The sequence below is a fragment of the Enterococcus larvae genome, assembly GCF_017830045.1.
GTDB classification, from domain to species: Bacteria; Bacillota; Bacilli; order Lactobacillales; family Enterococcaceae; genus Enterococcus_L; species Enterococcus_L larvae.
Window position 1 is genome coordinate 1 of the sequence record NZ_JAEDXU010000005.1, and the last position, 115,343, is coordinate 115,343.

The following is a 115,343-nucleotide window of genomic DNA, read 5'->3' on the forward strand; positions in this document are numbered from 1 at the left end:
ACACCAGTGTGGTGGCGATAGCGAGAAGGATACACCTGTTCCCATGCCGAACACAGAAGTTAAGCTTCTTAGCGCCGATTGTAGTGAAGGGTTTCCCTTTGTGAGAGTAGGACGCCGCCGCGCGATTGTTGTAATTATGGAGGTTTAGCTCAGCTGGGAGAGCACCTGCCTTACAAGCAGGGGGTCAGCGGTTCGATCCCGTTAACCTCCATATGAGTCGTTAGCTCAGTTGGTAGAGCATCTGACTTTTAATCAGAGGGTCACAGGTTCGAGCCCTGTACGACTCATACCATGCGGGTGTGGCGGAATTGGCAGACGCACTAGATTTAGGATCTAGCGCCTTACGGCGTGGGGGTTCAAGTCCCTTCACCCGCATAGAAGCCGGCTTAGCTCAGTTGGTAGAGCATCTGATTTGTAATCAGAGGGTCGAGGGTTCAAGTCCTTTAGCCGGCATAGAAATGCGGAAATAGCTCAGTGGTAGAGCACCACCTTGCCAAGGTGGGGGTCGCGGGTTCGAACCCCGTTTTCCGCTTTCGGCAACCAGCCGGGGTGGCGGAACTGGCAGACGCACAGGACTTAAAATCCTGCGGTGAGTGATCACCGTACCGGTTCGATTCCGGTCCTCGGCATGAGAAACAATATTTGCGCCCATAGCTCAATTGGATAGAGTGTTTGACTACGGATCAAAAGGTTAGGGGTTCGACTCCTCTTGGGCGCGTTAAGTTTTATTCGGGAAGTAGCTCAGCTTGGTAGAGCACTTGGTTTGGGACCAAGGGGTCGCAGGTTCGAATCCTGTCTTCCCGATTTTGTTTTGAGATTTTGGGGCCTTAGCTCAGCTGGGAGAGCGCCTGCTTTGCACGCAGGAGGTCAGCGGTTCGATCCCGCTAGGCTCCATTTTAATATTTACGCGGCGTAGCTCAGCTGGCTAGAGCGTCCGGTTCATACCCGGGAGGTCGGGGGTTCGATCCCCTCTGCCGCGATTGTTTTACTTAGAGCCAGGACCTTTAGCTCAGTTGGTTAGAGCAGACGGCTCATAACCGTCCGGTCGTAGGTTCGAGTCCTACAAGGTCCATTGTGACATTGTAATACTATCAGCTTATTATGGAGGATTACCCAAGTCCGGCTGAAGGGAACGGTCTTGAAAACCGTCAGGTGTGTAAAAGCACGCAAGGGTTCGAATCCCTTATCCTCCTTTTTAAAATTATCGCGGGGTGGAGCAGTCAGGTAGCTCGTCGGGCTCATAACCCGAAGGTCGTAGGTTCAAATCCTGCCCCCGCAATTGAAATATGAATAAAGGTTCCGTGGTGTAGGGGTTAACATGCCTGCCTGTCACGCAGGAGATCGCGGGTTCGATTCCCGTCGGAACCGTTTTTGGCTCGGTAGCTCAGTTGGTAGAGCAATGGATTGAAGCTCCATGTGTCGGCAGTTCGATTCTGTCCCGCGCCATTCCATTTATGCGGGTGTAGTTTAGTGGTAAAACCACAGCCTTCCAAGCTGTTGTCGCGAGTTCGATTCTCGTCACCCGCTTTAATGGGCCTATAGCTCAGCTGGTTAGAGCGCACGCCTGATAAGCGTGAGGTCGATGGTTCGAGTCCATTTAGGCCCATTGGGGAAGTACTCAAGTGGCTGAAGAGGCGCCCCTGCTAAGGGTGTAGGTCGGGAAACCGGCGCGAGGGTTCAAATCCCTCCTTCTCCGTTTCATTGCTGGCCCGTTGGTCAAGTGGTTAAGACACCGCCCTTTCACGGCGGTAACACGGGTTCGAATCCCGTACGGGTCATAGTAGTATTTTATCAGCATGGAGGATTACCCAAGTCCGGCTGAAGGGAACGGTCTTGAAAACCGTCAGGTGTGTAAAAGCACGCAAGGGTTCGAATCCCTTATCCTCCTTTTTAAAATTATCGCGGGGTGGAGCAGTCAGGTAGCTCGTCGGGCTCATAACCCGAAGGTCGTAGGTTCAAATCCTGCCCCCGCAATTGAGGTTGTGAGAAAAGCGTTTAGCTCTGTGAAGTAATAAGGAGTTATCGGAAATCGTACCTCGGTTTTCAGAGAACTGCAGTTTACTTTTAAGTGAGTAGCTTTTGGAACGCCGTTTTTTTCTGAAAAAATAAAGGTTCCGTGGTGTAGGGGTTAACATGCCTGCCTGTCACGCAGGAGATCGCGGGTTCGATTCCCGTCGGGACCGTCCTTTTTACTGCGGGTGTAGTTTAGTGGTAAAACCACAGCCTTCCAAGCTGTTGTCGCGAGTTCGATTCTCGTCACCCGCTTTTTTTATGGGCCTATAGCTCAGCTGGTTAGAGCGCACGCCTGATAAGCGTGAGGTCGATGGTTCGAGTCCATTTAGGCCCATTTAAATATTTCTATGGCTGGCCCGTTGGTCAAGTGGTTAAGACACCGCCCTTTCACGGCGGTATCACGGGTTCGAATCCCGTACGGGTCATACTTGCGGTTGTTTACCGCTTTTTTATTTATTTTTATTGGAAGCGTTGACAAACACTTATATATCATGTAATCTATGGGTATAGGCGGAACATAATTGAATAGTTGTTGGATAGTGATTGTTTAAGTACAAGCTAAACCTAGTTATTTCTAAGGAGATGAATTATCGTCTTTTTTGAAGTGGTTAGGTTTTTTTTTGAATAAACGGGTAAAATAAGTATTTGTTTTATTCAGAATGGGGGAAAACATGTTAATTCATAAGATACTTAACAATAATGTGATTATTACTGTCGATGAGCATAACCGTGAATTGATAGTGATGGGAAAAGGTCTGGGGTTTAAAAAAAAGCCCGGTGATTTTATTTCCAAGGACAATGTCGATAAGGTGTATCAGCTGACGAATGAAAAAATTTCCCTACAATTTCAGGAGCTGCTGGAAGATTTGCCGATGGAGTATCTGGAAATATCCGATGAAATCATTGAGTATGCTAAGAAGGAAATCAATGAGAATTTGAATGAGACGATTTATATTTCATTGACGGACCACTTGCATACCGCGATCGAGCGTGTGAAGAAGAATGTTGAAGTCAAAAATGTTTTGCTGTGGGATATCAAGCGTTTTTTCCCAGATGAATTCAAGGTTGGTATGATGGCAATTGACAAGGTCAAAGAAAAGTATGATGTGGAATTATCGGAGGATGAAGCAGGATTTATTGCGTTGCATATTGTAAATGCGCAGCAAGATAGCGAGGGGTCTAGCAACACATATGAGATCACAAAGATCATGCAGGAAATTATGAACATTATTAAATATTATTTTAAGATCTCATTTGATGAGAGCTCTGTCTATTTCTATCGGTTTACCACACATTTGAAATTTTTTGCCTATCGATTGACCTCTAAGAGTCAGTATTTGGAAGAAACGGATAGCGAATTATTGGATGTTGTAAGAATCAAATATAAAAATGCGTATAGTTGTATAAGTAAAATCGGCACTTATTTGAATGATAATTATGATTATGAAATTTCGAACGATGAGAAACTATATTTGACGATTCATATTGCCCGATTGGTGCAGAAGAATAGTTGAATTGTTTATAGAAATCCTGTAGCGAAGGAGGGCAGTGAGTAAACAAATAATATACCCTGCGATGTCTGAAAAGACGTGGCCTTGGATAGTGACATTAAGTTGGCTAAACCTTCAAATAACTATTGAAAAATAGAAACTGGAGGAATTAAAAATGGGTAAATATCATGAGTTAGCAGAAAAAATAGTAAAAAATGTCGGAGGAAAGGAAAATATCAATAGCTTGACACACTGCATCACTCGTCTGCGTTTTAAGTTGAAGGATGAAGGCAAAGCAAACGATGATATCCTGAAAAACATGGATGGCGTTGTAACAGTGATGAAGAGCGGCGGGCAGTATCAGGTTGTTATTGGGAACCATGTTCCTCAAGTGTATGAAGAGGTGGTAAGTATCGCAGGAATATCTGCGGATGCTGAACAAGAATCTTCTGGGGGAAATATTTTCAACCGCCTAATTGATATTTTAAGTGGCTGTTTCCAACCATTCTTGGGCGCTTTAGCAGCTGCCGGTATGGTGAAAGGTCTAAATGCATTATTAGTTTTCTTGAATTTATACTCAAATACTTCTGGAACATATACAATGTTAAATGGGATTGGCGATGCAATCTTCTACTTTATGCCGGTGATCCTGGGATATACAGCGGCTAGAAAATTCAATTTGAACCCAATGGTCGGAATTGTTATTGGTGCCGCGTTATGTTACCCTTCTGTTCAGGGCGGTGCATTACAGGCTGCTTATGAAGCAACTGCAGGTGCAGATGGAGGCGCGCCGTTTAGCTTACTAGGCTTACCAGCGTACGATACATTCTTAGGTATTCCATGGGTTGGTGCCAGCTATACAAGTAGTGTTGTACCGATTATCTTCATTGTTGCATTTGCTGCACAGATTCAAAAACTATTCAAAAAGATCATTCCTGAAGTTGTGCAAACATTCTTGGTACCATTCTTTGTATTATTGATTGCATTACCAATCGGTTTCTTAGTAATTGGTCCAATCATCAGCATGGCAACAGACTTGTTGAGTGCAGGATTCCAATCTCTGATGAGCTTCTCACCAGCATTATACGGAATCATTCTTGGTTTCTTCTGGCAAGTATTGGTTATCTTCGGTTTACACTGGAGTGTTGTGCCATTGGCAATCATGCAAATCACGCAAGAAGGCTTCAGCCAAGTGTTGACAGGTTCATTCGCTGCCAGCTTTGCACAAACAGCAGTAGTAATGGCAATGTTCTTCAAACTGAAAGATAAAAAACTGAAAGCATTATGTCCGCCAGCAATCATCTCAGGTATTTTTGGGGTAACTGAACCGGCAATTTATGGTATTACATTACCTAAGAAAACGCCATTCGTATTCTCAATGATCGGTGCGGCAGTTGGTGGTCTTTACTTGATGATCAACGAAGTAACAAGCTACACAATGGGTGGTTTGGGAATCTTCGGTGTCCTGAACTTTATCAATGGTGACGATGCAAGCGGCATGATTCATTCATTTGTAGCAATCGCTATTTCAATGGCAATTGGTTTCGCTTTGACATTCTTCTTCTGGAAAGATGATGCTGTAGAAGAAACAGCTGCAAAAGAAACAGCGCAAAAAGCAATGAAGGAAGCTGTATTAAGCCCGGTTAAAGGTTCTGTGTTACCATTATCTAAAGCAACAGATCAAGCATTTGCTCAAGGTGCATTAGGAAAAGGTGTATTGATTGAACCAACTGAAGGAATTGTAAGAGCACCATTTGATGGTACTGTAATGACCTTGTTCCCAACGAAGCATGCCATTGGTCTGATTTCTGACCAAGGGATGGAGCTGTTGATTCATATTGGAATGGACACAGTACAACTGGATGGAAAGCATTTTGAAGCAAAGGTAGCACAAGGCGACAAAGTGAAAAAAGGTGATGTTTTAGTTACCTTTGATATTGAAGCGATTAAAGCCGCTGGATTTAGTGTTGAAACACCGGTAATTGTTACGAATACAGGAGACTATCTTGATATCGTAGAGACGCAAAATGGTGAAGTTACATCGAATGATACACTGATCACAGCATTAGCTTAGATCATATAAAGGAATAAAAAACGAAAATGATATGTATCGGCAGTTGAGAGTAAGGGATGAGGATAGCTTAGAGTTGCTTGCTCTCGGCTGCTGAATAAAATCATTTTTATGGTAGGAGAGGATTTTGTAGATGGCATTTAGAAAAGACTTTTTATGGGGCGGCGCAACAGCGGCCAATCAATGTGAAGGCGGATATAACGAAGGCGGACGCGGACTTGCCAATGTAGACGTTGTTCCTATTGGAAAAGACAGATTCCCAATTATCTCAGGTAAGATGAAGATGTTTGATTTTGATGATGAGCATTTTTATCCGGCAAAAGAAGCAATTGACATGTATCATCGCTTTAAAGAAGATATTGCTCTATTTGGAGAAATGGGCTTTAAGACGTATCGTCTATCTATTGCTTGGACAAGAATTTTTCCAAATGGTGACGAGACTGAGCCGAATGAAGAAGGTCTGAAATTCTACGAGGATTTATTCAAGGAATGCCGCAAATATGGCATCGAGCCGTTAGTAACTATCACTCACTTCGACTGTCCAATGCATTTGATTGAGAAATATGGTGCATGGCGCAGCAGAGAATTAGTTGGTTTTTATGAAAATCTATGTCGTGTGATCTTCAACCGTTATAAAGGATTAGTAAAATACTGGCTGACATTCAATGAAATCAACATGATTTTACATGCACCATTTATGGGTGCCGGTCTTTATTTTGAAGAGGGCGACAACGAAGAACAAGTGAAATTCCAAGCAGCACATCATGAGTTGGTAGCAAGTGCAATCGCAACGAAAATTGCTCATGAGGTAGACCCGGAAAACCAAGTGGGTTGTATGCTGGCAGCTGGAAACTATTATCCTTATACATGTAAGCCGGAAGATGTTTGGGCTGGGAAACAAGATGATCGCGAAAACTACTTCTTTATCGATGTACAATCTAGAGGGGAATACCCTGCTTATGCATTGAAGGAAATGGAACGTAAAGGAATCGAAATCAAGATGGAGGAAGGCGATAAGGAATTACTGAAGGCTCATACAGTAGACTTTATCTCATTCTCTTACTACTCTTCTCGTGTTGCAACAACAGATCCGGAATTATTGGAACAAACAGCGGGCAACATCTTCGCATCAGTGAAGAACCCTTACTTGGAAGCAAGTGAATGGGGCTGGCAAATCGATCCTTTAGGACTGAGAATCACGATGAATGACTTATATGACCGTTACCAAAAACCATTATTTATCGTTGAAAATGGTTTAGGCGCTGTAGATGAGCCGGATGAAGCGGGTTATGTAGAGGACGATTATCGAATCGAATACCTTGCTGCCCATCTTCAAGCAATGAAGGATGCAGTTGAACAAGATGGTGTTGATCTATTAGGTTATACGACTTGGGGCTGTATTGATTTAGTCAGTGCCGGTACTGGTGAAATGAAGAAACGCTATGGCTTCATTTATGTTGACCGTGACAATGAAGGCAATGGCACGCTGAAGCGTACGAAGAAAAAATCATTTGACTGGTATAAAAAGGTTATTGCTTCTAACGGAGAAGACTTAACCAACTAAGTAAAATAGAATAAAAGGCTGAGATGATTTCTACTATTGATTTCAGCCTTTTACTTTTGATGGAATGAAACCGATTTATATTTTACTTTATTAACAAAAAACATTTCCTATTGATTGGTATGGTTTTAGAAAACGAATCACAGAGGAGTTTGGAAGGAGACGAAAAGATGGCATTTCCAAAAGATTTTTTATGGGGCGGAGCGACCGCTGCCAATCAATATGAAGGCGGCTATCTATCAGGCGGCAAAGGATTAAGCACATTAGATGCGATTACAGGAGGAAGCCATACAGAGCCTCGTATGATCACCTATAAGACCAAGGATGGCGTAATCGAATCCTGCACTAGAGATCAGGCATTACCAGAAGGAGCCACGGGCTACATCGATTCGGAAAAATATTATCCAAGTCATGTTGCAACGGATTTTTATCATCATTATAAAGAGGACATTGCATTGTTTGCTGAGATGGGCTACAAATGCTTCAGATTATCGATTGCCTGGTCAAGAATCTGTCCAAAGGGAACCGAAGAGATCAATGAAGAAGGCCTTCAATTTTATGATGACGTGTTTGATGAATTATTGAAGCATGGGATTGAGCCGATTGTGACAATCAATCATTTTGATATTCCGATGTATCTGGCTGATGAGTTGGATGGCTGGTCAAACAGAAAAGTAATTGACTACTTCCTATTTTTCTGTGAGACATTGTTTAAGCGCTATAAAGATAAAGTGAAATATTGGATGACCTTCAATGAAATCAATTTCCTGAGAAGCTGGACGCAAATCGGTATCCATAACAACGATCGTCAGTCGAAGTACCAAGCAGCACATCATTTGTTCGTTGCTAGTGGGAAAGCTGTAAAGTTAGGACACGAAATCAATCCGGATTTCCAAATCGGTATGATGGTTGCTTACATTCCAAGCTATCCAATGTCTTGTCGACCAGAAGATGTGATGGAGGCTCTGCAATTCAATCGTGAGCAGGAATTCTACATTGATGTACAGGTAAAAGGTTATTATCCGGCACATAAAATAAAAGAGTTTGAGCGAGACAGCATAGTTATTAAGAAAGAACCGGGAGACGATGAGATCATCAAAGAAGGAACAGTCGACTACATCGGGTTTAGTTACTATATGTCCACAGTTTCCAGTGCCGATCCAAAAGACGTGAAGTACGTCGGCGGTAACCAAATGCCTGCTGTGAAGAATCCGTATCTGGAAGAATCAGACTGGGGCTGGGCAGTTGATCCGTTGGGCTTGAGAATCTCATTAAGCAGCCTGTATGATCGTTATAATGTACCGCTGTTTGTCGTGGAAAACGGCTTTGGTGCTGTTGATAAGCTGGAAGAGGATGGAACGATCAAGGATGAATACCGAATTGATTATTTCCAAAAGCATATCAAAGCAATGAAGGATGCAATCGAGTTGGATGGTGTTGATTTGATTGGTTACACTCCTTGGGGCTGTATTGATTTGGTCAGTGCTGGAACTGGCGAGATGAAGAAACGTTACGGCTTCATTTATGTGGATATGGATGATGAAGGCAATGGAACATTAGAACGTTCAAGAAAAGAATCATTTTACTGGTATCAAAAGGCAATCGCGTCAAATGGGGAAGATTTGTCAAAATAATACGTGGAAAATGGGTATTGGATAGAAGAAATGCTGGAACGAGGATTGGGGAATAAGGGCCTCGTTACCGCAAAAAAGAATAGGAGCGAGAAAATGAAAAAGATAGCAAAAGCAATAGGAATACTGGGATTATCATTATTATTTGCAGGGTGTGGAAACGACGCTGCGAAGACTGATACAGCAACGAAAGCAGAAACGCCGGAAGAGTTGACGATTTATGTGGTTCGTCATGGGAAAACAATGTTGAATACAACGGATCGTGTACAGGGCTGGTCAGATGCTGTGTTAACACCAGCTGGTGAAGAAGTAGTTACTGCCGCTGGAGTTGGTCTGAAGGATGTAGATTTCCAAAGCGCCTACAGCAGCGACAGCGGACGTGCGATGCAGACGGCAAAGATGATCCTAGCAGAAAATGCAACGGCTTCTGAATTACAGTTAGCTACAGATGAACGTTTCAGAGAGTTCAACTTTGGTACGTATGAAGGCGATTTGAACCATACTATGTGGCAGGATATTGCAGATGATCAAGGCGTGACACTGGAAGAATTCATGAAGAACATGACACCTGAATCGTTTGCCAACAGTGTAGCAAAATTGGATGAAGGCCGTGATGAAGAAGGTGTGAACTGGCCAGCCGAAAACTATGAAACGATTACCAATCGTTTGACTGAGGGACTTGATGCGCTGGTTGAAGCTGAAATGAAAAATGAAGGATCAGGAAATGTACTCCTTGTTTCCCACGGTCTAAGTATTTCTGCTCTATTGGATACACTGTTTGATGATTTCACAATTCCAGAGGGCGGGTTAAAAAATGCCAGTGTTTGTACGATTCAATATAAAGACGGCGAGTACACATTGGATAAAGTTAATGACCTGAGTTATGTAGAAAAAGGACAGGAATAATCCGAAAAACGTGATAAAAATGGATATTCCAGATAGTTGGCTGATGGATGTGAAGCAAGAATGTAGAGAAGTATCTACAAGGGGTTTTTCATTCATCTAATGACTAGCTTCAGAGTTGTATGATTTTTAGACGATTATTAAAAGACAGGACAATGTTCATTTCGATGATGGTCCTGTCTTTTTTTGTTTCAATAAGAATAGACAGACAAGTAGTTATTTATTTAATAAATACAAAAAATTCTGAATTTTCTAAAAAAACATTGACTTCTACTTTTAATAAAGCAATAATAAATACTATCACAGTAAGAATGAATGATGAATGGGAGGGGACATAATGATCATAAAGCCAACACTACCACAGGAAATGAATATATTTTTTGATCAGGAGAATCAACCGAATCAACGAGTGCAAATGGGTGTGATCACATTACAGCCGGGAGAGAAGCGTCCGCTTGAAGGTTTTTCCAGACATGATCAGGATGAGTACTCCTATGTTATTTCGGGAGCAGCACATACGATTTTAGAGGATGGTCAGGATCTAGTTGGGAAACCGGGAGATGCACAGCTGATCGAGGCCGGAGAAGGGCATATCAATTATAACGACGGGGAAGAGCCCGCTGTTGTTGTCTGGATGCTGGTGGAACGCGAGTAAAAATGAAGGTATGGGGGATAAGAAAATGAAAAAACAATTAATGATAATCGGGCTTGCTGCAGCTGGTTTGCTGCTGACAGCCTGTTCGGGTAATGATAAAAAAGACGAAACCAAAGAGGCTGCACCATTACAGCTAATGTCCGCTTCAGAGCTTACGTCACTGAATACATCTGTAATGCTGGATTTTCCGGATGCAATCGTTCAGACAGCGGCATTTGAAGGACTGTACGCATTGAATGAAGAAGATGAAGTCATTCCAGCAGTTGCTGAAGAAATGCCGGAAATCTCTGAGGACGGAAAAACATATACGATCAAACTGAGAGAAGATGCTGTCTGGAGTAATGATGATCCAGTAACGGCTCATGACTTTGAATTTGCCTGGAAAAAAATGATCGACCCTGCGAATGGATTAGTCTATAGTTTCTTAGTAGTTGAAACGATTGAGAACGGTGCAGAGATATCTAACGGGGAAATGGAACCGGATGAGTTGGGTGTCAAAGCACTGGATGACTATACACTGGAAATCAAACTGACTGACGCTAAACCGTATTTTACTTCGCTATTGGCTTTTCCAACATTCTTTCCACAGAATGAAAAGGCTGTTGAGGAGTTCGGCGATGCCTATGGAACAACCAGTGAAGATGTGGTGTACAATGGACCATTTGTTGTGGAGAATTGGAAGCAGACAGATATGAACTGGGATCTTGTGAAAAATGAAAAATATTGGGATAAGGACAGTGTAAAATCTGATGAAATCCACTATGAAGTGGTAAAAGAAGCATCGACAGCGCTGAACTTGTTTGAAGATGGGCAGTTAGACGTTGCGACAATCACCGGAGAGATTGCGAAACAGAATCAAAACAATGAGGATTTCCATTCATATCCGACGGCAACAATGAACTATATTCGTTTGAATCAGAAGCGTGATGGAAAAGATACACCTCTTAAAAATGAGAATCTGAGAAAAGCATTAGCTTTAGGAATTGACAAGGAAACATTGGTCAATAACATTATCGCAGATGGTTCTAAACCATTATACGGCGCTGTTACAGAAGGCTTTGTCTCTAATCCTGAAACAGGTCAAGATTTCAGAGAAGAAGCCGGCGATTTGATGACCTACGACAAAGAAGCGGCATTAGAATACTGGAAGAAGGCACAAGCTGAGCTGGGAGATAAGGTTACCTTAGAACTGATGGTAACAGACGATGGTTCGTATAAGAAAATGGGCGAGGGAATCCAAGGTGCACTGCAGGAGTTGTTTGAAGGTCTGACAATCAATGTCAAAGCTTTACCAACAGAGACAGCATTGAATTTTGGGAGAGAAAGTGATTATGATATGTTCCTGATTTATTGGACGCCTGATTACAAGGACCCTATTTCTACGTTGAAGATGTTGTACAGCGGCAATGATCGTAACTATTCAAATCCAACCTATGATCAACTGCTGGATGATGCATCTACCAAATATGCATTGGACGCAGAGAAGCGTTGGGAAACATTGATTGCGGCAGAAAAAGAAGTGATTGAGACAACCGCTGGAATGATCATCATTAGTCAAAACCAGCAGTCTGTTCTACAAAATCCACAGGTCAAAGGCTTGAACTATCATACTTTCGCGGCACCATTGACCTTGAAAAATGTATATAAAGAAGAGTAGACAGCAAATAAGATAACAAAAGAGAGAATCAGAGGGAGAACCTGTTAGGTTGCCCTCTGATTTTTTTAGTATGATTTTCATCAACACATTTTGTTGAAATGCAGGGAAAGTACGGTATTCACAAGTCATCTATAGAAAGACATATTATTGTTGAAAATCAAAGGAAACAGGTAGAATAAAAGAAAAGAGTAAGAGGAGTCGAACAAAATGGTGAAAACAAATAAAACGGTGACGCTTGAAAGTGTCAAGCTCAGCGATATAGAAATAGAAATTCGAGCATTCATTTTACGAAAAGAGCCGCAGTTGACAGAGTCATCCTCAATTGACTATCCGAAATTGTTAAGCTATCGTTTGGAATATGTCCGCACTCTGCTAAAGGATGAGACGCTGAAGAGTGCGCAATTGAATCAGTTGATCGAGAAGCAGTTGAAGGATAACGAAGTCATTGCGGATAATCTGAATGAAACAATCGATGAGAAGCTGACGCTGGGGCAAAAAACAGCAGATGGCATTGCCAAGTTTGGCGGCAGCTGGCCGTTTATTTTTATTTTTCTGACAGTCTTACTGTTATGGATCATTTTGAATAGTATCGCCATTTTCTTTCAGCCTTTTGATAAATACCCATTCATATTACTGAATTTAGCTTTATCCTGTTTGGCTGCGATTCAAGCACCAATCATCATGATGAGTCAAAATCGACAAGAGACTCGCGATCGTGAACAGGCGAAAAATGATTACAAGGTAAATTTGAAGGCAGAAATTGAAATAAGTTTGCTGCATGAAAAAATGGATTATCTGTTGAATGATCAGTGGCAGCATCTAGTTGAGATTCAGAATATTCAACTGGAATTGCTGGGTGAGGTTCAAGAGCAGATCGAAGCAATAAAAGAAATAAAAAGCTAAGTTGTATTAAAGGGATCTTTTTCAAGAAATATCTGGTATACGGTCGGCAGTGAGGCGAGCTTCTTTTCAATGATTCAGCAGCTGAAACAGCCATATTACTTGATAGAAATCTTGTTTTACCCTTATAATAACATTATGAGCAGTTCGTTTGACTTGCTTGGAAGGGGAGATTTTTATGTTTGATTATACAGATACGGTTCTATCGGTCATGCAGAGAGTTGAGGTATACAACGAAATTTTCGCAACAATTTCCAAGGAGATTCAGCAAGAAGGGTATAAGCTGACTGCGGACAGAAAGAAAAGGGATACCTATATCTTCTGTCGGAACAATATCAACCGCTTATTTGTCGAAGATTCGAATTTCAGGAAAGTGTTGAATCCGTATGACGAAAAGGCAGCAACTCTACTGTTGTGCAAAGGCTTGGATGAGTACAAGCAAGGTGTTTATTTATGGTTGGATGCAATGGATGAAAATTGTGAGATAGTCGATGTAGACAAGTATTCCCTTGGTCAAAGCGGGATCAGATCATCATTTGAGCTGATCAATCAGGCGTGTAAAGAAGCATGCGGCGGCATAGAGAGTGCTCACAGTGTACACAAGATGTAACGTCATTATTTTAATTATCCAAAACGATTGATTGTTTTTAGAGGAGGCAGCTGCGGCTGAAGACCTCTTCTTTTTTTGCAGAAATCTGACCTTACAGAATACTTAAGGATTTATTTGACGATAAAATGAGCTTTTTCTAAGATAATTTGCTATACTGATATCGTTACAAGTTCCCGAAAGGATTTGCATGAGGAGCTATGTTTGTAAGAGACAACAGCTTTGAGCAAAGATGCCTTGTAACCGAATAGTAACTAGGGGGAATAATATATTATGGCAGAGAAACATTTATTTACATCAGAATCCGTTTCAGAAGGACATCCCGACAAAGTCGCGGATCAGATCAGTGATGCGATTTTGGACGCAATTTTGGAACAGGACCCAAAAGCCAGAGTGGCCTGCGAAACATCTGTAACAACAGGTCTTGTGTTAGTCTTTGGTGAGATATCAACAACAGCGTATGTGGATATTCAGAAGATTGTCCGTCAGACAGTCAAGGATATCGGCTATACGCGAGCAAAGTATGGTTTTGATGGTGAAACCGTTGCTGTACTTGCAGCAATTGATGAACAATCGCCGGATATTGCTCAAGGTGTGGATGAAGCACTGGAAGTCCGAGGAGATGCCGATGAGAAAGACGAAATTGGTGCCGGTGATCAGGGCTTGATGTTTGGTTTTGCTGTAGATGAAACACCGGAATTGATGCCTTTACCGATTTCATTAAGTCATCAACTGGTTCGTCGTCTGGCAGAGCTGAGGAAAGCGGGAACGCTGACGTACCTTCGTCCGGATGCGAAGTCTCAGGTAACTGTGGAATATGATGAAGCAGGACAACCGAAGCGAATAGATACAATTGTTATCAGTACCCAGCATGATGAACACGTGACGCTGGAACAGATTCAAAAAGATATAAAAGAACATGTAATAAACGAAGTGATACCTGAAAAATGGTTGGATGAAGAAACAAAATATTTTATCAATCCGACCGGACGTTTTGTTATCGGTGGTCCTCAAGGGGATGCTGGTCTGACAGGACGTAAAATCATTGTCGATACTTATGGCGGCTATGCGCGTCATGGCGGCGGTGCATTTTCAGGAAAAGATGCAACAAAGGTCGATCGCTCAGCAAGCTATGCAGCACGTTATATCGCAAAGAATATCGTTGCCGCAGGCTTAGCGAAAAAAGTTGAAGTTCAGTTGGCTTATGCAATTGGTGTTGCACAGCCAGTTTCAATTTCTATCAATACATTTGGAACAAGCGACATTGCTGAAAGCAAATTGATTGAAGCTGTTCGTGCAAACTTTGATTTGCGCCCGGCTGGCATCATTGAAATGCTGGATCTTCGTCGTCCAATCTACAAACAAACAGCAGCATATGGACATTTTGGTCGTACAGATATTGAACTTCCTTGGGAGCAGACAGATAAAGTCGATGCATTGAAGGCAAGTTTAGGGGAATAAAGAGGCGACCCTGTCATTTATTTGACAGGGAGCTTCTTTTTCTTTGCCCTAAAATAACTGCAGCAGCTGGAAAATTGATTTTTTAAGAGGGGAAGATTTATGGAAAAGCAAACGAATATTAAACTGGTTACCTTAGGTGTTTTTACAGCGACCTTTATGACGGCGATCGAAGGAACCATCGTTTCAACAGCAATGCCGACAATCGTCGGTTCACTACAGGGAATGGAGATCATGAACTGGGTGTTCTCCATTTACCTGCTGACTAATGCGATGCTTACGCCTATTTACGGCAAGCTGGCAGATAAAATCGGTCGTAAGCCGGTTTTTCTGATTGGGATCACTATTTTTATTCTAGGCTCATCGCTTTGCGGCTTTGCTCCGAATATGGAGACATTGATCATCGCCAGAGCAGTTCAGGGAGTTGGTGCCGGAGCAGTGATGCCTGTTGCATTGACGATCATTGCGGATATTTATCCGATGGAAAAGCGAGCAAAAATATTGGGGCTGAATAGTGCAGCTTGGGGAGTTGCCAGCGTTTTTGGCCCGTTAGCGGGTGGTTTTATTGTAGATACAGTAGGTTGGCATTGGATATTTTTTATCAATGTACCGATTGGCTTGGCGTTGCTGCTGCTCATCTCCATCTATCTGGTGGAACCGAAGCGTGAAAAAGCAGGTCAGCCGATGGATATTCTTGGAAGCATGCTGTTGATGGTGTCACTTTTATTGCTGTTATTAGGTTTTCAACTGATTGGTGATGGTGGTTTTTCAATAAAAATTTTGCTCTTCTTTTTCGGTTCTGCGGCTGCCTTGGCAGCATTTGTTTTCGTGGAGAAACGAGCAAAAGATCCTGTTATATCATTACACCTATTCAAAAATTCAACGTTTGTATTTGTTAATCTGATTGCTGCGCTGATTAGTGGTTTTCTAATGGGAGTAGAGGTTTATATTCCAATGTGGCTGCAAGGGGTTTTAGGAACTGCTGCAGGCTTGGGTGGTTTGGCATTGGCGCCGATGTCGGTTTTATGGATGGTTGGTTCCTTTGCCGCCAGCAGCCTACTTGAAAAATCAGATGTGAAGAGAGTGTTGATGATTGGTTTGAGCGTTATCTTATTTGGCGGTGCTTGTTTGATTCTAGTTTCTGTCAATGCACCGGTCTTTCTGTTTTTTGTAATTTCAGCTGTTTTAGGGATTGGTTTTGGGATAACGATCACGACGACGACAGTGACAGCTCAAAATAGTGTACCCCATAGTGATGTTGGTGTAGCTACATCATTCAATACCCTATCCCGCACGATCGGACAGACCGTAATGATCTCTGTTTTTGGTGTATTGTTGAATACGGTGATGCATTCAAATTTATCTCAAAGCGGATTAAAGGTAGAAGCTGATGTAATGAATCAGCTGGTCAATCCCCATACTGCGAATGAGATTTCCAGTGAGCTTTTGAAGCCGCTAAGAGGGATTTTATACTCCGGTCTTCATCAGGTATTTTTCGTTGGAATTGGTTTAGTTGTTGTATCACTATTGATGATCTTATTTTTGTCACGACCAAAAACAGCGAATAGTGTTAAAATGAGATAACACAATAAAAAGTGAGGGGTCGTCATGGCATTTTTACAGGCAAATATTTATTCAAATGTATTGGGAATGGAAGTAATGATGAATGTGGTTCTGCCGCAGCGAACAGAGAAGTTGATTGGAACAAGCACTGCTGGGAGCACAGAGGATGTACCAGTACTTTATCTTCTGCATGGAATGGGAGGCAACCATAGCGTTTGGGAAAGAAGAACGAATATTGAGCGCTATGTGTCTAATCGGGGACTGGCAGTGATCATGCCGTCAACCGATTTGGGCTGGTATGCTGATACGCAGTATGACATGAAATACTGGACCTTTTTATCTGAGGAGCTGCCTGAAATCTGTCAGGAACTGTTTCCTCAGCTTAGTCGAAAAAGAGAGAAAACCTTTGCTGCCGGGTTGTCAATGGGGGGCTATGGAGCATTTAAGCTCGGGCTGCGTCAGCCGGAACGCTTTGCAGCGATAGCTTCGCTTTCTGGCCCGCTAAATATTGCTGCACGGGTGGAAGATCTGCTTCTTATTCGTAATGAAGCCTATTGGACGGGAGTCTTTGGACCGTTGGATGAGTTCAAGGAATCAGAACATGACTTGCTCTTTCTTTTGAAAGAGGCTCTTAAGGAGCAGAAAAATCTGCCGGATATTTTTCTTGCTTGCGGAGAACAGGACCCGCTGCTCCATGCCAGCGAAGATGTTTCCAGAGCATTGAGTGAAGCAAAAATACCACATTTCTTTGAAACTGCTGCGGGAGGTCATGATTGGCATTTTTGGGATGAATGGATTCAAAAAGTAATCGATTGGTTACCGTTAGATGAAGCGGAGACTTTTGAACGAAGTGGAAATTGATTCCTCCTAAATGAAAAAATTAAATAATGAATATTTTTCAAGTCAAGCATTTATAAAATATGCTTTGGCTTGTTTTTTTTGTTTTTCACATTTATAAAAAAAAGTGCATTACTTTTGAAAAAGAAATCCAAGCTCCTTACAATGAATAGTGTAAGGTATTTTCTAATTCATTGTGATTGGAGGGAGAGGCATTGAGTAAATTTAAAAAGTTGATTCTGTGTTTGATTATCTTGGTTGGGTTGACACTTATAGCACCACTGATCTTCTTCAATAATCAAGCAACTGTTCTTTCACTGCCGTTGGCATATCCAAATTACTCTTTATTCATCCATCCGGCACTTAATCTATACTTGTTTTGGGCAAGTGTTGTTGTGTTTGTGCTGCTGGTCGGAGCGTTCTTTGCTGTTCTTTTTTTACCGAAAAAGGAAAAGGCACTGATCATAAAGGAAGAGAACGGTGCATTGAAAATCGAAGGAAAGAGTATCGAAAGCTATGTCTCAGCTAATTTGGATCGAACGCAATTCATTCAACAGCCGAAAATCAAGGTTCAGATGACTAAAAATAAAATAGCCGTTAATATTTTCGGTAAATTTAAAGCGTACGGCGGGATTGTCCCTAGTACGGAGTTGATGATCGCTGATGTTAAAGCAGATATACAAAATCTTTTAGGCATAAAGGATCGGCCGATTGATGTGGTAGTTGATTTTGTCGATTACGTAGAAAAGAAAAAGCGTAAATCCAGAGTTGAGTAAAGAGGTGAATAAAGATGAAAGAGATTTTTGAGAAGTATAGATGGTCGATCATCGGCGGACTGAGCGGATTTATTTTGGCGATTTTGTTTCTTACGGTAGGTTTTTTTAAAACACTTTTGATCCTTATTCTAACAGCGGCAGGGGTCTACGTAGGTTTCTACCTGAAACGCTCAGGGTTGGCTGAACATTTTTTCGATGATAAGTCATAATAATTTCAACATTGTAATGGTTATAATATAATAACAATATATCAAATAAATCAGGAGGTAATGGAAATGGATACAACTAAATCAGTAACAACACCAGTACAAGAGGTAAAAGGCGAATTGACGTATGATGATAAAGTGATTCAAAAAATCATTGGGATTGCTTTAGAAAATATTGATGGTCTGTTAACAGTTGATGGCGGGTTCTTCTCAAATATTGCAGAAAAATTAGTCAATACAAATAACGTTACTTCAGGGATTGATGTGGAAGTAGGAAAGAAACAAGTTGCTGTTGACTTAGATATCGTTGCGGAATACGGCAAAGATATTTCTAAATTGTTTACAGATATTCAAAAGTTGATCGTAGAAGAAGTGAAAAAAATGACTGGTCTTGAAGTGATCGAAGTAAACGTAAATGTTGTAGACATCAAGACGAAGGAGCAATACGAAAAAGATTCTGTGACTGTTCAAGATAGAGTGGGAAGCGCGGCTGAAAGCACAGGCGAATTTGCTTCTAATCAAACAGATAAAGCAAAAAAGGCAATCAATAAGGGAACAGATAAGGCCAAAGAACAAATGGAGCCGCGAGTTCAATAACAAAAACTTCGGCAAGTATATCACTATAGATAAAACAGAAGAAAGAAGGAATTGAAAATGGGATTTATATGGTCACTTTTAGTCGGTGCATTGATTGGTGTGATAGCAGGAGCTATCACAAATAAAGGCGGTTCAATGGGCTGGATTGCAAATATTGCAGCGGGGCTGATTGGTTCTGCAATTGGGCAAGCGCTACTTGGCAGTTGGGGTCCCAGCTTGGCAGGGATGGCATTGATTCCATCAATCGTAGGTGCGGTCATACTAGTAGCTGTTGTTTCTTTCTTCTTTGGAAGAAAATAGCCAGAGCTAATTGAAGTTAATAGAATATGGGTGTATACGGAGCTGGTGAAGTGGGTCCGAAATATATCTAAAGCCCCATCAGAGTGGATAATCCTCTGATGGGGCTTTGTCTATTCATTCAGTTGATGCGGATCGAAAAAACAGGTGTATTAGTCGTCAGCTTCTAAAGAATCGAGAAACAGACGGATCATTCGCTTGAAGGTGTCTTTTTGCTTCTTCTGCTGTCGATAGGCAAAGCTCTCCTCCACATAGGTGAGCTGATTGTCTGTAATATACTGCTTCATCAATACCACCTGTTGGCTCAGATAGCTGTCGCCGTTGAGAATCTTGCTGTACAGCTGTTTTTCTTCTGTGATATCGATCAACAAGCCGAATAAAAGATGCTGAAGCGCACTGACTGCGATGCAGCTTGCTTCTATTGAAAAACCGGCGGTTCTTAGGATACCGAGTAAATCGTTGTAGCGCGTCAGCCGGAGAGGAGAGGAAGGGATCGTATTCATCTCTATTTCAAGGGCACAGGGAAACTGCTGATACAAATCGTAATAATTTTCCATGTATGCAAACAATACTTGTTTCCAGTCATCGGTATGCTCCGGCGTTTGAAAATGGCGTTCGATTTCTTCCGCCATGCTTTGTAGAAGTGCCTGCTTATTTTGAAAGTACCAGTACAGAGCGGGGGCTTGAACATCAATTTTTTTTGCGATTTTTCGCATGGATAATTTTTCAATATCCGGTGTCTCCTCCAGAAGTTGAAAGGCAGCTTCTATGATTTTTTCTCGAGATAGCTTGTTCTCCATTTTTTTTCATCCTTTAGTCTGAATTTTGGTTAAATGACTTGTATTTGTTCTATGAAATATGGTAAATTATGGGTCAGTCTGTTTTACAGTGTTAAATAAGTGGTCATCAAACGGTCCGTCAGTGTCTCGCGGAGCGTCTGTTCATATTTATAATAACACATTCCCCGTTTAATAAAAGTGTTGCCTGATCAGGGGAGTACAGGCTAGTTATAGTGGAAAGTAGGGGGTAAAATGAATATTGTTATGGACCATGTAAAGAAATACAAGAAGGAAACTGCGATTGCTCTATTTACAGTAGTTATCATGGTCATGTCTGCTTTATGGCAGCCTAAGCTGCTTCAGCAGGTACTTGAAGCAATCATCAAAGAAGATAATGATCAAATGAATTCGTTGGGGATCTATCTGATCGTCATAGCCGGTCTCGGATTGATTGCGGGAGTCTTCAATACGATATTCTCTGCTAAAGTTGCGCAGGGAGTCAGTGCAGACATTCGAGAAGCAGCTTTTCGAAAAATACAGACATTTTCATTTGCAAATATTGAAGAATTTTCAGCAGGAAACTTAGTTGTTCGGTTAACGAACGACATTACTCAGATTCAAAATGCAATCATGATTGCACTGCAGTCATTGTTTCGAATACCGATTCTCTTTATAGGAAGCTTTGCGTTAGCGATGACGACATTGCCTCAGCTTTGGTGGATCATCGTTCTATTAGTGGTTGCCGTAATCATCATTACGATCTTATCCTTTTCTCAAATGGGCAAGCACTTTACAATCATTCAGAATTTGATCGATAAGGTCAACAGTCTGGCAAAAGAGAATTTATTGGGCATTCGTGTAGTGAAGTCCTTTGTTCAGGAGAAAAATGAATTGGCGAGATTCAGTAAAGTCAGCGATGATTTGACGACGCATAATGTGATTGTTGGGACATTGTTTTCTGTAATGATCCCATCCTTTATGCTGGTTGCTAACTTGGCTGTTGCCGGTGCAATTTTCTTTGTCAGCGATCTGGCAAAGGATGATCCGACCTTGATTGGCGGTATCGCTTCCTTCATGAACTATTTGATGCAGATCATGATGGCCATCATCATTGGCGGAATGATGATGATGATGACGTCACGTGCTGCTGTTTCGATCAAACGGATCAAAGAAGTAATGGATGCAGTTCCGGCAATCACTTATCCGGATGTTCCGGAAGAGAATCTAAACGGCAGCGTGGCATTCGAGCATGTCAGCTTCCGTTATCCCGGCGATGAAACAGATACATTGAAAGATGTTTCGTTTACTATCAAACCTGGGGAACAGATTGGTATCGTCGGAGCAACAGGTGCCGGAAAATCAACCTTGGCTCAGCTGATCCCGCGATTATTCGATCCGACAGAAGGAACAGTTAAGGTTGGCGGAGTGGATCTGCATGATGTTAATGAGCATAGTTTGCGTAAAACCGTTTCTTTTGTTCTGCAAAAAGCGATTCTATTTTCAGGGACGATTTCTGAAAATCTGCGTCATGGGAAACAGAATGCAGATGAAACAGACATGACCAGAGCAACTCAGGTTGCTCAAGCGAGAGAGTTTATCGAGAAGCTGGCGTTACAGTACGAAGCACCGGTGGAAGAGCGTAGTACGAATTTCTCAGGTGGTCAGAAGCAGCGTTTATCTATTTCACGTGGTGTAATTGGCGAACCGAAGATATTGATCCTTGATGACAGTACAAGTGCCTTAGATGCACGTTCTGAGAGTCTTGTTAAGGAAGCATTGGAAAATGATTTAGGAAATACAACGACGATTATTATTGCTCAGAAGATTTCTTCAGTGGTCAATGCGGACCGAATCTTTGTTCTTGATAAAGGACGGTTAGTCGGCGAAGGAACCCATAAGGAATTAGCTGCTAATAATGAGGTCTATAAGGAGATTTATGAAACTCAAAAAGGAAAGGATGAGGTAGAATGACAGATTTGATCAAAGCAAGTAAATTCTTTTACCACTATCTGAAGAAGTACAAGCTATCCTTTCTGATTATATTCATCACGATCGTGGCAGCTACCTATCTGCAGGTCAAGGCGCCTCAGTTTATTGGAGAAGCGATTGAAGAGCTGACGAAGTATGTGTTTGCCTTAAGTCAGGGTGTAGATGATAAGAGTGCCTTTGTCAATGTACTGCAAAAGCTGTTGATTTTTTATGTCTTGACCAGTGCGGCGAACTTCATTTACAGCATTCTTTTCACACAAGTAGTTGGAAAATCGACGAACCGCATGCGGATCGGTCTGTTCAATAAGCTGGAGAAGTTAACGATTCGCTTCTTTGACTCCCATAAAGACGGCGAGATATTAAGCCGCTTTACCAGTGATTTGGATAATATTCAAAACAGCCTGAATCAGGCACTGCTGCAGGTTTTGACCAATGCGGCGCTGATCGTCGGTGTGTTGATCATGATGTTCCGTCAAAATGTTGAACTGGCGTGGGCAACGATTGCTTCCACTCCAGTAGCAGTACTGATTGCCGTTGTGATCATTCAAAAAGCCAGAAAATATGTGGATATCCAACAGGATGAAGTAGGAAAGCTGAATGGCTACATGGATGAAAAAATCAGTGGTCAGCGAGTGATCATTACCTACGGACTTCAGGAAGAAACAATCGATGGTTTTGTTAAGCAGAACAAGAAGGTGCGGGAAGCAACCTTTAAAGGTCAGGTATACTCCGGCTTACTGTTTCCGTTGATGCAGGGGATGTCTTTAGTCAATACAGCAATCGTGATTTTCTTTGGCGGTTGGTTGGCATTGAATGGTGATGTGGAACGTGCTGCAGGTCTTGGGCTGATTGTGATGTTTGTTCAGTATTCACAACAGTATTACCAGCCGCTGATGCAGATTTCTTCTGGCTACAGCATGATCCAGTTGGCAGTAACAGGGGCACGTCGATTGAACGAGATGTTTGATGAACCGGATGAAATCAATCCGAAAAACGGCAAGCAGATCACAGGCGTACATGAATCTGTTTCTCTGAATCATGTGGACTTTGGTTATGATCCGGAGGTGCCGATCCTGAAAGATGTCTCAATCAATGTGAATAAAGGTGAGATGGTCGCACTTGTCGGACCGACAGGCTCTGGGAAAACAACAATCATGAATCTGTTGAATCGTTTCTATGATGTTACTGATGGTTCGGTTACCTTTGATGGGACAGATATTCGTGAAATCGAGCTGAGCAGTCTGCGTTCCCATGTTGGAATCGTGCTGCAGGATTCAGTGCTGTTCTCCGGAACAATCAAAGAAAATATTTCCTTCGGGAAGCCGGATGCCAGTGAAGAGGAAATCATTGCAGCAGCCAAACAGGCGAATATCCATGATTTCATTACTGCACTTGAGAAGGGCTACGATACAGAAATCACTGAGGAAAACAATGTGTTCAGTACCGGTCAGAAACAGTTGATCAGTATCGCTCGTACAATTTTGACTAATCCCTCTCTGTTGATTCTGGATGAGGCGACCAGTAATGTGGATACTGTTACAGAAGCGAAAATCCAAACAGCAATGGATGAAGCTATTCGTGGCAGAACCAGCTTTGTGATTGCCCATCGTTTAAAAACGATCTTGAATGCAGATCGAATCGTTGTTCTGCGAAATGGTGAAGTGATCGAAGAAGGAAATCACCACGAACTGTTGAAACAGCATGGATTCTATTCAGAGCTTTATCATAATCAGTTTGTATTAGAATAGAAAAAATCCCTTGCCTGATTTTCAGGCAAGGGATTTTTTTATGCATCTTGTGTTTGTGCTTGCGCTTCAGCTTGTTCTTCTTCTGCGATTCGTTTGTCTTCCTGCATAACAGAAATTTTAACGAATGGCATGTAGATAAGAACTGAAAGTGCTACGTTGACAGCAGCTAGAACACCGCCGGAAATACTACTTGTTGCTAAAGCACCGCCGATGATCGGTGGTGTCACCCATGGCGGCATAACGGTTGCTACTGGAACAAGTCCCAGACTTGTTGCGAAGTAAGCGACAGTTACTAGAACCATTGGTGTCAAGATAAATGGAATAAACATGATTGGGTTCAACACGATTGGTAAACCGAACAAAACAGGTTCATTGATGTTGAAGATACCAGGTCCGATAGACAGGTTGGCAATGATCATGTTTGTTTTGCTTTTACGTCCTACTAAGTAGATTGCAATCAGCAAACCAATTGTAGCACCCGTTCCTCCCAAGTTGACAAAGCTGTCAAAGAAAGGTTTGTTAACGATAAATGGTGCGTCCTGACCAGCAGAAATAGCTTTAACGTTTGCTTCGATAGCAGGTGCATTGATTGTCTGCATCAGCGGATCAATCATGTTGGCACCGTGTAAACCGAAGAACCATAAGAATGGTGCAATGAAAGCCAACAGCAATGCTGATGGATAAGAATTAGCCAAGCCCATGAATGGCTCTTGAACTAATGTGTAGAATGATCCAACAATGTCTGTTACGCCGAAGCCGGCAAAAATTGCAGCAACCAAGGCAAACAGTGAGATGGTGATCATAGCAGGCAGTAAAGAAGCGAAGGCTTTCGCTACTGCAGGTGGTACACCCTCCGGCATTTTGATGATCAATTTTGGATTATCAGCTAAGCGAATATAGATCTCAGTTGAAATAATCCCAACGATGATTGCGATAAACAATCCTGTAGAACTCATTCCTGTAGCGCCGCCTAAGGCAAAGAATGAACCTAATGAAATAACTCCGGCAGCTGCGCCGTCTTTACGGTAGTGGTTTGCTAAATTATAAGCGAGTAAAAATGCAATCAGTACAGAAAGAATAGCAAATGTTCCGTTCCACGCAGCACCACCGAAGCCTTTCCAGGATTCTCCGCCAAAAATCGAATTCATCAATTCCTGAAAACCGGGAATCGGCAGGTTATTGATCATAACTGCTAATGCACCCAGAATCATTAATGGCATACTGACCATAAATGAGTCACGAATCGCGACTAAATGGCGTTGTGCACCAATTTTTGATGCAACAGGAATGAAGCGTTTTTCCATAAACTCCACAAACTTATTCATAGTTGTCCCTCCTAATTATTATTGGATTAAACAAATCCAATAATAATTATAGTCCAATAAAATTCATAAGGAAAGTAATATGAGCTTAAACTAATTTACACATTAAAATTAGTTGGAGAAAATATTTGATAAAAAAAGAATGTAGAACAATAATCTGTTCCTACACTCTTTTACGTCCTAAACATGAATAAATGGCGGGAGAGAAGCAGCTCCTACGACAATAAACCGAACCTCCGCTAAAATTTATAGAACAATTTTAGTTCATTCCGTCTTATTGATTGCAGGTAAACACTTCTGTCACAGCCTCTTTTGCGTTTTTTTATGGTTCTCGCTATTTTTTCTCGATACAGTAGAGGATCGGCGGCTGATTTGCTTGATTGACGAACTGATAGCTAAGAACATTGTACTGCTTTTGTGGTAGTGCTTCACAGTAGCTTTTGACCATCGTTAATTCCTGTTCGCCACCCTCGTGTCCATAGTATACGACAAGAATGATGCGTCCTTTGATAGCTAAACGAGTTAAAATTGCTTCTATAGCTGATTTAGTGGTATCAGGCTTCGTAATGATTTCTTTATCGCTTTTCGGAAGATAGCCTAGGTTGAAAACAGCTGCTTTGACAGAGATTTCCGCTGGAATCACTGAGTCAATGGTCTCATGTCCTTGATGGAAAAGCAGTGATTGTTCAGATAGATTTTTTTCCTGTAATCGTTGTGCGGTATTTTGAAGTGCGCTTTCTTGAACATCAAAGGCGTAGACTTTCCCGCTTTTTCCAACAAGCTCTGCCAAAAATGCTGTATCATTGCCGTTGCCCATCGTGGCATCGATCACATGATCTCCCGGTTGAATGATTTCCCGCAAGAGGGTGTGACTGAAATGAAGTGCAGTCTGCAGCATTATACAAGCACCTTCTTATCTATTCGAACATTGTTTTTCCCTTGATAGCTGTCCCGTTTTTTTAGCTCGTTATCAATCGCATTCAAGACTTCCCATTTTTTCAGGCTCCACATTGGACCAATCAATGAATCGTAAGGAGCATCTCCTGTTAGGCGATGAATAATGATTTCAGGAGGGATCATTTCCAGCTGATCACAGATAACAGACACATACTCGTCACGTGTCATCAACTGTAAGCGTCCTTCGTTGTAGTCCCGCATCATTTTTGTATTTGTCATCAGATGAAGTAGATGGAGCTTAATTCCTTGAATATCGGAATCAAGGATTGTTCTGCGGACATTTTCCCGCATCATTTCCATGCTTTCACCAGGCAGTCCATTGATCAGATGGGTACAAACACGAATATTATGTTTTCTAAGCTTAGCTACACCATCAAGATATGTCTGATAGTCATGGGCACGATTGATTGTTGAGCTGGTTTCTTCGTAGGTTGTCTGCAAGCCCAGCTCCACCCAGAGGTAGTAACGCTCGTTCAATTCAGCAAGGTAATCTACAACCTCATCAGGGAGGCAGTCGGGACGGGTGCCGATCGCTAAACCGACAACACCTTTCTCATTGACCACTTGCTCAAAACGGTGACGAATCACTTCAACAGGCGCATGAGTATTGGTAAAATTCTGGAAGTAGACAATGTATTGTTCTACGTTTGGCCACTTACCATGCATCATTTGGATTTCTTTTTGAAACTGTACCGGTAACGGATCGTGAGGTGCAACGATCATATCTCCAGAGCCTGAGACGCTGCAAAATGTACATCCGCCTTTGGCAACTGTACCATCTCTATTGGGGCAATCGAAGCCGCCGTCTACAGGAACTTTAAATATTTTCCCGCCGAACTGTTCTCTAAGTGCATAATTCCAAGTATGGTAACGTTTATTTGAATCGTCTGTATAAGGAAATGGGTTCATTGAGATTCTTCTTTCTTTGAATGCTTGTATTTTGACTGTTTGCTATGTCGGAATTTTAAGTAAATTGGATAAGTGATCAGCAGCCACGATAGACCAAAACAGAAGCCGCCAAGGATATCACTTGGGAAATGAACACCTAAATAAATTCTGCTGATTCCGATAAATAGAATGCCGACACCAAGGAGCAGCTGTAATAGACGAGTAAGCGGCTTTTTCTTGATAAATAGCGGCAACAGTATAATGATTGTACCATAAAGCAGAACACTGCCTGTTGAATGGCCGCTTGGAAAGCTATAGCTGTGTTCAACGACTAGATGCTCTAGCGTTGGTCGTTCTCTCATGAAAAAGAGCTTGATCAGCGAATTGAGGACACCAGCTGTAAAGCCAACGTTTATCACAAGCCAGAGTGCCTCTGTGTAATATTTTTTCAAAGCCATCAAGCCGGCAGCAATTGCAGTAAGAGCTGCGACGGTCATTGGATTGGCAAGCTTCGTGTACCAAATGGTGAATTGATTGAGAGTAGGATAAGGGGTACGAATGAATGCTGTAATCGTCTGATCAAAGCCATTCAATTGATCCGGTGCAAGCTTTACTATAGTCCCCAGGATAATAAATACGAGAAGAAAGCAGATACCTGCTGTTCGGTAGTAGGTTTTGTGTTTCATTATTAAGCGTCCTTTCAAATTAAATCACTGTCTTTTTGCGTATCTTAACTAGTATACCTCAAGGAGGAGGTTAGAAAAACCAGAGCGTTTGCCGTTTAATGAAATGTTAATGAAGAAGCTGAAGTAACATAAATCTGGTGTAGAAAAATAAAAAAATGAGTGTAAATATTATAAAACAAAAAGGCTGAGATGTGCTTATCTCAACCTTTTATCATTTTTCTAATTTTATCTAATGTTATTCTTCGTCATCATAGTCTTCATTATCATAATAATAATCACCATAAACGTTGATATCACCAGTTTTTGTTTTTAGTTCAAATTCTGTTTTGCCATTACCGATAGAATAAGAATCTGTTTCTTCTCCAAAAATCGTTATATCACCTAAGTCGCTTTCTGCATCAATTGACAGGTTCTTAAGTTCTCCGTAGACAGAGAGCTCGATATCGCCATGCTCCATTGTTGCATTTAACTTGTCTGGGAATTCCTCGCCGGATAGATAAATCGATCCGTTACTACCTGAAATATCTGCCTCTCCGCGTAGATTATTGATGGAAATCTCGCCGTTTTTTGAACTGATTTTTGACGTAACACTCTTCACTTCTGACAGATAGATGTCTCCTGAAGAAGTAGATAAATCAATTGTATTAGCAACAAAATCATTAAGAGTGATGCTGCCGTACTCAGTTTTCAGACTTAATTCTTCTACTTTTGAATCTCCCCAGAAGTTGATATCGCTGCTGCTTCCAGTAACGCTCATTTTATCTGTGGAAATAGAGCTGACAGAAATATCTGAGTTCTTGATATTCATGGTAAATTCTTCATTAGAAAAATCGGAAAGATTGATATACCCGGAAGCTTCATCGTTGACTGTTATGACATCAATGTCGTTTGGCACCATCAGAACAATTTGTGAATTCTCAAAATGGAAACCAAATCGAAATTCTCCAAGGCTGCCATTGCCCTGTTTACCGTTAACTGAAACAGTCAATGTATCGCTGGATTCTTCAACATCCAGTGAGCCTTTTAGTGGTTCAGTGACACTGCTTCGTGCGTCCATTGAAATGTCATTTCCAGTTGTTCCCTGAATGACATAGTCAGCATTTCCTGAAAGATTCAGGTTCATTTTTTTGATTTTTTCTTTATTCTTGATCGTATAGTTTTCTTCGATGTTTTCTACCATAGAAGACTGCGCTCTTTGATAGAAGACCGCACTGCCGACCCCGCCGACAGCCATAGTCAGTACACCGATAATCAAAAAGAATATCGTCACTTTTTTCATTTTAAGCTCTCCCTCCAAACACAACGCCATGCCAGCCGATATAGCGTTTCACAGATGAAAAGAATAATCTGGTCAACGGCAATAGGATCATGGTACCGATGATACCTGCTCCGCATAGGAAGATGCTAAAGAATAATTGGAACATACCAGCATCGTTAAAGCCGACAATCAATGAGTAAGTACCTAAGATTGGTGACAGGACGAAGATGATTGTCGCCAGCCAAAGTGAAAATACAACAGCGGCAAATGCAAAAAACATCCAGAACATAAATAGGAAATCGAATGCCAGCAATCCGCATATTTTCAATGCCCGCATACCGGGACTTTGTGGTCTCCTCTTATAGTAATAGTCATCATCAAACTCATAAGGATGTTCATTTTCATATTGATCGTAGTCATCATGTGCCTGTGAAGAAGAAATCTCCTGCCAGCCATCTCTAGTTAGACGTTTGTCTGGAACATCGATATCAAATTCTTGAAGGATCTCTTCAGCGATCGCACGTGGTTTCCCCAAGCTTTTGGCAATCTGTTCTTCTGTCTCTCCTGTTGCTGCACGCTCATCGAATATTTCTTCGTATTTATCCAGTATGGCAGCCTGTTGTTGATAGGAAAGGGGTTTTAGGTATATTTTAAGTTCAATCAAAAAGTGCTCTTTATTCATTTTTATTCCCTCATTTCTATTCGTACTGTTGTCTTTCTCTCATGTACACTATAAATTTTTATTGAGGGAATAACAAGGGGTTTTGGGTAAAATCAGTCTAAGGTAAAGAGGCGAATCGGTCTAAAGTCTTAGAGGGAATTTTAGAAGGAATTTGCTGTTCAAATTATTAGATTTAGATAAGACAAATAGGAGGAATTTTATATTTAAATGTTAATAATATATAAAATTAATAATAAGTGTTATCTTATGATATATCTTTAATTTTATATTGAAAAGAGGTATACTTATTATTGAGCAATTTTATGCTTTTATTAACATACGGAGGACTTAATAATGGAAAAGCGATCACGTAAAGAAAGAAGAAAAGCAGAGCAATATCAGAAGGCTTCAGAGCATTTGAAAAAGGGAACCACTGTATTCAGTTCAGCTTTAGCTGTCTCATCTATCGCAGGTTCAACTGTGTTGAGCTCACTCATTGTTGAGGCTACCGAGGGTGGCGCAGTCAGCGCTGAAATCACCCCAACTGTCGATACATATTCAGAGCAATTGCAGGAGGGGACAGCCAATACACAGGAGAACAGCAACGAAGGCTTGACTTCAACAGAAGAGTCAAGTACATCCGATGAAACTGGACAAACCGACGAAACCACAGATTCTTCAGAAACCGAATGGGGTACTGGGGAAACAGGACAGGAAACCACAGAGACTACACCTGCTGAAGATGTTGCAGATGACACTACTTCTACTGAAGACATTCCGACGACAGTAGAGTCTATTGCAGGAATCAACGTACTTGATGCATCGGCAAGAAGTGCAGTCAGTACTTCTTCATTTATTGCCAGTATTGCAGGACAGGCGCAAACCGTAGCAGCAGCTAATGACCTGTATGCATCTGTAATGATTGCACAGGCAATTCTTGAAAGCGGATCTGGGGCAAGCTCATTATCACGGGCGCCATATTACAATTTATTCGGTATCAAAGGCTCTTATAATGGTCAAAGCGTGTATATGAACACATGGGAAGTAATCAACGGCGAAAATGTCATCGTCAATGCTGCTTTCCGAAAGTATCCTTCTTATACAGAATCATTCTATGATAATGCTTATGTATTAAGAAATACCTCTTTCCAATCCGGCGTATATTTCTATTCCGGTACATGGAAGAGCAACACGAATTCATATGCAGATGCAACAGCATGGTTGACAGGCCGTTACGCAACAGACCCTAATTATGGTACAAAACTGAATTCATTGATTGTGGCTAATAATCTGACACAGTATGATACACCATCGACTGGCGGGAATAATGGCGGCAGCACTGGCGGAAATGAAGGCGGGAATACAGGCGGCTCAACAGGCAGCAGCACAAATGATACGATCCATACGGTCGTTTCAGGTGATAGCTTATGGGCACTTGCAAGTAGATATGGTACAACAATTGCGAATATCAGAAGCTGGAACAATCTTTCCGGCGATACGATTTACATTGGTCAACGGCTGATTGTGAAAAAAGGCAGTGGGTCATCCGGCGGCAGTACAGGAGGAAGCACAGGAGGCTCGTCTTCAGGCGGCAGCACTGGTGGTTCAACAGGTACAACAGATACGTACTACACAGTGAAGTCCGGCGATAGCCTGTGGGCAATTGCCAATGCAAATGGTGTGAGTATTGCGAATCTTCGCAGCTGGAACAATATTAGTGGAGATATCATTCATCCGGGACAACGCTTGATCGTGAAGAAGGGTAGTGGATCATCCGGCGGCAGTACAGGGGGAAGCACAGGAGGCTCATCTTCAGGCGGCAGCACTGGTGGTTCAACAGGTACAACAGACACGTATTACACAGTGAAATCCGGTGATAGCCTATGGGCAATTTCCAGTGCAAATGGCGTGAGTATCGCCAATCTTCGCAGCTGGAACAATATCAGTGGAGATATCATTCATCCGGGGCAACGCTTGATCGTGAAGAAGGGCAGCAGCTCTGGTTCTACGGGAAGCGCTGGCGGCAGCTCGTCCTCAGGAGGCAGCAGTTCATCAGGCGGCTCAACAAGTACAACGGATTCGTACTACACAGTGAAATCCGGTGACAGCCTATGGGCAATTTCCAGTGCGAATGGTGTGAGTATCGCCAATCTTCGCAGCTGGAACAATATCAGTGGAGATATCATTCATCCGGGACAACGCTTGATTGTGAAGAAGGGCAGCGGCTCTTCCAGCAGCACCGGCGGCGGTTCATCCACAAACAATACAAGTGGAAAAACACATACTGTAAAAAGCGGAGATACGTTGTGGGGACTGGCAATTCAGTACTCGACATCAATTCAACAGCTGAAACAGTTAAACAGCCTATCTGGTGATGTTATATTCATCGGACAGCAGTTGAAAGTTGCGTAAATTATTTTACTAAAAAAGAGCCGACACGATAAGGAGTACCCCTTGTCGTGTTGGCTTATATTTATCTATATTGATTCTATAAAGAAATAGAAGCAGCTTTTATTTCTTTGGCTAGATACTTTGTGCGTTGAATATCTGATAGCGTTTATTATAGAAGAAAATAGAAATAATCTGAAATAGTACTGATTTTTAGTTCAAGGTATCTTTGATTGTGAGGCTCTGTTCTAAGCAGTAATCATAGAATTTTTGTACGGCAGGTGTTTTTTTCTTGTTCTTTTTGGTAGCTACATAGATATATCTGGAAGGGATTTTATCAGAGATCATCAGCTTTTTCACCGGATAGGCAGAAATCGAAGGGATATCCGGCATGATCGCAACACCGTAATCACAGCCGACAAAGCCCAACATACTGTGGTCTTCTTCAACTTCACAGGTAACGACAGGCTGGATACTCTTATCATGAAGGATTTCATCTATGTATGGTCGTAGTCCACTCTCTTTGTTGTAATAGACAAAAGCATATTCGGCAAGCTCTTCAAGGGTAACAGTATTCTCAAAGCTGAGAGGATGAGTATTCGGCACGACAACAATGATTTTCTGTTCTGTCAGAATATCGAATTGAATGTCAGGATCGTCATCGATTTTTGAACAGATCGCTATGTCGATGTCATCAGATTTCAGCTGTTGAAGAATGTCGCTGGAATTTCCTTGAGAAAAGCTGAATCGAATATGTTCATTTCCACTAAGGGCTAAAAATTTCTTTGCTAATAGAGGTGTCAAAGAAGAGCCCATTGTATAGATAAAGCCTAATTGAATCTGTCCATTTTCGGGACTGGCTATTTCCTGCAGCATTTGCTTACCAGAATAAAGCTGATAGAGACCAGATGATACATAATCATAGAATATTTTTCCATATCTTGTTAAATAGATGTTTCGTCCTTTTTTTTCAAACAGCTCTACACCCAGCTCTTTTTCTAAAACAGAAATCGCATGACTCAAATTGGGCTGTGAGGTATTCAACTGTTCAGCGGTAAGTCTCATATGTTCATTTTCGGCTAATTTGACAAAATATTCCAAGTGTCGAAAATTCATATTTATCGTCTCCTTTGAAATGATAAATGAATTTTATCATATACGAATAAAAAAAGCATTGGTATTTCTTTTTCCAATGAGGTATTCTAGTGTAAAGTTACAGCGTCTGAAAGTAGGTATTAAAGTGAAAAACATCACAATCTCAAAAAAAACAGGCAGAAAAAATCGGTATTTCCCGTTGATCTGTAGTTTATACTTCAATTATATTTTTCAGGGGATGGCAGCGATCATCCTATCTCAGAATATGGATGCACTAAAAATGCAGTGGCAGGCATCGACAACACAGGTGACGCTGGTTATGAGTGCTATTGGTTTGGGACGGATCGTCAGTCTTTATTTTTCAGGCTATTTTTCTGATAAATATGGCAGGAAGAAAACAGTGATTATCGCAATCGTTTCCTACTTCATCTTCTTTTCCGGTATTCTTCTGAGCCCTAATTATCAAATCGCTGCTATTTTGGCGATGTTTGGCGGTTTCAGTAATGCATTTCTGGATACCAGCACGTATCCGACACTGGTAGAGGCCTATCCAAGTGAGAAGGACAATAGCTCACTCAGTGTGTTAAACAAGGCGTTTATTTCGCTGGGACAGTTCATTCTGCCGTTCCTGACAAGAATAATCATTACTGAAAATTTATATTATGGCTGGCCGTTCATCTTATGTATTGTCTGCCTATTTGCCAATTTACTGGTTTTGAGAAAGCAGCCTTTTCCACCTTTGACAACTGTCAAAAATGAGACTGTAGAGACAGAAATCAAGGGTCCGGAAGGAGTAAAATTTAAGATTGATGGTATTGCGCTGCTTGTTTTTTCTTTTGTCTCTGTATCAATGTTCAACATCTTTATTCTATGGATTCCTAAATTTGGGGAGCAGATGAACATTGTTAGTCAGCAGGATAGCCTGATTTTTGTCAGTGTCTTTAGTATAGGGTCATTTGTGTCCGTCTTTTTGACTTCGATGATTGTTAAAAAGGGTGCCAGTGTGACTGGTTTGATGGTTGTTTGCACAGGGATCACTGCGGTTTCTTTGATTTATATGATATTACAGCCGACCTTCATAGGCTTAGTGATTGCTTCCTTATGCGTGGGAATATTTGCTGCAGGAGGGATTTGGCAGTTAGGTCTGGCGCTGATTTTGGAGTTCTTTCCTCAGAGAAAGGGGCGCATTACCAGTCTTTATTCACTGGCAACTTCTGTTTCAGTGATGATCACCCCTTACATAACTGGAATAATGGCGGAATCAGATATTCGAACTGTCTTTTGGTATAATGCCAGCTTAACGTTAATTGGCTTGATGGCAACAATCGTCATCGCATTCCGCTATAAAACGATAGTGAAGGACAGCAGTGTGTTGCAACTGGATAAATAGAGAAAATCCCAAGTGGATTATTTCTTCAAATCGGATTTATGGAATCAAAAAGTGTGGGAACAGATTATTGTCCCACACTTTTATTTTTGTTTCATTGATAGAAATTATTTATCAATATTGATTAAATAAAGTATTAGTTTTTATTGAATGGATGTATTAAACTGTATTTGACTAGATTGTGAAATAATTAATTTGAAGAAAGAAGGATAATCATGAATAACTACCAAGCGATTTTTGAACCATTGACAATCAGACGAATGACGCTGAAAAACCGAGTGATTATGCCTCCGATGGGTACAAACTTTGCGAATATGGATGGAACCTTCAATAAGGAGCATCTCTCTTATTATGAACAAAGAGCCAAGGGTGGTACCGGCTTGATTACTTTAGAAAATGTCTGTTTCGATTATCCGATGGGGACAAATGGAACCTCTCAACTTAGAATCGACAACGATCAATATATTCCAGGTTTGTGGAAATTCAATGAAGTGATGCATGCCTATGGTGCGTCAACTTCTGTTCAGATCAACCATGCAGGAGCTTCAGCCTATGGCTTGCGTTTGAATGGACAGCAGGCGGTTTCAGCGTCAGATGTTCCAAGTAAAACTGGTAATCCGACACCCCGACCTCTGACAGAAGGAGAGATTTACGGAATCGTTGATCGATATGGAGAAGCGGCTTCTCGTGCACAGCGAGCTGGCTTTGACTGTGTAGAAATCCATGCGGGACATTCGTATCTGTTGAGCCAATTCTTATCTCCTTTATACAATAAGAGAACCGATCAGTTTGGTGGTTCTGCAGAAAACCGTGCACGCTTCACGACACTTGTAATAGAAGCTGTTCGTAAAGCAGTAGGCCCATTCTTCCCGATATCTTTACGATTCAGTGCAGATGAATTGTTGGCAGGTGGGAATACACTGGATGATTCAATCGACATTCTTAAATATTTTGCAGAGGAAGTCGATATTCTGAATGTGTCATCTGCTTTGAATGACAATCTGCAATATCAAATCGATAAAATGAACCTAGAGGACGGCTGGCGTTCATACATGGCGAAGGCGGTAAAAGAACGCTATCCAGAGAAAGTAATCGTGACTTCCGGAAATATTCGCGGCCCTAAGCGAGCAGTAGAAATCTTGGAAAACGGCGAAGCAGATCTGTTGGCTATGGGAAGAGGCTTGATTGCTGAGCCTAATTGGGTCAACAAGGTGGAAAACAATCAAGAGCATTTATTGAGAAAATGTATTTCATGTAATATCGGCTGTGCGGATCATCGAATCAACAAATCACGTCCGATTCGTTGTACAGTGAACCCAGATCTTTATTATGAAGATGAATACAAGGAGCATCAAGTCAAGCAGCCGTTGAAAATGGTTGTTATCGGCGGCGGAACGGCAGGACTGGAAGCTGCTGCTACTGCTGCAGAGGTTGGCGTTTCAGTTGATTTGTATGAGCAAAAAGGTTATCTAGGAGGCTTGGGCCAGGAGATTTCCCGCTTACCTGATAAAAATAGAATCAACGATTTTATTACCTATTTAAAAAATCGCTGTGAGGAATTGGATAACTTAACGATTCATTTGAATCATACCTTTACGATGGCTGATTTGGCAGGCAAGGATGTAGACATCATTGTCAATGCCAGTGGAGCAAAACCCTTATTACCGCCAATCAATGGCTTGCATGAAGTTCTTGCAGAAGAAAACAGAAAAGTCTTTTCCATCTTTGATGTACTTGGTGATATGGCGAAATTCAATGAATTTGAAGGCAAAGAAGTTGTGGTTATCGGCGGCGGCGCAGTCGGTCTTGATATGGTGGAATACTACGCTGAACGTGGTGCAAAAGCCGTTAGTATCGTAGAGATGCAGCCTGAGCTTGCGAAGGATTTGGATTTGATCACTAAACTGAGCATGATGGAAATTGTCCGAGACTATGACGTGAATGTATACACTTCTACTAAATTGATGCAGGTAAATGCTGACCATTTCAAAGTCGAATTGCCGACTGGTGAAGAGAAAGAGTTGTTCTTCGATTTGGGATTTGTCTGTCTGGGAATGAAAGCCGAAGCACCATTGATGGATGAGTTAAGACAGTATGCACGATTGAATGATGCAGAGTTGGTAAATATCGGAGACAGTAAAATTGCTCGACGAATCATCGAAGGAACAAAAGAAGCAAGAGATATCCTCAAAACAATCGAAAAGGTTGAATACGACCTTACACAAAAAGCAGTATTCTCAACGATAAAAGAAGCATAAACAAGGAATCAAGGATTGAAAAAAGCGACAGGCTGCTTGCCTGAAGAGATAAGTTGCGTTGATTGGAAAGCCAATGTATGTGCATGGAGAGATAATCTTCATGTACATACACTATTAATTTCTTAAAACAACTTTTTCTATCCCGCTTTTCTACATCCTATCAAAATAAACATAAAAGTGAGGAACTGAGCATGACAGAAAGATTAAGCGGACACACATTATTGATTGGGTTGATTGCAACACCAATCAGACATAGTTTGTCACCAACAATGCACAATGAGGCATTTGCCAAATTGGGAATGGATTATGCTTATCTGGCTTTTGAAGTCGGAAATGAAGAACTGGAAGATGCAGTGAAAGGAATTCGTGCGCTGGGGATTCGAGGTTCGAATGTCTCTATGCCCAACAAACAAGCAATCATTCCTTATCTGGACGAGCTGTCACCGGCGGCTGAATTAGCAGGAGCAGTCAACACCGTTGTCAACAAAGATGGAAAAGGGCATTTGGTCGGTCATATCACTGACGGCACAGGTGCGATGCGTTCCTTACGTGAAGAAGGTGTTGAGGTCAAAGGTAAAATCATTACAATGACTGGTGCCGGTGGAGCAGGAACAGCAATTGCGATTCAAGCGGCATTAGATGGTGTGAAGGAATTGAGAATTTTCAACATTGAAGATGCAGCGTTTGAGACAGCAAAAGAAACAGTTAAGAAAATCAATGAAAAAACAGACTGTAAAGCAACCGTGACTTCTCTGAAGGACCAGAAAGCCTTCAAGAAATCAATTGCTGAAAGCAGTATCTACATCGATGCAACGAGTGTTGGTATGAAACCGTTGGAAAGTGAAAGCTTGATCAATGATCCAGCAATGATCCATGATGACTTAGTCGTCTTTGATGTGGTTTACATGCCAAAAGAAACAAAGCTTTTGAAATTCGCGAAAGAAAATGGTGCAAAGAAAACCATCAATGGGCTTGGAATGATGCTGTATCAAGGAGCAGAAGCCTTCAATCTCTTTACGGGTGAAGAGATGCCGGTAGACTATATCAGAGAATTACTATTTAAGGATTAAGGGGAATGAAAATGAAAAACAAATATATGCCGACGGCAATTGGGTTGTATATCAATTATATTGTTCATGGAATGGGCGTTATTATTATCTCTCAAAATCAGAGTGCACTAATGACGCAATGGGATACTGATTTAATGGGGATTGCGAAAGTAATTTCAATGCTTGGGATCGGACGCTTGATCGCAATCATGATTTCCGGCCGTTTGTCTGATAAGTTTGGTAGAAAGCCGTTTGTTTATCTGGGTATGCTGACTTATATTGCTTATTTCTTTGGGATTTTGTTCAGTCCGAGTGTTGAGCTTGCGATGTTCTTTGCAGTGATTGCCGGAATATCCAACTCTTTCTTGGATTCGGGAACTTATCCGGCGTTGATGGAGTCGTTTCCCAAAACAGCAGGTACAGCAAATGTGTTGATCAAAGCCTTTGTGCAAATAGGTCAGTTTGCATTGCCGTTGATCATCAAATTCTTGATGTCTTCAGGACTTTGGTTTGGCTGGTCATTTATTATTGCTTCTGTGATACTGGTATTGAACAGTATTTATCTATGGAAACGTTCATTTCCTGATCAGGATGAAAAGGAAGCAACAGAAAGCAGTACAGAACCAGCTCCAACAGTTAAGTTTAAAACAAAACCAAAAATGGCAGTTGAAGGTGTTGCTTTTGTGATTTATGGATTTATCTCACAGGCAACATTCTACCTGATCAGTCAGTTTATTGGTACTTACGGCGAACAAGCCGCAGGGATGGCTGCAGCGGATGCCGGAGTTTTAGTTTCCTATTATTCAATGGGTTCCTTACTCTGCGTTGCATTCACTGCAATCGTGGCAGCAAAGATCCGTCCAGTTTACTTGGTATTATTGTATACATTGGTTTCCTTTGCAACGATTCTGGTGATGTGGATGTTCCCAACACCTATGGTCTGTACAATTGGCGCTGCTCTGGTTGGATTTTTCGCAGCCGGTGGTGTGATGCAGTTAGGCTTAACTGTTATGGGGGAAATGTTTCCGACAGGGAAAGGGACAATTACAGGAATCTTTTATACCTTTGGTAGTATCGCTTCCTTTGTGATTCCCGTAGCTGCTGCACAAATTGCGAAAAGCAGTGTCCGCAACATCATGTTATTTGATACAATCATTGCAGGGATCGGTTTTGTTCTTGCTGTAGTAATCTTTATTCGCTATCGTCAAACAGTTGATACAAGTGAAACAAACTAAAAAATTGAGAGAACCATATAGCTATACCATCAATCAGTTGGTTTAGTATAATAAAAGTAATGATAATGATGAGCACAAGAGGTCGGGACAAAATGCTACGCCCTTATCCGCTTTTCTGCATCTGGGTTCTCGCTACACGTTGTTCCGATCTCATCAATCTCTAAGTAGTAGAACTACTAAGAATTGAAGGACTATGCTTCGATCCTCGAAGCATGGAGGAGCTTTGTCCCACCGTTTATTCGGTTCTAAGTATAGAGGGGGCATGGGAATTTACTTATGTTCCAGCCTCTTTAAAAGAATAGATAAGGAGCGTAAATAAATGAAAACTGTAAAAGTTGCGGATGTAGTTATTGGCGAAGGCTTGCCTAAAATCATTGTTCCTTTGGTAGGAAGAAAAGAAGCTGAGATACTAGCGGAAGCTAAAACATTGGCTGAGCTGGATTGCGATATTATCGAATGGCGAATTGATTTTTTTGAAGAAGTAACAAATGAGAAAAAAGTAGCAGAGCTGTCAAAACAACTAAAAGATGTTCTGAATAAACCCTTGTTGGTGACTTTCCGTACGAAAAAAGAAGGCGGCGAGCTGGAGTTGCCGGATGCGCAGTATTTCTCGATTTATGAAGAAGTGATTGCCTCTGGAAAGGCAGATTTGATTGATGTAGAGCTGTTTATGCCATCAGAAGAGTCTGCTCAGCTGATTGCCAAGGCTCATGAACAGGGTGTTAAAATAGTTATGTGCAACCATGATTTTCATGCGACGCCTGAGCAAGCTGAAATCGTCAATCGATTGAAAATGATGCAGGAAAAAAATGCAGATATTTGTAAAATTGCAGTGATGCCGCAAAGTCCTGCCGATGTGTTGACGTTGCTTGCTGCAACTGAAGAGATGAAGCGTGAGCATGCGGATCGTCCATTGATCACCATGTCAATGGGGGCATTGGGCATGGTTAGCCGAGTGTCTGGTCAGACCTTTGGTTCAGATGCAACTTTCGGTGCCGCTGCACAAGCTTCTGCACCGGGACAGGTTCCAGTTGGAGAATTGAGAACGATCTTGAAGGTGCTAAAGCATTGAGTTTTTGAAAATCCAATCTCAGTATATTTGACTGACAGGAAATAACTGCTTTGATTTATTGATGTTTTCGTGAGAAATTTGTCAAAACGATTGAATTCTCATGAGAAATTTGATAGTATGAGTCTCGTATACGAATACAACGATGATGAGGAGTAGTAGAAAGAACTCTGTGATAGAGAGCGTATGGTTGGTGGAAATACGCACAGAAGCTTTTGAACTCGCCTTGAAGTTGCTCTTTGCTGAACATTAAGTAGGTGAAGACGGCGGCGGCTGTTAAAACGCTGGAGATTCGTCTGTGCAAGTAGCGAATGAACTTAGGTGGTACCACGTTGATTAGAACGTCCTATGGGATTTTTTCCCATGGGACTTTTTTTTATTCTAGTCGATTGTGTCAGATCAACAGCTTGAAGCTGAAGGATCGCAGCGGTTTTTAGTTTTAGAGGTTGGAGCATCATCTTTACGGCAGCAGATAAATGACAACAGGAGGAAGAACATGAATTACGATCACAAGCAGATTGAGAAAAAATGGCAGAAGTATTGGGCGAAAAACAACCTGTTCAACACACATGATGAACCTGGAAAGAAGAAGTTTTACGCATTGGATATGTTTCCTTATCCTTCAGGTCAAGGGCTTCATGTTGGCCATCCGGAAGGATATACAGCGACAGATATCCTATCACGTATGAAGCGAAGTCAAGGCTATAATGTCCTGCACCCAATGGGATGGGATGCCTTTGGTTTACCAGCTGAGCAGTATGCACTGGATACAGGAAATGATCCAGCTGATTTCACGAAGAAAAACATTGAAACCTTCAAGCGTCAAATCAATTCATTAGGCTTCAGCTATGATTGGAATCGTGAAATCAATACAACAGATCCGGAATATTATAAATGGACACAATGGATTTTTACGAAGCTGTATGAAAAAGGCTTGGCTTATGAAGCAGAAGTAGCGGTAAACTGGGTACCTGAACTAGGAACAGTTATTTCCAACGAAGAAGTTATTGATGGAAAAAGTGAACGTGGCGGATACGATGTGATCCGCAAGCCAATGCGTCAATGGATGCTGAAAATCACTGCCTATGCAGATCGCCTATTGGATGATCTGGAGCTGGTGGATTGGCCGGACAACATCAAGGAAATGCAGAAAAACTGGATCGGTCGTTCTGAAGGAGCAAACGTGACCTTCAAAATCGAAGGAACAGATAAAGAGTTCACGGTGTTCACAACACGTCCTGATACGTTGTTTGGTGCGACTTATGCAGTAATGGCACCAGAGTTGGCATTGGTACAGGAAATCATGACAGAAGAGCAGCGTTCAAGTGTTGAAGCTTATATCGATGAGGCCTCTAAAAAATCAGAGCTGAACCGAACTGATCTTGCAAAAGAAAAAACAGGTGTATTTACAGGAGCGTATGCAATCAATCCGGTAAATGGCGCGCGTATCCCGATTTGGATCGCTGACTATGTGTTGGCATCTTACGGAACCGGGGCAATCATGGCTGTTCCAGCCCATGATGAGCGGGATTATGAATTTGCGAAAACATTTGGTCTTGAAATTACGCCAGTAGTAGAGGGCGGCAATGTGGAAGAGGCTGTTTATACTGGTGACGGTGTTCATATCAATTCTGAATTCCTGAACGGCTTGAACAAGGAAGATGCAATCAAGAAGATGAATGAATGGCTGGAAGAGCAGGGCGTAGGTAAAAAGGAAACTAGCTATCGTCTACGTGACTGGTTGTTTTCACGTCAACGTTATTGGGGTGAACCAATTCCTGTGATCCATTGGGAAGATGGTACAACAACGACTGTCCCAGAATCAGAGCTGCCATTGACTTTGCCGAAAACAGATGATATCAAGCCAAGCGGTACTGGTGAATCGCCACTGGCAAATATTGAAGAATGGATCAATGTTGTCGATCCTGAAACTGGGAAGAAAGGGCGTCGTGAAACCAACACCATGCCTCAATGGGCAGGGAGTTCATGGTATCACCTGCGTTATGTCGATCCTCATAATAAAACAGCGATTGCCGATCCTGAGAAGCTGGAACGCTGGCTTCCGGTAGATATCTACATCGGTGGAGCAGAACATGCGGTACTGCATTTGCTGTATGCACGTTTCTGGCATAAGTTCCTATATGATATCGGTGTGGTACCAACAAAAGAACCATATCAAAAGCTGTTCAACCAAGGAATGATTCTAGGACAAAGCTTCCGAGATTCTCGCGGGGCGTTGGTTCCGACAAACATGGTTGAAAAACGTGATGGTGTATGGGTGAATATCGAAACAGGAGAACAACTGGAAGAAGCTCCGGCGAAAATGAGTAAATCATTGAAGAATGTCGTGAATCCCGATGATGTGATCGAGAAATACGGAGCGGATACACTTCGCATGTACGAAATGTTCATGGGACCATTGGAAGCAGCGATTGCTTGGAGTGAGAATGGATTGGAAGGAAGCCGTAAATTCTTGGATCGTGTATGGCGTCTGATCGTAGACGAGGATGGAAAAATGCGTGATCGTATCACAACGATGAATGATGACAAACTGACAAAAGTTTACCATCAAACAGTGAAGAAGGTTACGGAGGATTACGAACAGCTTCATTTCAATACAGCTATCTCGCAATTGATGGTCTTCGTGAATGAAGCCAACAAGGCAGAGGTACTTCCTTATGAATACGTCGAAGGCTTTGTTCAACTACTTGCACCAATCGCACCACACATTAGTGAAGAGCTATGGTCGATTCTTGGTAATGACGAAAGTCTGACATATGTACCGTGGCCGACTTATGATGAAAGCAAATTGGTGGAAGATGAGATTGAAGTTGTTTTCCAAGTAAATGGTAAAGTGAGAGACAAAGCAACTGTTGCTAGAGGCTTGAGCAAGGAAGAGCTTGAAGCACAAGCAAAAGCGTCAGAACATATGAAACCATTCCTTGAAGGAAAGACGATTCGCAAAGTAATCGTGATTCCAGATAAGCTGGTCAATATTGTTGCGAATTAACTAGAAAATGAAGAAGCAGTGTAGGGGATTCAACCTATCTGCTTCTTTTTTTTGGTCTGGACGCTACAAAAAAAATACCCTATAATAAGCAAAATAATAAAAGTAGAGAAGGAGACAAAGAATGCAGGGAATCAGCCATATGACCTTCATCGTTCATGATCTGGACAAAGCCGCTCATTTTTTTAAAACAATATTTTCAGCAGTAGAAGTCTATTCAAGTGGGCAGGATACTTTTTCAGTAGCTCGAGAAAAATTCTTTTTGATTGGTGAGTTGTGGATTGCAATCATGGAGGGGGAAAGCTTACCGACGAAAACCTACAATCATATTGCCTTCAAAATCGATTCGACTGAAGTGGACGATTATTTGGAAAGGATCAGCTCTTTAGGTTTGGAAATCAAGGACGGCCGTGTGCGAGTTACTGGGGAAGGGCAGTCCATTTATTTCTATGACCATGACAAGCATTTGTTTGAACTGCACACAGGTACTTTGGAGGAACGCTTGAATCGATATAGACAAAGGTAGATTGCGAAGAAGATCGCTTCATGATACAATAACAAAAAAGAACAAGGTGGTGAGTAAGCGTGATGGTCGTTATGTCAAAAATAACATATAGAGTTTTTGATTTTTTAGGTTTCATTTATTTTTGCTATAACATTATTTCCGATTTTTTCCTTCAAGGCATCAGTGTGTCCAAAAATGAAGAAAAAATCAAATAAAGAGACCATTCAGACTTATTCATATGAATTCTATAGATGAATTAAATAACACGTAAGTCATGGGTATTATTTCCTGTGGCTTTTTTTATTAGAGTATTTACTCGATTCCTGTAGCAAGGCTGAATGGCAGGAAGAGGAAAAAAATGTTGATTCAATTACAAGGAATAGAAAAAAATTATAGTACGTATCCATTATTTGAAAATGTAAGCTTGAAGGTTGAAAAAGGGGAACGGATCGGTATCGTTGGAACGAACGGTTCCGGGAAGTCCACAATTCTAAAAATGATCGTTGGGTTAGAAGCTCCGGATAAAGGAACAATCAGTATTCAAAAAAATACGGCAGTGGGCTATCTGGCACAGGTTCCTGAGCCGGAACAGAAAATCGTGCGTGAATATCTACTTGCGTCCTTTGAAGCAGTCAATCATCTGCAAAAACAGCTGAAGGTGCTGGAACAGCAAATGTGTGATCCGGACGGGGATTTGGATAAAACACTGGCTCGTTATGGAAAAGTGCAGGAGGAGTTTGAAGCAGCAGGCGGTTATGAGATCGAAAGTCGACTGGAAATGATCACCAATGGGTTGGCTGTCGCTCATTTATTAGAGCAATCCTTTGCTGATCTTAGCGGTGGGGAGCAGACGATCATCAACTTGGCACGTATTCTTTTACAGCAAAAGGATCTTCTCTTGTTGGACGAACCAACAAACCATCTTGATGTTCAGCGGATTCGTTGGTTGGAAGGTTATCTGGTTCATGAAAAAACAGCCTGCATCATCGTTTCCCATGACCGTCAGTTTTTGAATAATGTGGTGGAAAAGATCGTTGAAATAGAGGATGGTCAGGCATGGGCCTATCCTGGGAACTATTCAGCATATAAAGAGCAAAAAGAGGCACGTCTGGAAAAGCTTCGAAAAGACTTTGCTGAGCAGCAGAAGGAAATTCAGAAGATGAAGCTGGCGATTCGCAGATTTCGACAGTGGGGACACGAAGGAGATAATGAAAAGTTCTTCAAGAAGGCCAAACAGCTGGAGCGCCGACTGGAAAAAATCCAAAAGATTGCGAAGCCGAAGGATGACAGCAATAAGCTGGGAAACAAGAATTTTCAACAGGCAGATCGTTCTGGAAAAGAGGTTCTTTTAGGAAAAGGAATCCAAAAGAGCTATGCCTCTCGTACCTTATTCAAAGAAAGTGGTTTTTCGATTTACTGGAAAGAGCGTCTGGCAATCATTGGCGAAAATGGTGCAGGAAAGACGACCTTGATGCGACTGATCATGGAAAATGAAAAGCTGGATGAAGGAGAAATGAAGCTGGGAAGTAAGGTAGTCATTGGCTATCTGCCTCAGATGATTGAATTTGAGCAGCCGCAGCGAACGATTTTACAGGAATTTATGTATGAATGTTCTTTAGGCGAACAGGAAAGTCGCCGTATATTGGCGGGCTATTCCTTTTATAAGGATGATGTGATGACTCAACTGCGTTTCTTAAGCGGTGGGGAAAAGGTACGGTTGGAATTGGCTAAGCTGATGCAGAAAGAAGTGAATTTTCTCTTGCTGGATGAACCGACGAATCATCTAGATATTGAAACGAGAGAGGAAATAGAAGAAATTCTGGAAGAGTTTGAGGGAACATTATTAACGGTTTCCCACGACCGCTTCTTTCTTGAGAAAATGTTTCAGCACTTTTTGGTGATCGATCAACAGCGAGTCACTAAGGTAACTGGAAGCTACTCAGGCGTATCAACAGTAGAGAACTAATCGTATGCTGCAAATAGAATCAAAGCCAAAACAGCTGGGTCAACTCATTTAAAATGAGCTGGTCCAGCTGTTTCTGTTTATTTTTTGATGGCAGTTACATCTTCTCCAAACCATTTCTCAGAAATCCTTGCCAGCTCACCGTTTTCACGGAGTGCGAGGAAGGCTGCGTTGATTTTTTCTGCCAGCTGAGGGTCTGTTTTGCGAATACCGACGGCAAATGTTTCACTTTCAAACCCGCCGGCTATAATAGAATAATCAGCCAAATTATCTTCATGTGAAAGGTAGTAATTTGCATACACACGGTCAATCAGAAGCCCATCGATTCGTCCGCTTTTTAAATCCATAAAGGCCTCATTGAAGCCGTCATACAGTATAGGGGTCTGATCTTTTACGTAGTTTTTTAAGATTTCCGGCTGGTCTTCAAAGCTGTGATAACCGGAAGAACCGTTTTGTGCACCAAGAATTTTTCCCTTCATGTCTGAAAATTGATCGATCCCGTTTTTCTTAAGGGAAACAACGACCTGTTCATTTTTCATGTAATCATCACTGAATAGTACTTTTTCTTCTCGTTCTGCTGTTTTGGAATAACCATTCCAGATGAGATCGATTGTCTGATTTTGCAGCTCATTTTCCTTCATGGACCAATCGATTGGTTGAAAATCGACTTCGATCCCATAGAGGTCAAATACAGCTTTGGCAAGGTCAACATCAAATCCGATGATCTCACCGGCTTTGTTTTGAAACCCCATCGGAACAAAGGAATCATCCAGTCCGACAATCACCCGTTTTTCCTCTTCGATTCGGTTCCACTGGTCGGTATCTGATTTTTTACGGCCGCAGCCGGCACTTAGAAAAAGGAGCAGGATGGTTGGCAACAGCCAGTATAAGTTCTTTTTCATCAAAGGACTCCTTTCTATTGGACGGGGGCGACAGTCAATAATTGATCAGCAATATTTTCTGCAAACTGCATATCATGGGTAACAACGATTTGTGTGATGCCTTGTTCCTTCAAGCCGAGAATCACTTCTTCTACCTGTTGGCGCAGCTCAGGGTCTAATGCACTGGTGGGTTCATCGTAGCCCAATACCTTAGGCTTCATAGCTAAAGCTCTTGCTAATGCTACCCGTTGTTTTTGACCACCGGATAACTGATAAGGATAGAGCGATTCTTTTCCGGCTAAGCCGAATTTATCAAGTAAATCGAGTGCTTCATCCACACTCTCTTGTTTTGCCTGCTTCAAAGATAGAACAGGAGCAAGTGTAATATTGTCAAGAACAGAGAGGTGTGGGAATAATTGGAAATCCTGAAAAACGATCCCGACAACCTGATCAGCATTATCCATAGCCACTGGATCAAATGACGTGCCATCAATCAATAATTCTCCGGAATCAATGGTTTCTAAGCCGGCAAGGCATCGCAGTAACGTTGTTTTCCCGCCGCCGGAGGGTCCGACAATTGTCAGGATTTCTCCATCTGGTATATCAAGGCTCAAACGATCGATGATCGTTCGTCCGTCAAAGCTCTTGGTTAAGTTTTTTATCGTCAACATACGCATTTCCTCCTGATTATCTATAGTATTGGTAATATTTTTCGATTTTTTTTGAAAGCAAAGTCAATACTGCGGTGAACAGCAGATAGATGACCCCAACCAGAGCAAGCGGTAAAATCGTCACATCTCTACTCATAGCAATCTTCCCTGCTCTCAGTAAATCGCCAAGACCAAGAACATAGATGAGGGACGTATCCTTGACTAAGTTGATGACCTCATTGCCAATCGAAGGTAAAACGATTTTGATCACCTGAGGCAAAATGATTTTTTGAATCGTCTGCAGCTTTGTCAAACGCAAAACCTTAGCTGCTTCGTATTGCCCTTGTGGAATCGATTGAATACCGCCGCGAAAAATTTCTGCGAAATAAGCGGCATAATTAAGAATAAATGCAAATAGTGCAGCGTCATAACGCTCAAATACAATGCCTATCAAAGGCAGTCCATAGAAGACAAAAATCAGCTGCAATAATAATGGCGTTCCCCGCATCAGCCATATATATACATTGATCAGGTACGTCAGTGGTTTGAAGCGTGTCTGTAAACCAAAGGCAACTAAAACGCCTAGTGGAATCGAACCAAGTAAAGTAAAGATAAACACTTTGATTGTCATCCCGGCTCCGCTTAGTAAAGCGGGCAAAATTTCCCATACATAATCCATCTTACATCCTCCAATATCTTTTGATATCTATTCGTTGAAATGAGTGGTAGGAATCCTTCCTCTCATAAAAACCAAAATCATCGTATTTCTAAAATGGGCATCTGTCTTTGTGCTCCAGCAGCATCAATGCTTCCGAAAAATAAAAAAACCCCCTCGGCATAACTGCCAAGAGGACGATAGACCGTGGTTCCACCTCAATTTACTGCTGTCTTGCGAGAGCAGTCTCGTGAGCATTCAAATAGGCGAATGCTTCCTCAGGTAACGGTGAGTGCCGCAGCTTCCTACTGTTTTATGTTCAGAAGCTGACGGGTACAGATGTGTTCTCCATTGGTTTTCAGATGCTTCTCTCAGCGAATGAAGCATTCTCTTTTCAGAAAAGTGACAATGGCTACTTGTTCTGTCCATTTGTTTTTACTTATATGCTGGAATCAGTTTGACATGGTTAGCTTTCGGACATGTCTTGAATAAAATAAAAAAGTCCTTTGGCATATATAATGCCAAAGGACGAAGTATCGTGGTTCCACCTTTGTTTACTGCTATCTCACGATAACAGCCTCGTAAAGTCTTAGACTTTCTGCTGTAACGGGCGCACCCGGATATACCTACTAGTCATTCAGTACACCAACTCCCAGATGTGGTTCACTTTGATTTGTATCTTCTTTCAGCGACCGAAGACTCTCTACTGACAAATCATCAAGCTACTCTTCTGTTCTTTGTTTTTTATTACTTTATCATCGGACTCGGATTCTGTCAACTGGAAAATATGGTAAAATATCAGGCATATAAGTTAAGCATTCAATTCTTTTCAGGTAAAATAGTAGGAAGAGCAAGAACAAAAATGCTTTTGTGACGTTCTTAACTTTTTACTTTTTCAAGGTGACTCTGTCATTTTGTTAGCAACGGATAAGTAGATAAAACAATGAGGAGCTTTTGAAAAAGGTTGTTCCGAAAGTGAACTGGTCTGAAAAGTGAGTGGGCTATACGAAAATGGATTATCTGCAGTGTTTCTATATTCTGATTCGTTCGGAAGGGGCAGCTTTTGGATCACCGGTTATTTGAATTTTGGATACATACAAGAGAATGGGATGAGTGAATCATTCTAAGGAGGAGAGGGAATGAAGAAATTTAGTTTATTGATGGTCGTATCGGCATTGCTGCTTAGTGCCTGCAGTACTGGAGGACAAAGCAGCGGAGATTCTTCCGGCGGAAATACTGAAGTGAAGCAGGAAATCAATGTTGCATCTGGTGGAGAGTTATCTACACTGGATAGTGCGCATTACACGGATGTTTACAGTTCAGATATGATTGGTCAGGTTTCAGAAGGCTTGTATCGATTGAACAAGGATCAGGACCCTGAGCTGGCGATGGCTGCTGAGGAACCGACAGTCAGCGATGATGGGCTGGTTTATACCTTTAAGCTAAGAAAGGCAACCTGGTCGAATGGCGATCCTGTAACAGCAGACGATTTTGTCTATGCTTTTCGTAATGTTGTTGATCCAGCATATGGATCAACCAGCAGCAATCAAATGGACATCTTCAAAAATGGTCGAAAAATACGTGAAGGCGAGCTTTCATTGGATGATTTTGGTGTGAAGGCCATTGATGATCAAACCTTAGAGCTGACATTGGAGTATCCGGCACCGTATCTGTCTCAAGCCTTGGTAGGAACTCCCTTCATGCCGAAAAATGCGATGTTTGCTGAGGAAAAAGGCGAAGCTTATGGGACTTCGACCGACGATTTCGTGGGAAATGGCCCGTTTTTGATTTCTGGCTGGGATGGAACGACAGAAAGCTGGAAGTTGACAAAGAATCCTGATTATTGGGATCAAAAAAATGTAAAATTGGATACAATCAATGTCCAGGTTGTTAAGGAGCTTGCGACAGGGACAAACCTTTTTGATAATGGCGATTTGGATTACACGATCTTGGCTGACACCTATGCTTTGCAGTATAAGGATTCGCCACAGGCTTATTTCATTCCTAAAGCAATGGTGGGCTATTTGAGCCCAAACCAAAAACGAGAAGTAACAGGCAATGTTCATGTACGTAAGGCAATTCTTCAGGCTATTGATAAAGAGGCTTTTGCCACAGATATTTTGGGTGATGGATCAACAGCATTGAATGGATTTGTTCCTAAGGATTTTGCCAAAGATCCAGATGGAGGAGAAGACTTCCGAGATGAAAATGGCGATTTACTGCCCTATGATCTAGAAGCGGCGAAGAAAGAGTGGGCATTAGCGAAGCAGGAGCTTGGAAAAGATGAGATCAATCTGGAACTGATGTCTGCGGATTCTGCACTTGCTAAAAAGACGATCGAGTATGTACAAGGGCAGCTGCAGGAAAACCTATCCGGGTTAACAATCACACTGAAATCTATTCCATTACAAAACAGATTGGATTTACAATCAGAGGGAAGCTTTGATTTGGTTTTCGGTACATGGACGCCAGACTATGCTGATCCAATCAACTTTTTGGAGTTCTACGATTCGAAGAGCGGCTTGAATACAGCCGGTTATGATAATGCAGAATATGATAAAGGCTTGAACGAAGCAAGAATCACGTTGGCGAATGAGCCGGATAAACGTTGGGAAAAGCTGCTGGAGCTTGAAAAAACATTGGTCCAAGAGGATGCTGCGGTATTGCCGTTGTATCAAGGGGCGATCGGTTACTTGAAGACTGACCGTCTAAAAGATCTGCAAGTCTTCTCATTTGGTCGGACCGTTTCTTATCGGACAGCCTATGTAGAAGAATAGTCAGTTTGAGGACAGGGATCAAAAATAAAAACTGTTCAATCAAAAAAGAGGCTGAGACAGAAGTGTTTAGCTACAAGCAATAAGCCGGAATTCACGAAAATTGTTTCACAAATTTTTGTTGAATTCCGGCTTATTGTCGTAGGAGCTACTTCTGACTCGCCGTTTATTCGGATTTAGGGTATGGAAAAGAGTGGCAACAGATTATTGTCCCACTCTCTTTTTTTGATGTGTTAAATTTCGATTTAAGGGGAGTGGCGTTCGATATCAGTAATGCTCAGATATTTCTGTCGGTAGTAAAATAGTTTCTCTCGTCCCATCATCAAAGGCTAAAACACGTTGTGGAAACTCAGAAGAGTAAGCATAGGCTAAGTCAACAGCCATCTCCACATCGCTGAACTCCTGAGAAAATTTAAGTGTGACTTGTCCATTATTATTGATTACGTCGAATGCAAGCATGTTTGTTAAAGGTATAACACCTTTCAAATTCAGATCAATGATCAGCCAAATACTGTCGATCAGTTCTCCGGGTAAACTGGAGACGACCCCCAGTGAAGCATAGCGGCTGCGGCTTCTGTCAAATGACTCAAACATAAGAACCCCTCCCTTATTAGCTTACTGTTAGTATACCCCAAAATAAGGTTGGAACAAGTGTTTCGCTCCGAAGTCTAAAAGACAAAGTGGTTGGGATCATTAAATCCCAACCACTTCGGTAATATTATTCTTTATCTTCTCCGATAACTTCTGGTTGAGAAGCTTCTGCCGGAGTTTCTTCAATGTTTTCTTGTGCTTCTACGATGCTGACGATTTGCTCTTCACCGTCAGTAACGATTGTAAACTTATCGTTTTTCGGAATATCTGCAACAGTTAGTGCATCACCGATTGCTAAGCTGCTGATATCAACCTCAACACTTTCAGGAAGATTTTCCGGTGTAGCGGAAACGAGAACGGAATACAGGTTTTGTGCTAGAACGCCACCTGATTTCACACCTACAGATTCCCCGGTCAAAACAACTTCTGCTTCAACTTCGGTTGCTTCCGACATATTTACAGCCAGAAACTCTACGTGCTTGATTTTACTTGTGAATGTATCAAGCTGTGTTTTATATACTAATGTATTGATTTTTTTCCCGCCAACAGCCAATGAAATAACTGTGTTGGCGCCATTATCACGCAGAATTTTTGTTAACTCTTTTTCATCTACAGTGATAGGCGTGCTCTCGATCTGATACCCATAAACGACAGCAGGGATTTTTCCGGAGTGACGTAGCTCATTTCTCAGTGAACGGGGACGGACGGCTCTTTCTTGAACTTCTAATGAAACTGACATAACCTAAATTCCTCCTTCAATAGTGAGTGAATTTATTTGGTTAAACAAAATGCAACATACAGGAAATTTCAAAAAATGCAAAAAGAGGGCGATTACAACATAATCGTCCTCTGGAAATTCCACTATGATACCTTTCTCTTCCAGGTCATTACGCTGTTTTTGAGAAACCTATGATATTCACTTTACTATTTAACCATAACGCGGTTTTGACATGAAGTCAAGGAAAGCGACTATTATTGATTCTGAAGAGCAGCTGGAATAAGAAAGTATTTGATGAAGCAGATAGACTGTATCAGCTTTGTGAGGCGATTCATCGCTGATGAGAGATTCATTTACTCTATCATTGAAGTATCGAAGAAAAACCTGTGGTAAAACATTTGTTATTTTATTATAATCTTATGCTGAATTGTTATTTAATTTTTGTTGAACTAATGAGAAGGTATTATTGATCAGTGGAAAACAGAAAAATTTATAAATATCTAAATGACGTATATTTTTCGGTAAACATAAAAACAAGAGAAATATTAAAAATAAAAACAAAAAACATTTCTCGAAAGAACTTACTTTGAGAAATGTTTTATTTTTTATCGTAAATCTATTCTAAATCAATCTATCTCGGAAGTCTATAGAATATTTTATCAATTTTTTTCAAAAAAAATGATTTTTTTGAGAAAAACCAAAAAATGAAGAATTTATAGGAAACCTTGGTATAACAACGTTTTGTTCTGGTATATACTTTTTGAGAATCATTTTTGACCGTCAATTAAGCCGTCAGAAAACAAGAATGGCTTGCTTTGATACGAGGAAAAAAGAGGCAGAATTCATCAAAAATGACATTAAAAATGATTTTATTTTTCCTTGTAAACCGTCAATTAAGCCGTCGATTTGAAATAAATACTTTTTTTTTCGCGGAAAATAAGCAATTTCTCAAAGTAAGTTCATTTATGAAAGAATAATCACATTGAATGGGAATTTACAATAGAAGAAATGTGAAAACTTAAAGAAGGAGAATCCGATTATGTGTGTAGGTGTTATTAATTTATCAGTAGAGTTTGAAGATTCCTATTCAGAAGCACTCAGGCAAAATGACAACCCTGTAGTCTTATTGACTTCAGATAATTTTGAAAAAGGAGTATCTGAATGTGATGGAGTAATCATCTGTGAAGATTCTGCACAGGATACTGCACGTACATGCTCCATTTTGTTGAAGCTCAAAGAAACATCCGATGTTTCTGTATGGGTGCTTTCCTCTAATCTTCAGAAAGTTATAAAAACCGTTTATCTAAAATTAGGGGCACTAGATGTATTGCTGGATGATTATGAAGCAGAAGATTTGGCGTTGATTGTCTCTAATAGTCTGAATAAAATCAAAACGAATCAGTCTTGTGAAGTGGAAGAGCCTGCGGTCAATGATGATGACAGTTCAAGTACGAAGGGTCTTCGAATGATTCCTAGAAACCATAGTGTAAAAATTGATGGCAGAAAAGAAATCCCTCTGACTCGTTTGGAGTACAAAACGATGGAGTTACTTTATAGGTTTCAGAATAACACAGTTACATATGAAGAATTATTTGAATCGATATGGGGTGAGGGTTTCAATAATCATAACTATCGAGTGGCAAATTTAATTTTTCATCTCCGTGGAAAGCTTGAAGACGATGCTGTCAATCCTATGTTGATTCGTACAGTTCGTTCCAAAGGATATATGTTGGATTTGAAGGACTAAAGAACACATCCTTGGACACACCCAACAACATAAAGAACAATGTGCCGATGAAAGGCAAATCAGCCGTAAAAGAAGGCATGTCATATAAGCAGTTATCACCTAGAAAGGGGGAATAGGATGGGCTGTAACCAACTAATCTAGTAAGGAGGCAAAGTGAATGAAATGAAGAAAACAAAGAAAATAAGGCTGTTTTGGGTCAATGTGCTGATGGTTGCGGTTCTTTGTGGGGCTGTTTTTACACAATTATATGGTAATCTATCGACCTTGTTTGCGAAAACACCGCTTTCCATTTCAATGGTTGACGAAGTGAAAGTGACAGAGCATCAGAAATTCATTGTGGAATTATCTGACGAAAGAGATGTCAAGGAGCTTGGGAATACCTTGGAGAGTGACCCGCGGGAAATTGTGACCTTTGACAGTTCATCAGCATCGGAAGATTCAGGTGCTGACGAAGCAGTTGAAGCAAAAAGAGAATGGAGATTAACCGTTCCAGAGGGTCTGACTTTTGATGAAACAGAAGAGAACGCCATGCTCTTAGAAGAGGATGGAGATGCCGAGCTTCCTATTTTTAATTGGAATGAAAATGAACGGATACTGACGATTTCTGCAGCGAGTGAACAAACAACACTTCGTTTGATCTTGACAGCTGAAAAGAGCGGTGACCATCAAATTAGTTTCAGCAGCGGAGATGAGAAAGAAAATGCTGCGGAATTAACAGTCACTGTTGTGAAGAGTGATTCTTCTGATTTGGAGACAGAAAACTCAGCAGTCGTTCAAAAACAGACCAGAAGCCTGCGTGCTGTAGGTACTGCTGAAGTAACAGATTGGCAAACATTTGCTGAAGCACTGGCAGATTCAAGTATCACAACGATTTCTTTGAGCAATGATATTAAGCTTACAGGAACGATCAACAATTATGCAAGTTTGTTTGATAAAGACTCTGTTGATCTAGATGCTGGATATGGGTATTTATTTGTCAGCAAGGCTGCAATTTCCAGAGGATTGGTCATAGAAGGAAATGGATATACCTTTGATTTTGGAAATTTAGCGATAGGCTTTGTGAATGCAGCAACGAACACATCCAGTTATTGGAACATCACGCTGCAGAACATTACAGTCAAGTCTAACAACCCTTACGCACCGTTTTACTATCCTGTGTTACCTCGGGCAGTGAGCGGGATGGGGATGACTTCGTACTTAAGTAATTCAAAGCTGACTTACGGCGATAATTATACTCATATTAAGTCTGTTAATGATATGATCACATTTTTCTTAGCTTATGCAAATCGTAGTGTTACAGAAATCAATTTCGCTAACGACATTGTATTCCCAGCTGGAACAACAAGCTTAAATTATCAATTACCAAACATCAATAATGCAGCCACAAACATTTTCAGTGCGACAAGTATGAGCAACGCATCCGGCGGTACAACCTTTTTATATACAAATATCAGCGGAGCAGCAAGAGCGGTGACAGTTGAAGGAAATGGGTATTCTATTGATTTCGGTACCGTTACTTTGTGTGTCTACGATGTAACACTGAATGATGGCAGCGGCTATAATTTACGTTGGTATCAAACCTATCAGAATGTCAATTTTTTCCATGGAAATTATTGGGGACCTATTGAGATTCAGGATTTATCAGATACTTATGAACGGCAATGCTGGCAGCGTTTTGTTGATGTTACCGATTATGGTGCGCAATTTGTTCAAGCGGAAGCATCTACCCTTTATTTTGGTGGAAATATCCACTTGGAGCAGCAAGAGTATTATCGCTCTGTTGGTAAAGACGGCAATCCTTTGAGGTCTGATGGTACGAACTATAACGGAAGTACGGATTCTTCATACTGGCGTGTAAATAACAGCAATAACCAGACGATTGGTGTTTCTAACGCAACCTTTGAAGATAATGCGACAATTTTCCTTTCTTCAATTGGCGGTGTTGTTGTTGATTTATACTCTGGCGGGAATATGGTCATTGGAAAAAATGTCCAGATGGATGCGGTCAGAAATGGTCCCAGCAACTCTGGAGACGGTACCGGAGCTGTACTAAGTTTACGAGGTGGAAGTATCACTGTTGGTGACGATTCGGTAGTTAATTTGACATCCAATCATTCCAGTCAGCCGGCAGTTATCAGTTTGAATTCCTCATCTGCTGCAATTGATATCGGCAACGGAGCAGAGGTAAATCTTTCGCAGACTGCCAATAGCTCTAATGGGAACGGCAATACACAAAATGCTATCTATATGAGCGGCGGTTCTATCAACGTGAATGGGGCACTGAATATCAAGGGAACGAATATGGCATCCTCAAATAGCCACATGATTTATTCGACAAGTAATGTGTCATTTGTTATTGGGAAAGAGGGAACTCTTGACATCCAGAGTGACAGTACTTCGATCGATCAGCGGCTTATCTATATGGGAGGGTCGAGCTCAACCTTTAAGTTTTCAGATGCTGAAAGAGTGAACTTGCAGCGTGTGTCTGCGCTGACAAGCGGCACTAGTACGAATAACGGATTGATTTATTCCGGAGGAAATCTGGAAGTATCCGTACAAAATGTTTTTCAATGGACTTTGAACAATATGAATGGCGGGACAACCGCTGACACTGGTTATGACTTTGATTACGTGCCAATGTCAAGTATGGTCCTTCGTTATGGCGGTGGTTATAATCCAACAATCACTTCTGCCAATTCCATGACGAGTGCAACGCTAAACAGTTTTAATCAAAACTTTACTACTCGAGGACAGCAGCGTGTGTTGTTCACACGGATTCCAGACCCAAGCGTCTCTATCAATAGCATATCGAATGATAATCCAGACGATCCTGGTTCTTACACTATCTATGGCTATGCAGTTCCGGGCGCCTACATCCGACTTTGGGAAGAAGCACTGAATGGTACGACTTCTGCAAAGGAAAAGGGTGTCAATGATACGGTTGCATCTCCTGTTGAAGATACTGGGATGGCACAGGAAACGCGTGATAACTTTACTGTTCAAGCAGATAGCAACGGTGATTGGTCCTACACGGTCAGTTCCGGCAACTATTTTACTGCAGGAAATATTATCCATGCGTATGGTTTTTCAAATCTGAAGTCGGAGGAACCGACACAGTTAGTTTTGGATAAGACACCACCAACAGCAACGCCTGTGACTTACTACATTAGTCAGGGTGAGAGCTTGCCAGATCCAAGTGCTTTCGTGAAGGATGTTGCAGATACGAGTCCGGTAAATACTGGTTTCGACTATGCATTTACGGATCCGGCTGAAGCTGAAAGCCAACGAAATACAGTAGGGACACATACCATCAAAATCAATGTGTCTGATCAGGCAACAGATGCTGATGGGAATGCTGCACCTAATACAGCGGTCATCGAAGCGACTCTGATTGTTCTTGAATCAGCCTCAGGTATTACAGCAAATGATTTAGAAGTCCCATATGTTGATATTCGCAGTCTGACAGACGAACAATTGGCAGCATATATTCTGGCAAATAGCGATCCTTCAGCATTTACTACTGTCAGCGGAGTTCTGAAAGATTTGACGGACTATATTGAGGTAACGGATTTTGGCGGATTGAATAATTACAGCAGCCTACAGCCTAATACACCATATGTCGTGACATTGACAGTTCCGGCAAATGCAACAACAGGCTTGTCTACTGAGATTTCTACAACAATCAATGTAGTAGTCATCAATATGGATGCTGTTTTGACGGTTGAATTTGAAGATGAAAGCGGCACTGTGTTGTCCGGTTATACAATCACGATTGGTGAAGGACAAGATATTGACACAGCATTGAATGTTGGTGATGTTATTGATCTGACCAGCAGTGCGTTTCAGGCTGTACAGGACCAATTAGCAGCATTGGAAACAGCCGGGTATGAAATCAGTATACGGCCGACCGATGAGACGAGTTTAACGATCACAGAAACAGAGCAGACGGTTACGTATACAGTGACAGGACAGCTGTTTTTGAAATCAGCACCACTAAAAGTTGATTTTGGCAATATTACTTATAATGCCAAGGTACAACGAGTCGACAATCCGACAACTGACGGTGATTTGGTCGTAACAGACACTCGAGCAAATAAATCAGATGGTTGGACATTGTATGCGGCGCTGACAACGAACATGACGAACGCATCAACTGGTTCCGTGATGAATGAAGCTCTTTGGTATGTAAATGGTAATGGTGATGAAATCCCGTTGACTTTAGACTACGGAAACCAAACCATTTATACGAATTCATCTGGCGGTACCTTTGATGTGACAAGTACTTGGGGCAGCACATCGGAAGATCCGGGATTGAAACTGATCGCCGATCCTACAAAAACGACTGTTTCAAGTGTAGGTACTTATGCTGGTGTCGTTACTTGGACAATCATGGCAGGACAACCATAGGAGGGTAGAGAAGAATATGAAAAAAAGATATGTTATCCTTCTAAGTTTCTTGCTATTGCTATCTTCGGCAGCAGGATTTGCCGATACGACTTCAGCAGCTTCTGGTACAGGTGGACAAGTTAATTCTAAAGGACAGATTACTTTCTATGAGGGGTCAAGTGAACCGATTACTACCCCTTCGTCCTCGGAACCAACAACTCCCAGTACGACTGTTCCTTCAGAACAAAAGCCTGCTGGCGGAAAGCTGGCAAATCTAGGAGAACAGCTAGGCAACTATAGTCTCATTGGTATTTGTCTTGTACTGGGCTTCATGCTGCTCTTCCTTTATCGTCGGAAAAAGAATAAGGAGGAGAAGTAGAGATGAAAATGAATGTACTTTTCAAGTTGTCCCTATTTCCACTTTTCTTATCCGGTATCTTTATTGGGCAAGAGAAAGTATGTGCCAGCGATCTTGGCAGCAATGGCGCAGTTACTGTAGAAGGAAAAGAAACGAGTACACCAGTAGATCCGGAAAATCCGGCTGTGGAAGTAGATCCTGGAGAAGGTCCTTCAACTAAAGGGGATCTAAGGATTGATTTTGTTTCCAGCTTAAATTTTTCTTCTGCTGAAATCACGAAAACCAATCGGACATTCGATTCACTTGCACAATTGTTTCATAGTGATACGTCAGCCCGTGGTTATTATATTCAAGTCAGTGATTTTCGTTCAGACTCGTATGGTTGGAATCTGACCTTGTCGCAAGATACACAATTCCACAGCTCGATCATTCAAAACCTTGAGGATCAAAGCTTAAAAGGGGCAGTGTTGTCTTTTGGAAATGGTTGGGCGAATACTGCTGGAAATAGTAATACCCCGACTGTTAGTCGCGATACATTGGCCATTAACGAAATGAATACAGCGTATACGGTGGCTGCTGCTGGTAGTAATCAAGGAAAAGGTGTTTGGACGATTGCATTTGGTGCGTCCGGCGAAAATACATTCGCTCAGGAAAATACGTTAACTGCTTTGACAGATAAAAATGGACAGGCAGTCATTGATCCAACATTTAACAAAGAGAGCTACAGTAATTCAGCGGTTTCACTAACTGTTCCGGAAACGAGTACTATTTATCCGGTTCAATATACAACGACTTTAACATGGAGCTTGGAAGCTGCACCAACAGAATAAAGCAGCAAATAAAATTAGGCAATTTGGATTATGTCCATTTGTATATATCACAGACAATTTAGGAGGAACAAAAATGAAATTAAGAAAATTATGTGCAGTTGCTTTAGTAGCAGCTATCGGAGCAACAACAGTAGGAACAGTAGCAGTAAGTGCGGATGAAACATCTCTGGGCTCTCAAGGAACTGTAACTGTAACTGGTGGTACAATCGACCCAACAGATCCAGATAGCGTCGTTGACCCGGAAAATCCAGATGGACCTGGTATTGATCCAGAAACACCAGGAATTACACCAAACCCAGATATTAACAACAAAGGGATCATTGCTGTATCAGATTTAGATTTCGGAAACATCGCTGTTGGAACAACTTCAGCATACGCTTCATCTATTGCTTTAGTTGATGATGCAGGTACTGCAACTGGTGAAACTCGCGGAAACATCGTTTCTTTTGGTGATGTTACTGGTAACTACACTGGTTATACAATTACAGGTAAATTATCAAGCCAATTCACTAATGGTACAACAACTCTTGACGGAGCAAGCATCACATATACAAATCCATTATTGGAAACCTCTGGTACAGGTACAATTGCAGCAGCAGTACCTACCTCAGAAGTTTTGAGTACAGACGGTGGAGAAAAAGTATTTGTTAGTGCAGCGGCTGGCGAAGGTAGTGGTCTATGGACACTTGAATTCGGTCAAAGTGCATCTTATTCAGGTGCTGGTGCTGGAACTGACGGAGACTCTGTTCAATTACAAATCCCTACAAGCGTTGCTTCTGCAATGACATTGGGAACATATACGGCTACAGTTACTTGGACAATGGGTGCAACTGCATAATCTAGTGACATTAGTTTCATGTTTCAAGGGTAAGCTGGTAAATACTTTGCCAGCTTACTTTATTATTTCAATTCGTCAGGAAGCAAGTATATTGGGCATATACATAGAACACTCTCTATCGTTTTTACTATAAATAGAATAATGAGGTCAATCATATGAGCAAACAGTTTAGAAAAAAACAGTCACAAACATTTTTCACAGTGTTCATCAGTTTATTCCTGCTATGTTTATTTGTAGGCGTAACAAACATAACTGCTTGGGGATCTGGAGAAGATACAGCAACTGATCCTACTACAGCAGCAGGATTTACCTATACTCTTGAATTTCCGGAAAATCAAATGGATAAAAATCTTGGCTATTACCAACTATTGATGAATCCAGGGCAAGAGCAGACAATAGCTGTTGTCTTGAGTAATCCGGGAGCTGAGAATATCACTGTTGATCTAGCTTTGAATGGTGCAAAAACAAATAAAAACGGTGTGATCGAATATGCAAACAATGAGATTGAAAATGATGCTTCGTTAGCTTTTGCTTTCGAAGATCTGGTAACTGGCCCTGAATCCGTTGATTTAGCGGCTGGAGAAACAAAGCAGGTTGATTTAGCTATCAAGATGCCGGAAACTGGCTTTGAAGGTGTGATTGCCGGTGGTCTGCAATTGATGAAGGCAGGACAGACAGAAGACGCTAATCCAGAGGGTGGTTCCACTGTAATCAATCAATACGCATACGTGATTTCCATTTTGCTGCAGGAAAGCGAAGCTGTGCTGACGCCAGATCTGCAGTTTAACAGTGCCTATGCTGGACAGCTGAATTATCGTAACTCAGTGTATGTAAATTTTTCTAATGTTATTGCTGCGTATCTAAATGATTTGACTGTTGAAGCACAAGTGATGAAAAAAGGCAGCAATACAGTTTTGTATGAAACAAAGAAAACTTCCATGCGGATGGCACCAACTTCTTTTATTGAATTTCCGATAGCAATGAATGGGGAACGAATGGAGTCTGGGGACTATACTGTACATGTTTTGGCGACGGCCGGAGAGCAACGCTGGGAGTGGACGGAGGATTTTGAGATTACAGAGGAAGAGGCTCAGAAATATAATGAGCGAGATGTCGGATTAACTCAGGAAACTGGAATCGATTGGAAGCTGGTAGGTTTGATTGTTGGCGGCTTTGTATTAGTAGTAGCCATTATCTTCCTACTGATCGTTGTTTTTCATAAGAAGAAAAACCGTCGTGCAGCTGCAGAAAAAGCTGGAAAGAAAAAGAGAAGTCCAAAGAAAGCAGATAATGGACAAATCAAGAAGAAAAGACTTTAAAGAAGAGTAGGAGCAGTGCAAATGACAATACTTGCTTGGATTATTATGGGAGCTATAGCTGGAGCGATTATTTTTCTGCTTCTAACCATCTATTTTTTAGGTCAAATCTTTTTTCAAAGCAGCAGGCTTAAGCGGCTTCCTGAACGACCACCTAAAAATAAGAAAAAGCGCAGAAGATGGGAAGCAACAAAAATTAGATTAAAAAAACGCCGAAAGAGATCGATGATCGCAGCTGTAGTTATGGTATTGCTGGTCTCCGTTTGCGGCGGCGGGGCAGCGTATGCAAGCTACTATCAGTCGATCAACTTATCGTCAGATGATTCAGTTCTGATTGTTCGTTCCTATTACTTGTTGAGAGATTTTCAGGAAGAATTGAATAAGGCGGCACAACAGGAAGAAGACGAGCTTGCTTCGCAACAGAATATTCGTTATTTGGCGACAACATTAGCAGCATATTCTACAAAACAGGCAAGCAATTTAAATAAGCAGGAAGGGCAGTCCGCATTAAATCGTTATTACGCGGCTTTATCCGAGCTAGGCGTTAATGCGACACGAGAGAGCAATAACTTTTATGGGAACAGCAGCTTAGTAGAAGAATTTCAAGTGGATATTGAAAAGACGATTACCTATGAAACTGCCGCATTTGAGTATTATAAGGTCAATCAGTCCGAGCTTGAGGAAGAAGGAGCAAGTGATGATGAATGAGGCGAGAAGAAAAGGAAATGAGTGCTGTACGTCGTTCAAAGAAGCCTTCGAAGAGAACTCTGAAATCAGGTAAGAAAATAGCACCTTCAAGAAAAAAAACAGGGATAAAGAAAGGCAACCCCTCTGGTACAAACTCTTTCAAAAACAGAAGTGCCGAAAAAAATATGTCTGGTGAACAAAAAAAGAATAACGGTAAAAACAGACAGAGAGCGGCTCGTCAAGAAAAATCGATGAAGGATATCCAAAGCCGTAAGAAGAAATCGTCAAAGTTACAGGGAAAGAGAAAAGTAGCGACAGGCAAAAAGAAACAACGTGTTTTTCGCAATGTAAAAGCAAGAATTTTTGAGCTGGGGGTAATTGTTTTATCTACAGCTCTTATTTTTCTTATTGTCAGTTCGATTTTCTTAAAAACAGCAAAAGTATCAGGTTTCAGTATGCTGCCTACTATACGTGCTGAAAATACTGTATTGGTCAAAAAAACAAAAACATTCCATCGGTTTGATCTTGTCTTGTTTAAGCGAGGGGAGATTGAAGAGGTACGCCGAGTTATTGGATTACCTGGGGAACAGATCACATATTCAGAAGATTTCCTATATGTTGATGGAGAGCCGATCGATGAAAAATTTATCATCGATGAAATCAATGAAGCGCAAAAGAATGGTGGTCAGTACACAGAAGATTTCCAACTACAGGATATAAGTAGTGAGACGGTCATACCGAAAAATCATTATCTGGTTTTAGGCGATAATCGGGATTATGGGTATGATAGTCGGGATTATGGACTGATCGATAGTCGACAGATAATTGGTATTGTAACTATGCGATTATTGCCTCTGAATGATTTAACAGCGTTCTAAATCAAGAAAAGCGCTAAGAGCAATACAGTGCTTTTTAGCTACAATATAAGGTTCAATCATTGATTATCAATCGAGTGATCAAAAACAAAAAGCCTCTCCTGCTGGAGGGCCTTTTTGTTTTGAAAAGAGTTTTGTGAGAAATTCTTTTCTAAGTCGTTAACAATAAGGATGTTGATTTGAACTCTCTTTGTACCGTTTTCTTACAAAAAATATGAAGTACGCCTATTCTGAGATAATTCGTATAACCACACCCTTTCAAAAAAATTATCACTAAAATGTATGTTCTTCCCCAAGAATTTTTTCTATGTGCATTGCAAAAAGTTGTGATGTGGATTGCAGATGATTTTAGTGATACTTAAATTATGTTAGGAAAAAGTGAGGATTTTTTTAATTTAATTTGTTTTTTATTGGAAATGAATGAGGATAAATTATGACTGTTATTTAAAAAATTAACAATCTTCATTCTAATAGCGTCAAGTCGATTTTATTCTGACATTAGGATTTTATCTAATTTTAGATAAGAAATCAGATTTATATTGAAATTTCTTTTTGAAATGTGAAAAATCCTAATTTTTGACCACTTTTTCTCTAAGGATTATACTCAAATCAATAAAACATATAGTAGGAATTTCTCTTCAATTCGATTTGAGCTGAAAAGAGAAAATAAGTAGTTTTTTTCAGTGCTTTGTGAAAAAGCTGATTCTAAATTAACTAATAATTTTGCTATAGTTTAAAGCGAAGAAAGATTTGATTTGAAAAAAATCTCAAAAAATAAAAATTAATAGGAGTGATTGGAATGAGTAAAGCTAGATTAGTCAAAACGTTTGAGGAATTGGTAACCATTGATTCGGTTTCAGGTAATGAGGAAAAAATTCATGCGCTGCTAAAGGAAAAATTTCTCTCTTTTGGAATGGACATCAAAGAAGATCAGAGTATGGAGACCACAGGGTTAGGAGCGAATAACTTGATTGCGACGCTCAAGGGAGACAGTGAGAAAGAACCGTTGATGTTTTCATCACATACAGATACTGTGACTCCGGGGAATGGTATTCAAGTGATAGAGAAGGATGGAATTCTCTATTCTAAAGGTGAAACAATTTTAGGTGCTGATGATAAGGCTGGAATTGCGATCATGATTGAAGCAATTCAAAGGATTAAGGAAGACTCGATTGATACAGGCAATTTAGAATTCGTTTTATCTCCAGGTGAAGAAATTGGTTTGATTGGTTCCTCTGCATTGGATATGAGCACGATAGAAGCGTCAATGGGTTATGTTCTCGATAGCGGCGGTTCAGTAGGGAGAGTGACTATTGCAAGCCCAACGCTGTTCATGTATGACGTTTCGATAACCGGGAAGGCGGCACATGCCGGACTTGAGCCGGAGAAAGGAGTATCAGCTGTTGCGATTTTATCTGATGCGTTAAAGAAAATAAAAATGGGCAGGATCGATGAACGGACAACAGCAAATATAGGTGTTATCCAAGGAGGAGAGGCGACGAATATCGTAATGGACTCACTTTTAGTGAAGGGGGAAGTTCGGGCAATTGATCCGGCGAAGGCGGATACCTTGATTGCAGAAATGGTTGCAGCATTTGAAGAAGCAGCTTCGCTTCATGGAGGAGAGGTAACGATTGATATCAGAAAAATGGCTACAGGCTTTGATGTCAGTGATGATGAGCAGGTGATGACATTACTTTTATCAGCAGGGGAACAGCTAGGGTATGAGATCATCCGAGAAACAAGCGGAGGAGGAAGTGATGCCAATGTCTTTAATGAAAAAGGCAAACGAGTAGTCAATCTATCCGTAGGTTATGAAAAAATTCACACCACAGAAGAATATATTCCCGTTGAAGAGATGGAAAAGGCAGTTCTGCTGGTTATTGAGCTGGCTAAGAATTCTCCGAGGAGAACAGAGGTGCAGTAATGAAGAAGCAAGGGATGCAAATTTTAAAAATAACTGCCGCAGTTTTACTGCTGGCGATCAGTATCAATATGTTTTTAGGGCCGCATCATATTGCGGCAGGCGGCGTAAGCGGAATTGGGATTTTACTAGAGTACATGCTGGGAATCGACAGAGCCTGGGTTGTTATGGGATTCAATGTTGTTCTATTGGTTCTAGCGGCGATTTTCTTAGGGAAAAAGATCTTTTTGAATACGTTGTTCGGCAGTATCCTTTTCCCTATCTGCTTACATCTGGTTCCAGAAGTCACATTGACAACGGATCGTTTATTATCGGTGGTCTTTGGAAGTGTCATTTTTGCAGTCGGCGTAGCACTTTTATATAAAATACAAGCTTCAAGCGGCGGAACAACGATCCCACCGCTGATTTTTGAAAAATACTTTGGACTGAATACTTCTATGGGGCTCTTTTTAACCGATGTTGTGATCGTCTTTATGAGTCTGTATGTTTTTGGCTTTGAAGAGTTTCTGTTTGCCATACTATCTATCGGAATCACCTCAGCAGTTATGACGTATATTGAGACTGGGCTGAAACGAAGAAAGGCCATCATGATCATCAGTCAGACACATACAACTGAGATGAGAACACAGTTGCAAGATGAGATGAATCGCGGCATGACGCTCTTTGATATTCGTGGTGGAAAAGATGAGCAGGGACGGGAAATGATTTTGATCGTTGTTGCTGATCAGGAGTATCCTCGAGTGAAAAAAGTTATTGATCAGATCGATCCTGAAAGCTTCGTGATCACCTATAATGTTGCAGAAGTTCATGGCTTAGGCTTTACGTATCATCCAATACAATGATGGGAATGGGGGAATAAAAAATGGAACCAATATTAGCTTTTACAATTGTTATGTTGATTTGGACTGTCGGAGAGTTGGTATCATCAAAAACAAAAGCACTGATTTCAATGATGCTTGTTGCATCCATGATTTTTCTTATCGGCTTCGCTGCAGACTGGCTGCCGCATGATCTTATTCAAAGCTCAGGATTATTGGGCATCGGAAATGCAGTAGTGGGAATCATTATCGTACATTTAGGAACGATGATGAGCTTTGAAGACCTGAAGGCGCAATGGCGGACGTTCGTCATCGGCTCGATTACTGTTGTTGTATTGACACTGGTGTTGATTTTTATCGGAGGGATCATCTTCGATCGAAACATTGCTGTTGCAGGAACTGCAGCAATTACCGGAGGCACGTTGTCAATATTGATGGTACAAGATAAGGTTGCTGAAATCATGGGAGCAGGCGGAGATTTGGGCTTGTTGACAGGTTACTTACTAGCGGTTTTCCCTTTATTGATACTCAACCTGAAGAATCTTGTCGGATTTTTAGTAACAGCGAATATCTTGAAGAAAGAAGCTACTCGGGTACGGGGAGAATATAGAAAAGGCAATTTGACCTTCTATGAAAATGAAGTAAAGGAAAATGTTGAAGAGGCAAAAGAAAGCATTCTTCCAGCGTTTTTACAGACAGCTTATGGAACCTTGTTCCTTTTAGGAGCAACAGTCTATGTCTCTCGTCTCTTAAGTGATTTGAGTAATGGCTATGTCAATACATTTGTAATTGCTTTGCTTCTAGGGATCATCTTGAGACATTTCAAGATTTTAAAACCAAATGCCTTGTCATCTACAGACTCTTTTGGACTACTGATGATTTCAATCATGGTCATCGCCTTTGGACCTTTAGCAGATATTGTGCCAGCTGATTTATTGAAGCTGATAGGACCGATTGCGTTCTATCTCGTTGCAGGAGTGCTGGTCATCTTTATCGCTTCTTACTTTCTTGGAAAAGCAGTGGGCTATTCTGGACCATTGTCCATCGCAGTTGGGATGACAACACTATTTGGCTTCCCAGGAACAATGGTGTTGACAAAGGAGGCCGCCGCCGCTGTAGGAGAATCAGAAGAGGAGATTGCTGTAATTGAACAGAACCTCCTGCCAATCATGGTCACAGCCGGATTTTCAACGATAACAATAACCTCTGTACTTACCGGTGGATTGATTGTTGGGTTGATGATTGGTTAAAACAGGCAATAAGAAAACGGGGATAGTGAGGGGCAGAAGCCCTGTCTCTCATTATTCTTTATGTAAAAACAGCAGTAATGAACGATTTGAACTGTCGGTTGATGGAAAGGATGAAACGAATGAAGCATCTACTACCCCAATATCAAATGGAAATTCAGAATGCTCAATTTTTCTTTGAATGTGTCATGAAGGAATGTGAGACAAAGTTTAGTGTGCTACTCTCAGAGCTATCCTTAAGAAATGAACGGACAGCGATACAACGAATCAGCTCCAGAGTGAAAAGCAATCATTCAATATATGAAAAATGCCGCAAAAAAAATATTCCTGTAGTTGCTGACACTATTTTAAAAGAGATTTTCGATGGTGCCGGAGTTAGGATCATTTGTTCCTATATCGATGATGTTTATCGAGTAAGAGAGATGTTTTTAGGACAGGATGATGTAGTGCTCCTCAAAGAAAAAAATTATATCGAAGCGCCGAAAGAAAACGGGTATAGAAGTCTTCATTTAGTCGTACAAATCCCAGTATTTTTATCCAATATGAAAGAAAATGTCAATGTAGAAGTCCAAATACGTACAGCAGCAATGGATTTTTGGGCAAATCTTGAACATGAGTTGAAATATAAAAATGAATATAAGGATCGTAAACTGATAAATGAATTGAAGCAATGCTCTGAGAAAGCCCATTTGCTTGATAAGGAGATGCTGCTTTTAAGAGAGAAAATCATGCAGTTCAATCATTCATCTTTATCTGGTTGAGGGGTGGAGACATGCGAGTACATAAGAAATTTTTAGTGATGCTGATCATAGGTCTGACAGCAATATATTTTGTGTTTTTTTTCAAGATACCTAACAGGTATATCTTGAAGCCGGGACCATTAGGTGATGCAGTTCAAATGGTATCCGTGAAACATGAATCAGAAGAAATCAATGGTAAAATCTATGTCACGACTGTCAGTAGAAGACCGGCGACCTTAGCGAGCTATCTAGCTGCATTGGCTTCCTACTATTCCGACGTGAAGACAGATTACACGAATCAAGGAATCATGGGGAAAGATAATCGAGATATCCAACAGGCCTTCATGGCCAACTCCCGGCAAGCAGCAATCGTAGAAGCTTATCGAGCCGCTAAAATAGAAAATGAGTTAACGATCAAAGGTGTGAGGATCATGGCTGTTAATCGTGACGTGTCGAATTTGGATGAACTTCGAGTCAACGATATTTTGACAGCAGTGAATGAAGAGCCGGTGACACAAGAGATGCTGTCGACATTGACAGATACACTTAAAGCAAATACAACAAGCCTAACCGTTATCAGAAATGGAGAAACTCAGGACTTATCTATAGATAAAATCTCATTTGATGGCTATTTATTAAATGGCGTGCTGGCAATTGAAGAAAAAACACCGACAGTAACGATTGACTCGAAAGGCTTTGGAGGCCCATCTGGTGGAGCTATGCTGACATTGAGTATCTATCAGCAAATAACCGGGCAGGATTTGCTGAATGGACGAACAATCGCAGGAACAGGAACAATCGAGTCCGCTGGTGGAGTAGGACAGGTTGGTGGTATTTCACAAAAGGTTGCCGCTGCACATTCTGCCGGTGCAGAACTATTTTTCGTACCTGATCTGGCAGAGCTGGATCTGACGACTACGTCAAACTATGCTGAAGCTGTTAGGACTAGAGACTTTTTACAGTCAGATATGGAGATCATTCCCGTAAATAATATACAGGACATCATTCGTTACTTAGAAACGACAATATAGAAAGTGATTTATCAAGAAGTGAAAGACAAGGCCGCTTATGATTGGAGGAGTTCGTGTGAAAAACAAATTGCAGCGTTATAAAGTACTGCTTATTCTACTGATTTTTAGTGTGATTTTACTAGCAGTATCCGTCAGTAGATTCAGCTATATTTTTGGTGCACTTGAGCTTTTGGCGATTGTTCTTTGCGGATACTTAGTATTTTTCGATCAAAGAGAAGCTTCTTCAAAATTTGCATGGATGCTGGCGCTGCTCTTTTTACCTCTGTTCGGAATCCTATTGTATTTTCTGATAGGAAAAGAGCCTCATCAACGTAAGTTGCCGAAGCACCAAGTGGAAAGTGAAAAAAAACTGCAGGGTTTTGTTTCCAACTTGCTGTTGGAGCATCCTGAGGCGATTCATAAGAAACACGATTTGTCACGGGAAATCTATCATCTCTCATCGAAGCATCCAACCACTGCCAATCATGTGAAGGTATTGAATAAAGGGAAAGAAGCTTTTGAGCTATTGCTTGAGGACATAGAGAACGCCAAGGATCATGTACATGTTTTCTTCTTTATCATCAAGGGAGATGAGGCGGGGACCGAATTGACACACGCCTTAATGAAAAAGGCGAGTCAAGGAGTCAAGGTTCGTTTTATGTATGATAGTCTGGGTTCCATTGCTTTTCCTAATCAACTGCTGAATGACATGCGGGACAAAGGGGTGGAAGTAAGGACATACGATCTCTTGAATTCGCCTTTGTTAAGTAATAAAGCAAATTGGCGCAATCACAGGAAGATGGTGATCGTCGATGGTCAAGTTGCTCATGTTGGCGGAATGAATATAGGAAACGAATACAGAGGGCAAGGAAAAAAATTCAAGTATTGGCGGGATACTAATATACGGCTTATGGGACCAGCAGTGATCGAGGTGCAGGAATGCTTTATCTATGACTGGCTGTTCCTTGACAAAAATCATGATACGCTGACCCAGTTCATCGGGAATAAGGAACGCTACTTCCCATTGACGACCATCAAGGAATCGCTGGATTCAGAGGTTGTTCAGGTTTTGTATGGAGGTCCCTACGATGAGGAACGAACCATCAAGGATTCCTTTGTTGATCTAATTGGTAAAGCAACCCAGTCAATCAAGATTGCTATGCCGTACTTTATCCCAGATGAGGAAACCTTAGGTGCATTAAGACGAGCATCTCGTTGTGGGATCAAGGTGCAGTTGATCATTCCCGGAAAAGGAGATAGAGGTATTTCCTATTATGGGACGAATTCCTTTATTGATGAGTTGCTTTCTGCCGGAATCGAGGTCTATGCTTATGATCGATCCTCTTTTATTCACTGTAAATGTATGATCGTTGATGAGCACATAGCAACAGTTGGATCGACCAATTTTGATATCCGCAGCTTTTACCTGAATCATGAGCTGTCACTATTTATCTATGGTCCTTCTCCAGCTGTCGAAACTTTAGCACAACAGTTCGCTGCTGATTTAGAAAATGCTCATAGGATTGATGAAGTAATGCAGAATGAGCGGACCCTTTTAGAGAAGTTCAAGGAAAAAATCAGTGCTCTGTTTGTCCCAATTCTGTAAAGTGGTTAATAAATTAATGGATGTTATGACCGTCAAACGTAGTCGATGTATTAAACGGAAGGGAGACTTATTATGAACAAAATTATAGTAATTGGCAATGGCGATGTCGGCTCAAGCTACAGCTTTGCTTTAATGGCACAGGGGTTAGGCAGCGATGTAGGGATTATTGATCTGGATTCGGATAAAGTTGCCGGGGATGTTCAGGATCTGACTCATGGTTTAGCCTATGTTGGTCCGAAAAATATCTACTCTGCGGAGTATTCTGATTGCTTTCAAGCCGATTTAGTAGTGATTACAGCTGGTGCGGCTCAAAAAGAAAATGAGACAAGACTCGATTTGGTTAAGCGGAATGCCCGTATCATCAAGTCTATCGTTACATCAGTCATGGACAATGGCTTTGATGGTATATTCTTGATTGCCAGTAATCCTGTGGATGTCCTTACCCATTATGTAAAAGAGCTGACGGGGTTTCCTTCAAGGAAGGTGATTGGTTCAGGTACATCATTAGATAGCGCAAGGCTTAGAAGTGCAGTAGGCGAGAAGTTTCAGATAGACCCAAGAGATGTAAATATTTATATTCTGGGCGAGCATGGTGATACGCAGTTTCCTGTGTGGTCTCACGGAAATATCGGAGGGTTGAAGATCACAGAATGGCTGACTCAGCATCCCGAGTTTTCACAGGAGGATCTTCTTACCTTGTCGGAAAATGTAAAAAATGCAGCGTATGAAATCATCAACTACAAAGGCTCCACCCACTATGGCATTGCCATTGCTTTAGCACGAATCACTCAAGCGATTTTGCAGGATGAAAATGCGGTGCTGCCGGTTTCTGTTCACTTAGAAGGGCAATACGAGAACAGCGATGTTTGTATTGGATCTAATGCGGTCTTGAATCGAGAGGGTGTTCGAGAAATTATTGAGATACCTCTTGATGAAGACGAGATGACAAAGATGCAGCACTCTATTCAGACTCTTAAGCAAATGCAGCAAACAGTGCTGGAGGATGATTCCTAGGATATGCTCCACCGGATGAAAGAAGCTGCTATCACGAAGAACAAGCTGAAAAACCATCTTCATTGAATAAAATACCTCTGCGGGACTCATTACAGAATGACTACCGCAGAGGTATTTTTTATGGCAGCGGTCGGCTAATAAGTGCATGTCCGGCAAAGGTAGAAAATGATGCTGCACTATTTTTTGTTCTTTTTCATAAGGTATAATAGAGGTATATGTTTTAGTTGGATGTGTGAAATAAAGGAGGATAAAAATGGGGTATCGTTGTTTGTGTTGCGGTCATCTGACCTTACCGGTACCGGATAGGGAAGCAGTTGGTTATATTTGTCCGGTTTGTTTTTGGGAGAATGATGTTTTTTTGAGAAAGCATACGCATAGAAGTGTCTGCAATCATGGCATGACTTTACAAGAAGGGGAAAAGAATTTTATTAAATTCGGCGCCTGTCAGGAGCGGCTGGTCCAGTATGTACGTGAGCCGAAGGAGGAAGAAATTCCTCCGTATTATTGTTGAAAAAATGAACACAAAGTGAGTACGAGTGATAGGGGGAAGTTTGAATGAAAAAAGGGGCTGGGAAATTAGTCATGATATATGTTCTATCTGTTTGTTTGATAGCGGCAGTCATTTATTTACCGAATATACTCTATCCTAAAGCGCAGACTCTCGACTTTAGGGGTTATGTCAATGAAATAGTGGTCGATTCAGATGGGAGTTCAGTTATTATAAAAGCGAACATCATCAATTCTGATGCAAAGGCGGAAATCAAAGCCTCTACCAGCATTTCATGCAGCTATCTGGATGGTCGAGCATTTCCAATGACGAGTCTAAAAAAAGGCGACATGATCGATCTTGATTATAAAGGACAGTGGGGGTTAGATGGAAATGGTGTGATGCAGGCGGAAGCGAAATGGCTGACGGTATGTCCAATGGGTGAAGGAGAGGAATAGATATGTTGATCATAAGTGCGGCAGCTATCGAAGCACTGAAAATGGAGTATGGAGAAACAGATATGGTCAGTTGCTACGCTAAAGCACAAGGGATGAATGTACCGACCCAGGAAGCTGTTTTACTGTTGAACAATCAAAAGGTAATTATTTTGTTCATCAGTAAGTTAACGAATAAACTGATTCAGAAGATGATGTTCAATCGAGTGGAACTGTCAAACAGTACGCTGAAATCGGGTTTATTCCTTGATGAGCGATGGACGTTCACAGGACGAGGACAAAAATGGTCCTTTAGGATACCAGCTAAAATACTTCCCTTAGGAAATGGCCAGAGAGTATTTTTGGATAGTTTGGTGGATAAAGACTTTGCTTCCTGAAAGTAATGAGCAAGAGGTTGTTAAGGATAGAATGATGGGGAAAATAGTTAAGAGTACAGCTATATTATTGCTGGAATTGATTACTCAGGTAACAGCAGCACCAGTATTGTTGATTGTAATTTCGAAAAGCAATTACTTACAAAATTCATTACTTCTTTTAACTAGGGTATTCATAGTTTCGGCTATAGTGAGCATCATAATAAAATTGAAGGTCGTCAATTTTGTGTCGATAAAAATACTTGGACATCCTCAAGATGTCAGTAGATTGAAAAAATATTACTATGTTGTACCGACCCCCAAAAGTTAGACCTGAAAATCTAACTTTTTTGGGGCGGTACAGTCATTGCTCTAGTTCTTTTTTATACGATAAATTGTCGAACGAGTAACCCCTGCCATTTCTTTAATAGTCGCAATTGGAAAGCCGCTCATGAGCATATCCTTAATTTGAAAATAGGTGGCACGATTTTTAGGATTTTCAGTATCTGCAGAATGGGTTGAAGGAATACCTATTTCCTTAGAAATTATAGGTAAAGAAATTTCTTTCAAATCAACAGAAATCTTCAAGAAATAGAGAGTGTCCAGAAAATGACCATTTTCTGGACACTTTTTAATATGAACACATAGATTATTTCGGACTAGATACGAATTCATAGGGCTTAAAAAAAACTTATACTGATTAACAAGATATCTGGTACAAAATTGTAGAAGGGGAAATTATTACTGCAGTAACTAACAATCCTAAATATTCGTTTGAAAACGAGAAAGTTTACTACCTAAAAAAGGGCAGAATACACTGAATAAAGTAATTGTATGATGGATGACAGTTTGTATCACCCAATTAGGTTATTGAAGAGAAGGAGAGTACAAAATGGTAAAGAAAAATGAATTGGTTAACTACCTAATCAGCCGTATCGGTGACAGAATTGATGAAGACGGTATGTATGGTGCTCAGTGTATGGATTTAACTGTACATGTAATGAAAAAATACTATGGCTGGCACCCATATGGTAATGCTATCGCTTTGACAACTCAAGCAATTCCAAATGGATTTAAACGTCTTAGAGTATATAACGCAACTGAGATAAAAAAGGGTGATGTATTAGTTTGGGCGGTAGGCGCTGACTATTCAACATATGGACACACAGCAATTGCAATAGAAGATGGGAAGAGCTCTGGAACCTTTGTATCAGTTGATCAAAATGCAATCAATCCAAGTCTGGATTATGGTAGTCCTGCTGCCAAAATCACTCATAATATGATAGGCGTTTGGGGAGTTATTCGACCAGTTTATGAAACAGAAGAAACTTTAGCAGGGAATTTGGATACATTCGATATCAAAGCAAGAGAGATCAAGATTGGGGGGTGGCATGCGACAAGTAACAGCGCTTCAGGGCCACACAGTTATATTTTCTTATTAAATGCTGCAACCGGTGCGGAGCTGCATAGAGAAAAAATCACTCGATTGGTTAGGAACGATATCGCACAAGCATATCCAACTATTCCCAATTCTAAAAATAGTGGGTTTTATTTAAGTATTCCAGTAACTGATAAGCTGTTGGGGAAACAAATCAGAATCATGTCGCGATATGCTAAAGAAGAGGGTGGAAATGGTCAGGTCAGTGATTTCGACTATAAACCTGTGAAAGCAACACTTGGTCGAATGAACGGCGGAAGTCTGAATGGCATCCAAGTAGAGGGAAACTCCGTACAACTAGGTGGCTGGCATATATCTAACTACGGGGATAATGACACCTTCCGATACCTGTTCCTACTCGATGCAACCACAGGGCAAGAAGTGAAAAGACAAACCTTCGTTTCTGTCTCTCGTCCCGATGTGGCGCAGGCATACCCAGGTCAACCATTTGCCGGTAAAAGTGGCTTCGATGTTCGTGTCGATACAACAGGACTAAAAGGTCGAAAAGTAAAAGTCCTTGCACGATACGCAACAGATGCAAAAGGGAATAAAATCATCGACGATCTGTATTTTGATAAGGTTATCACGCTTTAGTTTCAGCTAATACGAGTAAAATTCAAGAATTAAGAATGTAAAATGTTAGTTATTTTAGCAATATTTAGAAAAGGTGGAAAGTATTATGGCAAATGAAAATTTAAAAATTTCTCAAGAAGGAAGAAATCTAATTAAGAAATGGGAAGGCTTGCGCCTAACAGCCTACCAAGATTCAGTGGGGGTGTGGACGATTGGTTATGGGCATACTAGTGGGGTTTATGCTGGTATGCAGATTACAGAAAGTCAGGCAAATGTCTTTTTGGATGAAGACATAAAATCTCATGCATCAGGTATCTTTAAATATGTATCTGTGCAACTAGCGCAGGGACAATTCGATGCTCTGGTAAGCTTCCATTTTAACTTAGGCGCTGAGATACTTAGAGGATCACAATTATTAATTTATCTAAATAATAGAGAGTGGCAAAATGCTGCATCCGAAATGAAAAAATACGTTTACGCTGGCGGTCAAATCCTTCAAGGATTGGTTAATCGCAGAAATGATGAAGCAGCTTTGTTTTTAAAACAAGTTCCTTCAACAGAAACTGTAGCGGGCAATTTAGATACATTCGATATCAAAGCACGAGAGATTAAGATTGGCGGCTGGCATGCGACAAGTAACAGCGCTTCAGGACCACACAGTTATATTTTCTTATTAAATGCTGCAACCGGTGCGGAGCTGCATAGAGAAAAAATCACTCGATTGGTTAGAAACGATATCGCACAAGCATATCCAACTATTCCCAATTCCAAAAACAGCGGCTTCTATTTAAGTATTCCAGTAACTGACAAGCTATTAGGTAAACAAATCAGAATCATGTCACGGTATGCCAAAGAAGCTGGCGGGAACGGACAGGTCAGCGATTTCGACTATAAACCTGTGAAAGCAACACTTGGTCGTATGAATAGCGGTAGTTTGAATGGTATCAAGGTAGAAGGTAACTCTGTACAACTAGGTGGCTGGCATATATCTAACTATGGGGACAATGATACCTTTCGATATTTATTCCTACTCGATGCAAGCACAGGGCAGGAAGTGAAAAGACAAACCTTTGTTTCTGTTTCTCGTCCCGATGTGGCACAGGCATATCCAGGTCAACCATTTGCCGGCAAGAGTGGCTTCGATGTTCGTATCGATACAACAGGACTAAAAGGTCGAAAGGTAAAAGTCCTTGCACGATATGCGACAGATTCGAAAGGAAATAAAATCATCGATGATCTGTACTTTGATAAGGTTATTACACTTTAATAAATTTTGAAAGTCAGCAATTTAAAAGAATAACTATTCTATGAAATCCTGTAGATATGTAAATCTTGAATACTGTTATTTTAGCACTCCTGAGGTCTTAGCTTCAGGAGTGTTTTTATTTGATTCTTATTACTAATAAACTATAGTTGATCATGTTATATAATATAAAAAGTTAAACGACCACTTGAAATGAATAAGAAGAAGCAAAACCCAATAATACTTCCCATTAGTCCAAACAATTCAATAATTCACGTGATCTATCAAAATAGCATAACCCTATATTCTCAGTGACTCCTGCAGAAAAATAGCTTTTTAATGTTCATTATTTATCTGTTGTGCCAAATCAATCGAAAGAAACTATGCCATTTAAATCAAAAGATGACAGAAGGTAATTAAGACGTCAGTTGTAAGTGTAAAATATCGTTTATCAAAAACGAGTGTTTTTGAGACGAATTTAGAAAGAAGGAAGGGTAGTAATTGGAGCACAATTTATCTTGTGCTCTTTTTTATTGAAGTAAACTAGCAAAACTTAAAGATATAAAATAATTACACTATTTCAAATGATATTTGATATACTTGGTTTGTAAGCGTTTCTATTTGTTTAACAAATAAGTAGATTAATTTTCCAAATTTCAATTGAGGGGGAAATGAAAATGAAAAAAGTTCTTAAAATGTTAGGTATTGGTATTCTATTCTCTGTTTTTTCGCTAGTTGTTCCATCCATTTCTTTAGCAGATGAAGGATATGATTGGGTTGAGTATGATATGAACACAGGTACTGAAAAAACAGTTCTTTTTGAAGATATTGAAAAAGATAATCTTCCAAGGTACTTATCTCCAGTACCACCAAGTGTACTTTCGCGTAGTAAGATTCCAGGAGTTATTGGAGAAGACGAGCGAAAAAAAGTAGAATTTCCAACCCAATATCCATATTCTTCTATTGGGTTGTATCGAGCTGGGGGTCAAGGATCCGGGACAATGATTGGTCCAAGTACCGTACTAACTTGTGCTCATGTAGTTTGGAATCAAGGGTTTAAACCTTATGGTTCTTTTTCACCTGGTGCGTCAATTGATAATCCATATCCATTTGCAAACCCACCGGCATATGTAGAAAAAGTGTATCTACCGAAAGCTTACATTGAAAATCCAAGTGTAGATACTGACTTAGCCATTGTACAATTATCTATGCCAAAGGGATATGAAACAGGCTGGCTGGGGTTGTCGTATCATGTTGGAAGTATTATTCCAAATAATGATTCGTTTACCGTAACAGGCTATCCTGGGATGTTTAACGGGGATATGTACACTGATACAAAAGCAGAATGGTCTCAAGAAATTGATTATCCGTTTGTTGTTTTTACAAATTTTGACACAACACCTGGAAATAGTGGTTCGGCTTTATATAATTCAGAAAAGATTATTTATGGTGTAATGACAGCCTACACTGAAACTCCAAGCGGTGAGCCAATTGCTAGTATAGGAACTAGAATAACTTTTGAAAGATATGCGATGATTCAACATTTACTTACTAAACCAGTAGAAATCAAAAAAATTGCTATTGAACCTGAATCGATTGAATTGATACCAAGAGGAGCTGAATCAAAGCAACTGAATGTTAAGTTTTACCCTGAAAACGCTGAAACTCAAGAAATTGTTTGGGAAAGTGAGGATTCCTCAGTTGTTAATGTGGATAAATATGGAATCATAAAAAGTGGAATAGAATCGTCAGATAAAAAAACTACTATAACAGCTACAACCAAAGATGGTCGACATGTAGCAACTTGCGAAGTATCAGTCAAAGACGATCATCCACAGAAATTCCCAGGAACTCCCATAGAAGTTGGAAACAGTTACTCTGGGTCTTATGATTTTTATGGTGACTATGATTGTTTCCAATTCCAAGCAGAAGCAAATAAAATATATGGAATAGAGATTGAAAACAATTCAGCATATAAAGGTTATACGATTTTTAATGAAGACGGGAAATATACTTGGACTGTTGATCAGAACCCAACTAGTCGGACAGCAGCAAATGGCAAAAGATATTTGAGATTTGAAAAGCCTGAAGATGCTATTCGTGGTTTTGGATTCGTAGATTGGGGATATGATTTGATTGGAAAAAAATATAGTTTCACCTTGTCGGAACTTACAAATGCAAAACCAACAATTGAAAACAAAGACGAATTAAATGGTATGGTTTTGAAAGTCGGTGACAAAGTACAAATAAAGGCACGAGCAAATAACGGAGCCTTCCCAGATTCTATTTTTTATAACTATGCGAAAGATTATGTAAGCATTAGTGAAACAGGGGAACTAACGGCACTCAAACCTTATTCAGGTACTTATACTGATGTGTTAGATGCTCTTTTTTGTTCGGGAGAATACATGTCTTATTCAGATAGAATCTATTTTAGTATAGTTGAGTAAATATTTATAAGAAAAATGTAAATGATGACATATATAAAGAAGATAACTTTTGTTGTCTTCTTTTGTTTGAGTGTACTAAGTGTTCTGAAGAGAAAAAATGCTGCTAAGTATAATTGTTAGAATTAAGTGGATAAGGGAGACTTATTGATAAAATATCATGTATCAAAAACGAGGGTTTATAAGAAAAGCAGAGTGAAGAGTAGAGATAATAAAGGAAAACTCTCTCTTGAATGCTTAACAAGAGAGAGTTTATTCTTTAATAATAATAGTATCCAGAATAGTAAGCGTATGTTTTGCCATTCTGATGATAATAATTTTGCAAATACATTCTGTATGGTGCACCCCAAGATGTTGTACCAGATTTAAAACCAATAGGGCAACCAATACCATTTATTGTAACCCATTCTGAATAATGAGCACTTGCTGCTTCAGCAGTTTCAGCACCAAATGGGTTATTTTCCAAAGGGACAATGCCAGAAATGAAAGAGACTGTTAGAACAGCTAGTAAACTAATAATAATTTTTTTTGCTTTCATAAACTTAATACCTTCTTTCTATATAGTTGTTTAACAATCTTATAGTAACGTATAAATTACTATTTGTAAAGAAATGTGATTGTCGCTGATTGGAGTTGTGTTATCAAAACTTACTTTTCAGTTTCGATATCACATTTAAAGAAAATTAGAAATAGAGATCTGGCTCATTTGGACAAACGTATCTCAAATAGTATTAGCAGAGAAAACTTGATTAAGTCAAATCCAGTTTATGTATCAGAAGTTCAAAGTCTATTTGATTTTTCTTTGAATAGCTTGAGTACAATAAGAGGAATACTTTTTAATATATCTTTCACATACCATGAACATAATTATGTTTATGAACTTGAAAGAATCGCAGAAGCCATTGAAAAAAATTAAGTTCTCAAAAAGGATCGTTCGGAACCTTAGGGAAAATTCTTCGGTAACAGCTGTTGTTCTACTAGGATAGTTATTCTAAAAACGAGAATAATTTAATTAGGATCAAAAGGTTAAACTCTGGATCGGACATTAAATTTGATCGTTTCGTTAATAAAAAGTGAGGTATCGGAATGAGGGCTACAGATTTATTAACGACATAGTTGTGATGGTATAAAATGTTATTACTAATTCATATTTTCTAAATGTGACAATAGAAAAAAGGAAAAATCGATTTAACAAAGAAGAAAGTGAGAAGAACCAATATTTTTGATAAAATCTATTATATAAGTTTGAAATTAAGGAGAGTTGATGATGAACGATTTGATCAACCATATTATCGATACAATTGACAAGAAAGGTGTTCAACGTAACTGTAAAAAGATATTAAAAAAATGTAGTTTTAAGTCTAGTAAAGATTTAGGTAATATTACGGAATTAGCGGTTTGGCTTTATGTTTATGAATTTTACGACCAAGCGATTTCAGTATGTGATCTTGTTAAAGATGTCCCCTTTACCGGCGACTATACATTGTGGGGAAATATTGATAGTGCCTTATGTATTAAAGCAAGAATATTGCGATTGCGTGGAAGAAATAAAGATAGCGCAGAGATTATTCGTTTAATAAATGAACATAGAAGTCCAGAATTATACAAAAATTTAGTTGATTGGTTTGAAAAGGATATTGATAGCGCCATAAAAAACAATTTGGAAAATAATTGGAAGGCTGATGTACGACAAGGGAGACTACTAAAACTTGAAGCAGCAATACAATACAGAGAAGCTGGTGGATTTCCTATCTCAGATAAAAAATTTGAAGATATCATTAGAGAAATGGTAGACATATTGGCTGTGGAACGATAAGTTCTAGTTAGGACGAGGAGTTTTGCTTCTTTATGATTCTAGCTAGATATAATGAATTGATACCTTACACATTGGCTCTCAAATGTTTGAAGGGTTGAATGTTGCGTAAACAAATTAAACTTATAATCAGCGGGAAGAATAGGATGGGACTCTCAAAAAGGATCAGAAAGAAGACTGAAAAATGAAAGAATCAAATAAGTTAGTATAATTTATTTTGGAATGTTCTAATTATCATATAGAAGGAGAGTGTATATCATGAAAAAATGGTTTGGGCTTGTTTTGTTATTGCTAGTGTTTATTTATGGAGAAACGGGTGAAGCAGCTATAACCAATAGCGGAACAAACGGTCAAAACATTAGAGCAACGATTGTAAATCAGGAAGATTTGGACGCATATTTAAATGCAACAGGGACTGATTTGAGTGGCGATATAGTGACCTTTAGAAATACATCAACATTGACATTTCCAAATAAATGGTATTTTGTGAAAGATAAAACAACAGAGTGGTGGTTTGAAAGTATTTCAAATGGTGCAGATGTTGATTTGAATGAAGCAGTTTTTGCGATCAGTAACCAAAGTAATTTTTATTTGAAAATTAATGGTGGTGGAACAGAAGAAAATATGAAGTCAATTAGAAATGGTACTTTTTTGGGTAGTAGTAATACCAACAATAAAGGCGGATTTATCGGTCAAATGCTAAACGGTCAACATTGGTATTTTAAAAATTTAGTGTTTAAAAATGCTCATTTGCAAGAGCACCATCTGTTTGATCTTGCGGGTTGTACCAACATCAATTTTGACACTATTAAAACTTATGGCTATGGGCATAGTGAATACAGTACTACACAGTTAAGAAACTTATATGAGCAAAATCCTCATAATCTTTATGCAGAAGCGATTCAGTTGGATCTATCAATTGACGGTGCTTTCGGTGGCTCTTTGAAGGATAAATCTTTTTTCAAAAATATACAGCCTACTCAAGAATCGACAACAAAAGTGATATTAAAGGATTCGTTGTTTACCACTTATGATGGTCGTTCAGCTCAGGGGTATATTGACGGGACGAAGGAAACGGTTGTCCGAAATTATTCTGCTACTGCAATCGGCTCGCACACAGGGGATGAAAATAAGCCGTATACAGAGTTAAATTTTTATCGCAATACCTTTAATAAAACGATTCGTACTCCTGATAAAACTGATGATAAAAGAATGTACCCAATCCACGTGAAATATGGTACGAAAGAGCAGGTCAAACAAACGTCGAATGTTTTCCAAAATCAATACGGCAACCCATCTTCTAATGGACATGTTGGTGGGTATCTTGCATGGTACCAATAAGTATATTTCTTTATAAAGCGAACGAGCGTCTTTCTTCATGAACCAAGAAAGCAGACTAAACAAACAATAATAGAAAGTTTCAGGAATAAATGTGATCTTGAAGCTTCATTGATTAACAATTAGTAAGGAGCATACGAATGTGGATGATAGAACGAACAGATAAAATCTATGGTGTTGGTGGCGGTGTGAATTTGAGCTACTATACTGGAGAAACTTACCAAGTTCAAGGTGAAGTGTACGGAGTTTTCATAGATTGGAATAGACGAACAGAAGCTAAACCTTACACAAGTAAAAAACGTGCTGAGAATGCAATGAATGCTCTAAAAAAGAAAGTTGGTAATTGGGATCAGTTGGAAGTAGTTCCATTTCCTAAAAAGGATCACTAGATGGAATCGGAATGACTTAGTTCTAAAAGATACGTTGACAGGAAAAAACAAAGTACCCGAATTGAAATACAATTCAGGTACAATGGAAATATGAATGTTTTTTTTTTGAAAAAATTGTACCATGGATAGTAAAAAAAAAGGCTAGCGTTAACATATATCTCAAAAATGTAAGCGGGAGGGAGAAATATTGAGTTTTGTTTCAGCATTTATTTCAAAAGATTTTGCTTCTATAATGTCAGATGGACAAGTGACAGGAAACAATAAAAGGGCAGTACAAGAGGATTACAAGAAGATAATCAAGGTAAATAATTTTCTGGTTGGCTTTACAGGAAATGGTACAGCGCCTATTGAATTGATAAAAGCAGCAATTAAGGAAACAGGTGTTGTTATTGGGTTAGGTATTCTAAATAAAGAATTACTTCTAACGCTTATTGAAAAATGTCTTGATAAGTACAGGCAACATGCAATGGCGAGGATTAATATAGTTTTGGTTGGATTTAACAAAGGAACCCCCTTTATTAATACATTTAGTTTGGATAATTCAGAAATTTTTCAAGAGAAATTTGAATTAGCGGAAAGTAAATATAGACTTATTACGCTATGTCCATTTGATTACAAATTAGAAAATGGGAGCGAAGGATTCATATTTATGGAAAAAGTGGATGTTTTAGATGAAAAAGAAATGAATCTGGATAAAATCATAAAATTTCAACATGAAATGAATGATTTTGTTGCTGATAATTCGGATACAGTAAACAAACATGTGTTTTCGGAGTACGTCAAAAATGATCGTTCGGAATCTTAGAGAAAATTCTCCGGCAACAGTAGTGGATCTACCGAAATAATTTTTCTAAAAGTGAACGGTAAAAGTTCCTAAAGCTGAAAATCGTTCGGATTCTTAAAAACGATCATAACTGCATTTCTGTTTCTATGTAAGTAGTGCGACATTATCCGTTTCGATATATTTCACATTTCCATATTGGCTGTTGTAAACATCTTGTGCCATATTTCCAGTTCCTTTCTTAATTCGCATTATCGCCCTGAGCCGCAAAGGCGTATTATGCTTATCATGTAAGGATAGAAAAACTTTTGCCATCCCATTTAATAGTAATAATGTCGACATTTTTGATTTTAGGTTTTTTTCGCAACATTTCTTTTGAAAACAAATACATCAATGTTTTAATAGTAAAAGCATGAGTAACAATCAGGACGTTTGGATTATTCAAGTGAATAAAATTATCACCTGTATCTTTGAGAAAACTTTCCAATTTATCTGTAATCATCTGAAACGGTTCAACCATACCTGTTATGTCGGATTTATAAATAATCTCATGAACTTCCGGCAGACGGAAATTAAGTTCTGAAAAATCATTTTGTATCTGTAATTCATTCATCATACTGGAAATAAACTTGTTATTATTTTCTGCTTCCCAGCAGCCCAAACACCACTCACGGAGCCTTTTATCAGTAATAACTTGCAGTTCATTTTGCCCCTGTGCAGTTAATATGGTTTTTCCAGTCTGTAAAGCTCTGGATGTATCACTGGAAAATGCAGCCGAAAATTGGACATTTTTCAGTTGCAGTCCTAGTTGTGAGGCTGTTTGGATTCCTCTTTCAGTTAATGGGGAATCTACCCAACCTTGTGCTTTATGTAAATGGTTAAGTAATGTTTCCCCATGTCGAGTAACGTAGAAAGTAACTGTTGAATTCATGTTTTATCCTCCGAAATAGTCCTATGTAATCGCTTCACCTTATCGGCAATAGTCGAACCAAGAAATTAGTAACATTGTACCAGAACCACCCGCCCAGAACAACGCTAAAGTAAAAGCGTAACGGCGGGATGTGGATATTAGAAGGAGAATATAAACCTTTTGTTCTTCGACTTGGCGGTGTTGAAATAGAGCTGTCTTCAAATTCAACAGACTATGGATTTGTTCCGCTACTTCCATTAGGTGGAATAGAGAATGTAGAACACTTGGATGTTGTAAAACTAAAGGAACATGTCTTAATAAATTCTCAAATGTTTGGTAAGCTAGATTACAATATTTCTTTTGTGGACATTGACTTTACAAATGGACTGTTAATTGTAAAACACTCAAACAATACATGTAAAATTTTAGGTAAGAGAATGAAGCAATAAAAATAGCTTCAGAAAATAATTGGGCTTCTCAAAATGATCAGTAGTCTGAAATGCTGGAGTGATTCGAAATCAAAAGCAATTAATAGGAGGAGAAAAAATGGGAAGTAAGGAAAGAGTTCTTGTGAAATCTAAATTTAATTACTCAAAGTCGAAGTTAGTGAGTATAGGATTGGTAGGATTATTCATAATTTTTTGGCTAATGATCTCTTACGTTGCTATTACGAATATTCTAAATAGAGCGATTTTGATGGGGCTATATAACTATGAAGCGGCAATAGCGGTAGTATTCTTAATAATTAGTTATTTTGTCGGTACTTTCATTGGAAAAAAAGTCTACAGAAAACTTTTCTTAAAAGAGGTAAAAATAATTGATAATGGTAATGGTTTAACATTGATCATTAATGGAAACGAAAGACGTATAGATAAAAGCGAGATAGTTAAAATCGAAAGTGAAGTAACTGGAAATACAACTATTCATAGCAATGCTGTTGATGAAAAAACGAAACTGAGTATCTACTCAAGAAATGAGGCTTTTCATTTTTCTATTAATGAGAATGTTGAATCAGTAGAAAAGGTAGAGAGCTATTTCAATGATTGACACTTGAGACAACCATTCTCAAATGGAAGTAACCAGAGCGTTATAGGCTTCATGTTCTCAAAGCCGAAAAGATTGTCGCTCTTGAATCGTCAGCAACATATGATGATTTTACTAGTGAGAAATACAAAATATATCATGCTCATAGAAATATCGATGAAGAGTTAACCGAATTGAAAGCTGCTGAAGCAGTGTTCAGCACATTAACAAGTCTTGATGGATTATAAGTATCTTAAAGGTAAGAAACTTAGTAAGTAAAAGCAACTGGCAAGAATAGGAAATATGGTCGTTCCACAGGTAGGTACAGCACTTGCTAAGGCAATTTTACCAGAGCATTGTGTAGAGCTATTGAATAGAGACGTTGAAAAACAATCTGAAGCAGTATAGTGATCAAGAAGTATCAGTCAAATGACTGGTATTTTTTTGTCAAAAGTTCTTGATACGAATAGACAGCTAAATTAAACTATAAAAAAGGAGTGAATGACAAATGAGTAGTGTAGATTCAAATCTAACAGTTGCCGGAGCAGCTTCGCAAAAATTCAGCCAAGCGGCGAGTGCATTGAACAGAGCTTCTGTACCGGCAGCTAGTTCTGGGCAGACCAATGTCTCCGGCCAAAGCAATGCACAAAGCACAATTCAGCGGATTGGTGTTGTTGGTCAACAGATATCAGGAGCATTAACCAGAGATGGGAATAATATACACTCGGTTGCCGAAGAGTTCGCTGCAATCGATCAGAGATTAGGAAAGGGGTTCGATGGGTTATCAGTTCTATCTGGACCAGGTAATTTTTGATGGAGATCACAGCAGAAGAGGAACACGTCAATCAGCAGCTTTCCAAGGTGGAAATAAATCAAGAGCTGAACCGTAAACAGCAGTGGCGTTTAGAAGAGCTGGAGCAAGATTGCCAGAGCTTATCGATGCAACACGAGGACTTTCTTTCTATTATCCTTCAGACAACAGAGGATGAGGAACTACAACATTACTTTCTATCTGAAGAGGATGAGGTCAAGACTCTGCACAGACAAAATTTTATTGAAATAGAAAATGATCGCGAGGACTTAAAGCAGGAAGAAAAGCAATTATCTATAGCAGAAGATGAACTATTATGGGAAAGAAAACGCATTGTTATGAGTAAAGAGGATGAAAAGGAGAAAAGAGATGGGGCTTAGTTATTTTGTTGGTGAAGTTCAAGCACAGTCAAGCTCAGCCGTAAAACTGGCAAATGAGTATATTCAACATGCCGGCACACTGAAGGACAGTGTGAATCACTTTTTGAATGCACCACTATCAAGTAAAACGTATGATTCGGCTAGGAATTATTTTATGGCTGTGTATCCACCGTTATCGAATGCGTTGATCCTAGCCGGAGAGTCACTTAGTGAAGCCCATACAAATTATCCGGCCAAGTATCAGGAACTCGTTGGTGGCGGAGATACGGAGGAAGATCGACTGCTTGACCAAATACAGCAGGGAAAGCAACTAAGAGATTCGTATCTTGAAGTATTAGACAAACTAGAGAAGCCAAATCAACGGATGGAACAGGCATGCATGCGGGCACAGGCCAGCATTAACAAGCTGCAGGAGAGGCTAGAAGACTTTTATTTATTCAATAGTATTTCGCCTGCGCTGTTCTCTGATGCAGAAACTAATTTGGATAACTTGGAACGAGCAATAGCGGCGTTAAGTAAAGGTGGTGCTTGGAATCCTGTTTCTGGTACGTTTGATATGACAAAATTGGATATGACTTGGGTTAGACCAGTGAATGAGGCATGGAAGAGACGTCAAGATAAAAGAGATGCAACAACATTGGCAGAGGCGTTAAGTAGTGGAAATGTTAACTACGATGTAGAGGTCACTGTTGATGAATTCGGCAACCCAAGCTACTTTGTCTATAAAAATGGCAAGCTCGATTCAAAACTGACAACAGAACTGGCAGGCTTGATGGCGGAGTTCCGATTATCAGAGTATCAAAAGCTTCAGAATAGCCCGATAGGAAAAGTCTATACCCTTGTTACCAGTGCATTTTTTATAGTTGATGGCACGAAGTTTATTGTTAATGGATTGGTGAATTTAGGCAATGGCTTGGCTATTGGTTACGGAGTAAATGCAGCAACAGGAGAAGCGACACAACTGCTTGTTCGAGCAGATGGTGCGGTGATATCAGAAGCATTAGTCACTGTATCAGTAGGGATCTCAGAATTATTGACAGGAGTATCGATCAGTGCAATCAACTGGGGACAAACACCAAGCGATGGTGGTCCAAAAATTGTGTCGAAGATTGATGAGAATACGAGATTGAAAAAATGTGCAGAAGAAATGGGAAAGAATCAAAGTACACAAAGAGAAGCAGATCATTTGATTGAGCAATTAGCGAAAGGAAATACGAATCCTGGAAAAGGGAACAAAAACTTATTTAAGGATATATGTTATCTTAGGGGAGATAATGGAGCACGCGTATTTTTCCGAGAAGTGGATGGGGTAATCGAAATATTAGGAAAAGCAAACAAAGATAATGAAGATGTAGTAATAAAAATATTAATGGACTTGTATAAATAGAATAGTACTGGAGATATTATTATGAAAATAAAAGCAATTCGATATCCAACAACATTGGATAAAATTGAAGATATTACAAATGATAACATAGATGTATTTGTAGATTTAGAAGATGGGTTCACATGTACAATTGTTGTATCAACAGCTAAAAACATAGAAATGTACATGAAAGAAAATGGGTATTCGACACCTGGATGGGTTCAGCAATTGATTGTTGTTGAAAAATTAGAGGAAACTTTAATTAGAAAAGCAATCGAAGCATATGCTGAGGATGATGCATACTGGTTAAAAGTAACTTTTTTAGTAACAGGACTTGATAAAGAGTATCTGCAAGATAAAATGGAAAGAATTAATTTATCTAATCAAAAACTTCTTAACGGAGAGGTTTGATATTTCTAAGATTTCGAGCGCCTATGGGGAATTTGTATCGATAAAGAATTTTTTATTAGGATAGTAGAGGTTCCATAACAGTCATACGAAATTTTGCGATATATCTGAATATTCTAAGTAAATGGGGGAATAATTTAATGGAAGTAGCAAAAATTGAATACCCAACAGCCTTAGATAAAATTGAAGATTTAACGGATGATAATATAGATATTTTTGTTACATTGGATGATGGTTATACCTATACATTGGTAGTATCTACGCTAAAAAATGTAGGAACATTAATGAATGAAAAAAGATACTCTGAACCAGGCTGTGTACAACAATTGATTATTGTTGAAGAGCTGAGTGAAGAACTTATAAAAATTGCTGTTGAGGCATATGCTGAAGACGAAGATGGGATGTTTTTAAAAGTATCTAACTTGGCTACAGGATTTGAAATGAAAGAGTTGGATGCAGCACTTGAAAGAAGGCGTCTGATGCATAATGGTGGAGAAGTTGAATGAAAGTAGTAAACATTGAATATCTAACAACCTTGGATAAAATTGAAGATATAACAGATGATAATATAGATGTATTTGTAACATTAGATGACGGAAATAAGTACACATTAGTTGTGGCAACAGCAAAAAATATTGAAACGCGATTAAATGAAGCTGGGTATTCCAATCCTGGTTGGGTTCAACAACTAATCGTAGTTCGAGAGTTGGAAGAAACTTTAATCAAGAAGGCAATAGAAGATTATGCAGAAACTGATAATGGTCTATTTTTAAAAGTTTCGTTCTTAGCAACTATGTTCGAAATGAAAGAGCTAGATCAGGCACTTGAAAGACTAGATACTATTACAGTGATGACGACGATTAAATAATCGGCATTCATCCTGAAGAGATTCATGGGTTTGGAGAGCGGTTGATTGCTGAAGTGGGAGAAGAAAAGTTCAGTTATTATGTTAGATTATGTACTGAAAAATATGATAAAGGATAAATAGATAAGACTTGTATAATAAAATTCTAAAAGATCAGTAGAAAGGGAAACACTATGAATGGGAGTACAAAAGTTTTTTTGAAGGGGAAGTTTAAATATTCAAATTCAGTTTTTAATAAAACGTTAGTAAACATTTTTTCTTGGGTGGCCATTATTATTATTCTGTTTTTTGCAATAAAAATTATGAACGAATATGGAATTGTGATTAGTAATAGAACTGTAGCAGCTGTACTATTAGCGATCCATGTATCGATAGGACTTTACTTGACTGGGACAATCTATGAGAAAATATTTGAGAAGGATATTTTAATAACTGGACGGCCAAATGGAAATGGGTTAACAATCAGCATAAACAATAAGGTAACGACAGTTGATATGAACGAAATTGATAAAGTAAAGGTAAGTTTCTCGCATGAGGGCTACAGATCAAAATCGAAAAGTTCTAAGTTGGTTATTTACACAAGCACTGGAGTGTTTCATTTCACTACTGAAAGATTTGCTAAAGAATTTAACCGATTAGAAGAATATATAAATAAAGTTAAAAAAAGGTTGCTTCTCAAAAAGGATCAATAGCTGCGATGGGTGAGATAATTTGAAGCCAAATAAATATGATTAAGGAGTGATTTAAAATGAATAGAAAGAAAGTATTAATTGCATTAGAGAATGAAGAATTCGATGGTATAAGTCATGTTTATGAACCGTACAGTGGTTATAACAAACATGAAAGCTATCAACTCGAAATGAGTGTCCATGGAAGTACTATTGAGGTTGTAAAGGTATCAAGAGGTAAAACTTTTGATGGAAAAGAAAATGAAAGATATGAAGAAAGAAAAACAACTATCTATACTGGGGATAAGGCTATTGATTTTATTGAAAAGAGACCATACTATTTTTCTCAAATAAGGCCAGATCTGTTTTAATTTCACAATTACATGTAGGTGAACTTGTTTACTGGGGAACTAAAACAGGAAGAAAAGCAATTATCTATAGCAGAAGATGAACTATTATGGGAAAGAAAACGCATTGTTATGAGTAAAGAGGATGAAAAGGAGAAGAAAGATGGGGCTTAGTTATTTTGTTGGTGAAGTTCAGGCGCAATCAAGTGCGGCAGTAAACCTGGCCAATGAATATATTCAACATGCCGGCACACTGAAGGATAGTGTGAATTACTTTTTGAATGCACCACTATCAAGTAAAACGTATGATTCGGCTAGGAATTATTTTATGGTTGTGTATCCACCTTTATCGAATGCATTGATCCTAGCTGGAGAATCACTTAGTGAAGCCCATACAAAGTATCCGGCCAAGTATCAGGAACTCGTTGGTGGCGGAGATACAGAGGAAGATCGACTGCTTGACCAAATACAGCAAGGAAAGCAACTAAGAGATTCGTATCTTGAAGTATTAGACAAACTAGAGAAGCCAAATCAACGGATGGAACAGGCATGCATGCGGGCACAGGCTAGCATTGACAAGTTGCAGGAGAGATTAGATAAGTTTTATGAGTTTAATAGCCAGTCCGCTGGCGTATTTTCTGAAGCAGAAGCAAATATAGCAAACTTGGAGGCAGCGATTGCTGCTTTGGACAAAGGTGGCGCATGGAATGCTCCTTCCGGGACATTTGATATTTCTAAGTTGGATATGACTTGGGTAAAGTCAGTTCAAGAAAAATGGAAAGAACGAGAGAAAAATAAAGGAAAAAATGTACAATTAGAAGTCAAGGAAGGAAAAAATTCGTTAGGTGGGACAACATACGAAGTCTATACTAATGGAATTTTTGATGAAGATGCAACAATTGTATATAATGATCTCTTGAAAAGTGAGCTAGCTGATCTGTTAAAACAACGTATAGACGAAGATAAATTCAGTCAATTTGTTTCTTTTGTAGGGACAGTCGTTACTTTTAGTGGCGGTATAAAAAGAATCATAAGTGAGGTAGTTGGAATAGTAGGCAACAGGCTACTAGTCCGATTCAACGATAATTCTTATGGTACGCTTGCTATTTCTGGTAGTATAGCAATTGAAGGAAATACTGCTATAGTCGCTGATTCACTTACGTTAAAAGATTTTGTACAATTTTCTAATAATGGGAAAATAACTAGTAAGACTTTTGGTAAGCCGATAGAAGGTAGAGTTGATGGCAACAAATCGAAAATTAGGGTAGATGCAGAGCCAGATGGAAATAAAATTCAGATCCAGACTGGACACGGTAAAAAATCTCCTTTAGATTTTAGGATAAAGGTTGAAGAAATAACAGATCGTACCAGTATTTATAATCAGATACCTAGAAGTATAAAAAAAGGGATTAGTAAAGGAAAGCTTGATGAATTGGTAAATAACATTTATCGAGCATGGGTTTGGCTGAAAGCAAATTAGAGGTGAAAAATATGAGAATATATGTGGAAACAAATGGAAATAAGACATCGTGGGGATATCGCGAATTAGCTGAAAAAATGTGGTTTAAGGAGAAGAATGGAAAAGAATTAGAGATATCTCATGTTGGAAATGATGAAACATTGAAAAAAAATTTCTACTTAACATTATCTTTGGATAAATGGCTAAATGATAAAAGATGGGAAAAAGTTCGTTCACCACTTCAATTTCAGGAAATCGAACTAGAGTACCATAAAAGTGATAATATCATAGAAATAGTTTCAAAGCATATAGATATATTGACAGTAGATAAGCGAGCTATGTATATTTTGGCAATAGAGCTAGCAAAAGATTTAGGTGGGAGAATCAGTGATACAGATTTAGATAACTGGGAGTCTGTTGAGATTTTTGAGAATAAACATAAAGAGATATTATGCTTAACTTTTGATGAGGCAAGTAATTTAAGTTTAAGAGAAGTATCTTTAATAGAGGTACAAGAAGAACCATGGGATTGAAAACCCTATCGGAATTTCAAGTAATATATAAATAGGGACTAGGGACTCCTCTAGGACTTATTCAAGGCGTACCCTATGTAATCAAATTAAAAGAGTCGCTTGAATCGATATGATTTCAGCGACTTTTCTTCTATAAATTATAAAATGAGGTACCGCCAGAATTTTGACAATTTTGTATGATGCAAGTTACTAGACTAGAGAAACGCTGTTAATTCAATGTTTTTCTAATTTTCTTAATTGAACACAATCCATTTGTCTATGTTTTTCATGTGCAACAATCATTGAAACAGCAGAAAGCCAAAAACCAGTTGAAAATTTACTAGGCAGCTTAAAGATTTCCAATGATAAATACAATATTTCAAAAGTTATTACTGATGTGGTAAACATATCATACTATATTACTGTGAAAAATAATTCTGTGTAGGTACAGACAGTTTGACGGCAACTGCAGTCAACGGAACTATTCAATCTAAGACACTTAGTTGCACAAATAAAAGGGCTACTGCTGTCGTGAGATTAAAGCCAAGCACTTTAACAGTGACCAAAAATGTAATGGCTGGAATTGTTAACGACAAAATTAAAGTATCATAGTATCACTCAATGTATTCAACGCTTGTTTCATCGGGATTAAACCAAAGAGAGTAGTAGATAACAATTTTAATAACGCTTGTTGTTTAAAGTCTGTTATAGTACAATGTTTGCAATGTATTCATGTTTTATATGGTACATAAGGAAGTATTGATCAAAAAAGGAGAACAAAATGAAAAAAATTAGTATGGGGTTATTAGCAGTTGGAGTGCTTTTTTTCTTAGCAAGCTGCGGTTCAGAAGAAGCAATTGAAAAAATGGGGAGCGCCACAGAAGAAACAACAAGTGAAAGTGAAATCCTTTCAGTTTCAAGTGAGAGCTCAGAGGAAATCGGTGTAACAGAGGAGGATGTTCTTCAGAAAGTAATAGATCAGTCTTTTTCTGATGAAGAACAAGGCTATACTGTCACTGTTCAGGAAATGGTGACAAATATTCCCGGCAAGCGCGAAGGGGATAATTATGAAGGCGAACTCTTTGGTGTAGCGATTAAGGTACTAGTTGCAAGTACTGAAAAGAAATTATCAAGCAATTTTAGAGGCGATTTCAAACTTCAAGTAGGAAACGAAGTAGTTAAGCCCTTAAGCTATTTCTCTTATTTTTCTGAGTATGCTGAAGAGCAGGAATGGAAACAGCTGGATAGCTCAGTAAGATCCGGAGAAACAAAGGAAGGCTGGATAATTTTTGCTTTAAATATAGCGGAAATGGATACTCCTCTAACCTTTAGATGTGACCGTTCTGAAATACCAGTTACAGTCATTGGTGGAGATGACTATACAATTCCAGCTGAAGAATTTTCAATTGAGCTTAAATAGAAATAAAGTGACCAAATAACGATGAGGACCAATCATGACTATTGATTGGTCCTCATCGTTTGTATAAAGACTCATTGTATAGGAGGAGAAGCAGCGTAGACGATCCTCAAAAAAACTAAGCGAGATTCTAATCACAACAGCTAGTTCAGACGCATCCTGTCACCATTTAGTCAGTATAATGACGATGAAAAATGTCGAAAATCTGTTTGCTTCCGAATGGATTATTGGATATACTTTTACTTTACGATTAAGGAGGAGTATTAAGTAGATGAAAAAAACACAAAAATGGTTTGAGGAACACTATGTTAATGGTATAAAAAAGGAAATAGGGCATGATCCGGAATCACTAAATTTATCTGTGATGAATAACCCCAGCTCGCTTGGAAAAGTAGCGCTTTTTGGTGCACTGGCCAGCTTATCATTAAAAATGTACAATTTAAGTATTGAAGAAAATGGGCTACTTTTTATTCAGCGTAATGTGATGAACAATGAGCTTTTACCGGAAAAAAGTAATTTTATTTCCAATGATGAGATCGATACCATTCGATTTAAAAAAGATATCTTACAGGATAAATTGATCATTGTAAATAGAGATGGAAAAAAACTGCTGTTCAAAATCAACAAAAAAATTGCCCGTGTACCATGGCACAAAGAAAGTCTTGAAAAAGTGCAGCAAATCTATGGGTAACAGCGGTTTTGATAATCTTAAAAATGACTCTTGGTTATTTACCAGTGTCGTGTATTCATATATCAGCTTTTTCATTTCGTTGATCTATTTTTTGGAGATACCTGTATTGTGTCTGGTGATTCAACTGATAACGATTGGGATACTTTTGTACAGCAAATACAAGAGTCGAGAAAAATTTAGACTACCAATCTATGCGAGTCTGGGACTGAATATATTGCTGGCAGTGCTGGCGCTTCTAGTCGGATTGAAGTGATTCACTATACTGATTCGATAAGTTTGATAAGAATCAAATTGTAAAAAGGAGCCTAGTATGAAAAAAAGAAAAACAGGATTTTTGATTATTTTGTTAGGTTTTATAATTATTGGTGGTTGTGCCTACTTATTGTTGGGAAGAAACAGCTATGAATCATTTGTCGACATCATAAAAGAGATGGATGTATCTGCTGAACGTGAACAAGAAAATATCAAAAAGCTTGAGGCGTTTTCTAAGGAAAATGACTATGATTTTACAGCTGTGAATGAATCTGGTACGACTAAAGTAATGGTGGTTTCCAAAGATCACTTGCAAAATTTTCTGTACTCAGTGGATGAACAACGTTTATGGTTTAAGATAATGGCTCAAAGTGATCAAGCAGTTCCTGAAAAAGAAAAGCTTGAGAAGGTAACTGTAGGCGATTCGTTTGATAAAGTCATTGAAGAGCTAGGTGATCCAAATGGGATGAGCAAAGATAAGGATAACCTCACTATACTTTCTTGGGAGAATGATACTGAGAGAGTAGAGGTTCTCTTTAAGGAAAACCAAGTAACCGAAATCAGAGAAAATTGATACTCTTGATAAATAGGTTGTTGTCATATGTTGACTAGTCAAGGCAGTCGACCTGATTCCGAAATTTTCGGATTCAGGTCGATTTTCTATTAAAGTAAAATTTAGTGAAAGAGTAATGCGGATTGAGACTTGTTAATAAAAGGAGTCTAGTTGTGTAGCTAATTGTCTAAAGTTGTTTTTTCACTGTTTTCCTGTATAATTTAGGATTATTATGATGGAGAGAAGCTATGCGTTTAGATAAAGTTTTAGAACAACAGCAGATAGGATCTAGAAAGGCTGTCAGGCGTTTATTTCAGCGTGGGTTAGTCTGTGTTAATGGTCAAACAGTTAGAAACGAAGGCTTGAATGTTGAGCCGGCTTTTCATCAGATCGAAGTTGCTGGAAAAGAGCTCATATTTGCGGGTCATACTTATTTTATGATGAATAAGCCGCAAGGAGCTGTAACTGCGGTAAGTGACAGCGAGCATATGACAGTGATTGACCTGATCGAAGATGGGGAACGAACACCAAAGCTCTATCCGGTTGGCAGATTAGATCGTGATACGGAGGGCTTATTGCTGATAACGGATAATGGTCAGCTTGGTTACGAGCTTATGCATCCTAGTAAGAAAGTGACTAAGCGTTATGAAGTGGTTGTGAATGAAGCACTTCATTCACAAGACTGTCGACGATTCTCTGAGGGCATCACGTTTATTGGCGGGACACGGTGTCAGCCGGCAAAGCTGACGATCTTGTCGAGTTCGCCTAAAGAAAGCCGTGCATATCTGGATATAACGGAAGGAAAATTCCATCAGGTGAAAAAAATGTTCTTATCTGTAGGGAAGAAAGTAATTTTTTTAAAACGAATCAGCATGGGACCGCTGCAATTAACTCCTGAGCTGCTGCCGGGAGAGTATCGAAGGTTGAATCGTGATGAGCTGGAACTGCTTTTGCCTTACTTTGAAACAAAAAATAGAAATGAGTGAATCGTATGAAATTTAAAACACTATTATTCGATGTAGATGATACGTTATTGGATTTTCGAGCAACGGAAAAGCAAGCGTTGTATACGTTGTTTTCTGAAGAACAGCTGGAACTGACACAGGAAGTTGAGCAGCAGTATCAGCTGATCAACCGTAATCTCTGGAAGCAATTTGAATTAGGGAACATTAACAAAGAAACCATCAGTAATACTCGATTTAAAGTTCTATTTGAGCAGTTTGGCAAGAAGGTTGACGGAGAAGAAATGGGCTTGAAGTATCAGCAGTTTCTGAGCGAAGGACATGATCTGCTTGGAAACAGCCGTCAAATTCTGGAACAGTTGAAGCCGCACTATGACCTGTATGTTGTTACAAATGGAATTGCAAAAATTCAATACAAGCGGCTGGATGACTCCAAAATTCGTCCATTCTTCAATGATATTTTTGTCTCTGAGGAAATCGGGTATCAGAAGCCGATGAAGGAATACTTTGATTATGTATTCGAGCGTATCCCTGCATTTGAGCAGGAGAAAGCATTGATCATCGGAGATTCGTTGAACTCTGACATTGCCGGTGGGCAAAAAGCAGACATTCAAACTGTATGGCTGAATCCGTCAAAACAGGAGAAGAGCTCAGGCATCGAGCCGACATATGAAATCCGACAATTGGACGAGCTGTTTACTATATTGAACGTGGATGCTTGATAAAGGACAAGAAGAAGCAGTAACTGATAGATGATACTGTACGAAAAAGGACATCGCAAGGCTTTGTGAGCCGAAGTGATGTCTTTTTTGTTTGGTACAGGGCTATAGATCGATACTTAGGCGAACCATATCATTGAGAACAATGCCGTTGTCGATGATCTCTTCGTCATAATGACGAACAAAAAAGTCTCGATCGATCCATGTCATGCGAAAGCCGCATTTTTGATACAGGTGGAGCTGCTCATAGCCGGTACTTCCAGTACCGACTTCCATTGTTTTGATTCCTTGCTCTTTTGCAAATTCAAAAGCAAAGGCTATCAGTTTTTGCGCATAACCTTTCCCACGAGAATCCTCACGTACTGCGATGTTAACGAGTTCAAATGTATCAGGGCGTGTCGGGATCAGCACCATAATACCCACTGTTTCAGGATCAGTCAGGGCAAATACGTGTCCTCTTTGTGTGTAATCATCTACAAGTTTTTTTGAAGGATCGGCATCAAGTAAAAGTTCATAATGTGCTTCTTCTAACTGTGTAATAGAGGTGATTTTCATAATAGTATCTCCTTTAATTTATTTTCCATAAAGAAAAATTTCAATTTTCAGTGGCATTCTTCTCACTTTTTATTATAATAGATAAGGATGACAATGGCTATTTGCTGAAAAAGAAAGAGGTTTATTTGCATGAAAAACAATCGACCGATAATCATTGGGGTAACTGGTGGCTCTGGTAGCGGGAAAACAAGCGTCAGCCGAGCGATTTTCAATCATTTTCCCAATCACTCGATCATGATGCTGGAACAGGACTCTTACTATAAAGATCAAAGTCATTTGAGCTTTGAGGAAAGACTGACGACCAACTATGATCATCCCTTTGCTTTTGATACAGATCTGCTGATCGAGCATCTGAAGCAGCTGTTGAAATATGAAGCAATTGAGAAGCCTGTTTATGATTATGTGGAGCATACGAGAAGTTCCGATATTATCGTGCAGGAACCTAAAGAAGTGATCATTCTTGAAGGAATATTGATCTTGGAAGATCCTCGTTTACGTGAACTGATGGATATAAAATTATATGTGGATACAGATGATGATATCCGCATTATTCGACGAATTAAGAGAGATATGGAAGAACGCGGTCGTACACTTGATTCTGTGATTGAACAATATCTGACAGTGGTCAAGCCTATGTATAATCAATTCATCGAGCCTACCAAGCGATATGCGGATGTTATCGTGCCTGAGGGTGGAGAAAATCATGTAGCCATTGATTTGATCACGACAAAGGTCAAGAGTATCTTAGAATGATTTAGTATTGCGCGGCTGATCAAGAGGATTGAGCATAGAGGACAAGCTGGTTGGTGGACCTTGAGCGTCAGCTAGATATAGCAAAACGATAAGATCAAATAGAAAAAGGCAGACGATTTTTGGAAAAAATTCGTCTGCCTTTTTCAGTTCGTATTTAATTCTCTTCTTCATGAGATTTGTTGTGAAGATCATTGATGACTTCAAGTGCCTTAATAAAATCTTTCCGCAAAATCGCCCATTTATCATACTTTTGCATAGAAAAATTGAAATCATCTGTAGAATCGCCTTTTATGATTCTAAAAGAAAATCTTTTGTTGTGTGTACAGAGAAAATTGAACGTAAATGACTCATCTTTTTCAGCATAATCAAAAGAACATTCTTCAACATAATCCAACGCTGCGGCTTTTTTTGAAAGTATTGAGCACCTTTCCATTAAGTAAGTCAGTTCGGATTTGTTAAATGGTCGATTAGGTGAAATCTTGATTGAGTATATATTCATGCATAGCTCCTTCTATTCTAAATATTCGCATTTCTAAACCTATCATCCCCTGATGCATATGAAGAATCACACACCTACTTAATTTTATCATATGTCTTGACAGATTTCTAATGAACTTGACGAAAAACAGCAGAAGCCGGATTTTTGCCCAAAAAGTGCAAAGGAATCTCGAATAGAAGAAAGAGCGAGATTTCTAGATATTTTGTCAGCTATTTTGATGTGAATTATCAAATTTTTGCATTTTCCATTAAAATGTTGAAAAATATTGCTGTATGAATCATGTTATAATTTGTAAAAAGATTTTTTCTTGAAAAGGGGGGATAGAAAAAATGATGCGAAGGGGAGAAATATTTTACGCCAATCTTTCGCCGGTTATTGGATCTGAACAGGGAGGGATTCGTCCAGTTTTGATCATTCAAAACAACAAAGGGAATTTATTCAGTCCCACATTGATTGTTGCGCCTATTACAAGGAATATTCGGAAAAAGATGCAGCCGACACAAGTGAAAGTCAATATTCCTCATGAGGAAGAAATGACCCCCTCATTGGTTCTTTTAGAACAAATTCGTACGTTGGATAAGGAACGGATGCTGCAGAAAATCTGTAAGCTTCAGGACTGTGATATGGAAAAGGTCAATCAGGCGTTGAAGGTCAGTATAGGAATTCGATAGGCTAGTTTAGCTAAATACATAAGAATGACAGTAAGTTGGAATCGCTGTAAGAAGTCAATTTTTGCAGCGCTATTCATGTGAGGTTACTGCAATCGATGGCCGAGATCGTCTGATCTCGGCTTTTTATTGCAGAATTTTTTATGTAAAACAGTTGGATAAGTGCAGACCATTGACTAAAAAGGAAAAAGAGATAGACTTATTGAGCTGCACGTATCTAGACACATCTTCTGCCAAAGAGATACTCACTACTTCATAGCTTCGATAGTAGTCAAACTGATTAAGAAGTATATAGAAGCGTTTTTGGGTTTCAAGAATAGTTATTTCAAGGTATAGTAGAACATAGAAAGATACAGGAGGGATCTAGGTGGAAAAGGTTCGTTACGGCATTTTAAGTACGGCACAGATCGTGCCTCGATTTGTGAAGGGGATACGTGAAAGTGCAGTTGGTGAAGCTGCAGCAATCGCTTCAAGAGAGCTGGAAAAGGCGGAGAAGATGGCCGCTGATTTAGACATACCGCAGGCATATGGCAGTTATGAAGCGCTTTGTAGGGATGAATCATTAGATATTATTTATATTGCTACATACAATAAAGGACATTACGAGGCGGCAAAGTTAGCGCTAAAGCATAAGAAGCATGTTCTTTTGGAGAAACCATTTACATTAAAGTCTGCAGAGGCAGAGGAATTGTTCGACTTAGCAAAGAAAAATAATTGTTTTTTGATGGAGGCGCAAAAGGCTGTTTTTTTACCAATTACACTAAAGGTAAAAAAAGCAATCGAGCAGGGGAAAATCGGCAAGGTACGCCATATTCGTTCTGTTACTGCTTATCCGAATATCGATCATTTGAAATGGTTTCATTCTCTTGACGCAGGAGGCGGAGTCCTTCACAGCTCTGGAAGCTATCCATTAGAGTATATCCAGTTTATTTTGGGAGAATCACCAATTGGTTATGCCGGACATTCCTCGATGGAAAAAGGCAGGAGTGACGATCAATTCGAACTTTCTTTAAAATTTCCTGAACAGATACTGGCTAGTGTTTTTATTACAGTGCAGCTGGATATCCCTAGTGAAATGGTTATTTATGGAGAAACGGGGAAAATAGTCATCCCTTATTTTTGGAAAACGGATCATGCCGCAATTTATTCTAATGACGGGCGTGAGGAGCAGCTGACGAGTACCATCAGTAGTGAGTTCGCTTTTGAAGTTGATCATGTCAATCAATGCTTGGCTGACGGCCTGTTGGAAAGTCCGCTGATGACGGAAAAAATAACGGTTGATACAGTGAAGCTAGTTGAAAATATGTATGGTCGATGGCTATAAAATAAAAAAATTTTAAGCTTGTTTGTATTATTGACTGAACTGTGATAAAGTATGTCTCATGCGACGAGTTGACTCAACCAGATGATCTTTTGATTGTTCCGATTTTATCGGCTAGTGGTTGGTTGATGCAGAGGCACCGATGTTTAGTCATCAACTACCGCATTGTAGTTGTGCCGGATGAAGTTTTTGTGGAGAAAATTCATCTGCTTATAGCAATATGAGTACTGCGTAAAAAAGAAGATGAAAGTCTTCTTTTTTTTTGCAATAGAAAGAAGCAACTATCCTGAAACTGAGTTAAGTGCAATCCCTTCTTTTGATAAAGCTTCAAAGAAGTTTGCACTTAATTTTTATTGAAAAGCCTTAAATATAAGGGGTTTTCGAAAGGAATTTGTTTTTATAGATAGAAAACAGATGACTTCTTTTGTGTTTGATAGAAAAAATTCTGGATAAGGTTGCACTTACAAAAGTGCAACTTTTTTGTGTTGTTACTTGTGAAAAATCGAGCTATAGTTGCAGTTGTAAGGGGAAGAAATGAAGGTGAGTAGAAGATGTCACTGCACTTATCAAAACGAGAGATAAATATTTTACTGATGCTTTTGGACTTGGAAAACAGCATCACGACGAAGGAATTAGCCGAGGCTTTTAGTGTAAGTGTAAGAACAATCAAATATGATTTGGAAAATGTTCGTGCATGGTTTCAGGAACGGAATATCAGCTTACAGACAAGACGAAACAAAGGCGTTTGGCTGGAGCTGCCGGATTCTGAAAGGTTGACGCTGAAAAATGAAATTCTGGAGGTCGATCGCTTTGAAACATATCCGGATCAGGAGTTGAGAATGAATCAATTGATTTTTCATCTGATTCTTTCAAAGGATCATTTGACTTCTCAGGAGCTGGCCGATGAACTTCAAGTCAGTCGGAATACGATTTTAAAGGATCTGGATCGACTAGAGGAATTCATTCAGCGATATGAGCTTCAGCTGGATCGGCAAAGTCGTAGAGGTTTCTTTATCCATGGGGAAGAGAGCAAAATCCGTCTATTGATGGAATATATCAGCCAGAAAGAGATTACTGAATATGATATCTATCAAATCATGAGTCACTTTGTTCAGGCGGGGAACCATAAGAGGATGATCGACGTTCATGTAGGAGGGAATACGATTTTTCAGGAGATCTATCAGGTTTCACTGAATGAGATGACCAAGCTCCTTGATCCTTCTTTATTGGATCAGTTCAATTATGCAGAAATTCTCTCTATTACGCTCAGAGTTTCAATTGCTACATCACGGATGCAGCTGCAGCACACAATGAATGGCTACAAGATTTTACCCAATCAAGAGGAGCTGATGAAGAAGCAGGAGCTGCCGTTTCTTTTGATGAACAGAGTCTTTGAGCATTATGAGCTGCCGCTTTTAGCAGACGAGTACTTCTATATTTACAGTGATGTGTTCGTGACGAACAGTCACCAGGATATAGCAGAACTGACAGAAGAACTGATTCGCGATGTATCTGAGGAAATCAGTTTTCCTTTTTATCGGGATCGACAGTTGTTCACAAATTTATTCGCTCATTTATCCTTACGGTTGACAAAGAAACATCTATTCATCAACGAATACAATCCTTTTGTCGATGATATCAAAGCAAAGTATCCGCAGCTGTTTGATGCAATCAAGCATGCCAGCAGTCGAGATATTGAAAATGCGGCGTTGTTTATTAATGACTCATTTATTGCCTATATTGCCTTGCATTTTCTTGTTGCCTATGAGAAAAACCAGCATGAAATCAATGTTGTTCGAATTGTTTATGTCTGTTCAACAGGCCTTGGTGTAACCAGCCTGATCGAGCAGAAAATTCTCGAAGAAGTTTCCAATGTTGAAATTGCCGGTTTTGCTTCAGTGCTGAATGCGACCGATATTATTGAAGAAAAGAACCCTGATCTTGTTCTCAGTATTTTTCCTATAGAGGTGTTGAACCGACCGTTTATCAAGGTTAATCCTCTGCCGACTGAGAGTGATATCCAGCAGATTCAGGAAGAGGTCAATAAAATATTGACCAGTGTTCGTGACGGCAGTATTCCAAGGCTGGTACCACGTCAGCCATTAAAGGAAAACAGAGGGCTGGAAGCGGAAAGCAGAGACATTCTGGTTCGGTCCTATGTGATCTACGAGGAGCTGCTGAAGGCTTTTGCCGAAAAGTTGAATGATGGATACAAAGAGGCTTTCTTACTCCATGTAATGCTGATGGTCCACCGGATCATTTTCGATGGTCAGTATGAAAATGAAGGGAATATTGTAAAAGAGACCCTGATGGCTCAACAAAAACTGGTAGAGCAGATCGAGCGAATTTTTGCCAAGAACAATCTGACGGTCAATCAGGCAGAAATCACAGCTTTATTGAATTACATCAGAGAGGAGTGAGAATATGAATTTAACCGAAGACGCAAAGAAAATCATCAATGAATCTGAGAACCGTGAGGAGCTGGAGGCTTCAATCGCAAAAACAGAAGAACTTTTAAAAGCAGCAGCCATTGTACCGACTGAGCTGCAATGGACGATTCTGATCAACCATGTCAATGAAATGATCAAACGCTCGAAGGCGAATGAAAAGATGGCGGGTGTCGATCCGGAAATGTTTGATGAGGTATCGAAGGATGCCTTGTCGATCGCTGATGAGCTGGTGAAGCACATTGGCAATCTGCCGACTGACGAAATGTATGTACTATCCATACACTTTGAGGCTGCCAAGCAAAACGCAGCTGAATAAATAAAAACAAACTAGGAGGAAGAAACCATGATAACAGTAGTAATCGCAGATCGTTTAGGAAAAGGACAAAATGTAGCAAAAGGTGTAGAAGCAGCGGGCGGACGTGCCGTTGTTGTTCCGGGCATGGGCGCAGATATGCGTTTAGGCGATGTGATGCAGCAGGAAAATGCAGATATGGGGATTTCATTCTGTGGAAGCGGCGGAGCAGGTGCTTTGACAGCAGCGAATAAATACGGCTATCCGGAACGTCATGGTATGCGTTCTGTTGAAGAAGGAATCACAGCGATCAACGATGGAAAAACTGTATTAGGCTTTGGTTTTATGGATCAAGAAGAACTAGGCAAACGCCTGACAGAAGCATTTGTTAAAAAACATGGTGAATAGAAGAGGTTGTGATAGAAGTGTTTAGCCCTGAGAAATAAAAAGGACAATTTAAAAAAAGGTTCTCATATTTTTAACATTGTTCGGTTTATTTCCGACTGAGCTGCTTCTAGAACACCATTTATTGGGATTTGTGTGATTAACATGGTCTCACAAACCCAACAAAGAGGGGCATTGTTCTTGTGGTTAGGCAATACTAATTGTGTCTACGAGTCTCACGATTCTCGACACAAAGCATTAAGCCTAGACCGCTTGGACATCGGACCTCCAGAATAAAAGAACAGCAAAACAAAGAATCAAAGCTGTTCTCACAAACCCAACAAGGAGGGCCATTATTCTTGCCAAGTATCTTGGCTTAGAAATAAGGGACACCGGACCTCCAAAATAAAAGAACAGCAAAGCAAAGAATCAAAGCTGTTCTCACAAAAATAACAAGGAGGGCCATTATTTTTGCCAAGTATCTTGGCATAGAAATAAGGGACACCGGACCTCCAAAATAAAAGAACAGCAAAGCAAAGAATCAAAGCTGTTCTCACAAAAATAACAAGGAGGGCCATTATTCTTGCCAAGTGTCTTGGCTTAGAAATAAGGGACACCGGACCTCCAGAATAAAAGAACAGCAGAGCAAAGAATCAAAGCTGTTCTCACAAAAATAACAAGGAGGAAGAACTGTGAGTGCAACGAAAAGGACATCTCAGATCGTGAAGGTTTCAGGAAAAGGGGAAAATAAGGCGGCGGCATTTGCTAGTGCGTTAAGCAATGTATCAAAAAAGGTTCTGAAGGAATCAACGGATGTATTGCTGAGAATCGAACCTAAGGACGTGGAAATCCTTTCAGCGGTAGAGAAGAATTACACTGAGCGCTTCCTGTTCTTCTTCTTTCCTAGAAAACGCACGACCTATGAAGTGGAGTTAAGTGTTGAAGTGGAAATCAGCTTGATCGAAATGGCAGACGTGCCATTTAAACAAGTAGATGCACAAGATCCAAACGGGGTTTCTGTTCCATTTACAACAAAAAAAATCTAAGTAATAAACAGCTGTAGCAAGTAAAATGTATCGAAAAAATGTACACACAAAAAGAAATAAGGAGGAAAAAGCGAGTGGACTTAATTGTTATTCTATTTAAATCAGTTATTATTGGCGGACTACTTGGTTTTGCAGCCGGTGTCGGAGCAGCAAGAATGTTCCATGCACCTCAAACACAAGGGTTAGGTGCTTTTAGAACATTAGGGGAAATGAATGCAGCAGAGGGAGATCCAGCATCACATTTCTCATTTGGTCTGGGTTTCTTCTTCAACGCGTGGGCTTCTGCAGTAGGGGCAGGTGCTTTCACACAGGATGTGACACACCGAATCATTCCTAACTGGGCAGCAGCAGCTTTGCTGGTCAAGGATAAAGATGTAACAAAAACGATGCATGATCCTAAAAAAATGGGGATCGCCGGAGCTATTGCCGGTATCATCACAGTTGGTTTCTTAAACAGTACAGCCGCAGCGATTCCTGAGTCTCTTCAGGTTACAGCAGTAGCAGTACTGGTTCCGGCAGCAACGATTTTGATCAACACAGTTATGCCTGTATTGTTCTGGTTAGCTGCCTTGGATGCAGGGAAACGTACTGGATTCTGGGGAACATTATTTGGCGGACTATCTCAATTAGTAATGGGTAATGCCGTTCCCGGTGTTGTTCTGGGTATCTTGATTGGTAAAGGTGTCGATGAATTAGGCTGGACTCGTATGACAAAAGGTATGATGGCAGCAATTATTCTACTGTTCGTATTCAGCGGATTCTTCCGTGGATTCGACATGCAGCTGATCGAAAGCTTCAAGATGACTGTACCGAACTGGTTGAACAATCTGCATGATGTGTTCACAGTGAAATAAGCCTAGAGCAGAAGGAGGAGCAAAATTATGGATGAAAAAGAAAAAACAGAATGGTCACAAGATGAAATAGAAATTCAAGAAGCGTTAAAAGCAAAAAGCTTCTGGTATGCTGACTGTTCTTTCCCGATTATCGTTGGATTGATGGCAGCAGCAGTCTTTGCAGGAACACATATGTATGTCGTTCATGGTGTAGGAGCATTTAATGAAGTGTCAATCGTTGCCATGCTGAAAGCTGGTTTAGATGGCGGTTCATATGGTGCAGCAGCGGCATTCGGTGCAAGCTTCCTGTTTGCACGTATCTTAGAAGGATCATTGGTAGGGATTTTGGACTTGGGCGGATCTATTCTGACAGGTCTGGGTATCGGTGTACCTGCAATCTTGCTAAGTATGAATATTGACGCACCAATCAAAAACTTCCCACTGGCATTATTGACAGGAGCTGTTTTAGGACTGATGGTTGGCGGCGTGATCATCTTGATTCGTAAGTTTACAATCAATCAAGGAAATTCAACTTTCGGTGCTGACATCATGATGGGTGCCGGAAATGCGGCTGGCCGTTTCTTAGGTCCGCTGATCATTCTAAGTGCAGCAAGTGCTTCTATTCCAATCGGAATTGGTTCAACAATTGGTGCAATGATTTTCTACGCATGGAAAAAACCAATTGCAGGTGGAGCAATCCTTGGTGCAATGATTTTCGGAGCTTTCTTCCCAGTTGAACTGACACAATAATTAGTGCAAAACCCGTTTTTCTTATATGTGGAAATCCGTTTACATTATAATGTTATCGTGGTATTATGTACTCGAACTAGTTATAATATTATAATCTTTGAACGGAGGAAACAGGATGAACGGGTTTGTATTATGGATGGAGCAGCATTTGATGCCGACAGCGAATAAGTTTGGTTCGCAGCGTCACATGGTTGCTATCCGTAAAGGGTTAATCGCAACAATGCCGCTGACAATTGTCGGCTCTTTCTTCACAGTGTTTCAAAATATTCCAATTGAGGCGTACACGGAGTTTATTGCACCGTATCTGCCGGTACTGGATATTCCATCAAGGTATACGATGGGAATTTTAGCATTATATGCTACTTATGGAATTGCTACTTCATTGGCAAAAAGCTATAAGCTGGATTCATTGAGCTGCGGGCTTTTGGCACTGATGGCTTTTCTGGTTACAGCTGCACCGCCTACACGGGTATTTGAAGATATCGATGGGGTGATCAATGCAGGGCGCTATATCAATTTAGCTAACTTGGGGTCGGCTTCATTGTTTGGTGCAATCGTCACAGCAATACTTTCTGTAGAAATCTATCGCTTCTTTGTTGAAAAGAACGTGACAATCAAAATGCCGGAGGGTGTACCACCAGAAGTATCAAACTCTTTTGTGGCATTGATTCCAGGTGCAGTGATCCTGATGCTGTTCTGGGCATTGCGTCATATTGTTGGTTTCGATTTGAACGGCTTCCTAAGTACGATCTTGATGCCGCTAAAAGGAGTGCTTGCCGGAAACAGTCTGTTTGGCGGCTTGCTGACAGTGTTCCTGATTTGTTTCTTCTGGGTATTGGGGATTCACGGTCCGGCAATCATGGGACCAGTCATTCGTCCTTTCTGGGATATGTCAATTGCGGAAAACGTTGATGCTTTTACCAACGGGGTAGATGCCAACAGCTTGCCGAACATTTTCACTGAGCAGTTTCTGCAATGGTTCATCTGGATTGGTGGTGCTGGAACGACTTTGGCGCTGGTTGTACTAATGATGTTTTCCAAATCAGAATATTTGAAGAGCTTAGGTCGTTTGTCCTTCCTGCCGGGATTATTTAATATCAATGAGCCGGTTATTTTCGGGACACCGATCGTTATGAACCCGATTTTGGGTATACCATTTATCATAGCACCTCTTATAACAACAACTTTATCTTACTTCCTAACTGTGACTAACGTCGTACCAATGATGATGGCACGTCTTGGATTTGCATTCCCGGCACCAATTGCTGCCTGGATGAGTACCAACTGGAGTATCATGGCAGGCTTGCTTGTTATTGTGAACTTTGCGATCACTCTGGCGATCTACTATCCATTCTTTAAAGTCTATGAGAAACAGCAGTTGGATAAAGAAGCAGAAGAACTTGCTTCAAAAGAGTCTGTGGAAGCGTAACAAGTAATTGAATGCAGGAGGGGAGACAAGACGAGAAAGTTATTGTTCGCCCCTCCTTGTTCTACATAAAGAATGAAGTCTGGAGGCACAGAAATATGGTAGTATGGTTTATCGCTTTCTTTATAGGTATGCAGGTCGTACTGGAAAAAGAATGGCTGCCTGATAGGCTTATTGGGCAAGGGCTCAGAGTTCTTTGTCTGGAAGCAATTCTGGTGATCACGGTTTCCGCAGTGATCGGTGTGCTCTTCAGACAACCTGTATTGATTGTTGGAACAGTAACGATTTTCAGCAGCTCGATACTTGCTTGGAAATATCGAAATAAGTATGACGGATTTGGAGTGTGACAATCGGATGAAAAGAGCTTTAGGTGTATCAGTGTATCCTGATCACAGTGATGTAGAACAGGACAAGGCCTATTTGAAAAAGGCTGCAGCGTGCGGATTTACTAGAATTTTTATGAGTATGCTGGAAGTAACAGATGGTAAAGAAGCAGTGAAGAAGAAGTTTCAGGAGCTGATCGGTTATGCGAAAGGACTGGGATTTGAAACGATTTTAGATGTTGTTCCTTCCTTGTTTGACGAATTAGAAATTTCCTATGATGATTTATCCTTTTTCCATGAACTTGGAGCAGACGGAATCAGATTGGATGCTGGATTTGACGGCAATAAAGAAGCAAAATTAACATTCAACCCGTTTGATTTGGCAATTGAATTGAATATGAGTAATGATGTCGCATACTTAGATAATATTTTGACATATGAAGCGAATAAACCATTTTTATATGGCTGTCATAATTTTTATCCTCAGGAAGGTACCGCTCTTCCATACGACTTTTTCGAAAAGTGCAGTGTTCGTTTTAAAAAGAACGGTATCCGTACCGCGGCTTTTGTTACCTCACAAGAAGGATCAATCGGCCCTTGGGATATCAATGATGGACTTCCAACCTTGGAAAGTCACCGTCATCTGCCAATAGAAGTTCAGGCGAAGCATTTCTTTGCTACAGGTCTGATCGACGATGTCATTATTGGTAATGCTTATGCCTCAGATGAAGAGCTGGAAGTTTTAGGGGAATTGAATCGCTATCAACTGGAATTTGACATCGAGTTTACAGAAGCTGTCAATGAAGTAGAAAAGACGATTGCATTGGATGAGCAGCATTTCCGTCGAGGAGACATCACTGATCTGATGGCACGTTCTACAGAGGTTCGTAAAAAGTATAAAGATAATGCAAACCCAGCGCATGACAATGAACAAGAATTTCAGGTCGGCGACATTGTTATTGGTAATGATGGTTTCGGCAAATATAAAAATGAGCTGCAAGTGGTGTTGCAGCCCCATAAAGATACACGAAAAAATAAGATCGGCAGTGTTGCAGCGAATGAGCGGATGCTGTTGGAATTTATCAAACCATGGACAAAATTCAGATTGAAAGAAAAGTAGGGATAGCAAATGACTTATGATCTACTGATAAAAAATGGAAAGACGATCGATGGACAACCGATAGAAATTGCCTTGTCAGATGGTAAGATTGCAAAAACAGCTGCTGTCATCGACGAAGAAAGTAAAAAAATCCTTGATTTAGAAGGAAAGTCCTTTGTTTCGGCCGGCTGGATCGACGATCATGTGCACTGCTTCGAAAAGATGACATTGTACTATGATTTTCCAGATGAAATTGGTGTGAAAAAAGGTGTTACGTCTGTGATCGATGCCGGAACGACTGGTGCAGAAAATATCCATGAATTCTACGATTTAGCTGTTCAAGCAAAAACCAATGTCTATGCATTGGCAAACATTTCTAAATGGGGCATTGTTGAACAAGATGAGTTGGCAGATTTGACGAAGATCAAAGAAGACCTGATCAAAAAGGTTTTGGCTGAGCTGCCTGATTTTGTGATTGGCATCAAAGCACGAATGAGTAAAACGGTCATTGGCGACAATGGCATCACACCGTTGGAGCTGGCAAAAAAAATCCAAAAGGATAACAATAACCTGCCTTTGATGGTTCATATTGGCTCAGCACCGCCTGAACTGGATGAGATTTTAGCGCATATGTCTAAAGGGGATATCTTGACCCATTGCTTTAACGGCAAGCCGAATGGTATCCTAGACCAGAAGACAGGGAAAATCAAAGATTTTGCATGGGCTGCGTTCGACAAGGGTGTTGTTTTTGATATCGGTCATGGGACAGACAGCTTTAACTTCAATGTGGCTGAAACAGCATTGAAAGAAGGTATGAAAGCAGAAACGATCAGTACGGATATCTATATTCGTAATCGTGAAAATGGTCCGGTTTATGACTTGGCAACAACAATGGAAAAATTACATGTTGTTGGCTATGATTGGACAGAGATTATTGAGAAAGTAACAGCTGTTCCGGCGGCAACTTTCCATTTAGATACGAAAGGTCGTCTTGAAGCGGGCTATGATGCAGACTTGACAATTTTTACGATTGAAGAAGGAAGCAAAACGCTGACGGATTCAAATGGCTTTACCAGAGAGGCAAAAGAATTGATCAAACCTGTGAAAACCATTATTGGAGGCACGGTTTATGACAATTAGTTATGAGAAATTCGGTTTGAAGGAAGTTATCAACGCATCGGGAAGAATGACGATTTTAGGCGTATCCAAGGTTTCTGAAAATGTATTAGCTGCTCAGAAATTTGGCGGAGAGCATTTCTTTGAGATGAGTGAGCTTAGCATACAAACAGGCAAGTATTTAGCAGATCTTTTGAAGGTGGAAGATGCGCAAATCGTTTCTTCTGCATCGGCAGGGATCGCACAAAGTGTTGCATCGTTGATTGGAAAAGGCTCTATGTATCATGCCTACCATCCCTATACAAAAAAAATCGAAAACAGAGAAATCATTCTGCCTAAGGGGCATAATGTAGATTATGGCACGCCAGTAGAGGTCATGATTGCTCAAGGCGGCGGAACAGTAGTTGAAGCTGGCTATGCCAATATGTGCTCGGCAGAGCATATTGAGATGATGATCACAGAGCAGACAGCAGCTATTTTGTATATCAAGAGTCATCACACTGTTCAAAAGAGCATGTTGAGTGTGGCTGAGGCGGCGGAAGTTGCTCGTCGAAATAACTTGCCGCTGATTGTAGATGCTGCTGCAGAAGAGGATTTGTTCAAATATGCTGAAGCTGGTGCAGACCTGGTAATTTATAGTGGAGCAAAAGCAATTGAAGGACCGAGTGCTGGTCTGGTGATTGGTAAGAAAGAATACATTGAATGGATTCGTTTGCAGGGTAAAGGCATTGGGCGTGCCATGAAGATCGGCAAAGACAATATTTTGGGCTTTACTCAGGCTGTCGAAGATTACTTGAAAAACGGGAGTGAATCTGGTGCTTCAATGAAGGAGCGGATGGAACCATTCATTACTGCTTTGAATGAAATTACTAATATTGATGCATCTGTTGTTCAGGATGGAGCAGGCAGAGATATCTATCGTGCAAGCATCAAGATTTCAGGACAAAAATCAGCGAAGGACGTTATCACTGAGCTGAAGACAGAAGACCCTGCAATCTACACGAGAGAATACCAAGCAAATAACGGCATCATTGAATTTGATGTTCGTTCTGTGAACAGCGAAGAAATGACGAAAATCACCAAACGTCTGACAGAAATCATGAACTAGACAGTAGGTAAAACAGCTGTCGTTTTAAAAATAGAAACTAATACTAGAAATAGATAGAATTTAAGAGGAGAATAGAATGATGTCAATTACACCAAATTATTTAGAAGATCGTTTATGTTTAAATGTTTTAGCAAATTCAGTGGAAAATGCTAAAGCTTGTTATGAAGCAGCAGATGGGCACGTGATTTTGGGTGTGCTTTCTAAAAACTATGATAGTGATGAAGCAGCTATCGAAGACATGAAGAAATACGCAGCAGAAACAAAAAATGCTCTATCTGTAGGACTTGGTGCCGGTGACCCGAACCAGAGCCAAATGGTTTCACGGATTTCTAAGGATTTACAGCCACAGCATGTAAACCAAGTATTTACTGGTGTCGGTACTTCTCGTGCATTGATTGGCCAAAACGAAACAGTTGTTAATGGACTGGTTTCACCGACTGGTAAAGTAGGCTATGTCAATATTGCAACAGGCCCTTTGAGTTCTCAAGCACCTGCTGGTGACGTGCCAATTGAAACAGCAATCAAGCTGCTGCAGGATATGGGCGGCAGCTCGATCAAGTATTTCCCAATGAAGGGTTTAGCTCATAAAGAAGAGTATAAAGCAGTAGCAGAAGCTTGTGCGAAATATGATTTCTACCTTGAACCAACTGGCGGAATCGACTTGGAAAACTTTGAAGAAATCGTACAAATCGCTGTAGATGCCGGCGTGAAGAAAATCATTCCACACGTGTACAGCTCAATTATCGACTCAGAAACAGGCGACACAAGACCAGAGGATGTAAAAACATTGCTGGACATGATGAAAAACACATTGAAATAAAAAGATAAGCTGATCGAACAGCCCTTAAACTAAGTCATCAAAGCGCAAAACGTTGAAAGACGGATGACGATTGTTTAAGGGCTGATTCAGGACGCTGGATAGGCAGGATGAAAAAATGAGAATTTCAGCTTTTGGAGAAATCATGATGCGTTTGACCCCTCCTGAATACCTGATGCTTGAGCAGACGAAGGATTTGCGGATGGATTTTACAGGAACAGGCGTCAATATTTTAAGTAATCTGTCGCATTTTGGTTGTGAAACAAGTCTAATCACCAATCTTCCGGATAATCGTTTGGGGGAAGCCGCGAAAGCAAGTGTCCGTCAATTGGGAATCAGTGATAAATGGATTGGCCAAGAAGGCAATCATATTGGCTCTTATTTTGCCGAAATGGGCTATGGACCACGTCCGACTCAGGTAACCTACCAAAATCGTCACAGCAGTTCTTTTGGTGTCAGCAGTGCTTCTCACTATGCCTTTGATGACTTCTTAAAGGAAACAGACCTTGTGCATATTTGCGGGATCTCGTTGAGCCTGACAGATGAAACTAGAGCAGCAGCTTTTGCACTAGCAGAAAAAGCCCACAAACAAGGCAAGAAGATTTGTTTTGATTTCAATTTCCGTCCAAGCTTGAACAAGAATAATGAGGCAGCGTTTATGCGTGAGCAATATGAGCGGATCCTACCATATTGTGATATTGTTTTCGGTAGTCAAAGGGATTTGACAGACCTTCTAAATATGCGTGTAGATGAAGCCTTAGACAGTGCAGAGCAGTTCAAGAAGCTGGCAGAAGATTTCATGGCTAAGTACGAGATTGAACAGTTTGCCGGAACCTTTAGAACGAGACAGGACGACAAGTATTATCTTTCTGGATTCCTATTTTCTGAAAAAGGCTATGAGTTGGCAGAACCAAGAGAAATCATCAATCTTGACCGTATCGGTGCAGGGGACGGCTATGCTGCAGGAGTTCTTTTAGGTTACGCAGAAAACTGGCAGCCTGCAAAAACAGTGGCCTTTGCCACAGCAAATGGTGTACTGGCGCATACGATCCAAGGAGATGTTCCGCTAACAACCAGAAAACAGGTTGAACACATCATGGAGCATCCGACTGTTGATCTGATTCGTTGATTTGATTCCTAGCGAATCATATAAAGAAGATTCTTTCTATTTTATCTTCAGTGAATGAGGCTTTCCGAAACGTCTGTTTTTTTAATCAGGTGTTTCGGTCTTTTTTTTTTGGAGAATTGCTAGAGTGGAAACAAAGAAAATCGTAGTAGATAAGGGTGAAATTGTTGAAAAAGGAAAAGAGTTTTCAGATAGTTTTCTAACTTACTTTCGTTTCAGACTGTTTTTCATTATAATAGAGAAGATGGCTCACTGGGAGCTGGAGTAAATGCAGGAGGAAGCGAGATGTCTGAGGATTTCTGGAAAGTTTTAGAAGATGAGCAGGCACTGGAAAATATTCGGAAACGTCCGGGTATGTTCATTGGTGCGCTTGGTCTTTCCGGGTTTGAAAATATGATGATCCAGCTCTTTGATGAATTGTTGAAGCTGGCTGATTTACCGGAAAAAGCACAACTGAATATTGAACTTTCAAAAAATCAGATCATTCTTTCCCTGACATGTAAGAGAGAATGGCGATTAAAGCTGGAAAATGAGTACGGGTATTCTTCTCATTTGCCTATTCAGGTACTATTGGCCTTGTCAGAACAGGTGGGACTAAGTCTGGAAACACCTAGGAAAAGGGAGATTCGAATTTATCAACAAGGAAAATTGGTGAAAGCGGCAGAGGTAGCTTCAAAAAGTGAAGAGTATCGGCTGGAGCTGGCATTTACACCAAACCCTGCTTACTTAGGTTCGAAGCAGGTCTCCTATTTTGTTCTGTTCAATCGCTGTCAGCAACTGGCGATGCTCCATAGCGGTTTGGAAATCAACTTGGCTAATGGAGAAGGACAAAAGAATCACCTGCAGTATGAGCAAGGCTTGGTAGAGTATATTTTTCAAAAGGATTATGCGCTGACACGAGGGATTCGGCCGTTGATCATCAAGACTGCCAGAGAAGACGTACTGATTCAAGCTGTCATATCTAAAAATCCATCGGCCAGTATCAGAGATAGTTTTGTGAATGGGCATTTGCCAATCGAAGGTGGTACACATATGGATGGTTTTATTCAGGGAGCTGTGGATGGAATGAATCGATTTCTTGAAGAAACCAGTCGCATGAAAATCATGACGATTGAGAATTTTCCCGAACGTTTTGACTTTGTCCTTTCTATACAGGTCAAAAGGCCGCGTTATGCTGGAGCAGTCAAGCAGAAAATTCGGAATCCTGAACTATACAAAATTCTGCGGGAGACGATTTCAGAAGAAGTATTTCGCTTTATGACGCGACATCCATCATGGTATGTCAGCTGATAGAGACTGAGCTAAGGGGGAACGAGCCCATGAAGATTTTTATTGACGGAGATGGTTCGCCGGTCAAAGAGGCCGCGATAGAGATTGCACAACGATATCAATTGGAAGTAACAATTGTTACCAGTGTTGATCATTATTCATTGAAGGAATATCCGGAAGCTGTTTCTTTTGTTTATGTTGACAAAGGTGCCGATTCAGCAGATTTTAGAATCCTCAAGCTGATCCAAAAAGGCGATATTCTGATTACTCAGGACTATGGCTTGGCTTCTTTAGTCTTACCTAAAGGGGCCTTTGTCCTTCATCAACTGGGCCGGGAATATACGAAAGAGACGATCGATCAGTTATTGGAACAAAGATATTTCAGTGCGAAGGTTAGGAAAAGCGGTGGTAGAACAAAAGGGCCTAAGCCGTTTACTGAAGGAGATCGAACAGCGTTTAAAGAGAAGCTGATTGAAGTGATTCAAAGAGAGCAAAGAAGAGATGAAGAGGTACAAGGCTGAATTTTTGATAGAAAAATCAGGTCTTTGTAAATAGAAGCTGATGAGGTAGGATGATGGATTGATGAGTGGAGTTAGCTTCACGAACAGCTATCTCATGTTAATGATTAGTAAATGCTGTTGCTACAGTATTTACTCTTATGTTCGTCACGCATACCATTCGACTAATAAAGCAGGAAAGTCGAACTGGCATAGCTCCTCTCAACAATAAGTCAAAACATGCCTTGTGGTAAAGGGCACTACATGTCAGTTTCATCTTATTGTTCGGGAGCTGCCCAAGTTCGTTCAGCTTTTCTAGTTGTCCAGCTTCACAGACTAACTTCCTCGACAATAAGATAACTTGTCTTCAATGGTAAAGGGCACCATTGAGTCAAGTTCCTTTATTGCTCGGAAGTTGAGCAAGTCTGTTCAGCTTTTTTAGTTGTCCAGCTTCACAGACTAACTTCTTCAACAATAAGATAACTTGCCTTCAATGATAAAGGGCATCATTGAGTCAAGTTCCTTTATTGCTCGGAAGTTGAGCAAGTCTGTTCAGCTTTTCTAGTTGTCTAGCTTCACGAGTTAGACTTTTCGGTAAATAGATAAATCCATTACAAAGATAAAGAGCATCTTTGAATGGATTTCCTAATTTACTCAAAGTCTGATCAAACTCGTTCAGCTTTTCTTATTTGCTTCTATTACAATTTTTGTTTTTATGCTAAAATAATGAAAAAGTATTTTTGTCTGCACAAACTTGGGTTTAGCAGGATGATTTAGGAGGAAAAGAATTTGAAAATTGTATTGCTCTATGGAGGGAAAAGCGAGGAACATGAGGTTTCGATCTTATCTGCTTTTTCTATTTTAAAGGCAGTTTACTATAATTATTATCAAGTTCAGCTAGTATATATAAGTAAGGAAGGGCAGTGGGTCAAAGGTCCTACCTTGACAGAGGCTCCGGAGGACGAATCAGTTTTACATCTAACTTGGAATCCTCAAGGCGAAAGCTCAGAAAAAGATGATTTTACCGGGAAGGTCATTACTCCTTGTGAAATCAAAGAAGAAGACTCGATCGTTTTCCCAATCCTGCATGGACCAAATGGAGAAGATGGCACGATTCAAGGCTTTTTAGAAACGATGGATATTCCTTATGTTGGAACCGGCGTTTTGGCTAGTGCAACAGCGATGGATAAAATCATGACAAAATATTTACTGCAAACTGT

The 115,343-nt window shown here is 40.1% G+C and carries 109 protein-coding genes, 25 tRNA genes, 1 rRNA gene, 1 riboswitch and 2 other annotated features (1 of these 138 running past the window's edge); of the genes, 117 read left to right on the forward strand and 18 right to left on the reverse strand.

The annotated features are described in order from the left end of the window. Nucleotides 1-7: 7 nt before the first annotated feature. The 42 genes from rrf to I6N96_RS10590 all read left to right on the forward strand — a co-directional run bounded on the left by rrf (nucleotide 8) and on the right by I6N96_RS10590 (nucleotide 19,225). Nucleotides 8-123, forward strand: a 5S ribosomal RNA gene (gene rrf, locus I6N96_RS10385). 15 nt (nucleotides 124-138) lie between these two features. Further along, nucleotides 139-211 (forward strand) — tRNA-Val (locus I6N96_RS10390). A 3-nt stretch (nucleotides 212-214) separates the two neighbouring features. Continuing rightward, a tRNA-Lys gene (locus I6N96_RS10395) sits at nucleotides 215-287 on the forward strand. Between the two features lie 6 nt (nucleotides 288-293). Further along, nucleotides 294-375, forward strand: a tRNA-Leu gene (locus I6N96_RS10400). Nucleotides 376-380: 5 nt separating this feature from the next. Then, a tRNA-Thr gene (locus I6N96_RS10405) sits at nucleotides 381-453 on the forward strand. Nucleotides 454-460: 7 nt separating this feature from the next. Beyond that, a tRNA-Gly gene (locus I6N96_RS10410) sits at nucleotides 461-532 on the forward strand. Nucleotides 533-543: 11 nt separating this feature from the next. After that, a tRNA-Leu gene (locus I6N96_RS10415) sits at nucleotides 544-629 on the forward strand. Between the two features lie 15 nt (nucleotides 630-644). Further along, nucleotides 645-718 (forward strand) — tRNA-Arg (locus I6N96_RS10420). Nucleotides 719-730: 12 nt separating this feature from the next. Next, nucleotides 731-804, forward strand: a tRNA-Pro gene (locus tag I6N96_RS10425). 17 nt (nucleotides 805-821) lie between these two features. Further along, nucleotides 822-894 (forward strand) — tRNA-Ala (locus I6N96_RS10430). 12 nt (nucleotides 895-906) lie between these two features. Next, nucleotides 907-980 (forward strand) — tRNA-Met (locus I6N96_RS10435). An 18-nt stretch (nucleotides 981-998) separates the two neighbouring features. Then, nucleotides 999-1,072: transfer RNA gene (locus I6N96_RS10440), tRNA-Ile, on the forward strand. 31 nt (nucleotides 1,073-1,103) lie between these two features. After that, nucleotides 1,104-1,193: transfer RNA gene (locus tag I6N96_RS10445), tRNA-Ser, on the forward strand. 12 nt (nucleotides 1,194-1,205) lie between these two features. Beyond that, nucleotides 1,206-1,279 (forward strand) — tRNA-Met (locus tag I6N96_RS10450). A 16-nt stretch (nucleotides 1,280-1,295) separates the two neighbouring features. Beyond that, nucleotides 1,296-1,368: transfer RNA gene (locus tag I6N96_RS10455), tRNA-Asp, on the forward strand. 5 nt (nucleotides 1,369-1,373) lie between these two features. Then, nucleotides 1,374-1,446: transfer RNA gene (locus I6N96_RS10460), tRNA-Phe, on the forward strand. A 10-nt stretch (nucleotides 1,447-1,456) separates the two neighbouring features. Continuing rightward, nucleotides 1,457-1,527 (forward strand) — tRNA-Gly (locus tag I6N96_RS10465). Nucleotides 1,528-1,532: 5 nt separating this feature from the next. Beyond that, nucleotides 1,533-1,606 (forward strand) — tRNA-Ile (locus I6N96_RS10470). A gap of 2 nt (nucleotides 1,607-1,608) precedes the next feature. Further along, nucleotides 1,609-1,696: transfer RNA gene (locus I6N96_RS10475), tRNA-Ser, on the forward strand. A gap of 10 nt (nucleotides 1,697-1,706) precedes the next feature. Then, nucleotides 1,707-1,778, forward strand: a tRNA-Glu gene (locus I6N96_RS10480). Between the two features lie 20 nt (nucleotides 1,779-1,798). Beyond that, nucleotides 1,799-1,888: transfer RNA gene (locus I6N96_RS10485), tRNA-Ser, on the forward strand. A gap of 12 nt (nucleotides 1,889-1,900) precedes the next feature. Beyond that, nucleotides 1,901-1,974: transfer RNA gene (locus I6N96_RS10490), tRNA-Met, on the forward strand. A gap of 136 nt (nucleotides 1,975-2,110) precedes the next feature. Next, a tRNA-Asp gene (locus tag I6N96_RS10495) sits at nucleotides 2,111-2,183 on the forward strand. 11 nt (nucleotides 2,184-2,194) lie between these two features. Beyond that, nucleotides 2,195-2,265: transfer RNA gene (locus I6N96_RS10500), tRNA-Gly, on the forward strand. A gap of 8 nt (nucleotides 2,266-2,273) precedes the next feature. Continuing rightward, nucleotides 2,274-2,347: transfer RNA gene (locus tag I6N96_RS10505), tRNA-Ile, on the forward strand. Nucleotides 2,348-2,366: 19 nt separating this feature from the next. Further along, nucleotides 2,367-2,438: transfer RNA gene (locus I6N96_RS10510), tRNA-Glu, on the forward strand. 246 nt (nucleotides 2,439-2,684) lie between these two features. Beyond that, nucleotides 2,685-3,527 carry a BglG family transcription antiterminator LicT gene (gene licT / locus I6N96_RS10515; RefSeq protein WP_209557500.1) on the forward strand — a complete coding sequence of 281 codons (843 nt, stop codon included), beginning with the start codon at nucleotides 2,685-2,687 and terminating at the stop codon, nucleotides 3,525-3,527. 151 nt (nucleotides 3,528-3,678) lie between these two features. Then, nucleotides 3,679-5,577: a beta-glucoside-specific PTS transporter subunit IIABC gene (locus tag I6N96_RS10520; RefSeq protein ID WP_209557501.1), complete on the forward strand. Its 1,899-nt coding sequence runs from the start codon at nucleotides 3,679-3,681 to the stop codon at nucleotides 5,575-5,577. 130 nt (nucleotides 5,578-5,707) lie between these two features. After that, nucleotides 5,708-7,138: a 6-phospho-beta-glucosidase gene (locus I6N96_RS10525; protein WP_209557502.1), complete on the forward strand. Its 1,431-nt coding sequence runs from the start codon at nucleotides 5,708-5,710 to the stop codon at nucleotides 7,136-7,138. Between the two features lie 167 nt (nucleotides 7,139-7,305). After that, the gene (locus I6N96_RS10530; protein WP_209557503.1) at nucleotides 7,306-8,769 is read left to right on the forward strand and encodes a family 1 glycosylhydrolase; all 1,464 of its coding nucleotides are present in this window, start codon (nucleotides 7,306-7,308) and stop codon (nucleotides 8,767-8,769) included. Nucleotides 8,770-8,862: 93 nt separating this feature from the next. Beyond that, on the forward strand, nucleotides 8,863-9,672 hold the full coding sequence (locus tag I6N96_RS10535) for a histidine phosphatase family protein (protein ID WP_209557504.1): 810 nt from the start codon (nucleotides 8,863-8,865) through the stop codon (nucleotides 9,670-9,672). 334 nt (nucleotides 9,673-10,006) lie between these two features. Continuing rightward, nucleotides 10,007-10,324 carry a cupin domain-containing protein gene (locus I6N96_RS10540; protein ID WP_209557505.1) on the forward strand — a complete coding sequence of 106 codons (318 nt, stop codon included), beginning with the start codon at nucleotides 10,007-10,009 and terminating at the stop codon, nucleotides 10,322-10,324. Between the two features lie 25 nt (nucleotides 10,325-10,349). Beyond that, a complete protein-coding gene (locus I6N96_RS10545) occupies nucleotides 10,350-11,981 on the forward strand; it encodes a peptide ABC transporter substrate-binding protein (RefSeq protein WP_209557506.1) in 1,632 nt (543 codons plus the stop codon). Nucleotides 11,982-12,188: 207 nt separating this feature from the next. After that, nucleotides 12,189-12,884 (forward strand): DUF1003 domain-containing protein, encoded by a 696-nt coding sequence (locus I6N96_RS10550; RefSeq protein WP_209557507.1) that lies wholly within the window; start codon nucleotides 12,189-12,191, stop codon nucleotides 12,882-12,884. Nucleotides 12,885-13,059: 175 nt separating this feature from the next. Then, on the forward strand, nucleotides 13,060-13,491 hold the full coding sequence (locus tag I6N96_RS10555) for a hypothetical protein (RefSeq protein ID WP_209557508.1): 432 nt from the start codon (nucleotides 13,060-13,062) through the stop codon (nucleotides 13,489-13,491). Nucleotides 13,492-13,649: 158 nt separating this feature from the next. Continuing rightward, nucleotides 13,650-13,761: riboswitch (SMK box riboswitch) on the forward strand. Then, nucleotides 13,762-14,949, forward strand: a complete 1,188-nt coding sequence (gene metK / locus I6N96_RS10560) for a methionine adenosyltransferase (RefSeq protein WP_209557509.1) — start codon at nucleotides 13,762-13,764, stop codon at nucleotides 14,947-14,949. Nucleotides 14,950-15,048: 99 nt separating this feature from the next. After that, nucleotides 15,049-16,530, forward strand: a complete 1,482-nt coding sequence (locus I6N96_RS10565; RefSeq protein WP_209557510.1) for an MDR family MFS transporter — start codon at nucleotides 15,049-15,051, stop codon at nucleotides 16,528-16,530. Between the two features lie 24 nt (nucleotides 16,531-16,554). After that, on the forward strand, nucleotides 16,555-17,370 hold the full coding sequence (locus I6N96_RS10570) for an alpha/beta hydrolase (protein WP_209557511.1): 816 nt from the start codon (nucleotides 16,555-16,557) through the stop codon (nucleotides 17,368-17,370). A 191-nt stretch (nucleotides 17,371-17,561) separates the two neighbouring features. Further along, nucleotides 17,562-18,122 (forward strand): alkaline shock response membrane anchor protein AmaP, encoded by a 561-nt coding sequence (gene amaP, locus I6N96_RS10575; protein WP_209557512.1) that lies wholly within the window; start codon nucleotides 17,562-17,564, stop codon nucleotides 18,120-18,122. 14 nt (nucleotides 18,123-18,136) lie between these two features. Beyond that, entirely contained in the window at nucleotides 18,137-18,331 is a 195-nt protein-coding gene (locus tag I6N96_RS10580) for a DUF2273 domain-containing protein (RefSeq protein WP_209557513.1), read from the forward strand. A gap of 66 nt (nucleotides 18,332-18,397) precedes the next feature. Continuing rightward, complete coding sequence (locus I6N96_RS10585; RefSeq protein WP_245186933.1) at nucleotides 18,398-18,925, forward strand: Asp23/Gls24 family envelope stress response protein; 528 nt, start codon at nucleotides 18,398-18,400, stop codon at nucleotides 18,923-18,925. A 57-nt stretch (nucleotides 18,926-18,982) separates the two neighbouring features. Further along, nucleotides 18,983-19,225 (forward strand): GlsB/YeaQ/YmgE family stress response membrane protein, encoded by a 243-nt coding sequence (locus I6N96_RS10590; protein WP_209557515.1) that lies wholly within the window; start codon nucleotides 18,983-18,985, stop codon nucleotides 19,223-19,225. 149 nt (nucleotides 19,226-19,374) lie between these two features. Here I6N96_RS10590 and I6N96_RS10595 read toward each other — a convergent pair whose 3' ends face one another. Then, a complete protein-coding gene (locus tag I6N96_RS10595; protein WP_209557516.1) occupies nucleotides 19,375-20,022 on the reverse strand; it encodes a TetR family transcriptional regulator in 648 nt (215 codons plus the stop codon). A 231-nt stretch (nucleotides 20,023-20,253) separates the two neighbouring features. On the opposite strand from I6N96_RS10595, the gene I6N96_RS10600 reads away from it, so the two are divergent. Then, nucleotides 20,254-21,972 (forward strand): ABC transporter ATP-binding protein, encoded by a 1,719-nt coding sequence (locus I6N96_RS10600; protein ID WP_209557517.1) that lies wholly within the window; start codon nucleotides 20,254-20,256, stop codon nucleotides 21,970-21,972. Continuing rightward, nucleotides 21,969-23,738: an ABC transporter ATP-binding protein gene (locus I6N96_RS10605; protein ID WP_209557518.1), complete on the forward strand. Its 1,770-nt coding sequence runs from the start codon at nucleotides 21,969-21,971 to the stop codon at nucleotides 23,736-23,738. Before I6N96_RS10600 ends, I6N96_RS10605 begins: the two co-directional genes overlap by 4 nt. 38 nt (nucleotides 23,739-23,776) lie before the next feature. Here I6N96_RS10605 and I6N96_RS10610 read toward each other — a convergent pair whose 3' ends face one another. From I6N96_RS10610 to I6N96_RS10635, 6 genes are all read right to left on the reverse strand, one after another. Beyond that, the gene (locus I6N96_RS10610) at nucleotides 23,777-25,063 is read right to left on the reverse strand and encodes a PTS sugar transporter subunit IIC (RefSeq protein ID WP_209557519.1); all 1,287 of its coding nucleotides are present in this window, start codon (nucleotides 25,061-25,063) and stop codon (nucleotides 23,777-23,779) included. 331 nt (nucleotides 25,064-25,394) lie between these two features. Next, nucleotides 25,395-25,958, reverse strand: coding sequence for a tRNA 5-(aminomethyl)-2-thiouridylate-methyltransferase MnmM (gene mnmM, locus I6N96_RS10615; RefSeq protein ID WP_209557520.1), 564 nt, complete (start codon nucleotides 25,956-25,958; stop codon nucleotides 25,395-25,397). Continuing rightward, complete coding sequence (mnmL, locus tag I6N96_RS10620; RefSeq protein ID WP_209557521.1) at nucleotides 25,958-26,926, reverse strand: tRNA modification radical SAM protein MnmL/YtqA; 969 nt, start codon at nucleotides 26,924-26,926, stop codon at nucleotides 25,958-25,960. The genes mnmM and mnmL overlap by 1 nt, the downstream gene beginning before the upstream one ends. Beyond that, the gene (locus tag I6N96_RS10625; protein ID WP_209557522.1) at nucleotides 26,923-27,591 is read right to left on the reverse strand and encodes a phosphatase PAP2 family protein; all 669 of its coding nucleotides are present in this window, start codon (nucleotides 27,589-27,591) and stop codon (nucleotides 26,923-26,925) included. Before I6N96_RS10625 ends, mnmL begins: the two co-directional genes overlap by 4 nt. A gap of 235 nt (nucleotides 27,592-27,826) precedes the next feature. Beyond that, nucleotides 27,827-28,870, reverse strand: a complete 1,044-nt coding sequence (locus I6N96_RS10630) for a DUF4097 family beta strand repeat-containing protein (protein ID WP_209557523.1) — start codon at nucleotides 28,868-28,870, stop codon at nucleotides 27,827-27,829. A gap of 1 nt (nucleotide 28,871) precedes the next feature. Further along, the gene (locus I6N96_RS10635; protein WP_209557524.1) at nucleotides 28,872-29,531 is read right to left on the reverse strand and encodes a DUF1700 domain-containing protein; all 660 of its coding nucleotides are present in this window, start codon (nucleotides 29,529-29,531) and stop codon (nucleotides 28,872-28,874) included. A 333-nt stretch (nucleotides 29,532-29,864) separates the two neighbouring features. Between I6N96_RS10635 and I6N96_RS10640 the strand changes: the two genes are divergently transcribed. After that, nucleotides 29,865-31,922, forward strand: a complete 2,058-nt coding sequence (locus tag I6N96_RS10640) for a muramidase family protein (protein ID WP_209557525.1) — start codon at nucleotides 29,865-29,867, stop codon at nucleotides 31,920-31,922. Between the two features lie 189 nt (nucleotides 31,923-32,111). Here the strand turns inward: I6N96_RS10640 and I6N96_RS10645 are convergent, their stop codons facing one another. Beyond that, on the reverse strand, nucleotides 32,112-33,014 hold the full coding sequence (locus I6N96_RS10645) for a LysR family transcriptional regulator (RefSeq protein ID WP_209557526.1): 903 nt from the start codon (nucleotides 33,012-33,014) through the stop codon (nucleotides 32,112-32,114). Nucleotides 33,015-33,138: 124 nt separating this feature from the next. Here I6N96_RS10645 and I6N96_RS10650 point away from each other — a divergent pair, with 124 nt between their 5' ends. The 8 genes from I6N96_RS10650 to abc-f all read left to right on the forward strand — a co-directional run bounded on the left by I6N96_RS10650 (nucleotide 33,139) and on the right by abc-f (nucleotide 45,469). Then, nucleotides 33,139-34,383 (forward strand): MFS transporter, encoded by a 1,245-nt coding sequence (locus I6N96_RS10650; protein ID WP_347339080.1) that lies wholly within the window; start codon nucleotides 33,139-33,141, stop codon nucleotides 34,381-34,383. A 212-nt stretch (nucleotides 34,384-34,595) separates the two neighbouring features. Continuing rightward, nucleotides 34,596-36,638, forward strand: a complete 2,043-nt coding sequence (locus I6N96_RS10655; protein ID WP_209557528.1) for an oxidoreductase — start codon at nucleotides 34,596-34,598, stop codon at nucleotides 36,636-36,638. A gap of 191 nt (nucleotides 36,639-36,829) precedes the next feature. Then, on the forward strand, nucleotides 36,830-37,708 hold the full coding sequence (locus I6N96_RS10660) for a shikimate dehydrogenase (RefSeq protein WP_209557529.1): 879 nt from the start codon (nucleotides 36,830-36,832) through the stop codon (nucleotides 37,706-37,708). A gap of 11 nt (nucleotides 37,709-37,719) precedes the next feature. After that, nucleotides 37,720-38,922 (forward strand): MFS transporter, encoded by a 1,203-nt coding sequence (locus I6N96_RS10665; protein WP_209557530.1) that lies wholly within the window; start codon nucleotides 37,720-37,722, stop codon nucleotides 38,920-38,922. A gap of 319 nt (nucleotides 38,923-39,241) precedes the next feature. Next, nucleotides 39,242-39,994, forward strand: a complete 753-nt coding sequence (gene aroD / locus I6N96_RS10670) for a type I 3-dehydroquinate dehydratase (RefSeq protein WP_209557531.1) — start codon at nucleotides 39,242-39,244, stop codon at nucleotides 39,992-39,994. A 133-nt stretch (nucleotides 39,995-40,127) separates the two neighbouring features. Further along, nucleotides 40,128-40,343, forward strand: a binding site (T-box leader). Between the two features lie 144 nt (nucleotides 40,344-40,487). Next, the gene (leuS, locus tag I6N96_RS10675; RefSeq protein ID WP_209557532.1) at nucleotides 40,488-43,001 is read left to right on the forward strand and encodes a leucine--tRNA ligase; all 2,514 of its coding nucleotides are present in this window, start codon (nucleotides 40,488-40,490) and stop codon (nucleotides 42,999-43,001) included. A 121-nt stretch (nucleotides 43,002-43,122) separates the two neighbouring features. Further along, nucleotides 43,123-43,524 (forward strand): FosX/FosE/FosI family fosfomycin resistance hydrolase, encoded by a 402-nt coding sequence (gene fosX, locus I6N96_RS10680; RefSeq protein WP_209557533.1) that lies wholly within the window; start codon nucleotides 43,123-43,125, stop codon nucleotides 43,522-43,524. A gap of 337 nt (nucleotides 43,525-43,861) precedes the next feature. Next, nucleotides 43,862-45,469: a ribosomal protection-like ABC-F family protein gene (gene abc-f, locus I6N96_RS10685; RefSeq protein ID WP_209557534.1), complete on the forward strand. Its 1,608-nt coding sequence runs from the start codon at nucleotides 43,862-43,864 to the stop codon at nucleotides 45,467-45,469. Between the two features lie 77 nt (nucleotides 45,470-45,546). Here abc-f and I6N96_RS10690 read toward each other — a convergent pair whose 3' ends face one another. The 3 genes from I6N96_RS10690 to I6N96_RS10700 are packed head-to-tail and all read right to left on the reverse strand — an operon-like array spanning nucleotide 45,547 to nucleotide 47,676. Next, nucleotides 45,547-46,368 carry an amino acid ABC transporter substrate-binding protein gene (locus I6N96_RS10690; protein ID WP_209557535.1) on the reverse strand — a complete coding sequence of 274 codons (822 nt, stop codon included), beginning with the start codon at nucleotides 46,366-46,368 and terminating at the stop codon, nucleotides 45,547-45,549. A 14-nt stretch (nucleotides 46,369-46,382) separates the two neighbouring features. Continuing rightward, a complete protein-coding gene (locus I6N96_RS10695) occupies nucleotides 46,383-47,018 on the reverse strand; it encodes an amino acid ABC transporter ATP-binding protein (protein WP_209557536.1) in 636 nt (211 codons plus the stop codon). A 16-nt stretch (nucleotides 47,019-47,034) separates the two neighbouring features. Next, the gene (locus I6N96_RS10700) at nucleotides 47,035-47,676 is read right to left on the reverse strand and encodes an amino acid ABC transporter permease (protein WP_209557537.1); all 642 of its coding nucleotides are present in this window, start codon (nucleotides 47,674-47,676) and stop codon (nucleotides 47,035-47,037) included. Nucleotides 47,677-48,173: 497 nt separating this feature from the next. After that, nucleotides 48,174-48,399: a binding site (T-box leader), on the reverse strand. Between the two features lie 392 nt (nucleotides 48,400-48,791). Here I6N96_RS10700 and I6N96_RS10705 point away from each other — a divergent pair. Beyond that, on the forward strand, nucleotides 48,792-50,429 hold the full coding sequence (locus I6N96_RS10705; RefSeq protein ID WP_209557538.1) for a peptide ABC transporter substrate-binding protein: 1,638 nt from the start codon (nucleotides 48,792-48,794) through the stop codon (nucleotides 50,427-50,429). A 264-nt stretch (nucleotides 50,430-50,693) separates the two neighbouring features. Here the strand turns inward: I6N96_RS10705 and I6N96_RS10710 are convergent, their stop codons facing one another. Continuing rightward, nucleotides 50,694-51,020 (reverse strand): DUF960 domain-containing protein, encoded by a 327-nt coding sequence (locus I6N96_RS10710; protein WP_209557539.1) that lies wholly within the window; start codon nucleotides 51,018-51,020, stop codon nucleotides 50,694-50,696. A gap of 124 nt (nucleotides 51,021-51,144) precedes the next feature. Next, nucleotides 51,145-51,756 (reverse strand): 50S ribosomal protein L25/general stress protein Ctc, encoded by a 612-nt coding sequence (locus I6N96_RS10715; protein ID WP_209557540.1) that lies wholly within the window; start codon nucleotides 51,754-51,756, stop codon nucleotides 51,145-51,147. Nucleotides 51,757-52,774: 1,018 nt separating this feature from the next. Between I6N96_RS10715 and I6N96_RS10720 the strand changes: the two genes are divergently transcribed. The 18 genes from I6N96_RS10720 to I6N96_RS10805 all read left to right on the forward strand — a co-directional run bounded on the left by I6N96_RS10720 (nucleotide 52,775) and on the right by I6N96_RS10805 (nucleotide 72,450). Further along, nucleotides 52,775-53,482 (forward strand): winged helix-turn-helix domain-containing protein, encoded by a 708-nt coding sequence (locus I6N96_RS10720; protein ID WP_209557541.1) that lies wholly within the window; start codon nucleotides 52,775-52,777, stop codon nucleotides 53,480-53,482. Nucleotides 53,483-53,644: 162 nt separating this feature from the next. Continuing rightward, nucleotides 53,645-57,889 (forward strand): pectate lyase-like adhesive domain-containing protein, encoded by a 4,245-nt coding sequence (locus tag I6N96_RS10725; RefSeq protein ID WP_209557542.1) that lies wholly within the window; start codon nucleotides 53,645-53,647, stop codon nucleotides 57,887-57,889. A gap of 16 nt (nucleotides 57,890-57,905) precedes the next feature. Continuing rightward, nucleotides 57,906-58,247, forward strand: coding sequence for an EF2685/EF0750 family sortase-dependent surface protein (locus I6N96_RS10730; protein ID WP_209557543.1), 342 nt, complete (start codon nucleotides 57,906-57,908; stop codon nucleotides 58,245-58,247). Nucleotides 58,248-58,249: 2 nt separating this feature from the next. After that, nucleotides 58,250-59,056 carry a WxL domain-containing protein gene (locus I6N96_RS10735; RefSeq protein ID WP_209557544.1) on the forward strand — a complete coding sequence of 269 codons (807 nt, stop codon included), beginning with the start codon at nucleotides 58,250-58,252 and terminating at the stop codon, nucleotides 59,054-59,056. Nucleotides 59,057-59,129: 73 nt separating this feature from the next. After that, nucleotides 59,130-59,894 (forward strand): WxL domain-containing protein, encoded by a 765-nt coding sequence (locus tag I6N96_RS10740; RefSeq protein WP_209557545.1) that lies wholly within the window; start codon nucleotides 59,130-59,132, stop codon nucleotides 59,892-59,894. 155 nt (nucleotides 59,895-60,049) lie between these two features. Then, on the forward strand, nucleotides 60,050-61,213 hold the full coding sequence (locus I6N96_RS10745) for a WxLIP family cell surface protein (protein ID WP_209557546.1): 1,164 nt from the start codon (nucleotides 60,050-60,052) through the stop codon (nucleotides 61,211-61,213). Nucleotides 61,214-61,234: 21 nt separating this feature from the next. Beyond that, nucleotides 61,235-61,918, forward strand: coding sequence for a GlsB/YeaQ/YmgE family stress response membrane protein (locus I6N96_RS10750; RefSeq protein WP_209557547.1), 684 nt, complete (start codon nucleotides 61,235-61,237; stop codon nucleotides 61,916-61,918). Further along, nucleotides 61,915-62,775, forward strand: a complete 861-nt coding sequence (lepB, locus tag I6N96_RS10755) for a signal peptidase I (RefSeq protein ID WP_245186934.1) — start codon at nucleotides 61,915-61,917, stop codon at nucleotides 62,773-62,775. Before I6N96_RS10750 ends, lepB begins: the two co-directional genes overlap by 4 nt. 796 nt (nucleotides 62,776-63,571) lie before the next feature. Then, nucleotides 63,572-64,699, forward strand: a complete 1,128-nt coding sequence (locus I6N96_RS10760) for a M20/M25/M40 family metallo-hydrolase (RefSeq protein WP_209557548.1) — start codon at nucleotides 63,572-63,574, stop codon at nucleotides 64,697-64,699. After that, nucleotides 64,699-65,538, forward strand: coding sequence for a YitT family protein (locus tag I6N96_RS10765; RefSeq protein WP_430650141.1), 840 nt, complete (start codon nucleotides 64,699-64,701; stop codon nucleotides 65,536-65,538). Before I6N96_RS10760 ends, I6N96_RS10765 begins: the two co-directional genes overlap by 1 nt. 20 nt (nucleotides 65,539-65,558) lie before the next feature. Beyond that, complete coding sequence (locus I6N96_RS10770; protein ID WP_202060666.1) at nucleotides 65,559-66,764, forward strand: hypothetical protein; 1,206 nt, start codon at nucleotides 65,559-65,561, stop codon at nucleotides 66,762-66,764. Between the two features lie 119 nt (nucleotides 66,765-66,883). After that, a complete protein-coding gene (locus tag I6N96_RS10775; RefSeq protein ID WP_209557549.1) occupies nucleotides 66,884-67,522 on the forward strand; it encodes a GTP pyrophosphokinase in 639 nt (212 codons plus the stop codon). An 11-nt stretch (nucleotides 67,523-67,533) separates the two neighbouring features. After that, a complete protein-coding gene (locus I6N96_RS10780; RefSeq protein ID WP_209557550.1) occupies nucleotides 67,534-68,532 on the forward strand; it encodes a S16 family serine protease in 999 nt (332 codons plus the stop codon). Between the two features lie 55 nt (nucleotides 68,533-68,587). After that, nucleotides 68,588-70,117: a cardiolipin synthase gene (gene cls, locus I6N96_RS10785; RefSeq protein WP_347339081.1), complete on the forward strand. Its 1,530-nt coding sequence runs from the start codon at nucleotides 68,588-68,590 to the stop codon at nucleotides 70,115-70,117. Between the two features lie 72 nt (nucleotides 70,118-70,189). After that, entirely contained in the window at nucleotides 70,190-71,131 is a 942-nt protein-coding gene (locus I6N96_RS10790; protein WP_209557552.1) for an L-lactate dehydrogenase, read from the forward strand. A 253-nt stretch (nucleotides 71,132-71,384) separates the two neighbouring features. Continuing rightward, nucleotides 71,385-71,642, forward strand: a complete 258-nt coding sequence (locus I6N96_RS10795) for a CPCC family cysteine-rich protein (protein WP_209557553.1) — start codon at nucleotides 71,385-71,387, stop codon at nucleotides 71,640-71,642. 44 nt (nucleotides 71,643-71,686) lie between these two features. Continuing rightward, nucleotides 71,687-72,076, forward strand: a complete 390-nt coding sequence (locus tag I6N96_RS10800) for a hypothetical protein (RefSeq protein WP_209557554.1) — start codon at nucleotides 71,687-71,689, stop codon at nucleotides 72,074-72,076. Between the two features lie 2 nt (nucleotides 72,077-72,078). Then, nucleotides 72,079-72,450, forward strand: a complete 372-nt coding sequence (locus I6N96_RS10805; protein ID WP_209557555.1) for a hypothetical protein — start codon at nucleotides 72,079-72,081, stop codon at nucleotides 72,448-72,450. A 348-nt stretch (nucleotides 72,451-72,798) separates the two neighbouring features. On the opposite strand, the gene I6N96_RS10810 is transcribed toward I6N96_RS10805, so the two are convergent. Beyond that, nucleotides 72,799-73,014: a helix-turn-helix domain-containing protein gene (locus I6N96_RS10810; RefSeq protein WP_209557556.1), complete on the reverse strand. Its 216-nt coding sequence runs from the start codon at nucleotides 73,012-73,014 to the stop codon at nucleotides 72,799-72,801. 304 nt (nucleotides 73,015-73,318) lie between these two features. On the opposite strand from I6N96_RS10810, the gene I6N96_RS10815 reads away from it, so the two are divergent. The 3 genes from I6N96_RS10815 to I6N96_RS10825 all read left to right on the forward strand — a co-directional run bounded on the left by I6N96_RS10815 (nucleotide 73,319) and on the right by I6N96_RS10825 (nucleotide 78,130). Beyond that, a complete protein-coding gene (locus I6N96_RS10815; RefSeq protein WP_209557557.1) occupies nucleotides 73,319-74,458 on the forward strand; it encodes a CHAP domain-containing protein in 1,140 nt (379 codons plus the stop codon). Between the two features lie 85 nt (nucleotides 74,459-74,543). Further along, entirely contained in the window at nucleotides 74,544-75,704 is a 1,161-nt protein-coding gene (locus I6N96_RS10820; RefSeq protein ID WP_209557558.1) for a lysozyme, read from the forward strand. A 653-nt stretch (nucleotides 75,705-76,357) separates the two neighbouring features. Beyond that, nucleotides 76,358-78,130 carry an Ig-like domain-containing protein gene (locus I6N96_RS10825; RefSeq protein WP_209557559.1) on the forward strand — a complete coding sequence of 591 codons (1,773 nt, stop codon included), beginning with the start codon at nucleotides 76,358-76,360 and terminating at the stop codon, nucleotides 78,128-78,130. Between the two features lie 256 nt (nucleotides 78,131-78,386). Here the strand turns inward: I6N96_RS10825 and I6N96_RS10830 are convergent, their stop codons facing one another. Further along, a complete protein-coding gene (locus I6N96_RS10830) occupies nucleotides 78,387-78,665 on the reverse strand; it encodes a hypothetical protein (protein WP_209557560.1) in 279 nt (92 codons plus the stop codon). Between the two features lie 729 nt (nucleotides 78,666-79,394). On the opposite strand from I6N96_RS10830, the gene I6N96_RS10840 reads away from it, so the two are divergent. From I6N96_RS10840 to I6N96_RS10855, 4 genes are all read left to right on the forward strand, one after another. Next, entirely contained in the window at nucleotides 79,395-79,943 is a 549-nt protein-coding gene (locus I6N96_RS10840; RefSeq protein WP_209557562.1) for a DUF6707 family protein, read from the forward strand. A gap of 255 nt (nucleotides 79,944-80,198) precedes the next feature. Then, on the forward strand, nucleotides 80,199-81,281 hold the full coding sequence (locus I6N96_RS10845; protein WP_209557563.1) for a hypothetical protein: 1,083 nt from the start codon (nucleotides 80,199-80,201) through the stop codon (nucleotides 81,279-81,281). Between the two features lie 137 nt (nucleotides 81,282-81,418). Continuing rightward, complete coding sequence (locus I6N96_RS10850) at nucleotides 81,419-81,667, forward strand: hypothetical protein (protein ID WP_209557564.1); 249 nt, start codon at nucleotides 81,419-81,421, stop codon at nucleotides 81,665-81,667. A gap of 187 nt (nucleotides 81,668-81,854) precedes the next feature. Next, nucleotides 81,855-82,472: a hypothetical protein gene (locus I6N96_RS10855; protein ID WP_209557565.1), complete on the forward strand. Its 618-nt coding sequence runs from the start codon at nucleotides 81,855-81,857 to the stop codon at nucleotides 82,470-82,472. Between the two features lie 262 nt (nucleotides 82,473-82,734). On the opposite strand, the gene I6N96_RS10860 is transcribed toward I6N96_RS10855, so the two are convergent. Beyond that, a complete protein-coding gene (locus I6N96_RS10860) occupies nucleotides 82,735-83,379 on the reverse strand; it encodes a histidine phosphatase family protein (protein WP_209557566.1) in 645 nt (214 codons plus the stop codon). 128 nt (nucleotides 83,380-83,507) lie between these two features. Here I6N96_RS10860 and I6N96_RS10865 point away from each other — a divergent pair, with 128 nt between their 5' ends. From I6N96_RS10865 to I6N96_RS10950, 18 genes are all read left to right on the forward strand, one after another. Further along, the gene (locus I6N96_RS10865) at nucleotides 83,508-83,807 is read left to right on the forward strand and encodes a T6SS immunity protein Tdi1 domain-containing protein (RefSeq protein ID WP_209557567.1); all 300 of its coding nucleotides are present in this window, start codon (nucleotides 83,508-83,510) and stop codon (nucleotides 83,805-83,807) included. A 97-nt stretch (nucleotides 83,808-83,904) separates the two neighbouring features. After that, nucleotides 83,905-84,405, forward strand: coding sequence for a hypothetical protein (locus I6N96_RS10870; RefSeq protein ID WP_209557568.1), 501 nt, complete (start codon nucleotides 83,905-83,907; stop codon nucleotides 84,403-84,405). Between the two features lie 484 nt (nucleotides 84,406-84,889). Further along, a complete protein-coding gene (locus I6N96_RS10875; protein ID WP_209557569.1) occupies nucleotides 84,890-85,195 on the forward strand; it encodes a TIGR04197 family type VII secretion effector in 306 nt (101 codons plus the stop codon). Next, nucleotides 85,195-85,572 (forward strand): DUF3958 family protein, encoded by a 378-nt coding sequence (locus tag I6N96_RS10880; RefSeq protein ID WP_209557570.1) that lies wholly within the window; start codon nucleotides 85,195-85,197, stop codon nucleotides 85,570-85,572. Before I6N96_RS10875 ends, I6N96_RS10880 begins: the two co-directional genes overlap by 1 nt. After that, nucleotides 85,562-86,959 carry a hypothetical protein gene (locus tag I6N96_RS10885; RefSeq protein WP_209557571.1) on the forward strand — a complete coding sequence of 466 codons (1,398 nt, stop codon included), beginning with the start codon at nucleotides 85,562-85,564 and terminating at the stop codon, nucleotides 86,957-86,959. The genes I6N96_RS10880 and I6N96_RS10885 overlap by 11 nt, the downstream gene beginning before the upstream one ends. A gap of 21 nt (nucleotides 86,960-86,980) precedes the next feature. Next, nucleotides 86,981-87,349 (forward strand): hypothetical protein, encoded by a 369-nt coding sequence (locus I6N96_RS10890; RefSeq protein ID WP_209557572.1) that lies wholly within the window; start codon nucleotides 86,981-86,983, stop codon nucleotides 87,347-87,349. A gap of 137 nt (nucleotides 87,350-87,486) precedes the next feature. Then, nucleotides 87,487-87,852: a hypothetical protein gene (locus I6N96_RS10895; protein WP_209557573.1), complete on the forward strand. Its 366-nt coding sequence runs from the start codon at nucleotides 87,487-87,489 to the stop codon at nucleotides 87,850-87,852. Beyond that, nucleotides 87,849-88,214, forward strand: coding sequence for a hypothetical protein (locus I6N96_RS10900; RefSeq protein WP_209557574.1), 366 nt, complete (start codon nucleotides 87,849-87,851; stop codon nucleotides 88,212-88,214). The genes I6N96_RS10895 and I6N96_RS10900 overlap by 4 nt, the downstream gene beginning before the upstream one ends. Before the next feature lie 170 nt (nucleotides 88,215-88,384). Continuing rightward, the gene (locus tag I6N96_RS10905; RefSeq protein ID WP_209557575.1) at nucleotides 88,385-88,903 is read left to right on the forward strand and encodes a hypothetical protein; all 519 of its coding nucleotides are present in this window, start codon (nucleotides 88,385-88,387) and stop codon (nucleotides 88,901-88,903) included. 56 nt (nucleotides 88,904-88,959) lie between these two features. Further along, on the forward strand, nucleotides 88,960-89,250 hold the full coding sequence (locus I6N96_RS10910; RefSeq protein ID WP_209557576.1) for a hypothetical protein: 291 nt from the start codon (nucleotides 88,960-88,962) through the stop codon (nucleotides 89,248-89,250). 139 nt (nucleotides 89,251-89,389) lie between these two features. Next, nucleotides 89,390-90,706, forward strand: coding sequence for a hypothetical protein (locus tag I6N96_RS10915; protein WP_209557577.1), 1,317 nt, complete (start codon nucleotides 89,390-89,392; stop codon nucleotides 90,704-90,706). A 23-nt stretch (nucleotides 90,707-90,729) separates the two neighbouring features. Beyond that, entirely contained in the window at nucleotides 90,730-91,218 is a 489-nt protein-coding gene (locus tag I6N96_RS10920; RefSeq protein WP_209557578.1) for a hypothetical protein, read from the forward strand. 760 nt (nucleotides 91,219-91,978) lie between these two features. Further along, a complete protein-coding gene (locus I6N96_RS10925; RefSeq protein ID WP_209557579.1) occupies nucleotides 91,979-92,617 on the forward strand; it encodes a hypothetical protein in 639 nt (212 codons plus the stop codon). Between the two features lie 268 nt (nucleotides 92,618-92,885). Then, nucleotides 92,886-93,305: a hypothetical protein gene (locus tag I6N96_RS10930; protein WP_209557580.1), complete on the forward strand. Its 420-nt coding sequence runs from the start codon at nucleotides 92,886-92,888 to the stop codon at nucleotides 93,303-93,305. Continuing rightward, a complete protein-coding gene (locus I6N96_RS10935; protein WP_209557581.1) occupies nucleotides 93,298-93,558 on the forward strand; it encodes a hypothetical protein in 261 nt (86 codons plus the stop codon). Before I6N96_RS10930 ends, I6N96_RS10935 begins: the two co-directional genes overlap by 8 nt. A 57-nt stretch (nucleotides 93,559-93,615) precedes the next feature. After that, entirely contained in the window at nucleotides 93,616-94,131 is a 516-nt protein-coding gene (locus I6N96_RS10940; RefSeq protein WP_209557582.1) for a hypothetical protein, read from the forward strand. Between the two features lie 227 nt (nucleotides 94,132-94,358). Then, nucleotides 94,359-95,096 carry a pseudouridine synthase gene (locus tag I6N96_RS10945; protein ID WP_209557583.1) on the forward strand — a complete coding sequence of 246 codons (738 nt, stop codon included), beginning with the start codon at nucleotides 94,359-94,361 and terminating at the stop codon, nucleotides 95,094-95,096. A 5-nt stretch (nucleotides 95,097-95,101) separates the two neighbouring features. Next, nucleotides 95,102-95,794: a YjjG family noncanonical pyrimidine nucleotidase gene (locus I6N96_RS10950; protein ID WP_209557584.1), complete on the forward strand. Its 693-nt coding sequence runs from the start codon at nucleotides 95,102-95,104 to the stop codon at nucleotides 95,792-95,794. A 102-nt stretch (nucleotides 95,795-95,896) separates the two neighbouring features. Here I6N96_RS10950 and I6N96_RS10955 read toward each other — a convergent pair whose 3' ends face one another. Continuing rightward, a complete protein-coding gene (locus I6N96_RS10955; RefSeq protein WP_209557585.1) occupies nucleotides 95,897-96,346 on the reverse strand; it encodes a GNAT family N-acetyltransferase in 450 nt (149 codons plus the stop codon). A 129-nt stretch (nucleotides 96,347-96,475) separates the two neighbouring features. Between I6N96_RS10955 and udk the strand changes: the two genes are divergently transcribed. Then, the gene (gene udk / locus I6N96_RS10960; protein ID WP_209557586.1) at nucleotides 96,476-97,099 is read left to right on the forward strand and encodes a uridine kinase; all 624 of its coding nucleotides are present in this window, start codon (nucleotides 96,476-96,478) and stop codon (nucleotides 97,097-97,099) included. Nucleotides 97,100-97,253: 154 nt separating this feature from the next. Here udk and I6N96_RS10965 read toward each other — a convergent pair whose 3' ends face one another. Further along, entirely contained in the window at nucleotides 97,254-97,598 is a 345-nt protein-coding gene (locus tag I6N96_RS10965; protein WP_209557587.1) for a hypothetical protein, read from the reverse strand. Nucleotides 97,599-97,927: 329 nt separating this feature from the next. Between I6N96_RS10965 and I6N96_RS10970 the strand changes: the two genes are divergently transcribed. The 19 genes from I6N96_RS10970 to I6N96_RS11060 all read left to right on the forward strand — a co-directional run. Continuing rightward, nucleotides 97,928-98,269: a type II toxin-antitoxin system PemK/MazF family toxin gene (locus I6N96_RS10970; protein ID WP_209557588.1), complete on the forward strand. Its 342-nt coding sequence runs from the start codon at nucleotides 97,928-97,930 to the stop codon at nucleotides 98,267-98,269. 364 nt (nucleotides 98,270-98,633) lie between these two features. After that, a complete protein-coding gene (locus tag I6N96_RS10975; protein WP_209557589.1) occupies nucleotides 98,634-99,590 on the forward strand; it encodes a Gfo/Idh/MocA family protein in 957 nt (318 codons plus the stop codon). A 548-nt stretch (nucleotides 99,591-100,138) separates the two neighbouring features. Beyond that, nucleotides 100,139-102,007, forward strand: a complete 1,869-nt coding sequence (locus I6N96_RS10980) for a BglG family transcription antiterminator (RefSeq protein WP_209557590.1) — start codon at nucleotides 100,139-100,141, stop codon at nucleotides 102,005-102,007. Nucleotides 102,008-102,011: 4 nt separating this feature from the next. Continuing rightward, nucleotides 102,012-102,353, forward strand: a complete 342-nt coding sequence (locus I6N96_RS10985) for a PRD domain-containing protein (RefSeq protein ID WP_209557591.1) — start codon at nucleotides 102,012-102,014, stop codon at nucleotides 102,351-102,353. A gap of 27 nt (nucleotides 102,354-102,380) precedes the next feature. Further along, nucleotides 102,381-102,737 carry a glycine-rich SFCGS family protein gene (locus I6N96_RS10990; RefSeq protein WP_086350006.1) on the forward strand — a complete coding sequence of 119 codons (357 nt, stop codon included), beginning with the start codon at nucleotides 102,381-102,383 and terminating at the stop codon, nucleotides 102,735-102,737. A 668-nt stretch (nucleotides 102,738-103,405) separates the two neighbouring features. Further along, entirely contained in the window at nucleotides 103,406-103,759 is a 354-nt protein-coding gene (locus tag I6N96_RS10995; RefSeq protein ID WP_209557592.1) for a DUF4312 family protein, read from the forward strand. 38 nt (nucleotides 103,760-103,797) lie between these two features. Then, nucleotides 103,798-104,613, forward strand: a complete 816-nt coding sequence (locus tag I6N96_RS11000) for a DUF4311 domain-containing protein (protein ID WP_245186935.1) — start codon at nucleotides 103,798-103,800, stop codon at nucleotides 104,611-104,613. A gap of 27 nt (nucleotides 104,614-104,640) precedes the next feature. Beyond that, nucleotides 104,641-105,342, forward strand: coding sequence for a DUF4310 family protein (locus I6N96_RS11005; RefSeq protein ID WP_209557594.1), 702 nt, complete (start codon nucleotides 104,641-104,643; stop codon nucleotides 105,340-105,342). A gap of 115 nt (nucleotides 105,343-105,457) precedes the next feature. Next, entirely contained in the window at nucleotides 105,458-106,771 is a 1,314-nt protein-coding gene (locus I6N96_RS11010; RefSeq protein WP_209557595.1) for a PTS sugar transporter subunit IIC, read from the forward strand. Between the two features lie 95 nt (nucleotides 106,772-106,866). Next, nucleotides 106,867-107,115, forward strand: coding sequence for a hypothetical protein (locus tag I6N96_RS11015; protein ID WP_209557596.1), 249 nt, complete (start codon nucleotides 106,867-106,869; stop codon nucleotides 107,113-107,115). A 7-nt stretch (nucleotides 107,116-107,122) separates the two neighbouring features. Continuing rightward, nucleotides 107,123-108,211 (forward strand): DUF871 domain-containing protein, encoded by a 1,089-nt coding sequence (locus tag I6N96_RS11020; RefSeq protein WP_209557597.1) that lies wholly within the window; start codon nucleotides 107,123-107,125, stop codon nucleotides 108,209-108,211. Nucleotides 108,212-108,220: 9 nt separating this feature from the next. After that, nucleotides 108,221-109,330, forward strand: a complete 1,110-nt coding sequence (locus tag I6N96_RS11025; protein WP_209557598.1) for an amidohydrolase/deacetylase family metallohydrolase — start codon at nucleotides 108,221-108,223, stop codon at nucleotides 109,328-109,330. Next, on the forward strand, nucleotides 109,320-110,414 hold the full coding sequence (locus tag I6N96_RS11030; RefSeq protein WP_209557599.1) for a DgaE family pyridoxal phosphate-dependent ammonia lyase: 1,095 nt from the start codon (nucleotides 109,320-109,322) through the stop codon (nucleotides 110,412-110,414). Before I6N96_RS11025 ends, I6N96_RS11030 begins: the two co-directional genes overlap by 11 nt. Before the next feature lie 79 nt (nucleotides 110,415-110,493). Then, nucleotides 110,494-111,234 carry a 2-dehydro-3-deoxy-phosphogluconate aldolase gene (dagF, locus tag I6N96_RS11035; RefSeq protein ID WP_209557748.1) on the forward strand — a complete coding sequence of 247 codons (741 nt, stop codon included), beginning with the start codon at nucleotides 110,494-110,496 and terminating at the stop codon, nucleotides 111,232-111,234. A 115-nt stretch (nucleotides 111,235-111,349) separates the two neighbouring features. Further along, nucleotides 111,350-112,360 (forward strand): sugar kinase, encoded by a 1,011-nt coding sequence (locus tag I6N96_RS11040; protein ID WP_209557600.1) that lies wholly within the window; start codon nucleotides 111,350-111,352, stop codon nucleotides 112,358-112,360. A 124-nt stretch (nucleotides 112,361-112,484) separates the two neighbouring features. Beyond that, nucleotides 112,485-112,625, forward strand: a complete 141-nt coding sequence (locus I6N96_RS11045; RefSeq protein WP_209557601.1) for a hypothetical protein — start codon at nucleotides 112,485-112,487, stop codon at nucleotides 112,623-112,625. 17 nt (nucleotides 112,626-112,642) lie between these two features. Continuing rightward, the gene (locus I6N96_RS11050) at nucleotides 112,643-113,647 is read left to right on the forward strand and encodes a DNA topoisomerase subunit B (RefSeq protein WP_209557602.1); all 1,005 of its coding nucleotides are present in this window, start codon (nucleotides 112,643-112,645) and stop codon (nucleotides 113,645-113,647) included. Between the two features lie 29 nt (nucleotides 113,648-113,676). After that, a complete protein-coding gene (locus I6N96_RS11055) occupies nucleotides 113,677-114,147 on the forward strand; it encodes a YaiI/YqxD family protein (protein ID WP_209557603.1) in 471 nt (156 codons plus the stop codon). A gap of 765 nt (nucleotides 114,148-114,912) precedes the next feature. After that, a protein-coding gene (locus I6N96_RS11060) for a D-alanine--D-alanine ligase (RefSeq protein WP_209557604.1) crosses the window boundary here: on the forward strand, nucleotides 114,913-115,343 show its start. Its footprint extends 646 nt past the window's final position; the window shows 431 of its 1,077 coding nt (coding positions 1-431); its start codon is at nucleotides 114,913-114,915; its stop codon lies beyond the right edge, outside the window.

What these genes read in the sequence shown, in the direction of transcription:
- licT (WP_209557500.1), top strand. Translation starts at nt 2,685, where the DNA reads ATGTTAATTCATAAGATACTTAACAATAATGTGATTATTACTGTCGAT.
- I6N96_RS10520 (WP_209557501.1), top strand. Translation starts at nt 3,679, where the DNA reads ATGGGTAAATATCATGAGTTAGCAGAAAAAATAGTAAAAAATGTCGGA.
- I6N96_RS10525 (WP_209557502.1), top strand. Translation starts at nt 5,708, where the DNA reads ATGGCATTTAGAAAAGACTTTTTATGGGGCGGCGCAACAGCGGCCAAT.
- I6N96_RS10530 (WP_209557503.1), top strand. Translation starts at nt 7,306, where the DNA reads ATGGCATTTCCAAAAGATTTTTTATGGGGCGGAGCGACCGCTGCCAAT.
- I6N96_RS10535 (WP_209557504.1), top strand. Translation starts at nt 8,863, where the DNA reads ATGAAAAAGATAGCAAAAGCAATAGGAATACTGGGATTATCATTATTA.
- I6N96_RS10540 (WP_209557505.1), top strand. Translation starts at nt 10,007, where the DNA reads ATGATCATAAAGCCAACACTACCACAGGAAATGAATATATTTTTTGAT.
- I6N96_RS10545 (WP_209557506.1), top strand. Translation starts at nt 10,350, where the DNA reads ATGAAAAAACAATTAATGATAATCGGGCTTGCTGCAGCTGGTTTGCTG.
- I6N96_RS10550 (WP_209557507.1), top strand. Translation starts at nt 12,189, where the DNA reads ATGGTGAAAACAAATAAAACGGTGACGCTTGAAAGTGTCAAGCTCAGC.
- I6N96_RS10555 (WP_209557508.1), top strand. Translation starts at nt 13,060, where the DNA reads ATGTTTGATTATACAGATACGGTTCTATCGGTCATGCAGAGAGTTGAG.
- metK (WP_209557509.1), top strand. Translation starts at nt 13,762, where the DNA reads ATGGCAGAGAAACATTTATTTACATCAGAATCCGTTTCAGAAGGACAT.
- I6N96_RS10565 (WP_209557510.1), top strand. Translation starts at nt 15,049, where the DNA reads ATGGAAAAGCAAACGAATATTAAACTGGTTACCTTAGGTGTTTTTACA.
- I6N96_RS10570 (WP_209557511.1), top strand. Translation starts at nt 16,555, where the DNA reads ATGGCATTTTTACAGGCAAATATTTATTCAAATGTATTGGGAATGGAA.
- I6N96_RS10580 (WP_209557513.1), top strand. Translation starts at nt 18,137, where the DNA reads ATGAAAGAGATTTTTGAGAAGTATAGATGGTCGATCATCGGCGGACTG.
- I6N96_RS10585 (WP_245186933.1), top strand. Translation starts at nt 18,398, where the DNA reads ATGGATACAACTAAATCAGTAACAACACCAGTACAAGAGGTAAAAGGC.
- I6N96_RS10590 (WP_209557515.1), top strand. Translation starts at nt 18,983, where the DNA reads ATGGGATTTATATGGTCACTTTTAGTCGGTGCATTGATTGGTGTGATA.
- I6N96_RS10595 (WP_209557516.1), bottom strand. Translation starts at nt 20,022, where the DNA reads ATGGAGAACAAGCTATCTCGAGAAAAAATCATAGAAGCTGCCTTTCAA.
- I6N96_RS10600 (WP_209557517.1), top strand. Translation starts at nt 20,254, where the DNA reads ATGAATATTGTTATGGACCATGTAAAGAAATACAAGAAGGAAACTGCG.
- I6N96_RS10605 (WP_209557518.1), top strand. Translation starts at nt 21,969, where the DNA reads ATGACAGATTTGATCAAAGCAAGTAAATTCTTTTACCACTATCTGAAG.
- I6N96_RS10610 (WP_209557519.1), bottom strand. Translation starts at nt 25,063, where the DNA reads ATGAATAAGTTTGTGGAGTTTATGGAAAAACGCTTCATTCCTGTTGCA.
- mnmM (WP_209557520.1), bottom strand. Translation starts at nt 25,958, where the DNA reads ATGCTGCAGACTGCACTTCATTTCAGTCACACCCTCTTGCGGGAAATC.
- mnmL (WP_209557521.1), bottom strand. Translation starts at nt 26,926, where the DNA reads ATGAACCCATTTCCTTATACAGACGATTCAAATAAACGTTACCATACT.
- I6N96_RS10625 (WP_209557522.1), bottom strand. Translation starts at nt 27,591, where the DNA reads ATGAAACACAAAACCTACTACCGAACAGCAGGTATCTGCTTTCTTCTC.
- I6N96_RS10630 (WP_209557523.1), bottom strand. Translation starts at nt 28,870, where the DNA reads ATGAAAAAAGTGACGATATTCTTTTTGATTATCGGTGTACTGACTATG.
- I6N96_RS10635 (WP_209557524.1), bottom strand. Translation starts at nt 29,531, where the DNA reads ATGAATAAAGAGCACTTTTTGATTGAACTTAAAATATACCTAAAACCC.
- I6N96_RS10640 (WP_209557525.1), top strand. Translation starts at nt 29,865, where the DNA reads ATGGAAAAGCGATCACGTAAAGAAAGAAGAAAAGCAGAGCAATATCAG.
- I6N96_RS10645 (WP_209557526.1), bottom strand. Translation starts at nt 33,014, where the DNA reads ATGAATTTTCGACACTTGGAATATTTTGTCAAATTAGCCGAAAATGAA.
- I6N96_RS10655 (WP_209557528.1), top strand. Translation starts at nt 34,596, where the DNA reads ATGAATAACTACCAAGCGATTTTTGAACCATTGACAATCAGACGAATG.
- I6N96_RS10660 (WP_209557529.1), top strand. Translation starts at nt 36,830, where the DNA reads ATGACAGAAAGATTAAGCGGACACACATTATTGATTGGGTTGATTGCA.
- I6N96_RS10665 (WP_209557530.1), top strand. Translation starts at nt 37,720, where the DNA reads ATGAAAAACAAATATATGCCGACGGCAATTGGGTTGTATATCAATTAT.
- aroD (WP_209557531.1), top strand. Translation starts at nt 39,242, where the DNA reads ATGAAAACTGTAAAAGTTGCGGATGTAGTTATTGGCGAAGGCTTGCCT.
- leuS (WP_209557532.1), top strand. Translation starts at nt 40,488, where the DNA reads ATGAATTACGATCACAAGCAGATTGAGAAAAAATGGCAGAAGTATTGG.
- fosX (WP_209557533.1), top strand. Translation starts at nt 43,123, where the DNA reads ATGCAGGGAATCAGCCATATGACCTTCATCGTTCATGATCTGGACAAA.
- abc-f (WP_209557534.1), top strand. Translation starts at nt 43,862, where the DNA reads ATGTTGATTCAATTACAAGGAATAGAAAAAAATTATAGTACGTATCCA.
- I6N96_RS10690 (WP_209557535.1), bottom strand. Translation starts at nt 46,368, where the DNA reads ATGAAAAAGAACTTATACTGGCTGTTGCCAACCATCCTGCTCCTTTTT.
- I6N96_RS10695 (WP_209557536.1), bottom strand. Translation starts at nt 47,018, where the DNA reads ATGTTGACGATAAAAAACTTAACCAAGAGCTTTGACGGACGAACGATC.
- I6N96_RS10700 (WP_209557537.1), bottom strand. Translation starts at nt 47,676, where the DNA reads ATGGATTATGTATGGGAAATTTTGCCCGCTTTACTAAGCGGAGCCGGG.
- I6N96_RS10705 (WP_209557538.1), top strand. Translation starts at nt 48,792, where the DNA reads ATGAAGAAATTTAGTTTATTGATGGTCGTATCGGCATTGCTGCTTAGT.
- I6N96_RS10710 (WP_209557539.1), bottom strand. Translation starts at nt 51,020, where the DNA reads ATGTTTGAGTCATTTGACAGAAGCCGCAGCCGCTATGCTTCACTGGGG.
- I6N96_RS10715 (WP_209557540.1), bottom strand. Translation starts at nt 51,756, where the DNA reads ATGTCAGTTTCATTAGAAGTTCAAGAAAGAGCCGTCCGTCCCCGTTCA.
- I6N96_RS10720 (WP_209557541.1), top strand. Translation starts at nt 52,775, where the DNA reads ATGTGTGTAGGTGTTATTAATTTATCAGTAGAGTTTGAAGATTCCTAT.
- I6N96_RS10725 (WP_209557542.1), top strand. Translation starts at nt 53,645, where the DNA reads ATGAAGAAAACAAAGAAAATAAGGCTGTTTTGGGTCAATGTGCTGATG.
- I6N96_RS10730 (WP_209557543.1), top strand. Translation starts at nt 57,906, where the DNA reads ATGAAAAAAAGATATGTTATCCTTCTAAGTTTCTTGCTATTGCTATCT.
- I6N96_RS10735 (WP_209557544.1), top strand. Translation starts at nt 58,250, where the DNA reads ATGAAAATGAATGTACTTTTCAAGTTGTCCCTATTTCCACTTTTCTTA.
- I6N96_RS10740 (WP_209557545.1), top strand. Translation starts at nt 59,130, where the DNA reads ATGAAATTAAGAAAATTATGTGCAGTTGCTTTAGTAGCAGCTATCGGA.
- I6N96_RS10745 (WP_209557546.1), top strand. Translation starts at nt 60,050, where the DNA reads ATGAGCAAACAGTTTAGAAAAAAACAGTCACAAACATTTTTCACAGTG.
- I6N96_RS10750 (WP_209557547.1), top strand. Translation starts at nt 61,235, where the DNA reads ATGACAATACTTGCTTGGATTATTATGGGAGCTATAGCTGGAGCGATT.
- lepB (WP_245186934.1), top strand. Translation starts at nt 61,915, where the DNA reads ATGAGGCGAGAAGAAAAGGAAATGAGTGCTGTACGTCGTTCAAAGAAG.
- I6N96_RS10760 (WP_209557548.1), top strand. Translation starts at nt 63,572, where the DNA reads ATGAGTAAAGCTAGATTAGTCAAAACGTTTGAGGAATTGGTAACCATT.
- I6N96_RS10765 (WP_430650141.1), top strand. Translation starts at nt 64,699, where the DNA reads ATGAAGAAGCAAGGGATGCAAATTTTAAAAATAACTGCCGCAGTTTTA.
- I6N96_RS10770 (WP_202060666.1), top strand. Translation starts at nt 65,559, where the DNA reads ATGGAACCAATATTAGCTTTTACAATTGTTATGTTGATTTGGACTGTC.
- I6N96_RS10775 (WP_209557549.1), top strand. Translation starts at nt 66,884, where the DNA reads ATGAAGCATCTACTACCCCAATATCAAATGGAAATTCAGAATGCTCAA.
- I6N96_RS10780 (WP_209557550.1), top strand. Translation starts at nt 67,534, where the DNA reads ATGCGAGTACATAAGAAATTTTTAGTGATGCTGATCATAGGTCTGACA.
- I6N96_RS10790 (WP_209557552.1), top strand. Translation starts at nt 70,190, where the DNA reads ATGAACAAAATTATAGTAATTGGCAATGGCGATGTCGGCTCAAGCTAC.
- I6N96_RS10795 (WP_209557553.1), top strand. Translation starts at nt 71,385, where the DNA reads ATGGGGTATCGTTGTTTGTGTTGCGGTCATCTGACCTTACCGGTACCG.
- I6N96_RS10800 (WP_209557554.1), top strand. Translation starts at nt 71,687, where the DNA reads ATGAAAAAAGGGGCTGGGAAATTAGTCATGATATATGTTCTATCTGTT.
- I6N96_RS10805 (WP_209557555.1), top strand. Translation starts at nt 72,079, where the DNA reads ATGTTGATCATAAGTGCGGCAGCTATCGAAGCACTGAAAATGGAGTAT.
- I6N96_RS10815 (WP_209557557.1), top strand. Translation starts at nt 73,319, where the DNA reads ATGGTAAAGAAAAATGAATTGGTTAACTACCTAATCAGCCGTATCGGT.
- I6N96_RS10820 (WP_209557558.1), top strand. Translation starts at nt 74,544, where the DNA reads ATGGCAAATGAAAATTTAAAAATTTCTCAAGAAGGAAGAAATCTAATT.
- I6N96_RS10825 (WP_209557559.1), top strand. Translation starts at nt 76,358, where the DNA reads ATGAAAAAAGTTCTTAAAATGTTAGGTATTGGTATTCTATTCTCTGTT.
- I6N96_RS10830 (WP_209557560.1), bottom strand. Translation starts at nt 78,665, where the DNA reads ATGAAAGCAAAAAAAATTATTATTAGTTTACTAGCTGTTCTAACAGTC.
- I6N96_RS10840 (WP_209557562.1), top strand. Translation starts at nt 79,395, where the DNA reads ATGAACGATTTGATCAACCATATTATCGATACAATTGACAAGAAAGGT.
- I6N96_RS10845 (WP_209557563.1), top strand. Translation starts at nt 80,199, where the DNA reads ATGAAAAAATGGTTTGGGCTTGTTTTGTTATTGCTAGTGTTTATTTAT.
- I6N96_RS10850 (WP_209557564.1), top strand. Translation starts at nt 81,419, where the DNA reads ATGTGGATGATAGAACGAACAGATAAAATCTATGGTGTTGGTGGCGGT.
- I6N96_RS10860 (WP_209557566.1), bottom strand. Translation starts at nt 83,379, where the DNA reads ATGAATTCAACAGTTACTTTCTACGTTACTCGACATGGGGAAACATTA.
- I6N96_RS10865 (WP_209557567.1), top strand. Translation starts at nt 83,508, where the DNA reads ATGTGGATATTAGAAGGAGAATATAAACCTTTTGTTCTTCGACTTGGC.
- I6N96_RS10870 (WP_209557568.1), top strand. Translation starts at nt 83,905, where the DNA reads ATGGGAAGTAAGGAAAGAGTTCTTGTGAAATCTAAATTTAATTACTCA.
- I6N96_RS10875 (WP_209557569.1), top strand. Translation starts at nt 84,890, where the DNA reads ATGAGTAGTGTAGATTCAAATCTAACAGTTGCCGGAGCAGCTTCGCAA.
- I6N96_RS10880 (WP_209557570.1), top strand. Translation starts at nt 85,195, where the DNA reads ATGGAGATCACAGCAGAAGAGGAACACGTCAATCAGCAGCTTTCCAAG.
- I6N96_RS10885 (WP_209557571.1), top strand. Translation starts at nt 85,562, where the DNA reads ATGGGGCTTAGTTATTTTGTTGGTGAAGTTCAAGCACAGTCAAGCTCA.
- I6N96_RS10890 (WP_209557572.1), top strand. Translation starts at nt 86,981, where the DNA reads ATGAAAATAAAAGCAATTCGATATCCAACAACATTGGATAAAATTGAA.
- I6N96_RS10895 (WP_209557573.1), top strand. Translation starts at nt 87,487, where the DNA reads ATGGAAGTAGCAAAAATTGAATACCCAACAGCCTTAGATAAAATTGAA.
- I6N96_RS10900 (WP_209557574.1), top strand. Translation starts at nt 87,849, where the DNA reads ATGAAAGTAGTAAACATTGAATATCTAACAACCTTGGATAAAATTGAA.
- I6N96_RS10905 (WP_209557575.1), top strand. Translation starts at nt 88,385, where the DNA reads ATGAATGGGAGTACAAAAGTTTTTTTGAAGGGGAAGTTTAAATATTCA.
- I6N96_RS10910 (WP_209557576.1), top strand. Translation starts at nt 88,960, where the DNA reads ATGAATAGAAAGAAAGTATTAATTGCATTAGAGAATGAAGAATTCGAT.
- I6N96_RS10915 (WP_209557577.1), top strand. Translation starts at nt 89,390, where the DNA reads ATGGGGCTTAGTTATTTTGTTGGTGAAGTTCAGGCGCAATCAAGTGCG.
- I6N96_RS10925 (WP_209557579.1), top strand. Translation starts at nt 91,979, where the DNA reads ATGAAAAAAATTAGTATGGGGTTATTAGCAGTTGGAGTGCTTTTTTTC.
- I6N96_RS10930 (WP_209557580.1), top strand. Translation starts at nt 92,886, where the DNA reads ATGAAAAAAACACAAAAATGGTTTGAGGAACACTATGTTAATGGTATA.
- I6N96_RS10935 (WP_209557581.1), top strand. Translation starts at nt 93,298, where the DNA reads ATGGGTAACAGCGGTTTTGATAATCTTAAAAATGACTCTTGGTTATTT.
- I6N96_RS10940 (WP_209557582.1), top strand. Translation starts at nt 93,616, where the DNA reads ATGAAAAAAAGAAAAACAGGATTTTTGATTATTTTGTTAGGTTTTATA.
- I6N96_RS10945 (WP_209557583.1), top strand. Translation starts at nt 94,359, where the DNA reads ATGCGTTTAGATAAAGTTTTAGAACAACAGCAGATAGGATCTAGAAAG.
- I6N96_RS10950 (WP_209557584.1), top strand. Translation starts at nt 95,102, where the DNA reads ATGAAATTTAAAACACTATTATTCGATGTAGATGATACGTTATTGGAT.
- I6N96_RS10955 (WP_209557585.1), bottom strand. Translation starts at nt 96,346, where the DNA reads ATGAAAATCACCTCTATTACACAGTTAGAAGAAGCACATTATGAACTT.
- udk (WP_209557586.1), top strand. Translation starts at nt 96,476, where the DNA reads ATGAAAAACAATCGACCGATAATCATTGGGGTAACTGGTGGCTCTGGT.
- I6N96_RS10965 (WP_209557587.1), bottom strand. Translation starts at nt 97,598, where the DNA reads ATGAATATATACTCAATCAAGATTTCACCTAATCGACCATTTAACAAA.
- I6N96_RS10970 (WP_209557588.1), top strand. Translation starts at nt 97,928, where the DNA reads ATGATGCGAAGGGGAGAAATATTTTACGCCAATCTTTCGCCGGTTATT.
- I6N96_RS10980 (WP_209557590.1), top strand. Translation starts at nt 100,139, where the DNA reads ATGTCACTGCACTTATCAAAACGAGAGATAAATATTTTACTGATGCTT.
- I6N96_RS10985 (WP_209557591.1), top strand. Translation starts at nt 102,012, where the DNA reads ATGAATTTAACCGAAGACGCAAAGAAAATCATCAATGAATCTGAGAAC.
- I6N96_RS10990 (WP_086350006.1), top strand. Translation starts at nt 102,381, where the DNA reads ATGATAACAGTAGTAATCGCAGATCGTTTAGGAAAAGGACAAAATGTA.
- I6N96_RS11000 (WP_245186935.1), top strand. Translation starts at nt 103,798, where the DNA reads ATGTACACACAAAAAGAAATAAGGAGGAAAAAGCGAGTGGACTTAATT.
- I6N96_RS11005 (WP_209557594.1), top strand. Translation starts at nt 104,641, where the DNA reads ATGGATGAAAAAGAAAAAACAGAATGGTCACAAGATGAAATAGAAATT.
- I6N96_RS11010 (WP_209557595.1), top strand. Translation starts at nt 105,458, where the DNA reads ATGAACGGGTTTGTATTATGGATGGAGCAGCATTTGATGCCGACAGCG.
- I6N96_RS11015 (WP_209557596.1), top strand. Translation starts at nt 106,867, where the DNA reads ATGGTAGTATGGTTTATCGCTTTCTTTATAGGTATGCAGGTCGTACTG.
- I6N96_RS11020 (WP_209557597.1), top strand. Translation starts at nt 107,123, where the DNA reads ATGAAAAGAGCTTTAGGTGTATCAGTGTATCCTGATCACAGTGATGTA.
- I6N96_RS11025 (WP_209557598.1), top strand. Translation starts at nt 108,221, where the DNA reads ATGACTTATGATCTACTGATAAAAAATGGAAAGACGATCGATGGACAA.
- I6N96_RS11030 (WP_209557599.1), top strand. Translation starts at nt 109,320, where the DNA reads ATGACAATTAGTTATGAGAAATTCGGTTTGAAGGAAGTTATCAACGCA.
- dagF (WP_209557748.1), top strand. Translation starts at nt 110,494, where the DNA reads ATGTCAATTACACCAAATTATTTAGAAGATCGTTTATGTTTAAATGTT.
- I6N96_RS11040 (WP_209557600.1), top strand. Translation starts at nt 111,350, where the DNA reads ATGAGAATTTCAGCTTTTGGAGAAATCATGATGCGTTTGACCCCTCCT.
- I6N96_RS11050 (WP_209557602.1), top strand. Translation starts at nt 112,643, where the DNA reads ATGTCTGAGGATTTCTGGAAAGTTTTAGAAGATGAGCAGGCACTGGAA.
- I6N96_RS11055 (WP_209557603.1), top strand. Translation starts at nt 113,677, where the DNA reads ATGAAGATTTTTATTGACGGAGATGGTTCGCCGGTCAAAGAGGCCGCG.